Raw genomic sequence first — 115343 nt, 5'->3', positions numbered from 1 at the left:
TTGGTGCCGATGCAGTTGCCGAGTGGTTCAAAATGCGATCCACAACAGCCTCATTCTCCCCAGCATCCGCCATCTTTGTAGCGAACCCGGTTCTGATGTCATGAATCCGCCAATGCTCAAAATCATCCGGTAGAAGTTTGTCCAGCCGTGCCTTTGCTTTTCCGATCCCTGAAACAGGCGTCTCGCCAGTCGTGGTGAATACAAAGCCGGTGTCGGTGTCATCGGAGTGAAGCGCCTTCAATTCGTTCAGGGCCGGGTTGGACAGATGAGTTATGTGCGGCTTCTTGTTCTTTGTCTGGGAACCCGGCTTAGTCATCCGCACTGCGTCGAATGAAATTTCTTCCCACCTAAGGCCCAGGATCTCCCCCCTGCGCTGGCAGGTAAGCAACAATAGCCGGAAAACCGGACCCCAGACGGGACCCATCTGAAACGTAGCCTTCCAGATTGTCCGTATCTCGCCAATTGATAAAACCCGCTCACGCGCATGTTCGGTCGTGGCCTTCGCAACTCCGCTGGCAATGTTTTCGGTGATATATCCACGAACCCATGCCCAATTTGAAAAGGCCGACAACGCAGCTCGAATGCGATTGGCGTAGGCTTTTCGTCCAGCCGACGCTTTTGCGTCCACTGCTTTTTGAATGTCGCTTTTGGTTAATTCAGTGATTGGTCTTTCCAGATGTTCAAATAGCGATTGGCGCAACTGACGCAGTCTTTCGTCGCGTGTTCTGAGGCTGGATAGATGTAGGCTGTCATAGATATCCAGTACCTGTGACACGTTCAACGTTGACGCCTGCATTCGTTTCTTTTCTAGGCGTTCAGCCTCTGCAACGGCAATTCGGTCTATGCCCTGTGCCGCCTCGGCTTCAATCTCCAAAGCCATCTTTCGGGCCTCTGACAACCCAACAGGCTTAGGCCACTGACCGAGAGTGTGCTTGCGCTTTGGTCCCCCTTTGACTCTTTTTTCGTACATCCAGACAGCCTTACCAGTGGAGGAAAGCCGAAACCTCAGCCCTTTGCGCTCAGTGTCAGAAATCTCGAGACGCCCCGCCTCCGGTGGCGTCAGGCTTTCAAGAAATCTGTTAGTCAGTTTCTTCTTCAATACTCTGGGGGACTCATGGGGGACAAAATCGGTTGGATTGTGGTGAACGGCTGTGGACAATGATAGACAATAATTACTCAGGGGACAACACAGATAGTGCATAAAATAAACGAAAAATAGGGAAGGCATTAGATGTTTGTGGACGTCAGCGGACTATGAGGGACTGAACTCGAAATTACAGGGTAAACGGAATCATAATCCGCGTGTCGGGGGTTCAAGTCCCTCCTCCGCTACCAAAATCCCCCCCAATTGCCGTCGGGGGTAAGCGAAAATAACGGTCCTCGGCTACCCTTAAATCAATCACTTAACATCGACACCCGAGCAACCCGCGCACTTATTAGTATGTGGGACACATCTATTGTCAGTAAGCACACTCAAAACCAAACTCCCTGAGAGACCCGGCAAAATAAGGGTTTAGTCGGTGCTGCAGCGATATTGGCTGTTAGTAGGAAAGTGGGCAGATTGCGAAAACGCGGCCCGTTTCCGGACCGGCTGCAAACTGGCAGTTCAGTTTGGGTCACGACACCATCCGCTCCTTTCGCCCAGACCCGGACAGTGTCTTGCGGTTGATGACGTTTCATGGGGTGATTTGCATGTGTTATGCTCGGCTGGATGCTGAGCGCAATCTGGCCGCAGCAGCCAACCTGGTCTGGGTTGTAGGCGCAGAACCTAGACCGCGCTCGTTACATATGGACAACTCTGACCATGACTATCTTTCGTGTTTTCTCACTAACTGTGGCTTTACTTTTCGCTAGCGTCCTTAGAGCTCAGGAGACCATCTTATTTGGTGACGTCCCAATTCCAAAAGACTTGGAAATTATCGAAACCCCCGAATTACCTATTGCTGGGATTTGGACGGGGCGATGGAATAACAGCCGAAACCACATCCTCATTGTTGAGGGTTATGAGAATGAAGAAATTCTAAGTCTCATCTATGCCGTCGGGCGAGACCGAAACGGCCTCGCAAATTGGTTCCGAAGCACAGCAATACTAGAAAACGGAACACTGAAACTGACGGATGAGCAGTTTCCGGCAAGGTATGAGCTTTCAGACTCTGGTCGAATGCGCGGCTATCATCCAAATGGGGACAGTTTTGCGATTTTGGAACGCCAAACTCCTTCGGAATTTTTGTCAGCGCCCGCAAAAGACTGGTTTTCAATTGGTGAACGCGGGTTTTTGGCAACGGATATTATCGAGGATGGCAAACCAATAAATCTTGCGGTGGCAGTGTATATTCCCAAAGGAGACGGCCCATTTCCACTAGCGATGATTCATCACGGCTCAACTGGTTCGGGCAAGAATCCGCATGATTTCGATTGGTTTTTCGAAAACGACTGGCTTGCAGACTTATTGAATGCACATGGCTGGATCGTTGCTTTTCCTCAGCGACGCGGCAGAGGTGGCTCAGACGGGTTATACGATGAGGGATTTGCCGAGGATCGAGCCCAGGGGTATTCGCAGGAACCTGCTCTTTCGATCCCTGGTGCGGAACGGGCACTGATAGACGTCAACGCAGCGTTGGCTGCGCTGCAGAAACGACCAGACGTCAACACGGATAAACCACTGCTTGGCGGCATGTCTCGGGGAGGTGTCGTCGCTTTGCTTCAAGCAGGAAGTTCTCCGGACAACTTTGCAGGGGTAATCAACTTTGTTGGCGGATGGGTAAACGAAACAGATGGAGATCCCGTCATTAACCCAACTTTGTTTAGGAGAATTGGGTCTTTTGCCGGGCCAGTTCTCTCAATCTATGCTGATAACGACCCGCTCTATAGCATTGAGCACTCCAAATCCAACCTGGCAGAAATGAGTGCTAACGGCGCGGACAGTCAACTTTATGTCGTCACAGCCCCGCGGCATTTAGCTGGTCATTGGGTTTTGTATTGGCCTCCACTTTGGGAAAATGTTGTTACCGATTTTCTTGAACAAATTGAATGAAGTGCTTGCCGTTACCGACAATGAACTTGAGGCGAGCGCTAAAAAAATCACCCGAAACAAAGGGGGATTCTATCTAGGGACTATCCAACACCAATAGCTCTGATCGCTGACATGTCCTGACCCACCGCCAAACCGGACACATCAACTCGGATAGAGCACAAGATTTGCTCGTGGTGGTTGGCATCCATGCCCGCAACGACATGGTCCCCGGTACCACCCAACCTCCGGTCATCCGATCAGGCTCCGGGTCCACCGAGTTATGGAAGGTCCGCTTATCTAAGTTGAAGCTTTGTCTTCATTATTGGTGCTGCGCCGTAAGGCAACACCAAGCCCGAACACTGTCACGTCGCCCAATACCGAGATTGCTCGGTGGGCAATGGCTGCGGTCAGGCTGGTGCCTTGACCTAAAAAAAGCCCAAGTCCAAGAACAATAATCCCATCCCGTACCCCAATGCCTCCTGGTGCGCCTGGCATCAGAAAACCTGCGACCCACGCGGTGGTGAAGATCGTAACGCACTGCAATACACTGACACTGCCCTCTGGGTGAATTCCTTTGGCGATGCACCAGAGCGAGACACCCAACACAAAAAAATTCAGAACATGCAGCGACAGCAACATCAGACATTTAAAAGGTTCGAGTCTGGGCTTTCCCGCTTTGCGCCAGATCAGGAATTGGCCGATTGCGATGCCTGCCAAAATCGCCAGGAAAATCATTATGGCCCGCCCGTCCAGCCAAGGTTCGGGAAGGTTGGATGTTATTGTCAAAACAAAGTCAGGAAGGAACAGAAGCAGTGCCGCTACAATCATAACACCGCTGGTCAGCAGAAAGCCAATTTCGAGCAAAAGCGAAGACGCGATGATCGATGGGGACACACCATCTTCTCGCGCTAGTGCGAATCGTCCGATTAAGTGGGCCACATTTCCAGGGATATACTTACCGATTTGCGACGCCAAAAGCTGGCTTTCAGCCCGCATACGAGGCAATGCTATGTCATGAAGGCCGAGCGTCAGGCGCCAACCTATCGCGCCAATGACCTGAGACAGGATGTAGAGCGTAAAACCACCCGCAAGCGCAAACCGGGTACTTGCCGACCCGAAATCGAGCACCGCAATTTCCCCGGCATGACGCACCAGTATGAAACCGATGAAGGCCAGGGCGGCAGCAGTCCCCAAATAGCGTAGGACCTTGCCCATCTCTTTAGAATTTCCGTGCCACTACAAGATGTCCACTGCCACAAGCCGTGTTCAGAAATGAACATAGGGATCGGCAGGCCAACCGCATTGCGGCCACGGATTGATTCGATGAAATCAAGGGCCAAAAGCGACTTTCGGCGCTGCGGTCGCTACCGCTTTCGTCAGTCAAGTCATGTGCGCTCTTACCCGCTTTGGATTGGGTATCCAGTTCTTTGCCGTAAGCTCGAGCGCTAAAATGCTCCAAGAGGTTAGCCAATGGAAACCCATAGCATTCGATGGTGTCTACCGCAAATCCTGCGTCTCTTATGCAATTCAGCAGAAGTTCATTAATATCAGGTCCTACATGCCAGGCACATACATCTGCCGCGGTCCACCGAGAAGGATGTCCAGGTGTTGCTAACAGTTTGTACCCGTCGGGCCTCACATAGGCTTGCCATTCTCGCATAGCGTCTACATTTTCTTCCAAATGTTCGATGACCTCAAACGACATGTTCAAATCGAATGAGTTCTTTCAGGTTGGGTCAAGTTTAGCCAGAAGTGTCATGGGGCTGTTTAGATCGTTGAAATTCTCGGCCAGTTCCAGAGCTTGTCGGGATCGATCTACTCCGTAGGCATCAAAGCCCATCGCAGCGAGCTCAGACAGCAGCGCAGCCGGGCCACATCCAATGTCCAGCACTTTGCAGGGATCCAGGTTATCCACTTGTCGCAAAACCCAATCGCGTCGCAGCAAATAGCGTGGAGCAGGCACCCAATTGGCCTGCGGCAATGCCGGCCCGAAATGCTTGTGTCGAATGGGTGCATTGCTGGCGCCAGCAGTCGCATGAATGGTATCAGTCATCTCGGTCACAACTCTATCCGGCGTTTGGCACGCGGTGGAACAGGTATTGGCACAGCGCTCGGGCGATCTCTTGCGGTTGGGCCATTTCCAGCTGATCGGCTGGCAACACTGGATACCCCTCCGCTTTCAGTTCAGCGATGGCATCCAACAGGGCTTCGGGGTCGGAGTGCGGAATCAGTTTCAATCCCGCAGTGTCGGTGCCAAACGTTTCGACCATGGCAGGTGAAGACCGGCTGATCACCGAACGGCCTGATATCAGAGCCTGATAAACCTTGTTGGGCACAACGGACGCGGCTTTGCCGGATGCACCGAAAATACCCAGGCAAATATCGGCACGCTCAATCGCCTGCGTCAGGTCTTCGTAAGGCACCCAATCCTGCCAGGTGATGTGATCATGTGCGTTCTCCGCCAGCGCGGTTTCGATCAATTTGCGGTCCTGCCCTGTGCCGATCAAATGCCAATCGATTTCACGGCCACGGTCCGACAAGGCGGCCTCTAGTATCGTGTTCAGCCCATGCAGTGGGATGAGTTGCCCATAGAACAAGACCCGCGTTGGCCCGTCATGTGTTTGCGCCGCAGGAAGACGCCCGAACGATCCTGGTTCTCCGCCCACCGGCACTGCGCCCAGTTTACGTGCAGGCAAACGAAAAATCCCGGCTATGTGTTCGGCATGTGCGCCTGTGTCGAGCAATACGCGATGAGCGGCCTGGCAGGCCAGCCTTTCGGTACTCCAAAGCAACCAGGCCACGGGTGATCTACCAGCGATCATGCGGCGATCATTGACGACGGTATCGTAGAGGGAAAGGAACATGTCCCACGTGATTTTCTGCCTTCGAATTCTCGCAAATGGCCACAGCACGATTGTATCGAGCGCACCAAGATACGGGACAAGGACCGCGTCATGCTCTTGTGCGCGCAGATAACGCAGGATCAAGAGTGGATAGGTCATTAAGGCACGCAGCAATACCTGGATCATCACCCCCATGCTTAATTGGCTTTTGTCCGCGTGTTTTGGCCAAATGTCAGCATGGATCTCGATGACTTCGACCCCAAGCTCTTGCAGCCCTGAACGTAGAATACGTGTGCGCGGTTTGCTGAGGTCATAGGTTCCCCAGAACACCACCCGCTTCTCATGGGGCTTAGGTCGGGCGGTAGTCTCAGCTGATGTGGGGCTAAGGGCCATGTCGGACGTCATAATGAGAGCATCCGGAAACCCACATAGATATCACGGTCAAGACTGTCCCGCGGTATGGGCGAGACACCTGTGTCCCAAATCAATCTGACAACGGCACCCTCGGGTCCGGTGATGTGTAGCGGGCCGGTGCCTACGCTTATCACTTCGCCAGTCTGAACGCTGCGCGCGCCGATCCTGACCGGTTCGGTGATCTCAATTCGGTAGTCTCCGGGAAACGGCACTGACATATGCGTGGGCTCTCCGGTCAAGGTGACCTCTCGCCCGGCTAGCCAAATCGCCCCCGAATAGTGAACATACGACTCGCGCAGAACGGCGTGGTCATCGGGCAGCAAGACCATGGCGTTATCGCCCGAAAACTCAGGCTCCATCGTCAATTTCAGCCCGGGTTTATTGGCGATCAACACAGGCGGCTGATGCGCGTCGATAAGATCGGCAAAAATGGGTTGGCCATTTGCCCGATAGCGGGCAATCCCCCAACCCGACATGAAGATCCCGGGATTGGGAAAGCTAGAGATCATGTGGCTGTCATCGAGATAGGCCACAGGTACAGGAAAAAGGCGATGGATTTCGGTGATGGTTGCGCGTTGGGCATGCGCGTTGTCTGGCATCATCTGAATGACCTGAACACCAAATCCCGCCAACATGACGACCACCAACTGTGTCAGGCGCCGGCCTGACCCAAGCTTTTGCGCCCCGAAGGCGACCCCCACCATCAAAAGCGGTACAGCAAATGGGAAGAAATAAACAAAGGCGTTGCGATAGATCACCACCGAAAGCAATGGGGTCGCGAACAATAAAAGCAACAGCGCCCGCCGCGCACTCCAATTGGCGCCTATTCCGATACCCACCAGTATGATCTGGGGAATGCTGAACATGAGCCAGCTCAAAAGCTCGGTTCCCCGAGGAAGCAAACCGCTTTTCAGCAAAGTCGTGCTCAATGCGTCTTTGGCGTTGTTTGCAGTCTCATTCCCTTCGGCGACGCGAATACCGGAGGCATGCCAGAGGTAAAGAACGATGCAAATGGCACCGGCCATGATACCCGCTAGGATGATACGAACCGCTGCGGATCGGTCATTCATCCGCCAAAGCAGCACGGCCAAAAACGCAGGCAGGTACAGGGCAGATTTGATCGTGACCAGAAACGCCAGGGCGCTCAGCGCTGCGGCGGCCAGCATGTGCCAGATCGACAGGCGAGAGGTCAGCAGGATTGCAACCGACGCCGTCAGCAAAGCGGCGGCAATCGGATCGGCCCGGAAACTCGCACCATGGGCCAGAACAAAGCCGGATGTCAGAAACCCAAGGACCGCGATATCGGCACAGCGCTGATCGGTAAAATAATTTGCGATCCGATGTATCGAAATCGTGGTCAAGCCAAGGCAGGCGACCATCACAAGTCGGGCGGCAAAAATCTGGCCCATCTCGTTTCCGGGAACCGCATCGAGCCATGCAAATCCGTGAACAAAAAAGGTTTGCATCGGTCGGTCCAAACGACCGTCGATAGAGGCATGGACATGAGACAAGAAGTAAAACTCGTCCCAGTTGACGTTGTGAGTGTAGGTCAACACCAATAGCAAACCGAATATGGCGGCAATGGCGCCTCGTACAAGCCGGTCAAACGTGAACCGCTCGGACAGATCAAATCCTTTCCGGTCGAGAGCCGGGCTATCCATTTTCCGCCGTCCTGGATGGGCTTAGGGGGATCACTTCTGACGGCGTGTGCCGCGTGCGCAGCAATTCGCGGGCGCGGATATCTTCCAACAGGCTGCGATTTGTCGCGATAAGGTCGGCCAGGATACCAACTGCAAAGAGGATGGTGGCCATGGCAAGCAGGACGCCCGACAGGACCAATGACTGAATGTGGCCGCCACCCCCATCGGTCGCATAGAAATACAGAAACCGGCCCACGCCAAACAGGCCCGGCAAGGCGAATATCGCCGCGAGCGACAGAAAGAACCGCAACGGCGCGTAGATTACAAAGACGCGCAAAATGGTGCGCGCCGACCGGGTCACATATTCACGGATACCCCGGAAAAGTCGGGACGGACGCGTGACCTTGTTGACCTTGACGGGAACCGAGGTCATCGGGATATGCTTGCGACCGGCCTGGATGATCGTTTCCAGAGTGTAAGTGTAGGTATTCACAACGCAAAGACGTGCGGCAGCATCGCGCGAATACGCGCGAAACCCGCTTGGTGCGTCGGGTATGTTCGTCTTGCTGGCAACGCGCACAACCCAACTGCCCAACCGTTGCAAGGCTTTCTTCACGGGCGAGAAACTTTCAATTTCCGAGATCGGGCGCGCACCTACCACAATCTGAGCTTGACGTTTCAGAATAGGATCAATCAGGGCTGGGATGTCATCCGCGCAGTACTGGTTGTCCGCATCGGTGTTGACGATCACGTCTGCACCCAGAGAAAGCGCATATTCGATCCCGGCACTGAACGCCCGGGCAAGCCCGACATGGCTGCTCATTTTCAGGACATGATCGGCCCCCGCGGCCCAGGCGACTTCGACAGTACGATCGGTCGAACCGTCGTCGATCACCAAGACTTCGACACTGCTGACCCCCGGGACAGACCGAGGAATTGCAGCGATTGCCTCTGCAAGTGTTTCTTCTTCATTGAGCGCGGGTATCTGAACGACAAGTTTCATGATCATGTCTTCATTGATGATAATGGGCTTGTAATTACCCTTGGATTTAGGGCGGAATTATGTCCAGAACGAGCAATTGTTGCGTAAACTGAAACGATTGGTGCGGCCATAAGGGAAACGTGCTTAGGTTTAACAGAGAACCCAAGCACGACTTCGTATTGCGTTTTTGGACCTGAAACGCATTGGGGCACATTGGTTTTGCATTCACGAATTGGTTCTCGGTTCAGACACGCGAGAAGAGCCAATCTCGTCAACTCTGACCGAGCGAGAGACAGATGAAGCGCTGAGCCCTTTGTTTCGCAGACTGCCCATTAAACCAAGCGTTCACGACAGGTGGTGTTGTGTCATATTGTCTCGATCAACCGCTATAACTTATCCGCATTTGGAATGCCCGCAGCTCCGGCATGTCATGCAGCCTTCGATCATAACCATGTCATACTGACCGCAGGATGGGCAGGCTTTTCCGCGTGGGGCGTCCAGGTTGACGACTTGCGCTTGTGGGTCGGATTTCAACCCCATGCCCTCGCCTTCAAGGAATCCGATTGCGATCATGTGCTGTTCGATGACACTCCCGATAGCGGCAAGGATTGATGGGATGTACTTGCCTTTGACCCAGGCGCCTCCGCGCGGGTCGAATACCGCTTTCAGCTCTTCCACGACAAAGGACACATCCCCGCCCCGTCGGAAAACTGCCGAGATCATGCGGGTCAGCGCCAGCGTCCAGGCGTAGTGCTCCATGTTCTTCGAGTTTATGAACACCTCAAACGGGCGGCGACGCCCGCCGATGACGATATCGTTGATGGTCAGATAGATCGCGTGCTCGCTGTCGGGCCATTTCAACTTATAGGTCGACCCCTCAAGCGCCTGCGGACGATCCAAGGGTTCCGACATATAGACAACCTCTCCTCCATCCACTTCATGCGGGGCAGAGGCGCTTTCGCCAGGGGCAGTGTCGGCGCTCTCGGATACGGTCAGGACCGACCCGGTCACATCGTTGGGCCGGTAGGTGGTGCAGCCTTTGCAACCCTGATCCCAGGCTTGCATATAGACATCCTTGAAGGCGTCAAAGTTGATATCCTCGGGGCAATTGATCGTCTTGGAAATCGAACTGTCGATCCATTTCTGCGCCGCCGCTTGCATCTTGACGTGATCGGATGGGGTCAGAGTTTGCGCGTTGACGAAATACTCCGGCAACTCCGCATCACCGAACTTGTCGCGCCACATCTGCACGGCGTAGTCCACGACCTCTTCTTCGGTGCGCGAGCCATCCTTTTGCAGCACCTTGCGGGTGTAGGCATAGGCAAAGACCGGCTCGATCCCCGAAGACACGTTCCCGGCATAGAGAGAGATTGTCCCCGTTGGCGCAATCGACGTCAGCAGTGCGTTTCGGATGCCATGTTCGCGGATCGCGTCGCGCACGTCGTCATCCATCTGCTGCATGGTACCACTGGCCAGATATTTCTCGGCATCGAACAAGGGAAACGCCCCCTTCTCCCTCGCCAAATCGACCGACGCCAGATACGCGGCGCGCGCGATCGCGTGCAACCAGCGCTCGGTCTGACGCGCCGCCTCGTCCGAGCCATAGCGCAGGCCCAGCATCAGCAAAGCATCCGCCAACCCGGTGACACCCAGCCCGATGCGGCGCTTATCCTGCGCTTCGGCCTCTTGCTCGGCCAGAGGGAATTTCGACGCGTCCACCACGTTGTCCATCATGCGCACGGCGGTGGCAACCAACTCTTGCAAGGCCGTCTCGTCCAGATGCGCCGAGTCTTCGAACGGTTCCGCGACCAGTCGCGCAAGGTTCACAGACCCCAGCAGACATGCCCCATAAGGCGGCAAGGGTTGCTCTCCGCACGGGTTGGTCGCCGCAATCGTTTCGACATAGCTGAGATTGTTGGCTGCGTTGATCCGGTCGATGAAGATCACGCCGGGCTCGGCATAATCATAGGTGGCCTGCATGATCTTGTTCCAAAGATCGCGGGCCTGCACGGTGTGATAGACCTTGCTATCGAACACCAGATCCCACGGACCATCGGCCTTGACCGCCTCCATGAACGGGTCCGTCACCAAAACCGACATGTTGAACATACGCAGGCGGGCCGGGTCGGATTTGGCGGTGATGAACTGTTCGATATCCGGGTGATCACAGCGCATGGTGGCCATCATCGCCCCGCGGCGAGAACCGGCGGACATGATCGTGCGGCACATGGCATCCCACACATCCATAAACGACAACGGCCCCGAGGCATCCGCCGCGACGCCCTTCACATCCGCACCACGCGGGCGGATGGTCGAGAAATCGTAGCCGATCCCGCCCCCTTGCTGCATGGTCAGCGCGGCCTCTTTCAGCATGTCAAAGATACCGCCCATGCTGTCGGGCACGGTGCCCATAACGAAACAGTTGAACAGCGTCACCTGCCGCGCGGTGCCCGCGCCTGCGGTGATGCGCCCGGCGGGCAGGTATTTGAAGTCTTCCAGCGCGGAATAGAACTTGTCCTCCCAATGGGCGGGGTCTTTTTCAACCCGCGCCAGATCGCGCGCGATGCGCCGCCAGCTGTCCTCGACTGTCTGGTCGATGGGCGTGCCATCCGCCTGTTTGAAACGGTATTTCATGTCCCAGATTTGCTCGGCGATGGGGGCGGCAAAGCGGCTCATTGGTGATTCCCTGTCCTGACGAAGGGATACAGGCTACCCCAAATCACACCTAAACCACAACACCTTGATGAACGTCCTATCAGAGCTACAATATAGGGATAGCGCTTGGGACGACTCTGTGGGAAAGCTGTGGATAAGTACATAAATCTCATCAAACTTTCGGTCGGCTCGGAAAGCGTCGACACGCTGATGGCGTGGCAGGACAGTCGCAGACCGCTTTATGAGGATGGCTGCCCGCGCCACGTCACCCGAATGTGGCCCAAGCGCGAGGCCGAGATTCTGAATGGCGGATCAATCTATTGGGTGATCAAGGGCGTGGTGCAGTGCCGCCAGCGCATCCTGCGCTTGGACGAGGTGCGCGGCGAGGATGGTATTCGCCGCTGTGCCATCGTGCTGGACCCAGAGGTGCATCGGACCCAGAACGCGCTGAAACGGCCCTTTCAGGGCTGGCGCTATCTGAAACCGGAAGACACCCCCGCCGACCTGCCCAAAACCCGCGAAGAGGACGACGCCCTGCCCGACGATCTGAACCGCGCCTTAGCTGATATTGGCGTGCTTTAACGCAATCGCTCCAACAGCGTGGCCAGAACGGCCTTTTCCTGAGGGTCGCATTTCGCCACCCGGCTGCGCCACAGGGTCGCCTGCGATTTCAGGATCAACCCGTCCGACAGGATTTTCAGGTGGTTCGCCCGCAACGTTTCCCCGGTTGAGGTGATATCGGCAATCGCTTCGGCGGTTTCGTTCATCACCGTGCCTTCGGTCGCACCCTGACTGTCGACCAGAGTGTAATCCGCGACCCCCGCATCGGTCAGAAACTCGCGCACCAGGCGGTGGTATTTGGTGGCAATGCGCAGACGGTGGCCGTGGGCCTTGCGAAAGGCCGCCGCCGCTGCATCAAGATCGTCCAGCGTTTCCACGTCGACCCAGCAAGCGGGGGTTGCGATGATCAGGTCCGCTTTGCCGAACCCAAGCGGCGCAATCTCCTCGACCTGCTGTTCCCAACGCGGCAGTTTTTCCTGCACCAGATCAACGCCAGTGACGCCCATGTGAATACGCCCGGCCGCCAGTTCGCGCGGAATCTCACCCGCGGACAGCAGCACTAGTGATACACCCTCGATCCCTTCAACCTTGCCCGCATATTCCCGGTCTGATCCGCTGCGCGACAACGTAATCCCGCGCTTTTCGAACCACGCGAAGGTTTTCTCCATCAACCGGCCTTTGGACGGCACGCCAAGTTTCAGGCTCATAGCGCACCCTCCTCGATTTCGAGCATCAGGTCCGGGCGCAAGACACCGCCAATGGCCGGGATTTCGGCCCCATCGCCCAGTTGCCGGGTCAGCGCGTCATAGCGCCCGCCGGTTGCAACCGGTGGCAGGTCCGGGCGGCCTTCGGCGTAAAAACCAAAAACAAAACCGTCGTAATACTCCATCGACGTGCGACCAAACGCGGCTTCGAAATCCAGCCGCTCGACATCCACACCGCGCGCCTGCAAGGAGGCGATCCGTGCCTCAAGCCGGTCCAAGGCCGGGGTGATCTGTGGCAGGTCCACCGCCACGTCGCGCAATTGTTCCAGCGCAAAGGGCATGGTTTCGCGCACCGTCAGCAAGGCCTCAAGCCCCGAAAGCTCGGTGTCGGAAATCGGCGGCGTATCCCGATCTTCGCGCAGCGCCTCAATCCGGGCAGCAATCTCGGACGCGCGGCGTTTCCCGATCATCGGTGCGTCACAGGCCAGAGGATCCGTGGCATCCAAAAGGTCGGCCCGCCCCTCGGGACCCGGCTTGCGCCCCGCGAACCGATCCAGAAGAATGCGGAACCGGCGCGGTCGCCAGATGTGCCGCATCAAGGCGTCCTTTCGACGGTCGGTGGTTTTCAACCCCTGCACCGCTGCTGTCAGAATGCCGATATCTCCTGTCGCGGCCCGCAACGGCAAGCCACGCAATTGCAGGGCGAACAGCGAAAACACCTCGGCATCCGCACCGGCGGGATCGTCGCGGTCAAACACTTCGTACCCGACCTGAATGTATTCGTTGGCCCGATCCGGGTCATGTTCCTGACGGCGGAACACCTCGCCCGAATAGGTATAGCGCGCGGGCTCGGCCCCTTCGCGCATATGCATCTGCACCACGGGCAAGGTGAAATCCGGGCGCAGCATCTGCTCGCCCCGCAGCGCGTCCGAGGTCACATAAGCGCGCGCGCGAATGTCTTCGCCATAGAGGTCCAACAGCATCTCGGCGGGCTGCAAAAGGGGCGTATCAACAACCTGAGCGCCCGCAGCCTCGAACCGGACACGCATCATCGCGGCACGGGCTTGGATTTGGGAACGGTTCGGCATGGATCAGTCCTGACTGTCCAGAATTTCGCGCACCTTGGCGACCAGATCAGTGCGCGGCACTTCGAACTGGCTGGGGCGTTCTTTCCATTCCTCCAGCGTGGCGCTTTCCGCAATCTTGGCCCCAAGGATCAGGTCCTTGATCTGCACGATGCCATTTGCCTTTTCGTCACCGCCTTCGATCACCGCAATGGGAGAGTTTCGCTTATCCGCGTATTTCAGCTGATTGCCGAAATTCTTGGGATTGCCCAGATAAACCTCGGCCCGGATACCCGCGTTGCGCAGCTCGGCCACCATCGCCTGATAATCGGCCATACGGTCGCGGTCCATCACGGTCACAACCACGGGGCCCGTCGCCTGTGCATCCAGACGCCCCTTTTCACGCAGCGCTGCCAGCAGGCGATCAACACCGATCGAAACGCCGGTTGCGGGGACTTCCTGCCCGGTAAAACGCTTGACCAGATCGTCATAGCGACCGCCACCCGAGACCGATCCGAACTGCCGCTTGCGGCCTTTCTCGTCGAAAATCTCGAATGTCAGCTCGGCCTCATAGACCGGTCCGGTATAATAACCCAAACCCCGCACGACGGATGGGTCAATCTCGATCCGATCCGAGCCATACCCACCTGCATCCAGCAGAGAGCCGATCTGTTCCAACTCGGCAATACCATCCGCGCCGATCTTGCTGTCACCCACGGCAGCACGCAGATTGGCCAAAGTGCCAGCGGTGCCGGCTGCTTTGGAGGTCAGAAACGCGATCACCGGCTCGGCCTGATCGTCGCTCAGGCCAACACCGTCGATGAACGCGCCCGAAGCATCCAACCGGCCCTTGGTCAGCAACTCGCGCACACCGGCCTCACCCACCTTGTCGAATTTGTCGATGGTGCGCAGTACGTTGTCGCGGGCGGCGGCGTCGTCGCCCAACCCCATCGCCTCAAGCACGCCGTTCAGAACCTTGCGATTGTTGACCCGCACCAGATAGTCGCCACGCGGAATGCCCACGGTTTCCAGCGTATCTGACAGCATGGCGCAGATCTCGGCGTCTGCGGCCATGCTGGCCGTGCCAACCGTGTCCGCATCGCATTGATAAAACTGACGATAGCGACCCGGTCCCGGCTTTTCGTTGCGCCAGACCGGACCCATCGCATAGCGGCGATAGGGCGTCGGCAGATCGTTGCGATGCTGCGCGAAAACGCGGGCCAAGGGCGCGGTCAGATCATAGCGCAGGGCCATCCAATCGCCATTGCCGCCTTCATCGAACTCCTGCCAGGCAAACACGCCCTCGTTCGGGCGGTCGACATCGGGCAGGAACTTGCCCAGCGCCTCAACGGTTTCCACCGCGCTGCTTTCCAAAGCATCGAACCCATAGCGATGATAGACACCCGCAATCGTCCGCAGCATCTCGGTGCGCTGCGAGACTTCCTGGCCGAAATAGTCACGGAACCCTTTCGGCGTTACGGCCTTGGGGCGGGGCTGTTTCTTGGGCTTGGCCATCGGGGGCGTCCTTCACGGGTCATCTTCGCCGCGCGGTCTATCCCATGGCCCGCATCGGGGCAAGGCGCGCTTTCGCTGGTCTTGTGCCGCAGGGGCCGTTATGACCGGCAGGGAAGGAGACCCCCATGCAGCATCTGGAAGAACAGATCGCCCACCTGACCCGCACGGTCGAAGAGCTGAACACGGTCGTCACAGCCCAACAGGGCGAGATCGACCGCCTGACTCGCCGTGTCGAGATGTTGTTGCAGCGCGAGGCCGAACGGGCGCAAGAAGGCTCGGGCGGAATGGTCTTCGGCGACGAACGCCCGCCGCATTATTGAGGGGATTGCAATGACAAATGAGGCCGGTTCTGATCCCTGCGTCTGGGTTTGTACAACCTTGAACGACAGCAGTGCAATCGATGCGATCATACGCAAGGAATTCACGCGGCTATGGCGCGAGCAACAGACCGCCGAACGCGTTGAGTGGTCAAAGCGCATGCTGAAAGAATCGTAACTCGGCTGGAAACGGGGTAACATACTGACGCCTGAGCAGGTTGGCGACGTTTGGTACTTCAATACGCGACCTGAGTTTAACTCCGCGCCATTTATCAGCGCTGGGGGTTTTCCATTGGTTTCCGAAACCATGGTACTCGAATTGGAGAAGTTTGATCTTGGAGAGACGGTTTTCCACCCGATAACCTTAATGGATTCGGAAGAAACGCGCCTTACGACCAGCGAGTCGTATTCCCTTGTTAACGTGGGCAACAAGCGAGCGATTGGCAACTATGAAGCACTCGGTCCAGAGGGCGACTATAGGGCTCCACTGAATTGTCGAGCTGGAGGATTAGTCTATCTACCGAGAGCAGGACAAGAGGATCAACTAGTTATTGCGCCCGGCGCTATCGAAGGTCCAGATATCTGGCTGGATCCCAAAGTTCCGGGCCTTCTCTTTCTGTCCGATCGCCTTGCAAGCGGCCTGAAACAGGCCGGGCTGGATAAAAGCTGGCGGCTGGTGCGCTGCACTGTGGGCGTACTCTGACATGTCACGTCAGAACGCCCAAACCGCAGCAGCGCGACAACCCTTAAATCTCCTCAACCGACATGACGCCTTCCAGCGACTTGATTGCGCCTTTGATCTGCGGGTTGATCGGGAATTCGCGGCCCAGATCCATTTCGACCTCGCCCGGCAAGGTCGGGTCCATCAGGCAGAACTGCACCGGACCCTTCGCGACCCTCTGCGCCGCGGCCTCGGCATCGTCCAGCACTTTGGCGACGGTCGGGATCACCTGAGCCTCATCAATGAAAACGCGCAGACCCGTGGCACCTGCTTCTGCCACGACCGAGTCCACCGGCCCGACAGATCGAGCCAACAGCTTCAACTGATCGGCCTCCAGCGTTGCCTCAGCCGTAAGAACAACATGCGCGCCGGTTTCCAGAAACTCGCGGGATTTCTCCAGCGTTTCCGAAAACAGTGTGACCTCATAGGCCCCGGCGGGATCAGACAGTTGCGCAAAGGCAAAGCGGTTGCCACGTGCGGACTTACGCTCTTGCCGACCGGCGACAACACCCGCCATCTTGGCGATGAACGGGCCCGAGCGCGCCTTTTCCGTTACCTGATCTAATGTCAGCACCTGTTTGCGTTTCAGCGCGGGCATATAGTCGTCCAGCGGGTGACCTGAGAGATAAAAGCCGATCGCCTTGAACTCTTCACTCAGACGTTCCGCAGGCAGCCAGTCTGGCGACAGCGACAGGCGCGGTTCGGGCAGGTCGTCGCCTGCCTCGCCGAACAGAGACACCTGGTTCGAGTTCTTCTGCTCATGGATCGCCGCAGAATATTGCACCAGCGGATCAAGGCTTTCGAACACGCGGCGGCGGTTCTTGTCGAGCTCATCAAACGCCCCTGCCCGTGCCAGCATTTCAAGCGGGCGCTTGCCGACCTTCTTCAGATCGACCCGTCGCGCGAAATCGAAGAGGTTCACAAAGGGTTTGTCGGCGCGCCCTTCAACGACCAGATTCATCGCCTCGACGCCCACGTTCTTCAGCGCGCCCAGCCCATAGACCAGATGCCCGTCGGCCACGTCAAAGGTTGCCTGAGACCGGTTCACACAAGGCGGAACATAGGGCAGCTCCAACCCTTTGCGGACCTCTTCGAAATACACCGCCAGCTTATCAGTCAGGTGGATATCGCAGTTCATCACACCGGCCATGAACTCGACCGGGTGGTTCGCCTTCAGCCAGCCGGTCTGATAGCTGACCACCGCGTAGGCCGCCGCGTGGGATTTGTTGAAGCCATAGTTGGCGAACTTGTCCAGCAGGTTCCAGACCTCGGTCGCCTTGGCCTCATCCACATCATTTTCGGCAGCGCCTTTCAGGAATTTGGGCCGCTCAGCATCCATCGCCTCTTGGATTTTCTTACCCATCGCGCGGCGCAGCAGGTCTGCACCGCCCAAGGAATAGCCCGCCATTTCCTGCGCGATCTGCATCACCTGTTCCTGATAGACGATGATACCCTGGGTTTCGTCCAGAATATGATCGATCGAGGGGTGCAGCGTGTCGCGTTTGCTCAGCCCGTTTTTGACCTCGCAAAACTTCGGGATGTTCTCCATCGGGCCGGGACGATAGAGCGCGACGAGGGCGATGATATCCTCGATGCAATCCGGCTTCATCCGCTTGAGCGCATCCATCATGCCCGAGGATTCCACCTGGAACACCGCCACCGTCTTGGCTGCTGAGTAGAGCTTATACGTCGCTTCATCATCCAGAGGGATGGCGTTGATCTCATTCACCGCGCCTTCGGCAGGCTCATAAAGCTCGGTGCCATCGGGTGCGATGTGAAGATCGCGCCCGGATTTGAAGATCAGATCCATCGCGTTCTGGATCACAGTCAGGGTTTTCAGGCCCAGAAAGTCGAACTTCACCAGCCCGGCCTGCTCCACCCATTTCATGTTGAACTGGGTCGCCGGCATGTCGGATCGCGGATCCTGATAGATCGGTACAAGCGCGTCCAGCGGGCGATCCCCAATCACAACCCCAGCGGCGTGGGTCGAGGCGTTGCGCAACAATCCCTCGACTTGCTGGCCATAATTCAACAGGCGATCCACCACTTCTTCGCTGCGCGCTTCTTCGCGCAGACGCGGTTCGTCTTTTAAGGCCTTCTCGATGGAAACGGGTTTGACCCCTTCCACCGGGATCATCTTGGACAGGCGATCCACCTGCCCATAGGGCATCTGCAACACCCGCCCGATATCGCGCACGGCGGCCTTCGACAGCAACGCACCAAAGGTGATGATCTGCCCCACCTTGTCGCGCCCATATTTCTGCTGAACATAGCGGATCACTTCTTCGCGGCGATCCATGCAGAAGTCGATATCGAAGTCGGGCATCGAGACCCGTTCCGGGTTCAGGAAGCGTTCGAACAGCAGCGAATACCGCAGCGGGTCAAGGTCAGTGATCGTCAACGCATAGGCCACCAGCGATCCCGCGCCCGAGCCCCGCCCCGGCCCGACAGGAATGTCGTGGTCCTTGGCCCATTGGATAAAATCTGCAACGATCAGGAAATAGCCGGGAAAGCCCATGCCTTCAATAATGCCCAGCTCAAAATCCAGCCGTTCCTGATATTCCTCCGCGCTCACCGCATGAGGGATCACAGCAAGACGTTTCTGCAGGCCTTCATTGGCGATGCGCCGCAGCTCAGCCACCTCATCATCGGCAAATTTCGGCAGGATCGGATCGCGGCGATAGGCCATGAAAGCGCAGCGGCGCGCAATCTCAACCGTGTTTTCAATTGCTTCCGGCAGATCGGCAAACAAAGTCGCCATTTCCTGTTGCGACTTGAAGTAATGCTGCGCCGTCAGGCGGCGGCGGCCCTCCTGCTGGTCGACATAAGCCCCCTCGGCGATACAAATCAGCGCATCATGCGCCTCATACATATCAGAGGTCGGGAAATAGACGTCATTGGTGGCGACCAGCGGCAGGTTCTTGGCATAGGCCATCTCAACATGGCCGCGTTCCGTCAGCCGTTCGGCCTCGGGCTGGCCGCCTTCGTCGGGGTGGCGCTGCAGCTCGATGTATAGACGATCAGGGAAAAGCGCGGCCAGTCGATCAACCAAGGCTTCGGCCTTGGGGCGCTGGCCCTGTTGCAGCAGCATGCCCACTGGCCCATCCGGTCCGCCGGTCAGACAGATCAGGCCCTCGGACCGTTCTGACAGCTCTGCAAGCGTCACCTGCGGCAATTGCCCGCCCTTGTCCACGTAAAGGCACGAGCTGAGCTTCATCAGGTTTTCGTACCCCGCCTCGGATTGCGCCAGCAAAACAAGGGGTGCGGGCGCTTTGGGCTTTTCGCCCGGCTGCGCCTCGACATAGGTCAGATCAACCTGACAGCCCATGATCGGCTGCACGCCAGCGCCGCTGGCGGTGACAGAAAACTCAAGCGCGGAAAACATGCTGTTCGTATCGGTCACCGCGACAGCAGGCATATCCATCTGCTCGCACAGGCCCGGTAGCTTTTTCAGCCTGACGGCGCCTTCCAGCAGGGAATATTCGGTGTGAACGCGAAGGTGAATGAATCGGGGAGTACTGCTCATCCCCTCACGCTATCCCGGTCCGCCGTGCTGCAAAAGCGCAAACCGCCGTCATATGCCACCTGAAAGAACACCGATGATTATTCGGGATTTCCAGAAGGTGCTTCGGAATTCTCTCGCTTTCTTCTTGAAAATTCTTTTCTTTCAGAAGGATGGAAGCCCCTCGCATTTCACTTGGCACGACCTTTGGCTACAATGGTACACCAAAAAGGCAGTTTTTCTTGCCAGACCGGTTAGGCTGTTTCTAACATCTGACAGCAAGCACTTCGCCCGCCACTCTTTCTACGTCGCATCGAAGGAGGGCCACAGGGGCGCAACCGGGTAACGCGACGGGTTTCTCGAATGAACATCACGTTTCTTCTGAACGGAGAGACAGTGGAGCTGGCGGATGTTGATCCGACAGCCACCCTGCTGGATTGGCTACGCGAAGATCGCGGCCTGACCGGCACGAAAGAGTGCTGCAACGAAGGCGATTGCGGCGCTTGCACCGTCATGGTCACCGAAGACGGCACGGCCAAGGCCCTGAATGCCTGCATCCTGTTCCTGCCCCAACTGCACGGCAAAGCCATCCGTACCGTCGAAGGGGCGAACGGCCCGAACAACGAACCCCACCCGGTGCAACACGCGATGGTCGACCTGCATGGCTCACAATGCGGCTTCTGCACCCCCGGCTTCGTGATGTCGATGGTGGCAGGCCATGCCAATGGCGTAACCGACCACGACACTCAGTTGGCGGGAAACCTGTGCCGCTGCACAGGCTACGCCCCGATCATCCGCGCCGCCCAAGCCGCCGAATCCCACCCTGTCCCAACATGGATCACCAACGACCAGTCTTTCTTTTGTTCAAAAAAACCTCGGGGGGAGGCCGCAGGCCAGGGGTCAGAGCCCTCCTCTCTCCCTGGCTCGTCCGATGAATTGGCTGCCATCTACGCAGACCATCCCGAAGCCACGCTCATCGCCGGGGCCACCGATGTTGGCCTCTGGGTTACCAAACAGCTCCGCAATCTGGACAAGGTGATTTTCCTGAACCGCTGCGACGACCTGAAACAGATCGCCATCACGGACGATGAAATCCGGTTCGGAGCCATGGTCGATATGAACCGCATGGGCGATGCGCTGACTGACCTGCACCCCTCTTATGCCGAGATGATCCGCCGCTATGCCAGCGTTCAGGTCCGCCATGCCGCAACTGTAGGCGGCAATATCGCCAACGGCTCTCCCATCGGGGACAACCCGCCTGCCCTGATCGCGCTGAACGCGACCCTGCACTTGCGCAAACGCGACACGCGCCGGTCCATGCCGCTTGAGGATTTCTTCATCGACTACGGCAAACAAGACCGCGCGCCGGGTGAATTCGTCGAAGCCGTCAGTTTCCCGCGTCAGGCCGACCGGTTGAAGGTCTACAAGCTCAGCAAACGGTTCGATCAGGACATCTCGGCCGTATGTGGCTGTTTCAATGTCTCCGTCTCAGGTGGCACCGTCACCGGGGCGCGCATCGCGTTCGGCGGCATGGCAGGCATCCCGAAACGGGCATCGCAAGTGGAGGCCGCGTTAACCGGCCAAGCCTGGACACACGAAACCGTTCAATCCGCCCTTCCGGCCTTTGCACAGGATTTCACCCCGTTGTCAGATATGCGCGCCTCAGCCGCCTATCGGCTGGCCACGGCCCAGGCGATGCTTGAAAGGTACTTCCTTGAGGATCAGGGCGAGGTCACAAACGTGCTGGAGGTGTCGGCATGAGCGTGACAAAGCGCCTTCCCCACGACGCCGCGCCTTTGCATGTCTCGGGCTCTGCCCGGTATGTTGACGATATCCCGACACCAAAGGGCACGCTGCATCTGGCCTTTGGCCTCAGCCCGATTGCCAAGGGCAGGATCAACGCAATGGACCTGTCGGCTGTAAAGGCCGCCGAGGGGGTCGTCGGGGTGATGACGGCAGAAGATCTGCCTTTTGCCAACGATGTCTCGCCTTCGATCCATGACGAACCGTTGTTGTCTGACGGCACCGTGCACTATATCGGCCAACCGGTCTTTCTGGTCGTCGCACGCAGCCATCTTGCGGCGCGCAAAGCTGCACGTCTGGCCCAGATAGATTATGTCGAAGAGGCCCCGATCCTGACCATCGAAGAAGCGCTGGCCGCCGACAGCCGGTTCGAAGACGGCCCGCGTATCTATGCCAAAGGCGATGCCGACGCTGCCATCGCCAGCGCATCCCATGTAATCGAAGGTACATTCGAACTGGGCGGGCAGGAACACTTCTATCTGGAAGGTCAGGCTGCTTTGGCGCTACCAAATGAAGGCGGCGACATGCTGGTTCACAGCTCCACCCAGCATCCGACCGAGATTCAGCACAAGGTGGCGGATGCCTTGGGCGTACCGATGCACGCCGTGCGGGTCGAAACCCGCCGGATGGGTGGTGGTTTCGGAGGTAAGGAAAGTCAGGGCAACGCGCTGGCTGTGGCCTGCGCCGTAGCCGCCCGCGCGACAGGCAAGGCCTGCAAGATGCGCTATGACCGTGACGACGACATGATCATCACCGGCAAGCGCCATGCCTTCCGCATTGCCTACAAGGCCGGGTTTGATGCAAATGGCCATATCCAGGGCGTCTCGTTCCATCACTATGCGATCTGCGGCTGGGCCCAGGATCTGTCCCTGCCCGTGGCTGATCGGGCCATGCTGCATTCCGACAACGCCTATCTGCTGCCCAACGCGCGGATTGAAAGCCACCGGCTCAAGACCAACACCCAATCCGCCACCGCCTATCGCGGGTTCGGCGGTCCGCAGGGTATGGTCGGTATCGAACGGGTGATGGACCACGCCGCGCATGAGCTTGGTCTGGACCCAGTCGAGTTACGTCGCCGGAATTATTACGAACCGGCGCACAAGGTGGCCGATCAGCCGCAGCACGAAAAACCGCTGGGCCATCCCGACCCGCACGAAGACCTGACCAGCCGCGGAGCCGTCGAAACCGGTAACGCCCCGATACGCCCCCTGCCCGCAGACGGCAACACCACGCCCTACGGCATGGTGGTCAGCGATTTCGAATTGCACGGCATGACCGATGCCCTGTTGACCTCCAGCGATTATGCCGCGCGCAAAGCGGCCATTGCGGAATGGAACGCCAATAACAGCGTGATCAAGAAAGGCATCGCCTTTTCACCGGTCAAGTTCGGGATTTCCTTCACGCTGACCCATCTCAATCAAGCCGGAGCGCTTGTGCATGTGTATCAGGACGGCTCGGTTCATCTGAACCATGGCGGCACCGAGATGGGTCAGGGCCTGTTCCAGAAGGTCGCGCAAGTGGCTGCGTCGCGCTTTGGCATCCCGCTTGAGATGGTCAAGATCACCGCAACCGACACGGCCAAGGTGCCCAACACCTCGGCCACAGCGGCGTCTTCGGGTAGCGACCTGAATGGGATGGCCGTGAAAGCGGCTTGCGACACGATCCGCGACCGGATGGCCGAGTATCTGGCGGAACGGCACCAGGCCGATCCATCGGCGGTCGCGTTCACCGACGGTCAAGTCTCGGTCGGGGCGGAACGCTATACCTTCGCCGAAGCTGCGGCTATCGCCTATCAGGGCCGCATCAGCCTGTCGGCAACCGGGTTCTACAAAACCCCCAAAATCGAATGGGACCGGATCGCTGGACGGGGCCGCCCGTTTTTCTATTTCGCATACGGAGCCTCTGTTACCGAGGTCGCCATCGATACACTCACTGGCGAGAACCGCATCCTGCGCACCGATATACTGCATGATGCGGGCGCTTCGCTGAACCCAGCGCTGGATATCGGGCAAGTCGAAGGTGGCTATGTGCAGGGCGCGGGTTGGTTGACGACCGAAGAACTGGTTTGGGATGACACAGGCAACCTGCGCACCCATGCGCCCTCAACCTACAAGATCCCGGCCTGTTCGGACCGGCCTGACATCTTCAACGTGTCCCTTTGGGATGCCGAAAACCGGGAAGAGACGATCTATCGCTCCAAAGCGGTGGGCGAACCACCCTTCATGCTGGGTATTTCCGCCTGGCTGGCGCTGAGCAACGCGGTTGAGGCCTGCGGTGGTGATTACCCGGCCCTGAACGCACCCGCCACTGCCGAAGAAGTTTGGCGCGGTGTCCAGCGGGTCAAGGGAGGTGCCTGATGGGATTTGATCTGCTGGCGCTGCGCGATGCGGTGCAAACCCACGGAACGGTGACCCGCGTGGCCATTGCCGCGATCAAGGGATCATCGCCGCGCGAGGTGGGGGCCGCGATGCTGATCTGGCCGGGCGGGCAAAGCGGCACCATTGGCGGCGGTACATTGGAGTTTCAAGCGGCCGAGGCGGCGCGACGGCAATCCGTACCAACGCGCCTGACCCACCACGCGCTGGGCCCTGAGCTGGGGCAATGCTGCGGTGGGGCAATCTCCTTGCTGAGCGAGGTTTATGACCTCGACAGACTGAACGCGCTGGGGCCACAGGTTATCGCGCGATCCGCGGATGGGTCCGTAATGCCCCTATCGGTCAAACGTCTTTTGGCCAAAGGGCGCGGCCAGGGGGTGATGCCGCACGCTCAGCTGATCGACGGGTGGATGGTTGAACCTGTGCATCAACCGACCCGCAATCTGTGGATCTGGGGCGCGGGCCATGTCGGGCGCGCCTTGGTCGATGTGTTGTCACCGCTTCCCGAACTTGCGATCACATGGGTCGATACCGGGCCCGAGCGTTTTCCCACAGCACCTGCCAGCGGCGTAACGGTGTTACCCGCCCAGAAGCCCGCAACGCTGGTGCCTCATGCCCCGCGCGATGCCGAGCATTTGGTGCTGACATATTCGCATAATCTGGATCTGGAATTGTGCAACAGGCTGCTTTTGCATGATTTCCGCTTTGCGGGGCTGATCGGGTCGGCTACGAAATGGGCGCGATTCCGGTCGCGGCTGGCGGCCCTGGGGCATTCGCCCGAACGGATTGCCCGGATCACCTGCCCGATCGGGGACCCGAGCCTGGGCAAGCACCCGCAAATGATTGCTGTTGGCGTGGCCGCACAGCTTTTGCGGCCTGCTGAACGGAACGAGTTGAAGAAGGACCTGAGCGCGTGAATACTCCGCTGCTAAGCCTCGAAGGGCTGACCAAAGCTTACCCCGGTGTTGTGGCCAATGATCAGGTCTCGTTCACGATTGGCGAGGGTGAGGTTCACGCACTGCTGGGCGAAAACGGCGCCGGGAAATCCACACTGGTCAAGATGATCTATGGCCTGGTCAAACCCGACAGCGGCACAATGGTATTGCGCGGTCAGCCTTTTGCGCCAGCCGAGCCGCGCGCAGCCCGCGCCGATGGGATCGCAATGGTCTTTCAGCACTTTTCATTGTTTGACGCGCTGAACGTGGCCGAAAACATCGCGCTTGGCATGGAAAACCCACCCCCGATGGGCGATTTGGCAACGCGTATTCGTGAGGTGTCAGAGACCTACGGCCTGCCACTGGACCCGTTCCGCACGGTCGGCGATCTGTCCGCGGGCGAGCGTCAGCGGGTCGAGATCATCCGCTGCCTGCTGCAAGACCCCAAGCTGTTGATCATGGACGAGCCGACCAGCGTGCTGACGCCGCAAGAAGTTGATATCCTTTTCGAAACGCTGAACAAGCTGCGATCCGAGGGCACCTCGATCCTTTATATCTCGCACAAGCTGGAAGAGATCCGCACCCTGTGTGACCACGCGACCATCCTGCGGCTGGGCAAGAATGTGGGCGAATGCGTCCCGTCTGAAACCTCGGCCCGTGACATGGCCGAAATGATGGTTGGATCGACCTTGCAAACGCCCGAGCGTTCTGGGCGTGAATTTGGCGAGGTCGCTCTGGATGTCAGCGGATTGTCAGTGCCGTCGCCTTCTGAATTCGGCACCGCCTTGAAAAACGTGCACATGACTGTCCGTAAGGGCGAGGTACTGGGCATTGGCGGCGTGGCAGGTAACGGGCAGGACGAATTGCTGGGCGTGCTTTCGGGTGAAATCCTGACGGCGGCTGATGCGATTAAGTTCAACGGGCAGAACATTGGCAAGCTGGGGCCTACGGCGCGGCGCAAGCTGGGTGTGCTCACCGCGCCCGAAGAACGTCTGGGCCACGCGGCAGCGCCAGACATGAGCCTGACGGAAAACGCCCTGTTGACCGGGTCGGTTCGCGAGGGGTTGGAACGCAATGGCTTTCTGAAATGGGCCGAGACCCAGAGCTTTGCCGAGCGGATCATCAAGGCCTTTGACGTGCGCACACCGGGGCCGGAAAACGCCGCCCGGTCGCTTTCGGGTGGAAACCTGCAGAAGTTCGTGATCGGCCGCGAAGTGCTGCAAAACCCCGAGGTTCTGGTGGTGAACCAACCGACCTGGGGTGTGGATGCAGCCGCCGCGGCTGCGATCCGTCAGGCCATTCTGGATCTGGCCGCAAAGGGAACGGCGGTGATCTGCATCAGCCAGGATCTTGATGAATTGATGGAGATCTCGGACAGCTTTGCTGCGCTGAACGAAGGGCGGCTGAGCGCGCCGCGTGAAACCACGGGTCTGACGGTGGACGAGATCGGCCTGATGATGGGTGGCGCCCATGGGATGGAGGTTGCGCATGTCTGACGCGATCAACCGCCTCCGGCGGCCGTATTTGCAACGAGAAGAAGAACTGAGGTCATAAGCGAATGATAATGTTGGAGAAACGGCCACAGCCGTCAAAAGCATGGTCTTACGCCACTCCCTTGGTCGCGGTTCTGGCCACGATGATCTTTGGCGGAATACTGTTCGCCATATTGGGCAAGAACCCGGTCGAGGCGATTGGCACCATATTCTGGGAGCCTTTGTTTGGCGAGTTTTCGTTCTACTACCGCCCGCAATTGCTTGTGAAAGGCGCGCCGCTTGTGCTGATCGCCATCGGGCTGTCGCTAGGGTTTCGCGCGGGGATCTGGAATATCGGGGCCGAGGGTCAGTATATCATGGGCGCGCTTTTTGGCGCGGGCGCCGGACTGGCGTTTTACCCCTTGGAGGCGTGGTATATCTTTCCGATCATGATCCTCGCCGGCGCATTCGGTGGCTGGATCTGGGCGATGATCCCGGCCTTTTTGAAGGTCCGTTTCGGAACCAACGAAATCCTTGTGTCGCTGATGCTGGTCTATGTGGCGGAACAGATGCTGGCCTCAGCCTCATTGGGGCTGTTGAAGAACCCAGAAGGGTTCGGGTTTCCGGGTTCACGCAATCTGCAAGCCTATGAAAGCGCCCATAATGCAGAATTGTTCGCGGGATCAGGCATGCACTGGGGCGTGGTTGCTGCCTTGATCGCGGTGATCTTTGCCTATGTTCTGTTGAACCGGCATATGCTGGGCTTTCACATCCGTCTGACCGGTGAGGCGCCGCGCGCGGCCAAGTTTGCAGGTGTCCACCCTGCCCGGCTGATCCTGTTTTGTCTGGGTATGTCCGGCGCGCTGGCGGGGCTGGCCGGCATGTTCGAAGTCTCGGGGCCGTCCGGCGTGGTCAGCATTGATTTCAACGTGGGCTATGGATTTACGGCCATCATCGTGGCCTTTCTGGGCCGGTTGCATCCGGTAGGCATCCTGTTGGCCGGCTTCCTGATGGCTTTGACCTATATCGGCGGTGAGATCGCGCAATCCCAGCTTGGATTGCCTGCCGCAGCCATTCAGGTGTTCCAGGGGATGCTGCTGTTCTTCCTGCTGGCCTTAGACATATTGACCAATTACCGAATTCGGTTGGCACGGACAGAGGCGGTGTGACCCATGGATCTAGGTGAAATCAACCCGGTACTGCTGGTGGCCTCGCTGATGGTGGCCGCGACCCCGCTATTGCTTGCCGCAATCGGAGAGCTGGTGGTGGAAAAGGCAGGTGTTTTGAACCTGGGCGTCGAAGGCATGATGATCGTGGGTGCAATCAGCGGCTTTGCGATCTCGGTCGAGACCGGCTCACCCTGGCTGGGGTTCATCGCAGCGGCGTTGGGCGGGGCGGTGCTGTCGCTGTTGTTCGTTTTGCTGACGCAGGTGGCGCTGGCCAATCAGGTCGCCAGCGGTCTTGCGCTGACGCTGTTTGGCCTTGGGTTCAGCGCCCTGTTGGGTCAGGGCTATGTGGGTATCAAACCACCCAGCATGGACGACATCCATATCCCTGTGATCAGCGATATCCCTGTGATCGGACCGATCCTGTTCCAACATGACCCGATCCTTTATCTCGGCATCGCTCTGACCGCAGCCGTCTGGGCGGTGCTGAAGTTCACTCGCATTGGGCTGATCCTGCGCGCAGTGGGTGAAAACCACGATGCGGCGCATGCGTTGGGCTACAAGGTGATCAAGATCCGCATCCTGGCGATCCTGTTCGGCGGGGCCTGTGCCGGGCTGGGTGGGGCCTACATCAGTCTGATCCGCGTGCCGCAATGGACCGAGGGGATGACGGCCGGTGTCGGCTGGATTGCCCTTGCGCTGGTGGTTTTTGCCAGCTGGAAACCGTGGCGTGTCTTGCTGGGCGCCTATTTGTTTGGCGGCATCACCGTGTTGCAGCTTAATTTGCAGGCAGCAGGCGTTGCCATTCCGGTCGAGTATCTGGCAATGTCGCCCTACGTCATCACGATCCTTGTGCTTGTAATCCTTTCGGCCGACAAGAGCAGCGCACCCGCATCTTTGGGCCGAATCTTCCATGCCTCAAACTAGGGGCCAAATGAACCAACTAGGGGAGTAACATATGAAATTCGCATCACTTTTGACGGGCGCAGCTGTCGCGCTCGGCTTGGCGACGGGCGCCATGGCCCAGGACAAGACCAAGGTTGGCTTTGTCTATGTCGGACCGGTCGGCGACGGCGGCTGGACCTATGAACATGACAAGGGCCGCCTCGCGGTTGAGGAGCATTTCGGCGACAAGGTCGAAACGGTTTTTGTTGAATCGGTTCCCGAAGGGCCGGATTCGGAACGCGTCATGACTCAGATGGCGTTGGAAGGCGCGGACCTGATCTTTACCACGTCCTTTGGCTACATGGATCCCACCATCAACGTGGCCAAGAAGTTCCCGAACGTGAAGTTCGAGCACGCGACCGGTTATAAAACCGCAGACAACGTTTCGGTCTATTCGGCACGTTTCTACGAAGGCCGCGCCGTTCAGGGCCACATCGCGGGCAAGATGACGGAATCGAACATCGTCGGTTACATCGGATCCTATCCGATCCCCGAAGTGATCCGCGGCATCAACTCGGCCTATATCCACGCCAAAAAGGTAAACCCGGATGTCGAGTTCAAGATCGTCTGGGCCTACACCTGGTTTGACCCCGCAAAAGAAGCTGACGCGGCCACCGTCCTGATCGAACAGGGCGCGGACGTGATCCTGCAGCACACCGACTCGACCGCGCCGCAGGCAGCCGCGCAAGAGGCCGGCAATGTCGTGACCTTCGGTCAGGCCTCGGACATGAGCGAATACGCCCCCTTCCCGCGCGTCAGCTCGATCATCGACAACTGGGCGCCCTACTACATTGCGCGTACTCAGGCCGTCATGGACGGATCATGGGAAACCGTGAACACCTGGGACGGTATCCGGGAAGGCATGGTTGAAATCGGCGAGATCTCCGACCGCGTTCCCGCCGATGTAAAAGAAGAGGCACTTGCGATGAAAGCCGCCATGGCCGCTGGCGAGTACCACCCGTTCACCGGCCCGCTGAAAAAGCAGGACGGCAGTGACTGGCTGGCCGAAGGCGAAGTGGCCGACGACGGCACCCTTGCAGGCATGAACTTCTATGTCGAAGGGCTGGAAGGCGAAATTCCGCAGTAGCAACTGATCTAGAAATCAACAAAAAAGGCCCGCAGTTTTTGCGGGCCTTTTTTGATCGCCTTGAGCCCAAAGTTCCGGATGCTGCGATGTATTCGAAGTTCCGCTTTGAATCCCTGAGAGCATGTGCAAAATTTATAAAAAACCGCGTCTTTCCAAAGAGAAACTAAGCCATGAAAACAAATTTCTGCGAAATTTTCGGAATTGAGCATCCGGTTGTTTTAGCACCCATGGCGGGCGTGGTTTCAGACGCATTGGTCGCCGCAGTCAGCAATGCGGGTGGGCTCGGGTTGGCACCACTTTGGCATGTCAGCGTAGATGACCTTCGGAAGTCTGTGCGCAACATCAAGCAGCTGACCGACAAACCATTTGGTGTGAATCTGAATATGGATTTCCCAAGTATGGAGCACCTAGACGCTTGCCTGGAGGAAGGCGTCGAAATAATTTCACTGTTCTGGCAACCGCCTGGAGAGTTTTTGGCTCATGCTAAATCGGGCGGGGCGAAAATCATCTACAGCGCAGGTGACGCCGCAGATGCGAAATCTGTTGCCGATCTCGGGGCAGATGCTATTTGCGCCCAAGGTTGGGAAGCAGGTGGACATGTACGTGGAACCGTTGGCAGCATGGCACTGATACCGGCAATCGTTGATGCTGTCGGTGATGTTCCGGTTGTGGCAGCCGGTGGAATTGCAGATGGACGAGGATTGGCGGCAGCGCTTTCCTTGGGTGCCTCGGCCGTTTGGGTCGGAACCAGATTTCTTGCAGCATCTGAGGCAAACGTTCACCCAGACTATCTTTCTCAACTCATAGCAGCTTCGGAGAATGATACGGCCCATTTTGACGATCTCTTCGATATCGGTTGGCCAGATGCTCCTCATAGAGTCTTGAAAAATAGCACAACCAAAATGTGGGAAGACTCTGGTCGCCTTCCGCTTGGTCAAAGACCCGGTGAAGGAGATGTCGTCGCCTCGACTTCAAACGGAGGCGAAGTCTTAAGATATCAAAGTAAATCACCTTCCGGAGACCTAACCGGGGATATCGAGGCAATTTCAATGTGGGCCGGGCAAGGCGTGTCGATGGTCAAGGAAGTGCAAGGTGCCCGCGAAATAGTTCTCGATATAGTCAATCAAGCGGAACTCACTTTGCAGCGCATTAATTGTCGCTGATAGCACGAAGTATGAAGAAACAGGCGTCGGAGCAGACGACGTCGGAGACAGAAAACTCTGTCTACAAGATTTCGTTGAAAAGCATTGCTGCACCAAACGCAAACGACTGCGGAGCGAAGATCCGGCCCGCAACCTGACATCGCTAGAACGCCAGGGGCATTTCGATACCCAATTGCTGACGGGTCAGACCATCACGCAAATGACACGCTGTAACGGCAACGCCCTAGGGCGTTGAGATCAATGCCCGGTCAGCACCAATTCGTTTACCGGCATCAGGATCAGGCGCAAGCGCAGGCCCGCGGCGTGGACCACGCCGATTGTGTCGACCACGTGCAAAAAGGCCTTGTGCCAGAAGCCCAGGCTTTCATCCTCAAGCTTGTGATGGTTGTCGGTGTAGACATTGGCCAGACAGTTACTGCCTGGTGGGATGTCATCCGACATGCCTTTGTAGAGCGGCTCCAGATAGACAAGGATCGACCCCGGGACTGTGTTATTCTGCACATCGCGCAGCTCGTCCGAGGGGCGGATCTGACCCGATGGGATGACATCCTGCACTTCAACCACGACCATTGGCATCACGGTGAACGGTTTGGTCATGCAGCCAAGTTCGGCGATCATGCCGGGCTTGATAACCTGCGCCGAGAGCTGGCTGAACGCGGCCTGAAACCGATCGTGACCGGAATTTGAGGGCACCAGAATTCCCGCAGGGCGCAGCAGCGGGCTGACATAGTCGCCCACCTGCAGGCCAAACTGTTCAACCCGACCGGTCACTCCGGCATTGATCACTGTTTTGTCCAGCTCGGTCAGGGCCGCATCGAGCTGGGCGTTTGCACTGACCAGCTGGGCCGGGATCAGTTCTTCGATCTGTTGTGTAACCGCGGCGCGCTGAGCTTGAGCCGCGGTAACCTGGGCCTGGCGCTCAGCCACCAGGTTTTCCAACCTGTCGATTTCCGCCAATCGCACCGCGCTGGAGCCTTCGTCCCGCAAGGTCGTGTTCCGCTCCAGATCCTCTAGTGCCTGGTCCAGCGATGCCTTGGCACCGGCGATCCCTGCCTCAGCCTCGGCAAGATCGGTTTGCGCAACTTTCAACGACGCCTGAACCTGCGCAATCTGTGCATGAGCGGATTCGACCTGTGCCTTTTGCGTATAATCCTCGATCCGGAAGATCGGCTGCCCGGCAACTACGGTTTCGTTGTTGCGCACATAAACCTCTGACACCCGTCCACCCAACTGAGGCAGGATCGTCACCGTCCGGAAATACGACGCAGCGGTGCTGCTTGAAGGGTGGAAATAAAAGAGTGTCGTAATCACGGTCAGGGCCAGAATGGCGCAAGTTGTCAGGCCCCAACGCAGTTCATACCACATGGTGAACAGCGTAATCTCGTGCCCAATTCGTTTTCCCTGAACAAAGCGGCGATACAGATAATCAGGCAGCACCGTGATCAGGGCGCAGAGCATTGTTTCAATCATGGCTTACTGCTCCTGCCCTTCATTGATTTCCGGGGCAGGCGCAGCGGGTACAGGAGCCTCGGGCACCGGTTCGGGGGTCGGTGGTTGACCCAAACCCTTGATCGCATCGGCGATATTTCGAAGCGGGGTCGCAAAGTCGGGGAACTGGAACCCGGCGACCAAGATGGCAGCGATCCAGAAAATCCCGTTATGTGTGAACAAGGCCAGCAACGCCAGAATACCCACCAACTGAAACTGAGGGTGGTTGTTTTCATGGGCCATTTTTTCTGGCACCGAGTGCAACGTGAGGTATCCGACCCCAATCAGCACCACCAGAACGACGAAGAAGATAACCATCGCGGTAAAGAGATAATCGCTGCCATCAGCTGCGACGACATATTTGGGAATATGCCCTGTGGCCATTGGATGAAGGTCTGCGGCGTTCACCTTGCTCTCCTGTTCGTTTTGATACTTCTTTGACCGGGTTGAAGCCCAAATTCAAGGCTGCTTATAGTTTCGCAGCTTATGAGACCATCAATTGAAGACCACGGGAAACAAGATGCAATCCATTGATCAGCACCACACGCGCATTGAAGGAACCGCCAGCTATGATTGATTTTCTGGTCATCGGTGGCGGAATCGCCGGGATAAGTGCAGGTGCGCGCCTGTCCGCGCACGGAAAAGTCACTGTATTAGAGGCCGAAGACGCCCTGGGCTATCATGCCTCGGGGCGATCGGCTGCCTTGTTTGAACCCAATTACGGTCCAGCCTCTGTCAATGCGCTCAGCCGCGCGGGCGAGGCTTTTTTGCGCTCTGAGGCGGGTGGCTATCTGACGCCGCGTGGGCTGATGCTGCTGGGGCGGTCGGATCAGGCTGACCTGTTTCACAGCGATCTTGCCGGTTTTGGAATGCCACAGATCACGGTAGAGCAAGCGATTGAACGGGTTCCGATCCTCAACCCCGAAGCCGTTGCTTTTGCAGGATTAACCTCTTCAGCTCTCGACATCGACACCGACCGGTTGATCCAGGATTTTGCCCGCACCATCCGCGCCAATGGCGGCTCGGTTTTCACCCGACAAAAAGTGACCGAGATTCGCAAGGCAAAGGATTGGATTGTCAAAGCGACCGAAGAATTCACTGCGAAAATCCTGGTCAATGCAGCCGGGCCCTGGGTAGACGAAGTCGCCGCGATGGCGGGTATCGATCCGATCGGCATTTCGCCGCGCCGCAGATCAATCGCCAGGATCCCGGCCCCTGCCGGGCATGATCTGAGGCATTGGCCCTTGATGATCGGTGCAGGTGAAAGTTGGTACGCAAAGCCTGACGCCGGCAAGCTTCTTGTTTCACCCGCCGAGGCGGAACCGACAACTCCGCATGATGCCTATGCAGATGACATGGTACTGGCCGAAGGATTGGCCAGATATGAGGAAATGGTGTCTGAACCGGTCACCCGTGTTGAAAGCAACTGGGCAGGGCTGCGCAGCTTCGCGCCAGATGGAACATTGGTTCTGGGCCCGGACCCACAGGATGCGTCTTTCGTCTGGTCTGCTGGACAGGGTGGATACGGGTTCCAGACCGCGCCCGCCGCATCGCAATTGGTTGCGGACCTTACGGTTGGCGACCCGACGGCGCTGGATCGTGCGATTGTTGACCAGCTCCGCCTGGAAAGGCTGCGGTGATGACAAACCGAAAACTGCCCTCAAGCGCCAACGTTGCGACCAAGGGCAATGGTTCACGGCTGGTCGCACCCGCTGCGACGCGCAATGGGCAGGTGCTGGCTGATCTTGTCGCGCGGATCGCCCCAGAAAACGGCCTTGCATTGGAACTCGCCAGCGGTACTGGCCAGCATGTGCGCCAATTCGCCCAGCGCTGCTCAGATCTGCATTGGCACCCCTCTGAGGTAGAGGCCGAAAGGCTGACAAGTATCAAAGCCTACACCGATGACCTGCCTAACGTCGCCAATGCCGTATATCTCGATGCATTGGCAAATGGTTGGCACAAGACCTACGGCAATATGGACCTGATCGTTCTGATCAACTTGCTGCACCTGATCAGTTTTCCCGAAGTTGAGCGCCTGATCACCGAAGCAGCTCTCGCTTTGAACTCAAATGGCACCTTGTTGCTTTACGGCCCGTTCAAGCGAGACGGAAAGCTGACCAGCGATGGCGATAGGCGTTTTCATGACGCGTTGGTGGGACAGAACCCGGATATCGGGTACAAAAATGATACCGATATCGCGCATCTGTTGCACGCGAACGGACTGGAAATTCAGGAAATCGTTGAAATGCCTGCAAACAATCTGGCATTTTTGGCCAAAAATCCGGATTTCTGAGTCAAAATTCCAAATTTAGGCGTGGCGGCGGCCAAAACCTGGCCACCGCCGTCAATTGTCACCCGTCTTTGCGGATAACTTCGTTTTTCGGATCGTACGGGCTGTCGCAGGTCACGACCGCATCCCACAACTGATCCAGCATCTTAACCTTCAACTTCGTGCCTTCGATCGCCAGTTCAGGTTTCACATAACCCATGCCGATGGATTTCTCGAAAGCAACCGAATAGCCCCCCGATGTCAGACGACCCACACGCTCACCTTCCGGGGTGTAAAGCGCCTCGCGGCCCCACGGATCGGCATCTTCTGGGCCGTCGATCAGCAGTGTACAGCATTTGACGCGCACGCCGGTCTCTTCCAGTTTGGTTTTGCCGTGGAAATCCTTCGACAGATCGACAAAACGCGGCAGGTCAGCCTCAAGCGGGGTCGCATCGCGACCTAATTCAGTGCCGAAGGCGCGATAGGATTTCTCCTGCCGCAGCCAGTTCTGGGCGCGGGCGCCAACCAGCTTCATGCCGTGCTTCTCGCCCGCTTTTTCCAGCAGATCGAACAGGTAGTTCTGCATCTCGATCGGATGGTGCAATTCCCAGCCCAACTCACCGGTATAGGCCACACGGATCGCGTTCACTGGGCACATGCCCAGTTCGATCTGTCGCGCTGACAACCAAGGGAAACGCTTGTTGGACAGAGCGGTGTCCGGATCGGCGTCCTTGATAACCTCTTTCAGAACGTCACGCGACTTGGGGCCCGCGATGGCGAAGACGCCCCACTGAGTGGTTACATCCTGGATTTCGATGTAACCGAACTCCTCCATCTTGTCCTCGGCCGCCTTGCGCAGATAGTCGGCGTCATACTCAGTCCAGGCACCAGCAGAGACGATGTAGTAGTTGTTCTCGGCATTGCGGACGATGGTGTATTCGGTGCGGGTGGTACCGTGCGAGGTCAGCGCGTAGGTCAGGTTGATGCGACCGACCTTGGGCAGCTTGTTGCAGGTGAACCAATCCAGGAACTGAGTCGCTCCGGGGCCTTTGACGACATGCTTAGTGAAGGCCGACGCGTCGATCAGGCCCACACCTTCGCGGATCGCCTTGGCTTCTTCGACGGCGTATTGCCACCAGCCACCGCGGCGGAACGACCGGCTTTCCTTGTCGAAATTGTCTGGTGCATCCAGAGGGCCGAAATAGTTCGGACGTTCCCAGCCGTTCACCCAGCCGAACTGTGCACCACGCGCCTTCTGGCGATCATAGGCCGGAACGGTCCGCAGAGGACGGCAGGCTTCACGTTCTTCATCCGGGTGATGCAGGATGTAGACGTGCTCATAGCACTCTTCGTTCTTGCGCGCCGCAAATTCGGTGGTCATCCAGTGGGACGAGTACCGTTTGGGGTCCAGCGAGGCCATGTCGATCTCGGCTTCCCCATCGACCATCATCTGCGCCAGATAGTAACCTGTGCCGCCCGCCGCAGTGATCCCGAACGAGAAGCCTTCGGCCAACCACAAATTGCGCAGACCCGGAGCCGGACCAACCAGCGGGTTGCCGTCAGGCGTATAGCAGATCGGGCCATTGAAATCGTCTTTGAGGCCCGATTCAGCACAGGACGGCACGCGTTCGGCCATTGCCATATACTGATCCGCGATTCGGTCGATATCCAGCGGGAACAGATCGGCACGGAAGCTGTCCGGTACGCCGTGTTCAAACTGCGCAGGCGCGCCATGTTCATAGATGCCCAAAATCCAGCCGCCACGCTCTTCGCGCGCATAGGATTCGTTGTCGGCGTCGCGCACAACGGGGTGTTCCGGGTTTCCTGCTTCGCGCCATTTGACCAGCTCGGGGTCTTTGTCCATGACGATGAATGTGTGCTCTACCGGAATCGCGGGCATTTTGATGCCCAGCATTTTGGCAGTGCGCTGTGCGTGGTTGCCCGATGCAGTCACGACATGCTCGGCGGTGATTACCACTTGCTCATCTGACGGCACCAGATTGCCGCCTTTTTCAACCATTTTGGTGCAGGTGACTTCCCAATGGGTGCCGTTCCAGTGGAACGCATCGGCCTGCATCTTGCGCACGATTTCCACGCCACGCTGACGGGCGCCCTTGGCCATCGCCTGCGTCACGTCTGCGGGGTTAATGTAACCATCTTCGGTGTGATAGATCGCGCCTTTCAGGTCACCGGTCTCGATCAACGGCCAGCGCTCTTTAATCTGGTCTGGTGTCAGCCATTCGTAGGCGACATCGCAGGTCTCGGCGGTCGAGGCATAGAGCATGTACTCGTCCATACGCTCTTGCGTCTGCGCCATGCGCAGATTGCCAACCACGGCAAAACCCGCGTTCAGGCCCGTCTCTTCCTCAAGCGTCTTATAGAAATCGACTGAGTATTTGTGGATGTGGGTCGTCGCGTAGGACATGTTGAACAGCGGCAGCAGACCGGCGGCGTGCCAGGTGGACCCGGATGTCAGTTCGTCCCGCTCGATCAGCATCACATCGTCCCAACCCGCTTTGGCCAGGTGATAGGCGATTGATGTCCCGACGGCGCCGCCGCCAACGACCAATGCTTTGACTTGGGTTTTCATAGGCCCGTTCTCCGGATTGAAACTGTTTGGCAAGGGTTATGCCCAACCTCGGGTCAATCCGCCAAGTCCATCCGACCCAATTGCGCACAAAACCGACGCGAAGATAAAACAATCGACCGCCTCAGCGCGCGCCGGGCACAAGGAAGCCCGGACAAAGCGAAACACAGCGCCCTTTAGACGATCTTGCCGGGGTTCATGATGTTGCCAGGGTCCAGCGCGACCTTGATTGCCGCCATATAGGTAACGGCTGCGCCAAGTTCTTTCTGCAGATAAGGCCGCTTGCCCTGGCCAATCCCGTGTTCGCCGGTGCAGGTCCCTTCCATCGAGATCGCCAGATCGTTCAACCATCCGACGAATAGGTCGGCATTGCAAACCTCGTCGGGGTTTTCCATGTCGATCAAGAGAAGCGTGTGGAAATTCCCATCCCCGACATGGCCCACAATCGGGGCCAACAGGCCCAGTTCGGCGGCTTTGGCCTGTGTTTGGCCAACACATTCGGCCAGACGTGAAATCGGCACACAGACATCCGTGGAAATGCCCCGCGCGCCAGGGCGCAGTTGCAGGCACGCCCAGTACATATCATGGCGCGCTTGCCATAGTTTGTTTCGCTCTTCCACGGTTGAGGTGGAGGCAAAATCCGAACCGCCAAACTCTTCTGCGATCTGGCCAAATGTCTCGGCCTGTTCCGTTGCACCGCTTTCCGAGCCGTGAAACTCCAGCAACAGCAACGGTGTTTCGGGCAAAGACAGGCCTGAATAGGCGTTCGCCGCCTGAACCGACATCTCATCCAGCAACTCGATCCGGGCAACAGGAATGCCATATTGGATCGTCATCATCACCGCCTGACAGGCCGCATCGACAGTGGGGAATGAACACCTGGCCGAGGTTATCGCCTCGGGGATGCCCTGCAAGCGCAGTGTCAGTTCGGTTATGATCCCCAAAGTGCCTTCAGCCCCGATCAGAAGGCGCGCCATATCATATCCGGCGGACGATTTCTTGGCCCTATGCCCTGTGCGGATGATCTGACCATCCGGCATAACGGCTTCGAGGCTGAGGACATTGTCTTTCATCGTCCCATATCGCACCGCGTTGGTCCCCGAGGCACGCGTGGCGGCCATGCCGCCCAAAGACGCATTGGCCCCGGGATCGATTGGGAAAAACAGGCCCTGATCGCGCAGATGCTGGTTGAGGTCCTGACGGGTCACGCCAGGCTGAACCACGCAATCCAGATCGCTGGCATGAACGGCCAGCACCTTGTTCATCTGACTCAGGTCCACGGATACCCCACCGGCAGGTGCGTTCACATGACCTTCCAGCGACGTGCCGGTTCCAAAGGCAATGACTGGCACCTTATGCGCGGCGCAGGTCTTTACGATTTCCGAAACCTCATCGGTCGTATGCGGAAACACCACCGCATCCGGGCTTTGGTTTTCAATCCAGGTGGTTGTATGACCATGCTGTTCGCGCACCGAGACGCCGGTCTGCAGCCGATCCCCGAACCGCTGTTTCAGAATGCCGATTGCGGTTTCGATACCCGCCTCGTTCCTCGGCAAGGCATGCGCCTGAACCATCGCTGATCTCCTGTCGTTTTGGGCTTAAATCATCGCGGGAACGACCTGATCGGGTGGGCGGTGCCCATCCTCAAAAGTCTTGATATTGATGATCACTTTCTCACCCATCTCGATGCGACCCTCCAGCGTGGCCGATCCCATATGCGGCAACAACACAACATTTGGCAGCTGCCTAAGGCGGGGGTTCACATCGGTTCCGTTCTCATAAACATCCAAACCGGCGCCCGCGATCTCACCAACCCGGATCATGCGCGTGAGGGCATTTTCGTCAATCACCTCGCCGCGCGACGTATTCACGATTACCGCCGAAGGTTTCATCAATTTCAGCCGGCGCGCATTCATCAGATGGAAGGTCGACGGCGTCGAGGGACAATTGATCGAGATGACGTCCATGCGAGCGACCATCTGATCCAGACTGTCCCAATAGGTCGCCTCAAGATCATGTTCGATCTCGGTGCGCAGACGGCGGCGGTTGTGGTAATGCACCTGCATCCCAAAGGCGCTGGCGCGGCGGGCCACGGCCTGACCGATCCGTCCCATTCCCAGAATACCCAACCGGCGACCGCCCACACGGCCGCCCAGCAAAGCCGTCGGCGCCCATCCGGTCCAGTCGCCCTTTTGCATCAGGCTCAGCCCTTCGGGGATGCGACGCGTCACGGCCAGGATCAGTGCCATGGTCATGTCTGCCGTGTCGTCGGTCAGAACTCCCGGCGTGTTTGACACCAGAATGCCGCGCTGCCGGGCAGTGGCCACATCGATGTTGTCGACACCCGCGCCATAGTTCGCAATCAGGCGCAGCTTGTCGCCCGCCTGCCCCAAAATCCCACCATCAATCGTGTCGGTAATCGTGGGCACCAGCACGTCGGCATCCTTGACAGCCGCGGTCAATTCTTCGCGAGTCATCGGCGTGTCGTCGGTGCGCAAGCGCACGTCAAAAAGCTCGCTCAGGCGGGTTTCTACGGCTTCCGGCAACCGTCGCGTTACGACAACACTCAGACGTTCTCTTGGCACTTCGGTCCTCCTACCGCTTTGCAATCAGATGCACGCCATGGCATCGTGGCGCAGGATCAGACGGGGCACAAGAACCCCGGTGACATTGACGCAACCTTTTTTCGAAGCACGACAAACAGGCGCAAGAGCAGACAGGCAGTGAGTGCTATTTTTTCGGTGAAACGCCAGTGTCTGGCGATCATGTCCGTGGTATTGGCCACGCTCATCGTGCTGCCCGCCAGTGCGCAGGATCAGCGCGGCCAGGTCACAAACCTTCCGATCCCACGTTTTGTGTCGATGAAAGCCGCCGAGGGCAATGTGCGCCGCGGACCGTCCCTGACCCATCGAATCGACTGGGTATTCAAACGCCGGGGCATGCCGCTGCAAATCACCGCCGAATACGGCAACTGGCGCAAAGTTCAGGATCGCGACGGGGCCGGAGGCTGGGTGCATTACGCGCTGCTATCCGGCGTTCGAACGGTGCTGATCGAAACTGACATGTTGCCGGTCTACGCCACGCCCGACCCGAAATCGCAGGTCAACGCACATTTTGAAACCGGCGTTGTCGCCCGCCTGGGCACATGTACACCGGACTGGTGCAAGGTCACCGCAGGCGGGTATCGCGGCTGGACACTAAAAAGCAACCTCTGGGGGGTCGACCCTGCCGAAATCCGGGAGTAACCGGCCTAGGCTTCGGCCCCACGCTCGGCCAGCTCTTTATCCAGCAAAAGCAGGTTCCACCGATCACCGCTGGCCGCCTTGGCCTTGTCCAAAATCGTCGTGAACAGATCCTCTTCTTCGATCTGTTCCGCCAGAAACCAGTTCAGCATATTCTGGGTGCTGTATTCCTTGACGCTATGCGCAAGCTCGAACAAAGCGTTGATTTGCCCTGTCACGGTTTTTTCCTGGGACAATGCCTGTTCCAGCACGTCCACCGGCGAGGTGTAATCCGCCTGCGGTTTGGCGATGCCTTCAATTTCGATCCGACCGCCCCGCTTGGCCATAAAATCGAAGATCCGCATCGCATGCGTGCCCTCTTCGGCTGAATGGCCCCGGAACCAGCTTGCAAATCCCGGCAGATCCTGGCCTTCGAAATAGGCCGCCATCGCGAGATAAGTATATGAGGCGTGAAGCTCGTTATTGATCTGCTTGTTGAGCGCCTCTGCGACATCGGGATGCAGGTTCATCGCGTGCTCCTTTTTCGGTTGTCTGAATATGACACCAAGTTAGGTGCCCCGCACCAGCATCGCAATGACGCAGATCAGGTTTTCTTTCGCATTAACATAGCTTTATGGGCAATAACCTGCGACTGAAACGCAACTGCAGCGCTGCACGCACCTATTTGCGCGAAATTCCAGCGGTTTACCCAAGGCACTGGTCTTCACGGCAATCATCGCTAGTGTGGCGACAATCGGGAAAGAGAGTTGCCATGAAAGCTGTCACATACACTGAATTCGGATCGGCGTCAGATGTCCTGCACATCCAGGAACTGCCATCTATCCCGCCCGGCCCCGGTGAGGTCGTGGTCGATCTGGCGTTTTCAGGGGTGAACCCATCCGATGTGAAAGCCCGCTCAGGCTCGCGCCCCGGGGTAACGCGCCCGGCCTTTCCCGTGGTCATACCGCACAGCGATGGCGCAGGCGTCATCTCGTCAGTGGGACCAGGCGTGCCCTCTGACCGCATCGGGCAACGTGTCTGGATCTGGAATGGGCAATGGAAGCGGGCTTTTGGCACCGCTGCTGAACAGATCACCCTGCCCGCCGATCAGGCCGTCCCCCTGCCCGACAAGATCGAGCTTGAGACCGGCGCGATTCTCGGCATTCCGGGCCTGACAGCAAGCCATGTCGTGTTCTCAGGCGGCGATCCGAATAGTCAAACCCTATTGATTCACGGAGGCTCCGGCACCGTCGGCTATCTCGCGGTTCAACTTGCCCGTTGGGCCGGTGCCCGCGTGATCGCCACCGCCAGCCCGCGCAATTTCGACCGCGTCCGCGATGTCGGTGCGGATGTCGTAATCGACTACAACGCCCCGGATCTGCCCGAGCAGATCCTCGCTGCCAATCAGGGCAAGCCAATCTCACGAATCGTGGATGTGGAATTCGGCCCAAATATCGAAACCAACAGCGCTGTTGTCGCTGAAAACGGGCGCATTAACGCCTATGGCTCGGCGCTGGATATGTCGCCGACCCTGCCCTTCTACCCTTTGCTGTACAAGGCCGTTACCATCGAGATCGCGCTGGTCTATCTGCTGCCCGCCCAAGCTCGGAAAATCGCCGTCGAGCGATTGCATACCGCTCTCGTATCCGAAGCATTGAAATGCCCGATAGAGCAGGTGCTGCCACTGCAATCCTGCGCCAATGCGCATGATGCGGTCACTGCGGGCAAGCGCAGCGGAGCAATTCTTTTGGCAACCACCTGAAAGCCAATTTGAGAAATTTGCCGACCAGTCGAAATTTTGCTCGAAAAGCCCTTGAACACCTCGAGCAACAATCGTAGACAGCCGCTCACCGTTGGGGTGTAGCCAAGTGGTAAGGCAGCGGTTTTTGGTACCGTGTATCGTAGGTTCGAATCCTACCACCCCAGCCATGATTTTCCCGAAAATCACGCGCTGAGCATTTGGCCGCCTATTACCTTTTGTTTTCAGAAGGTTACCATCCGGCTATCTCAGGTGAGACTCAATATTGCGCGCAACAATGGTTGATTTAGGGCCGCAGTCTCAGTTCGCGATTCCGACGGTACGAGTTTGGTGACTTTGGGAGGGGCTTTAGATCAGAGCGCAGCGAACTGATTGTACTGTTCTGACCAGATAGCCGGAAAGTTCGACTTGATTAGGTAATCTGTGGTCAGGCCGTCAGGCTGTTCGCCTGCAGCGATGGCATCCAGAACCTCAGGCGACAGCATTGCCAGATCGACCACATCCTGCACCCGGCGTTTGGAGGTGCCTTCTTCTTCTGCTATCTCAGAAAACGTTCTGCCATCAATAATCATCGCCAACCACTGGCGCGCTTTGATGACATTGCGGACAAGTATTTGATCGATGTCAGGAGGTGCATCGCCAAGATGCAGTTTCAGCTCCACACCTCTGCGGCGCATCCGGAATGGCGCTTCGATCGTTAGTTTCCCGGCATCGACCTGGTCCGCCCTGCACTCGATCATCCGGGCCAATACCTGTAGATCCAGCTGCACCGTCAGGGACCCATGTCGCAGATCTGCCTGCGCAATCAGGTCGAGGCATTTCCTGGCGGACTGGCAATCTCTGAGATGCTCCGTTGCTGAAGCGATTTCGGTCGCCGACATATCCGGTGCCATTGATGTCACGGCGTTCGGTCGCTTCAGATATTGCCTGATCACTTCCGCCAATACGTTTTCAAGCTGCTCTGCAGGCAGCCGCCACGCATCCGGATGCTTCTGACTGCGATCAGTCACCAGGCGTCCGGAGATGTAGTAACGCAAGCGCTTTCCATTTTTCCGACTATGACTGGGTGTCAGCCGATCTCCGGTCTCATCAAAAAGCTTTCCGGCCAGCAGCGATCGCTTTGCTTTCTGCTTTACGCCACGCTCTCTTGCCGCACCATCCTTCAGTAGTTGTTGCACACGCTCCCATACTGCCGGGTTAATGATGGCAGGGTGCTGCCCCTCATGAACCTGACCCTTATGCCGGATGCGGCCAGCATAGATTGGGTTGCTGAGCAGATGATGGATGTGTCCCCGGTCAAAGAGTTTACCGCCTGTCACGCATCCGTTCGGGCGTTCCCGGCGGCGCGAACGGAGACCCAAAGAATTCGCGTGTTCTTTCACATCAAGAACGCTCTGATGCTCCAGATAGAGATCGTAGAGCGCCTTGACGATCTCAGCCTCTTCTTCATTGATTTTCAACGTTCGCCCATCTGCCTGGTACCCAAGTGGAACGTTCCCGCCCATCCAAAGACCCTTGCGCTTTGAGGCGGCGATCTTGTCCCGGATACGTTCGGCGGTAACTTCCCGTTCGAACTGAGCGAAGCTGAGCAACACGTTGAGTGTCAGGCGCCCCATACTGGTAGACGTATTGAAGGACTGGGTAACGGACACGAAAGACGCGTCTGCCGCATCCAGGCGTTCAACCAGCTTTGCGAAGTCTGCCAGCGAACGAGTCAACCGGTCGATCTTGTAGACAACAATCTGATCAACACGATTATCATCTACAGCCTGCATCAGCCGCTGCAGAGCTGGGCGATCTAGATGACCGCCCGAGATACCGCCATCGTCATAATGATCCGGCAGAAGTTCCCAACCCTCGTGCTTCTGGCTGGCGACATAAGCTTCGCAGGCTTCCCGCTGAGCATCCAGCGAATTGAAATCCTGATCCAACCCCTCCTCCGAGCTTTTCCTCGTGTAAATGGCGCAGCGGGTACGTCGCATCACTGAACCCCGAAGAAGCGCGGGCCTGACCAGTGCGCTCCGGTGATGTGCTTTGCGATAGCCGACAGAGAGCGCCAGGTTTTGCCATCCATAACGAACCCGCCTGCGACTACTTCAATCTGATAGGTGCGACCGTTCCACTCCCGCACCAGATGTGATCCCGGTTTCAGAGCAGTTGGTGGTGCTTTTCCCAACGCGATGTTCTGCAGTCGACGTTCTGTCTTCACAGTCAACCCACCCAGTTCCCGGTTTTGATGCTCCCAGATCAGTACCCGTTTCATAAATTGTGGGGACAGGTATTTTGGCGGCGGCCGACCGAACGTTTTCCGCCATCGGTCAAGACAGCCGGGGCGGTCCAGATTTTCGATGTCACAGAATACCTTCGCAAGGTTGCGATCCGCGTGAGTAGGATGCATGGCGATCACACCCTCTTCACGATCCGGTAGACCGTACCTTTGTCAGATCCAGATCGCTCAACAATATGTCCCGCCTTCCGCATCATCGAAATCGCCGAGCGTGCGGAATGCGGTTGCCAGCCATAGGCTTTCTGAATCTCTGCAATCGTGGCACCGGCCTTGCGGGAAAGCAGTTTCAGCAACTGTTGCTGACGCGTCAGGTTGTTCCGGACAGGCTTGACGGGCAGTGTTTTGATTTCTGTATCAGGTGAAGTTGTCATTGATCTCTCCACTTAGCGGTCACAGGCTGATCCTGAGCCCTGTACTAAGTGGAGCCCGGCTGTACCGGGCGAATCTTGACCGTCGTCAGTACCGCTTCCGAACGGCCCAAAGTCCAGTTGTTAACGATAATATAGGGGCGGAAACCGGAAGTTCGCTGCAGGTGCCAACGATTCTTTGTGCTGGCATTGAAGCGGACCTTCAGACAGCCAAGTGTGTGAACAACTGAACGTGAGTGACGGAACCACGAAATTGCGTTCTTGTTCATCAGAGAACCACATTTTTTGCTTGGTTAAATAGATACAACAGTATTGGATTACTCTCGTCGGTAGATAGTCAAAGTAGTAAAGTGAAAAGTGATGTACAATATCGCTCAGTCTCTAGTTGGTTGACGTAAAGCGAGAACCAGCAGATCCGACGCCGGTCGCATCCAAGTATTCGGGCCAGTTGTCGGACACCCCTGTTTCCAGGCCATCGTTCTTTACGCTCCTCTGAGCCGAATTGCTTTCACTTTGAACATGCTGTACGCGGATTGCCCGGCAAACGCTCTGACAGACTTTGGAACACTGCGTACAATACCGGTATCATAAGAAGGCCGAGGGTACTGTCGATGATCATGCCTGCAAAGACTGGATAGCCGATAGACACCCGGCCCGCCGCGCCCGCACCGCTGGCCAGCATCAGCGGCAGCACGCCCATGATAAAGCATAGGCCCGTCATCGTGACCGGCCGGAACCGCATGTGGGCGGCCTTGATCGCCGCATCATCAATAGACATTCCGTCATTGCGCCGCATGTTATGAGCAAATTCGACAACCATGATGGCCTTCTTTGCGGCGAGGCCGATCAACAGAACGATCCCAATCTGTGCGTAGATATTGTTGTTGATGTTGGGGATGAATTGCAGCGGAATGAGCGCGCCCAGAACCGCAAAGATGGTGGACGCCATGATCGCAAGGGGCAAAATCCAGCTTTCATATTGGGCGACCATAAACAAATAGGCAAAAACCACCGCAAGCGCCAGGATAATGAGGACGAGGTCGCCGGCTTGGACCTCCTGCAGTGATACGTCCGTCCACTCTAGGATGTAGCCTTCGGGCAGGGTGCTCGCGGCGACCTGCTCAACCAGTGCGATGCCTTCGCCAGAGCTGACCCCCGTTTGCAGCTGGGTACTGATCGATGCTGAATTGAACAAGTTGTAGCGATAAAGGATCTCGGCCCCCAGTTGCGGCTTGACGGTCACGAATGCCCGCAGCGGCAGCGCGGTGCCTGACGCATTCTTGACATACACTCCTTCAATCTCATCCAACGATTGCCGGTGTTTTGCATCTGCTGACATAACCACCCAATAGACCCGGCCGCCGCGCACGAAATTGTTCACGTACAGTGACCCAAAACTTGCCTGCAGAGCGGTGAAAATCTTGCTGACATCCACTTGCAGCGCTTCGGCCCGGTCTCGGTCGATATCTAGGAAATACTGGGGTGCATTGGCTGACATGGAGCTGTAGGCTTGCTGCACTTGAGGCTGTTTCATCAATGCGGCAAGCAAGCCGTTTTTAACCGCATCAAACTCCTGCACGTCATGGGACTGCAGATCCAGTAGTTGTGCCGACAGGCCGCCTGCCTGCCCGACGCCGGAAATAGCAGGCAGTGGGAAAACAAACGAGGTCGCCTCTGGTCTTGTCGCGAGAATATCGTTCAGGGCGAACATGATGTTATACCACTGGGTTTCCTTGGATTTCCTCTCGTCCCATGGATCGAGCAGCATCACCAACATGCCTACATTGGACTTGTCCCCAGCGATCAGGCTGAACCCTGCAACCGACGTCACCGAAGCAACTCCGGGGTGCTGTTTGACCTGTTCGCCGATGTCCAGCAATACCTCTTCGGTGCGCTGAAGCGATGCACCATCGGGCAGGGTGATGCTGGCAAAGAGAACGCCGTTGTCTTCGGGCGGGATAAACCCGGTGGGTGTGTTCAGGAACAGATACACGGTTCCGGCCACAACGCCAGCGTATAGGATCAGGCACAGGGCCTTGAACCTCAGCGTGAGCCTGACCAATGCCACGTAGACATCCCGGCATCGGTTGATCGCTTTGGGTACGATGCGGGCAATCCCTTTGGGATGCCCAGTTTTACAACTTAGAAACTGAGCGCACAGTACCGGGCCTAGCGTGAGGGCGTTTATTGCAGAAAGGGTGAAGGCAAAGGTGATTGTTAGGGCGAATTGAAGGTAGATGCGGCCTGTAATGCCCGGAAAGAAGCAGACCGGTATGAACACGGCGGCCAGAACAAAAGTTGTTGCGATGATCGGTCGCGTAACTTGCGACATGGCCTTGAGCGTTGCCTCGCGCGGCTCCAGACCGTCTTCTTCCATGATCCGTTCGGTGTTTTCGATGATGATGATCGCATCATCAATCACCAGAGTGATGGCCAGCACCAAAGCAAAAAGAGTGATCATATTGGCGCTGAACCCAATCAGGTAAATGAGCGCAATCGTCCCCAGAAGGGACACAGGGATGGCGACCGCTGGGATGATCGTGGCGCGTATGCTCAGCAAGAACACAAAGGTCACGGTAACAACGATGGCGGCTGTTATGGCCAGGGTTGTGATTATCTCTTCGATCGACTGACGCACCGCGTCGGTCACGTCATAGGCAAGGATGTATTCGACATCATCGGGGAATTGTTGGGCCAGTTTTTCGATCTCGGTCTGTACGGCTGTAGAGACATCGATTGCGTTGGCTCCGCTTTCCTGAAAAATCGCAAGGATCGCGGAAGGCTGACCGTTGTAATAGGCCATGGCGGAATAGTTCTCGGCGCCTAATTCGATGCGGGCAATGTCCTTAAGACGCACAAATGAACCGTCATCCTGCGCTTGAACAATGATGTTCTCGAACTGTTTTGGATCGTCCAACAGGCCTTGAGCATCCAATGTGAACTGAAACGCAGTCGTTTCATCGTCGAATGGGGCCGCGCCGATCTGCCCTGCTGCGGCTTCGATATTTTGTGCCTGTATCGCTGATTCCACGTCAGTGGCATCAATGTTAAGGGCCGCCATCTGATCCGTGTCCAGCCAGATCCTCATGGAATAGTTCAACTGACCAAACTGCGTTGTTGCACCCACTCCGTCAATGCGGCTGAGAGGGTCTTGCAGGAAATCCGCCGAATAGTTGCTCAGAAACAGTTGATCGTAAGTTTTATTGGGCGATACCAGATTAATCACCTGCAGCATGTTGCTGTTCTGCTTCGAGGTGGAAATCCCTTGCTGAGTCACCGTCTGGGGCAGAAGCGCTGTGGCCAGCGCGACGCGGTTTTGCACATTTACCGCGGCAATATCCGGGTCGGTGTTAATATCGAAAGTGATTGTCAGACTGTATGTACCTTCGCTCGACGACGAGGAGGACATGTAGATCATGCCCTCAACTCCGTTCACTTCTTCTTCGATAGGTGTTGCCACAGCATCCCGGATCAGAGCAGCATTAGCGCCGGGATAGCTCGCTGTGACCTGGATCTGTGGCGGAGCGATTGACGGGAACTCGGCGATGGGCACCAATCGGGTCGCGATGGCACCCAGCAGAACAATAATCACAGCCAGAACAATGGCAAAGTTCGGACGATCAATGAAGAATTTGGATAGCATATTAAGGACTACGGCTTAGGATTGGTTCTCGGTCGGGGTGACTTTTTCATCCTCCCGGACCCGTTGCAGACCCTGAACGATGACCAAATCCCCGGCCTGCAGGCCCGAAGAGACCACCCAGTCACGACCAGTTTGTGCCCCCAAGGTAACATCCTGCCGTTTTGCGACATTGTCGCTGTTCACAACAAACACGAAGTGACCCTTTTGGTCCAACTGGATGGCGGTCTGAGGGATCACAACCAATTCTTTGGCATTAGGATCGTCGAAGGTGACCGTCACCACTTGTCCGGGGATCAGCAGACCGTCAGAGTTTTCGAATGTGGCACGGATTTCAATCGTGTCGGTTGCCGCTTCGATTTCGTTGCTGATGTAGGTAACCTGCCCGCTTTGCGCATAGGTCGCGCCGCTACTCAGTTCCAGCCGAACACCCAGCGTCGATGTATTTTGTCCGATCAGTCCTTGCTGCCGCTTTTGGATCAGATCACGCTCGCTGACGTAGAGGCTGACATAAATCGGATCGACGCTGGTGATGGTCGTAAGCACGCCGGAGTTCGAGCTAACAAGATTGCCAACATCGACGTTTGACTTCGATATGCGACCGTCGATTGGGCTGGTGATCGTTGTATAGCTCAGATTGATTTTCGCCTGTTCCAGTTCCGCTTCGGCCTTGCTGACCGCAGCCTGATCCGCGCCAAGCGTCGCCTGTGCGGCGTCAACCGTGGATTGCGGAACATCGTCGCGCTGCAGCAGGGCCAGCTGACGCTCGTAGTCCACCTCAGCGCCTTTTGCGGTCGACTTTGCGCCGTTGACCGTCGCAGCGGATTGATCAACCAGCGCCTGGTAGTAATCGCGTTCAATCTCAAACAGGATATCGCCTACTTTGACCAGCCCACCTTCGACGAACTTTCGTGCATCTAACGTGCCTTCGACGCGCGCCGTGATATCCACCGTGCTGATCGCCTCGACACGGCCCACATAAGAATCTGTCAATCCTGATTTTTGGGTTTGGGCCTTCTGGACAAGCACACTTGGTGGGGTCGCATCAGTCTGCGCATGAGCGGCCGCCGAAACAAACAAAAGAGCTGTTGCCAGAACGAACCAAACACTTCGCATCAACTCAAATCCACCTTTGTATGAAAACAACTGTCGCGAGCGTTGCATTGGTTTGCCCGTCAGTCAATCATTCAGGCAGCCGGACCTCCTTTAGCGCCTTGCGACCCGAACAAAGTGAGAATGGCGAAATGAACACCGCGCGCTTGGTGAACCAACCTAACCGCTTCACCGATCGCGGTTGATGAATTGGCAGGGGCCGCTATGACTGAACTATCTCCTTAATCGAGACAAGGACCGTATGAAGCGCCTCATTCAAATAGTCGGAACTGTTCTGGTCTGTATGATCCCTCTTGTGCTGATTTACGCCGCAAGCGTGTTTTTCTATGGCAGGTACTTTTACGACAGCCAGTCTGAACTGCCGGGCTGGCCGGATACGAAAGACTTTGATGATCCGCTGGAATGGCGTACCGACGATCCCAAGCGGGTGCGCATACTGGCGATGAACGGTGGCGCCTTATATGGTCTGGCAGAGCTTGAAGTTCTGAAGGCGCTTGAGGAGAAATCAGGCAAGCCTGTACACGAACTTTTTGACTTTGTAGCGGGATCATCGACCGGAGCAATCATCGCCGCGCTGTTGTTCAGCCCCAGCGCGGAGAACGGACAACCGATCACGGCCGAAAAAGCGCTAGAGGACTATGAGCAATATGCAAGAGAAATTCTGGGAATCCCTATTTCTCATAAAATACTGACGGGCCATGGTCTGTTCGGCCCGGCCATCCCAAATGAAGGCCGCTTTAGAGTGTATGAACAAGCATTTGGTGACACTAGGTTCAATGACCTTCTGCGCCCGGCTATGTTCCCGTCTTATTCGCAGAAAGAGAACGGACTTAGAGTGTTCCGAAACTGGGATACTGTAGAAGGCAACATCTATCTACATTCGCTTGTAACGGCGGTGACCAGTGCTCCGGTTTATTTTCCTGCGGTTACGTTCTCGGGCGAACATGCATCTGGGGAATTCCTTGGGGATGCTGCCATGATTTTGAACGCTCCGGGTGAAATCGCGTATCTGCACGCGCGCTCGAACCTGCCAGAACATCAGGAATTCGTAGTTGTCGCGCTTGGAAGCAAGCTGCGACAGTCTGTATCATCCGCGACCGCCGAAGGAGGCGGATTGATTAAGTGGTTCTTTCCTATGATGCATATGGTTTTCAACGGAGAAGCGACGGTCAGTTCGCACGCATTGCAAAGACATGCGGATTTTGAGTCGTCCATTGATATAGACAGCTATTTCCTGTCACCAGACGCGGTGGCAGGCGTCAATGGGTTCAATCCTAAACAAGAAAATATCGACCATATTCGGGCCTCTGGTCAGCGCTATGTCAAAGAAAACACTGAGTTGATTGATAAAGTTGTGAAGAAGCTCACCAACTAGATTCAGTAACACATGTCTCGATACCGAAAACTCCGGGTTTTTATGGGGCACTTTGATTGGCGGGTGGGTCCGGAAGCGATTTGTCGTTTGACTATTCGACCTGCCAAATACGAGCGGGTATCCGCAGCACACCGGTTCAAACCCTTTAAGTCCATCAATTGTATTCCTAGTTAGGGGCGGCCATCGTGTCGCTTTTTGTTTTTTAAGAAGCAGGCCTTCATGATTTTTCCGTAAAAGTACGCTTTGCCCGCTTTTCGAAATTCCACGGGGCTTGAGGACGAGGTCGGTGCAGATCCCCAGAGCAGCTGTTGACTCCTTTACAGTGCCTTTTGTTTGGTAGGATTCTCGCCTCACATAGAAAATCTTTTGGCTTGCTTTACCGATGTTCCCGTTCGATAGGGCGGTATGTTTAAGAACCGAGCTATTCTCTTCATTCTTGTAACTCTGCTGATCGACGCAATCGGCATCGGTATTGTGTTCCCGATTATGCCGGATTTGATGAACCGGGTTGGAGCAGATGATACTGGGCAAGGAGCGTTCTGGGGCGGATTGCTGATGGCTGCCTATGCAGGGGCGTTGTTCCTGTGTGGCCCTATTGTTGGAAGTATTTCAGATGCAGTGGGCCGCAGGCCAATATTGATCACGGCTCTTGTCATGCTGGCACTGGATTATGTGATCATGGCCATGGCGGAAAGTTTTTGGCTTCTTCTTCTTGGACGGACCCTCGCAGGCCTTGCAGGGGCGACCTATATCACTGCAACGGCGTATATTGCCGATATATCTTCTCCTCATGAAAAGGCGGCGAATTTTGGCCTTATCGGCGCGGCATTCGGGATCGGCTTTGTGCTGGGGCCGGCAATAGGTGGCATAGCTGCAGAAATCAGTATCGCGGCACCGTTTTGGATTGCGGCAGTTCTATCGGCGAGCAACGCCTTGTTTGGTTACTTCGTGCTACCAGAAAGCCTGATGCCGGACAATCGCCGCCCTTTTGGGAAACGCGATCTCAACCCATTCAAATTGATCTTCGATGCTTTCCGCTTGCCAGGCCTAGCGGTGCCCCTGCTTTGCATTTTTGTTTTTGAGTTCGCCAATATGGTCTACCCAACGCTTTGGGCTTTCTGGACGCGCGAAGTATTCGACTGGCCAACACTCTATATCGGACTGTCGCTTGCGGCCTACGGCGTACTGCTAGCTTTAGTTCAGGGGGGATTACTGCCTATCTTTATCAGGTGGGTCGGAGATTTCCGCACGCTGATGTTGGGCATGATTTCGGCGCTCATCGGGATGATCGGCTTTGGCTTCACCGGTTCGGTTGTGGCCCTAGTCATCTTCCTTTTCCTCGCGGCGTTGTCTGACCTTGTACCAGCGTTGATGACAGCGATGGCATCGAATCAAGTAGATGAAGATCGCCAAGGCGTCGTGCAGGGCGTTATTGCGTCTTTGTCATCCGTTGCCGCAGTTTTGTCTCCCTTGGTGATGACCGGAATGTTTCAGAAATCCGTTGATGCGGCAGGTTTTTACTTCCCGGGGACACCGTTCCTGTTCGCGGCCGCATTGGTTCTGCTGATGATGCCGCTTGTGACACGATTGCGGGGGTATGCGTCCGTTTGAAATTCAATCATTTCAAAACAGTTCTACTTCAGCGCGTTATGGTGGCTTTGTTGCGCAGTGAAACTACTTAGCGCTTAACTTGGATCGCTGCATCACCGCAAATCCGCTCTGAGCCCTTTGCTCCAAATTCTGCGCTGAGAATGAATGACCGATTTGATACATGGTTAGGTTTTGTCGAAAGTTCATACTGTGCGAGACAATATGGTTATCAATGGGACCCTAGACCAAAAAATTCATCCGTTTGTGCCAGGAACTGAAATAAACCTACGCAACCCGGAAAGACCTTGCGTTGGTGTAATACCAAAAACTTCGCCAGCTGTTCTGGCCAAATGCGCTCCGTCAGAGAAACCACTTTCGATACCTGCAATGCCAAAATTTTCGCCATTGAAGCCTGCATGTGCCGCGGCCAGGATCCCCGCCCAAATCTTAAATTTCCTGAACGTCTGCCCCGTGGTTGCCTTAAAATGACGCAAGGCTTGTGTGCGTTCGAGCCCAAGCTCACGTGCGAGCTCATCTTGAGATAAGCGTAGGAACGGATCGTCATACAACCGCTTGACGATGGCCAAAATAGCCGGATCTGGAGGTGTATCTTTGCCTTCGAGTTTTCTGCGAAATTCCAATAGCACCTCATGGTTCCGGCTCTGAAAAAACTCTGGAAGAGCTCTCCAGTCCTGAGACAAAGCCCCGACTTCAGGGAGGGTGGCGTCAAGTCTAATACCATCAAGATACATGATCTCCGCGCCGCCCTGTCCAAAAGAAACGCGATGTGGCACACCCGGTCTTATCCAGGTCACTTCTGCCTTGGAACTGTCATTTTCGGTTACCACGACCACTGGGTTCCGTATACCAACAATCACGCACGGCATTAGGTTTTCGTGCCTTTGCAATTCACCTTCGTCAAAGGTGAAGAGGTGATTGCGGAACACATTTCTGATTGCGGTCAAATGCTCGAGCTCTCTGAGAGAAGTACCGCTAGCAGCCTGCCACGCAAAGTAGTGCCAATGCAATGTTCGCTTCAGGCGGTGTGTTTTTGCACGTTTCTACAAAGCTCGCATTCTACGGCATGTCAATCTTGGTTGATTAAGCGTTGCAGGGTTACGGAGTTTCGAATGAATAAAGATGCAAAAATCCTCATTACTGGAGGCAACGGGCATGTCGGTTTCAATCTCGTCCGCATGTTGCTGGACGATGGCTATGTCAACTTGCGTGTCTCTGTTCGCGACAAGGATGATCCTCAGAAAACTTCGGCACTCAAAGCCCTTGGAGTATCTGACCTCGTCTCACTCGACATCCGAGATCCCGCCAGATTTGAGGAAGTCTGCGAGGGCATCGAATTTCTGTTTCATGTGGCGGCAACTTATCGGTTCTATACAGACAGTGCCGCCGCGGATGCTGAAATGATCAAAGACAGCCTGGAAGGCGTTCGATCTGCGATGGGCGCCGCAGCGAAGTGTAGGGTTGGTAAAGTGATCCTGACCTCTTCGATTGTCACGTTGCCTCTCGCCAAGGACGGCGCTTCAATTCCGGATGAAACACACTGGGTCGAGAACCCTCAGATGCCATACCTGAAAGCGAAATCAGAGGCGGAGAAGTTGGCTTGGTCTATGGCAGATGATCTAGGCATCAACCTTGTATCGTTGCTGCCGGGGGCTGTATTGGGTCCGGGATTTGGTCGTGGAACACAATCCACCGACTATGTGCTGGCAATAACAAAGGGCTCCATGCGCATGGGAACTATCGCGGCCAGGTTTCCCGTGATTGATGTTCGAGACATCGTGCGGGGGCATATCTTGGCAGCAGAAAAAGATGCGAAAGGGCGCTACATTCTCGCGGCTGACAATGCGCCGTCATTTGTCGAAGTGATTAAAGTTATGCGCAGAATTGATCCGAAAGTTCCCGGCGCGTTGATGGTCATACCGAGACTGTTCTACGGGGCTCTGCCTGCCTTCGATTGGCTAACCAGTAGAGTTTTGCACGCCCCAAGAACAGCCACCCGGGCAATGGTGAACCCAATGAGGTCAGGCGATATGCTGGCAGATAACTCTAAGGCAAAGAGGGACCTCGGCTGGTCACAACAGTATACCCTTGAGCAAACGCTGCGGGACACAATGCGCGAACTAGAGGTCGCGTGAATCGATGGATAGCAATACTTCGAAACAGAGCGAACCTCTAAAGAACGAACGTTCCGGATTGGTTAACTACGATCTTGCAGTCGTTGGCGCAGGTGTTGCCGGGCTGAACGCGCTGAATGCGGCAACAGACTATCTGCCTCGAGGCGCACGCGTGTTGTTAATAGATGAGAAAGATGCTGCGGGTGGCATGTGGAACACGGCTTATGACTATGTGAGGCTTCATCAACCGCACCCGATGTTTACTGTCGGCGACCTACGCTGGAATTGGCGCAAGCCGCGTCAATATCTCGCCTCACGCGACGAAGTGCGCTCCCACCTATGTTCGTCACTTGGTCCTATCGCTGACAAAGTGAGGCTTGAAACTCAATTTGGACACACCGTTGAACGTTGCGCTGAGATTGAAACAAGCAATGGCCCAATAGCAGAACTTGTCATCCGCCCAAACGGAAATTCTGGTGAACAAACATCGGTTCTGGCCAAGCGTGCCATCTATGCCGCTGGCCTGAATTACAGACTGGCAGGACCTCTTACATTCTCAAGCCAGAAGGTGCTTTCGATTATCCCGCAGGACTTACTTCTGACACTGAAAGATAACCCAGATGCGCCAGTTTTTGTCATAGGAGGTGGCAAAACTGGAATGGACACGATCCTGGCGACTTTAACTACGGATGCAAAACGGAATGTAACGCTGATCAATGGACGTGGGACAAACTTCTTAAACCGCACGCGTTACCTGCCAACCGGATCTAAACGTTGGACATCCGGCCAGTTGGCCTCTCGTGTGTTCAAAGAAATTGCGACAGCATTCGATGGTGCAAACGAAGATCAGTTGATCGAATACATACGCCGGAACCTGTCAACTGACCCAGTTTCTGAGAGTGGCGCTTTTCTATACGGTCTTCAGTCTGAAGAAGAACATGCACGGATCCATTCAGGGCTTGCAAATACACTGTCAGATTACTTGGTTGATGTAGTTGATAACGTGGGTGAACAATTTCTTTTGACTAAAAATGGCATAAAGATACCAGTCGCGACAGGAGCGATTTTCGTAAACTGTACGGGCAGCTTCTTCAGATCTAAGAACTTATCTGAACCGAGACAGATACTAAGCGAAAACGAAAGAGTGCTGAGCCTCACATCACGAGACTCCTTTCATTTTCTGACCAGTGTCGCTGGCTTCTTCACAAGCCACTTGTATTTTCGGGGACAGTTGCGTGGTCATGGTTTCTACACCGTCGATCTCGAAGATCTTTTTCGAAAGAACCGAAACGCATGGGTCGGCGCAACTGCGGCACAGGCTTACCTCAATCAGGTTACAGCGCTTCATACGCTGCCTCTCACACTCCTGAATCGATGTGGCCTGGACATGGACCGTTGGTATCCCCTGCCAAGACGCCTCGCTGCTTTGGTTTCGATGAAAACGAAAGCTGATCGCGATGCGGCACACTGCCGTAGGGTTCTAGACATCATAGCCAGGCGTTTTGAAACAAGTTCAAAACCGCTTGATTGAGGATACCGGATGCCTGGTTGCAGGAAACAGGCCACCTCCTCACACGTTGAAACAAGCAGACCTTCACCTGTACAGCATGGAAGTCGGCTCCGTCCGCTCAGCCGTCAAGCATTATTTTTGGTGTTGGCTTTATCCACCCAACGCTAAACTACGATCATGCTAAGGTCAGTCGGCTTCAAAACCATCATGCTCGCGCTTGTCATTGTGCTCATCCTCATTGGAGTTTGGATCACTGTTCAAAGACAAAGCGTTCGCTGGAACTGGGCGGAGCTTCAAAACTTCCGTGAGAACGAAGGATCCATGCCTTTGGCAGCCGCTTTCAGCGGATTTGGGCCGATATTTCCAGAATATAACAACATACTTACGACCGCAGAGATTACCAAAGCGCGACAGTATTGGCCTCAATCCGAAGAGCAGGTGGAGTTTTTTATTGGTCCGGAAATAAGCAGGTCGCCGCCGGCAGCGCTCAAAACCTGTAGGGAGTCGTCCCACCAAGCTTCGTGAGCTGCCTATAACTGCAACACTATATGGGCCACCCAGAAGTTCGTAAGAAAGATCAGGTTGCCATCGGCCAATTGCGGATTCGTCAGCTCGGGCTTCTTGCGGGGCTGCCCCAACTGACCGATACTTCCGTCGCGGTGTTCCGTGAAAGCCTTGCACTGAATTGAAAATTAATCCCTGCTTGTCAAGCGAATACTCCCGGATCGATCCGGTCCACGGGCGTTATGACATCTGCAGGAATATTCAGGCGCTCGGCCGCCTTTCTCAGGCTTTCTTCATCAGGGGCTTCGTACAGGCAATAAGTTTTGCGCTTATCTGCACTGAGAAACGAAAAAATCCACTCAACGCCAGCTTCATCATTGATCTCTTTGATGTGGATTTTGTCGTCATCGGTGACGTTCAGCTGCTCGGCAAATTTTCTTTCAATTATGTATCTTGGCATAAAGTCCCCCAAAAACAGATTTCTTACCTTAACTCGCTACTCCTTCGAGCTTTGACCTAAGGGAAACCATACTCAATTTCTGTGAAATTGCCAACGCTTCCCCTTCCAGCTGAAACGCTTGTTCTACGTCATTCGGACGGCCCCTCCGCCTTAATGCAGTTGCATATGCCGCCTTGCTGTGCGCAATCCAAGGAGGGCATTTCATGCGAGTGTCTATTTCTATTGCCTTCTGGAACATCTTCTCGGTGACATCCCAGTCTTTCAACACCATGCCTAGACTGCCCAAGCGTCGCGCAGCTGCTCCAGTGCAAACTGTGGTTGCACCTGCGGTGATGGTCAGTTCTTCGTAGGGAGCAAGTATTCCATAGAGTGTCTTTGCGTGTTCCTGATGTTCGATGGCGACGCATATGTCGGCCAGATATGACAATGTCGTTGAATACATGGCGTCGGGTGGAAGATCAAAGCCGTTATCGGCCATTTCATTCAATATGCGCTCTGCAGGTTCCTTGTATCCAAGCTCGGCGGCAATAAGGCCGAAACCCGGCTTCCACGAATTGTCTTCAGGGCTTTCTGTCATAAGTTTTTTGACCACAGGCGCGACCTCGTGCAGTCGGTTTTGCTCGCGGCGGATGGTGAACATCTGAACCCCGAAAACGCCCTCAACATGTTCCCCATGGGTTTTTCGACCAATTTTCACCGCTTCCGTGGCGTGTTTCTCGGCTTGTTCAAAATCGCCATCCATAATTGCAACCATGGCGCGCGCGTGCTTCTGAACCCAATAGAGCTGCAGATGATTGTCCTTTTCCGAAATCTCGGTAAGCAGTTCCAGAGAATGGTCCATCAACGCGCGGTCGGCCATCTCGGCACCCACAAACAAGCTTAGAGTTCGGTCTCGCCCTTGATCGATACTGCCAAGATGCTCGGCCACACCATGCATAGCCTCCAGGTTTTCCCGCCAAAGGTGGGCTTCTCTGCCCCTCCGCGCTACAAATGGGGCTCCAAAATGCATCATCATTACTGAGAACTGAGATTTATAGTCTCCCAGTTTTGCAGCCAGCTCCATGGATTTCTGGCCGAAACTCGCCCCTTCGGGAAACTGACCGACAAACATGTGGGCTCGCGCGAGCTGGCTCATCAATCTGCACCGCCGGACTTCATCATCGTCCGGCAAATCTCTTAGTGCACTATCGCAGAGCTCGATTGCCTCGCCGTGCCTTTCGCTCGACATCATGCATGAGTCAGCGAAGTGGTTTGCCGCATCAGCAGCCAACTCCACATCGTGCATCGCCCGGGCCGCATTGGAAGCTTCTTTCAGAACTGCTATCCCTTCAGGCAATTGGCCCAGACTGTCATGGCTTCGGCCAACAAGGATGTTGCCTTTGATCAGTTCTGAATTTGAATCTGAGCCGAGATTTTCGGCTGCGCGTAGGGTTTCCTCGGCGTTCGTCATCGCTTCTTGGCTGGCAGATCGCGCCAAAGCCATTTCTGTCGCAATCTGCCATTTTTCGAACGCGGCCCTCCAGTCTTCAGCTTCCGAAAGGTGGTGGGCGACCAGTTCCGGACGACGCGCGATCTCGGCGGACCTTGTCTGTATCAACGCACGCGCCACATCTGCGTGCTGTTGTTTTCGAGTTGAGCTTAGCATGGACTGATAGGCGGTATCGCGTATAAGGGCATGACGGAATACAAAGTGCCCGCGATTGTGACCGCTCTCAAAGATTATGCCTGTTCGAGAAAGTTCTTCGAGGCGTGTGTTGATATCAGAACCTGTCAGGCGCATCGCAGCATTCAATATGCTCGGTTCAAATTCTCGGCCAATTACTGAACCTGTAAGTGCAACCTGTTTTGCCTCAGGCGAAACCGCATCGAGACGTGCCATCAACGCGCCTTTTAAAGACGACGGTATGTGGATTTGTCCTTGCTCTCCAGCCTCCACAATCGCTCGCGTCAACTCCTCAACGAACAAAGGTACACCATCTGTCTTTTCAATGATTGCAGCAACCAAGGCTTCGTCCGGCTTCCTACCTGTAATGTTCTCGACAAGGTCTGAGACATGTGTGGAATCGAACCGACGCAGCACAAGAGACTGAACGTGCATGTCTCCATCGTCTCGGACCAATTCCCAACCAGGCCTGTGGGTTATCAAGATCATCAGAGGAAGATCGGTGCATATCGACTTAAATCTCTCCAACAAGGCTTGTGTGGAAGGATCAATCCAATGAGCATCTTCGACGCACAGAATTACCGGACGCACGCTTGATCGCACTTGTACGGTGTGGATCAAAGTTTGGATTGTTATGTCACGCTGCTCCTGCGGTGACATCTCAAGCACCTTTTGTGCGAGTGCACTTCGAGGTGCGACCAACGCTGCGAAGACAGGCAGAACTTGTTCCCAGTCCAGCCCTGGCCGTCCTTCAAGCATCTTCCTGACGTGGTCAAGGATCAGATTGTCATCGAAGTCTGGTTCAACACCTGCGTCCTGAGATATTCGTTGGGCAACCGGATGAAAGGGGCTACTACTGAGATAAGGGGAGCAGTTCAGTCTTATGACATCGGCGTGGTCATTCTCCGCGATAGCTGCAAGGAATTCCTCTGTAAGCCGCGATTTTCCAATGCCGGCTTCACCGGACAGCAGAACGACCTCTCCGTGGCTATTCTGAGCACGTTTCCATGATTGTAGAAGAATACCCTTTTCGTAGTCCCGGCCGATCATTGCACTATCGACATCATCACGATGCGAGGCTCTAAACCTGCTTTCCGCACTGCGTTCCGACACCACTTTCAACAGAGTACGTGGTTCAGCAAAACCCTTTAGTTCTGTCTTCCCAAGAGACTTAAATTCAAATATCCGATGCAAAGCTGTGTCGGTTTCCTCCACTGACAATACGACTGTGTTTGGCTCTGCATGTTCCTGAATCCGCGCCGCAAGATTGACGACCGGCCCGGTCATGGCCCCTTCCTCATATGTGTTTTCGCCGATGGTGTCGCCGACCACGGCATCGCCGCTCGCAACACCTAGCCTCACCGATAAGCGCTGTCCGTCCGGTGTACTAAGCTCACTGACACGACGAACGGCCTCAAGACCGGCTTTTATCGCCCGAATTGCGTGATCTTCGTAAGCCCTTGGCCAGCCAAAAAACACAAGAAGACCGTCGCCCAGGTATTTTGCAACGTAACCACCATAACGACTTACGGCTCCTGCAACGGCATCTTGGTAGTTCTGCAGCAAGTCTCGCATGTCCTCGGGATCAAAACGATTGATGAGTTCCGTCGAACCGACGAGATCGGCAAATAAGACTGTTACGTGACGTCTCTCTGCGGTGGCCGGTTCCCTATGCTCCCGTTTTGGCGGATCATCACTTTGGGAGTAGTCTGAGGCGCGCGCTTGTTCACGAGCAGCTTGTGACGACGAATCTGCGTGCTGTTTGCCGACCAGCTCATGAATCGCAGCGAGGATGATTTTACGGTGACCGAGGCTTACCCCGAGCTCTTTTAGGTCGTCGCTAGACAGTAGTGGCAATACACGCGCATCAATATCGTTTTCCGCAAAAACATCTGCGTACTGACTCAATTCGAGATCGTTTAACAATTTGTCTATTTCAGCCGACATCTTTGGATCATGCTGAGATACGCGAAACTAATCAAGAAAACGCTTTCGACACGGACTTGCAAATCAATGAATAGCTTCTGCATTCATTTATCTTCGGACCGTCTGACAATTCCGGCTCTTTTGCTGAAGCATTCTAGATTTACTTGACTGGCTGATTGGCTGCACGCATTTGATGGTTTCACTTTGAAAGCAGCATTAGTTGTCGACAAATTTCAACTCTCAGCTCGGGCGAATTACCCCGAAGGTGTTTTTTCTGTTTTCTCAGTCAGCGACAGGGCCAGATAGACAGAAATAGCGTTAAGCACTGCTAGCACGGTTAACGGGATCAGGACGCTTTGAATTTGCGCAACCAGGCCAAGCACTGCAGCGAAGATGATCCCGCCAATACCTGCAACTGCGTCCGCGAGCGCGACCATATAAGGGCGATTTGTGTCAGACGACATCGAGAGTAAATACAAGTACCGTCCTTCAGTTTCCCCACCGATCCCAAAGGACAGAAAAAAGATCGTTGCGGCATAAACCCAGGGGTTACTGGCCAAGCCGAACAAGTCGAACCCAATCGCCATAAGCGCCGAAAGGCACGCGATCATCGACGCGCCGGCGATTGTGTAGCGGATCGACTTGCGTACAACGCGCCGCCACAAGATTGCGCCAAGCGCGCGTCCCGCGCTTGTCGCGGTAACGAAGATGCTCAGGATATGCGGAGTAGACAGGTGATATGTCGCCGCATGAATTGTGTAGAACGGCGTGGCCAGTTCGACTGACAAAAAGAACAATCGCGCGACGAGGAAACGTCGGAACCACGCATATTGAAGCGCTAAGGACCAACCACGCGAAACCTGATTGAAAAAGGACTCTTTTTCCTCGGGGGCCTCTGGATTGCCAACTTCATCAGGGGTTTTTGTGAGCACAAGTCGGAACATGCAAAAGCACGAAACCAAAAGTGCCAGCACACCCAACCAAAGCAAAACGCGATGTCGCTCGAACGGAGTTTCTCCGGCCATCAGCGTCCGTGTGGCCCACACAAGGGCTATCGCTATGATGCAGCTTAGTGCCAGTTGTGTGAAGACGATCTGCCCGCGTTCTTCTTCTTCGAGTTCCGACCCATAGATGTGGTTGCTGCCCAAAGCCCAGATTCCGTAGCAGCAGCCAACTACCAAGGCCACCAACACAAACAGCACCATGACGATCCCATCGGAAAGGGCTGCACCCGACAACGCCAAGATGGTTAGAACCAAAGCAATGACGAAATTGGGGAGTATCATCGCTTTTTTGGAGCGTTCTCCCAACCGCACATACGGAGACATCACGGCTTCAGCAACAATACGAGCACCCTTTACACATGGAAGAAGCAGCCCCGCGAGAAATTGGGGAGCCCCAAGTGCCAGATACAAAAACGGAAGTACAATGCTCGGGCTGGCAAGAATGTCGGACAAGGAATCCGCAATGCCACCCCAAAGTAGGTACGCGCGGTTCTTTTTCCCCGTTGAACCCGCTGGCTTGTCTGAGCCACTCATCGCGCTGAACTTCTTGCCATAGATTGTGCCTCGACCCGCTGGCGTGCATTGTCGATGTTGATATCATTATACACGTAGTTTTTGCGAACTTACCCAGTGGAACGAGGATAAACCAATATGAGTGTTGCAGACCTGTTTGACACCGCCATTGCCCGCCTCGAAGCGCAAGATAAAAAAGCGTTCAATCCGCAATTCGGCGTTGGCGCATACCGACATGAGGGCGCATGCTGCTTATTTGGCGGTATGATCGAAGATGGGTTTTACGAACCCACTATGGATGCGCATCAAGACGAGTTCGGCAACGTCGTCGCCAGATCACCTGTGCATAAGACGTCGGTGCTCAAAGCGATCCGGTCTTCTACCGGTCTAAATCTGCTTGATCGGCTGACCGTTGAGGATATCCAAACCATTCATGAGATACACGAAGTGGAGTGGCAACCAGGGCATTCCTTCAAGGACCTCCTGCCATCCAGGATTTCAGCCAAGATATGGTCCACGGCCTCCAGCAAATAAAATTTGTTGATTCATTGTATCCTGTTCAACGTAAATCTAGTTAATTGCAAATTTCTCTCGTGCAGCGAATGTCCGGAAAGCGAGCTGCGACTGCAGCATTCAGGTACTCAGTCGAGTGACCGCTATGGGCCGCCCGCGATCTGGCGCTGAAACGATGCTGAGCAAATGCTGCAACGGCACCGAGGTCCGTTCTGAGCCCAAACGGCCCAATGCTGCGCGTTCAACGAAGGTAAGCTTCTCGAAGCGAAGCGCCAATCACTTACCGGACGAAATTTGAACATAGGCGCGAAGCCATCCTCATGCTAATTTAATGGGAGATTTGTAGGACGGGAAGTTGTTGGATCGCCAGCACTCAAAAGAGATTGACCGTGTCTTAAGCGGATTCGATACAGGGCGAGACCGACTTGTCGCGGATAGCTGGCAGCGCTGTGTTGAAACTTACGGCATGGATCCCTCACGGCAGGAACCAGCGCACATCTTGCCTGACACCAAATTCCGTGAACATCTAGAACAATCCGAACGTCTGATCGCAACAGCGCGCTCGGGACTGCAATCGCTGTTTGCGCAGGTGGCAGGGCAGAACTACGTCTTGCTGCTTGCTGATGCGGATGGCGTTTGCGTCGATTTCTTTGGCGACCGGAACTTTGAGGACGAACTCAGAACTGCCGGTCTTCATCTGGGATTCAAGTGGACGGAAGAGTTGGCAGGAACGAACGGGGTAGGGTCGTGTATCGTTACAGGTCAGCCGGTGACGATCCATCAGGGGGATCATTTTTCGATCACGCATACGCCGCTGTCTTGTACGGCAGCGCCTATTTTCGATACCAAAGGTGGTCTTGCGGCTGTTCTGGATGTTTCGTTGTTGCGTGGCCCTTCGCCTAAGGCGTCGCAGAATCTGGCCATGACATTGGTGACGAATTCCGCCCGACGCGTCGAGATGGCAAACCTGATGGCATCGACCAGGCGCGATTGGGTCCTGCGCTTTTCAGCAAGCCCCGAATTTCTTGAGGTCGATCCTGAAGCGGCGGTTGCAGTGGACGGAAGCGGCAAGATCATTGGTATGACCTCGGGGGCCCGACGCGCACTGGACCCGGACGGTTCGGGCCACCTGATCGGGTCGCAATTGCAGGACTGGCTTGAAATCAGTGTTGATGACATGCCGGAGTTCATGCGCGGCAGACCGTCCGAAGACCGCGTTCTATACCTCAAAGACGGACGCGCGCTCTATGGTCATGCCGTTGCGCCACAGACGTCGCAGATGACTGCGGCCCTGCGCAAGCGAGAACAGGTTCTGCCCGGAGCCCTTGGCAGTTTTGCTGGGCCGGATGCGGACCTTCAGCAGCTTTTGAACAAAGCAGCCCGTCTTGCACCGACCAGCCTGCCGCTTTTGCTGACTGGTGAAAGCGGCACGGGCAAGACCAAACTGGCGCGTGCGATCCACATGGCCGATCCTGCGAGACAGGATTTCCACACAGTGATCTGTTGCGATACCGAGACATTCGATTTCTGCCAAACCATCGACCCCGGCACGCTGTACCTGCGCGGTGTTGAAGACCTGAGCGAGCCTGCACAGGCCTCTCTTTTAGCAGTGCTTGAGCGGCGGGCTAATCTGAGGATCATTGCCTCATGTCGGCAGCCCCCGGCGGGATTGCAGGGCGTTCTGCGTGAAGATCTGCTGCACCGGATTGCGGGGGCCACATTTTCTCTGCCGCCTTTGCGCCACCGAGCGGATTTGGATTGGCTAATTGATCGCCTGCTTCGACGGTTTGCAAGCCATGATATTCACCTGTCGACAGTCGCGCGCGCCGATCTGAAATCACGACTATGGAGCGGCAATATTCGTGAACTGGAACATCTGCTGCACAGCGCGGTCGCCCTGTGTCAGGACAACATCATCGACTTGACGGATTTGCCAGCCCCGGCGCTCGCCCCTGCGCAAAAGCAGGACTCAGATGATCTGGAAGCACTTTTGCATGCTTGCGACTGGAACATGTCCCAACTGGCCAGGCGCCTTGGTGTGAACCGATCGACGATCCTGCGCCGAATGCGAAAAGCAGGGCTTAGACCACCCGCTTAAACGCATATGTACCCGTGTTGCGCCCTTGTTGCGCGCGCAACAAGCAATGGCGTTTTTGGACCGAACCAAGTGTTGATGCGCCAAATACGCTTGCCCGAAAGGTCGCGGATTTGCCAGCCTTCTGCTCCGTGGAGATAGGGAGGATAACATGCTCGACACAACACTCTCGGATCAGGTGCAGGGATTTCTGGATGACTTCGGTGCGGCGTTGTCACAAGGCGATATCGATGCCGCCTGTGATATGTTCCAGGACGATTGCTATTGGCGCGATCTGGTCAGCTTTACCTGGAATTTTAAAACGGTCGAAGGCAAGGCGCAGGTGGCAGATATGCTTACGCATCAGTTGGCCACAACCAAGCCGAGTGGTTGGAAAATAGCTGAAGGTGAAGTGCCCACCGAAGACGGCGGAATAACCACCGCTTGGATCGAGTTCGAAACCGAGGTGGCACGCGGCTACGGGTTGATCCGCCTCAAGGATGGCAAGATATGGACCCTGCTGACCACGATGGTCGAGCTGAAAGGTCATGAAGAGCCCAAAGGGTTCAATCGTCCACTTGGGGCCAAGCATGGTGCGGGGAAACACAGGACCACATGGGCAGAAGAACGGGCGCAGGAAGAGGCTGAACTGGGCTACAAGACTCAGCCCTACTGCGTCATCATCGGCGGTGGTCAGGGTGGGATCGCCATGGGCGCGCGGCTGCGTCAGCTGGGTGTCCCGACGATCATCGTTGAACGGAATGACCGGCCTGGCGACAGTTGGCGCAATCGCTACAAATCCCTCTGCCTGCATGATCCGGTCTGGTACGACCATCTTCCCTATATCAAGTTCCCGGAAAATTGGCCCGTGTTCTCGCCCAAGGACAAGATCGGCGACTGGCTTGAGATGTACACCAAAGTGATGGAGCTGAACTATTGGACGCGCACGACGGCCAAATCCGCCACCTTCGATGAAGACAAGGGCGAATGGACCATCACTGTAGACCGGGATGGTGAAGAAGTTGTGCTGCGGCCCAAACATCTTATCATGGCGACGGGTATGTCCGGCAAGAAACGCATGCCTGATTTTCCCGGCATGGATGTGTTCAACGGTGAGCAGGCTCATTCCTCGGAACACGACGGGCCGGCCAGATGGGCAGGCAAGAAAGTTGTCGTGGTGGGGTCCAACAACTCGGCCCATGACATCTGTGCGGCGCTTTGGGAAAACGATGCCGATGTGACAATGGTGCAGCGGTCCTCAACCCATATTGTCCGCTCGGACACGCTCATGGAAATCGGACTGGGCGATCTCTATTCTGAACGTGCAGTGCGGTCTGGCATGACGACCGAAAAGGCCGATCTGATCTTTGCTTCGCTGCCCTACCGCATTCTTCATGAATTCCAGATTCCGGCCTATGCCGCGATGAAAGAGCAGGACAAAGAGTTCTATGACGGCCTGGAAAAGGCCGGGTTCTGGCTGGACTGGGGCGATGACGACAGCGGGCTTTTCATGAAATACCTGCGCCGCGGATCGGGCTACTACATCGATATCGGGGCCAGCCAGTTGATCATTGACGGCGAGATCAAGCTGAAACGCGGTCAAGTCACCGCGCTTGATGAAACCGGAGTTATCCTTGATGACGGAACGCATCTGGATGCCGATCTGGTGGTCTATGCGACTGGGTATAACTCAATGAACGGCTGGGTCGCGGATTTGATGGGTCAGGAAATGGCGGACCGGCTTGGGAAATGCTGGGGCCTGGGCTCTGATACGACCAAAGACCCGGGGCCCTGGGAAGGCGAGCAACGCAATATGTGGAAGCCGACACAGGTTCAGAACCTTTGGATGCATGGTGGAAACCTGCATCAGTCCCGGCACTATTCACAGTTCCTGTCGCTGCAGATAAAGGCCCGGATGGAGGGTATCCCGACGCAGGTCTACGACCTTCAAGAAGTGCATCATCTCAGTTAAGGCATGCGCAACAACTAATATGCGGACTTTCAATTTACTCGATTGAAAGTCCGCTCTGTCCGCGTCTGCCCAGTTCGTGCACCGCGCCGCTAAAGGCGTTCCACCCCGGAACGGTCGTTCACGGATCTCGCGGCGAATGACCGGTTTTCAACAGCGCTTTGTCGTGGACGTAACAGCAACGCCTGATTTCGTGGATCAAAGATGGGCTAGCAAAAAAGCCGGAAACCGAAGAATGACGGAACAGACGCCAAAAACTTGCTCGATGTTTGGAGCCTTCAACCTGAGATCGGGACACGATTTAACGACGTTCAAGACTGCATTCGATGCCTTTTGCGACCATCTCAACGAAGCTGGTTACATGATGTCGCATCGGCTCTGGCGACGTGCACATCACAAAGGCTACGATACACGCTTTCCCGACGTAGCTGTCGTGCTAGAGATGCGGTTTCACTCCCATCAGGCCTCGCTTGACGCATGGGATTACGTCGGAATGCGGACCGAACCGCTGAACGGTTTGCACGTCGCAATGAACAAACAGATTCAAGAAACCCATTTTGTTTTGTTACATGAGGTAGGACCGGACGCTGTTTAATTGGGGTAAAAATGATTACATGCTTTATTCAATATGAGATTACGCCCGGAAAACTTAGAGAGTTCGAAGCATATGCCCGTTCTTGGATCGCGCTTGTTGATCGCTTTGGCGGAAAGCATCATGGGTATCTTTTGCCCCATGAGGGACCTAGCGACTTTGCGACAGCATCCTTTTCTTTCCAAAGCTTAGCGGAATACGAAAGCTACCGGCAAAAAATCGAGACAGACGAAGAGTGCCAGGCCGTCTTCAGATTTGCTCGTGAGACTGGATGCATCAAGCGCCACGTCCGATATTTCATGCGCCCTGTGTTCGAAGGGGACCCGAAGGCTGCAATTGATTTTGAATAGGTAGCCAATCAAACTCGACGGTTAAATAGTAGACATAGCCGCATAAAGCTGGCATCCGAACACCTCGCAGATAAGATTTTCTGAAAGCGCGTCTTGAGCGACGTTGTGCCTCGTACAATTAGCCGCTTTTAAGTCGCGTTTCAGTGCCAGTTCAAACTCATCAACCACTCTTTAACTGCCGTAATTGAAACCCTTGATGTCTGGTCCACATGCGACAACATCCAAACCTCCCTGCTTGGAAACTTGGCGCAAGCTTCTGGCTCGATCGCTTGCAATCGTGGATCGGACAAAACGACTGCTCTTGGCAGTAGCGTCTTTCCAATGCCCGCCACAACGGCCTGCAGCGCCGTCTCAACATCCGTTACCCGCAAACCGGCACACAAGTCTTCAGAATTCGCCGTATTTTCAAGCCAACGCGCCTGCGGCAGGCGAGAATGTGCCTCGTTATAGGTGATCCAGCCCAATGATTCATAATGCTCGGGCAAGATACTCTTGGCGGCGCAGGCAACGAATGACAACTCGCCCAGCTTTTGGGCTTTGGTGCGCAGTCCCCCATCAGATGGACGTGCAAAGCGCACAGAAAGATCGGCTTCACGCTTGGACAAGTCCAGATTGTCCGAACTCGGAACAAGCTCGACTCTGAGGTCTGGATGCAGACGAGTCAAAAGAGGAAGCTGTGGAACAAAAAAACGGTTCACAATAACGGGTACGGCGCTCAAGCGCACGGAACCCGAAACCTTGTTGGTGCTTTCGCCCGAAATTGCGCTTATCGCAGCATGACTTGCTTCGATGCTGTCGGCGTGTGACAGAATCTGCAGCGCCGCGTCCGTTGGTTCGTACCGTCCATTTGCGCTGCGTAAGAACAGTGTCGTCGCCAGTGCCTCTTCGAGCTTCTTTACCCTACGGGCCACCGTCGTATCGCTGACGCCAACCGTCCGCCCCGCTGCAGTTAGTTTTCCTTCACGGTGAAGCGCTAAGAGGTACTTGAGGTCGTTCCAATCGTGTCCCTGCATTTCCGCAGAGTAAGTCGTCGATCTTGCTGACTCAATCTTCAATTTTGATGTGGCAATGTTGGTTCCACCAAAATGAAGGGGAGAAACAAATGAAGTTTATCATCCTGTTCGAAGACGCACCGGACGCCGATCCAGATATCCGCAAAACACACATGACCAAGCACCTCGATTTCTTAGAGAGGAACGCGGGCAAGATCGAGGCTGCAGGCCCTTTGTCCGACGCCGAAGGTCAAGGACGCGACGGTTTGTGGATTGTGGAAGCTGATTCAGAGGACGACGTGGAGCGATTAGTGCATGAAGACCCGTTTTGGTCGACTGGCCTCAGAAAATCGTATTCGATCATAAAATGGAAACAGGTCTACGCCGACGGGGGGCGTTTGATCCATCCGAGCTGAAGTATCAGGATGTGGGCAACCTCATAGAGGATATTAGTACAGCCGCAGCGAAAGCTCGCTTAGTCCGCATAGCGTAAGTTCAGCCACCCTCTGGTTTTGCGCCTGCAGCGAATGTCTCCTCTTACGGGCCTCACCGCAGTGACGGCGACTATGGTTGAACACCGGCTTGCACAAAGCGTTTTTTGTTATAATCCGCAGCAAATAAAGAAATTGCTCGACTTCCATGGCTTGGCAAGCGGTACTGCTGGCATGGACGACACAACCCGTGAACAGCTCAATTTCGTTTTTGCAAAGCTAACGGGTAGTTTGGAGGACGCGGCATCGCAAGCTCTCAGAGGCCAGCGATCGAAGATTAGCCCAGAAGAAGCAATAGAGCTTGTTCAGTCCCTCCAGGTCCTGCTGCAACACGCCGCCGCGCGTATGCGGGCGATTGAGCTCTTAGCCCGTCAGAGTGGGTGAACCTGAAGCAAAACACCAACTTTGGATTGCGCAAAGCGGGCGTACGGGCTTGCACTGGATCGGTGGTCAGTCAATCCGTAGAGCTAGTCCAACAACTCACCTAGCGAGACATTAAGCGCGGTAGCCAGTCTATCCACAACGGTAATCGTAGGGTTTCGGGCACTGCGCTCGAGATCGCTCGATATACGTCCTGTGAATATCCGACCGATGCGCGAACTCCTCCTGCGACCAGCCTTTCATCTGCCGCAAGCGTCGCATGTTTTTTGCCAGGCGGTTCTGCACATCCATATCGTTTCTTGGACAGTGATGCAGATGATCGGTCTACAGACGATCAGTGACATATTCAGTTGACTTCTCGTCCAATCGAAGCGCTTCTATGTCACCAATCGACGACAAGGCGCGGCACATGCAAGACCAGTTGAACCCACCAGATGTGCGATATGTAAAGCTAGGCTCTGGCGGCAAACATGTTGATTATGCCCTTGAGAACGCGGTCATCCCTGTCGACTTTGACCTAGCCGATCATGCACTGTGTCTGGCAGGCGATTGGGAGATGTTGCTAATAAGGATGACCCAGGCCGGACGCGGAATTCAGGCTGCAAAAGAAGACATCCGGGAACTAAAAGACTTCTATGACCTGCCAGAAGGAGCACTTTGGATCACGATGGCTCGCGGGCATCTGTGGTGGGCGCTTGCGGGAGATAAGATCGAACTATCCAAGGTAACATCGTCAGGCCCGGTTCGTTGGCGAACCACACAAAGTGGCTGGTCCAAAATGTCGCTTGCTGGCACTCCTCTACAACTCAACACCCTGAGTTCAGCGCTTACAAAAACAGCTTCATACAGGCGGACAATATGCCGTGTCGAGGCTCAGGACTACCTGTTGCGATCAATCCGGGGAGAACGCCATCCACTTCAACAAAGCGCCAATGCACTCATCGCAGAAATGCATAGCCTAACCGAGCAAATGATTGGGAACTTGCATTGGGCAGAATTTGAAACACTGATTGATCTCATTTTCCTGCGCAACGGTTGGCGGCGCACTAGCCTGCTGGGTGGAAACATGCCTGATGTGGACCTGGTGCTTGAGCAACCGCTGACCGGAGAAACGGCCTGGGTTCAGGTCAAGAGCCAGGCTGGACAGGCTGAACTCGACAGCTACATTGATCTGTTCTTAGCTGATGGATCCTGTAACCGTTTCATATTTGCATGTGCCAATCCACGCGGCGCATTGGCCCTCCCAAGGCAAAGCGAATTGAACTTGAACATTTGGACAGGCAAAGTGCTCGCTTCGCAAACTTTGGAGTCCGGATTGTTCAAGTGGCTGTCCGACCGAATGGTCTGACGCTCTGAACTGCGACAGTCCACCTCAACCTAAGTCAGGCGGCGCCAAGGTTCTTCATCGTCTTCAACGTCTTCGACCCTGAGCAGCGTGGTCTCAAGCGTGGTGCCTTCAGGCACAAGTAGACAGCCAAAGCCCATGTTGTTGAACTCCTGCGGGCTGTATTTTTCCTGTAGTTCATCCAGCAGAATTTTGGCTTTCAGGTTGCCCTTTAGAGCTTCGCGCTGAATCGTCTTCAGCAATAGGTCCACCGTTGAGACGCGCTTACGTTCACCGTTTTCAGTTATGATATGCGTTTCATGAGCGACTCTCTGGACAATAGACTTCATCCCTTTCGCGCCGCGCGGTCTTCCCTTGGGATTGCCAGATTTTCCTTTTTGGAACCTGTTGGGGTAAAGAGGATCGAAGTCCTCAATCGGGTCAGTACCATCGGTCATAGTTTGGTTCCTTGAAGATACAGTTGTCGCGGCATTTACACTCTGCTTCCCGCAGTACGCGCCCATTCATCAAATGATCCCAGCAATCCATCAACTCTCTCACTCAGGCTTTTTAAAAGAGGCTCTAGGTGCGATCACCACACCTGTTTGTATCTTCGATCGTGGCGGCGCTATGGCATCATTTTTTTCAAACTGCTTTAGCACGTGCTTTGCGGCCTGAATGTTTCCCTTAAGCGCTTTCGCAACCTGCATACGCAGTGCCGCTTCGCGCGTATCCATTCTTCTGCTGCCACCTGGCGTTTGAACTCTGACATGCTGATCCAGGACCTGATCCAGATCCAGTTCAACAGTCCCCTTTTTCCGAGGCCTTCCTTTTGGATTTCCAGATTGACCCTTTTGGAACTGAGTATCTCGAGGAGGACGACCGTAGCCAACGGTGTAGTCTTTATCAGACATTGGCCACCTCCTGCTGTACCGCCGCACTGACGCTTTCATTTTCACGTTCCGTCGCAACAGCCTGAAATGTTGGCCCGTCGTCACCAAGACGCGGGATCAGGCCGAATGTATCCGTCAGGCGGCGCAGGATCACGTCACAGTAAGCTGGATCAATCTCGACCCCAAATCCACGCCGACCCGATTGCTCAGCCGCGATAAGCGTGGATCCCGACCCGCAAAATGGGTCCAACACCAGCCCGCCACGAAGCGAGCAGTCCAGAATGGCATCCCTCACCAAGGCCACCGGCTTAACAGTAGGGTGCATCTCGAGATCACCCTGCCCGCCACCAAAGCTGTTGGCTCCGGCATAGGTCCAGACATTTGTTCGGTTCCTACCGTGTTTTCCGAGCTCAATATTGTTGATGTGTTTACCGGCCCCTGATTTGAACACAAACACCAACTCGTGCTGTGACCGGTAGAACGATCCCATCCCTCCATTTGTCTTAGACCAAACACAGAGATGCTTAAGCTCAGAGTAAGCCACCTCCCCTGCCCCGAGGATTTCACGCATATGACGCCAGTCCATGCACTGAAAGTGAATGGAACCGTCTTCACTATAAGAGGCAAGGTGTTGGAATACGGATGTCAAAAAGCTCTGAAAGTCTTCTGGCGACATTTCACCGGACGCCATGGCAAACTCTCGATGCTGTACCGACCCCAAGCCCGAAACGTGTCCCTGTATGGGAACATTGTAAGGGGGATCTGTAAAAACCATCTGTGCACGTTCCGACCCAAGCAAGGCAGCATAGGTCTCCGCGTCGGTGCTGTCCCCACAGATCAGGCGATGAGGGCCAATGTGCCAAATATCACCCTCGCGGGTTACCGGTGAATTCCCAACTGGGATCGGAACCTGATCCAATGAATCTTGCCCTTGTTCGCCATCCAAGTTCAGCGACTGGATGCTCAGATCAATTTCAGGCAACTCGAAACCGGTGAGTGTCAGGTCAAACGAGATTTCCAACTCATCGAGATACTGGAATTCCAGCGCTAGAAGACCAGCATCCCAGCCCGCATTTTCGGCAAGCTTGTTATCCGCGATGACATAGGCCCGAATATCTTCTTCGCTCATGCCTGACAGACAAATCGTTGGGACTTGCTCCAGACCCATCTGTTTGGCCGCCTCGACACGGCCATGCCCCGCGATGAGCCGATTATCCTCATCGACAAGAACGGGGTTGGTGAAGCCAAAGTGTTCGATCGAGCGCATCACCTGCCGGATCTGGCTTTTCGAATGCGTTCGGGGATTCCTGTCCCGCGGCTTCAGGATCGTGGGGGATTGATAAACTATCTTCAGCGCAGTCAATGATCTGGCTCCTCACTTAAGCGGAGCCGAATTCAGAACGTCAGATACAATGCGGCCCCGGGTTTCACTTCGGGTCCACGTAAGCGCATTCTAACGTGATATATGTCTGGGCACTTGTTTCAGCCGGGCGCTGTCCCGGTTCAATCTCAGACAACGTCAAGATCATTCCGGCCATTTTATAGTTAAGATCAATGTAACTATCGCAGTGAAAGATTCAATATCCACCGATGCATCTACGTCAAACTCCATGCAAACCGAAGAAGTTCAGCACGCCGAAAAACCCAACTTGAACCCGATACACTCTCGTTCAAGAAGCAATGTTATTGCTAGTATTGAGCTACAAATATCAGAGCCAATCATGCGACCTAGAAAGGTCCAAAGCGGACGTTCCTCACCGAGATTTGCAAATGCCAATTGGCGGACAAAGTTAACCTTCGCCGCGGCTGCACCAATGGCCGGTTCGGGACGCCGCACAAAGGCGGCCCGCTACGTGAGGTGCAACCCGCCATCGACGGGAAAGACTGCCCCGGAGATGTAAGGGTTGGCCATCAGTGAGACCGCCGCTTGCGCAATGTGATCCGCCGTTCCGGCAACGCGTGCCGGGAGCGTGCTCTCCATCCAGGATTTGAGCTCCTCGCGTTGCTCGGCCGTCCAGACATTGGTCAACACAACACCGGGTGCGAGCACGTTGACGCGGACCGGGGCAAGCTCAATGGCGAGGGATCGACCGGTTTGCATGACAGCCGCCTGCACACCGTTCATGACGGACAGGCCGGAGTCCGCACCAGAGGGCTTCAGGCCGGCCACGCTTGCAAAGAGTGTGACGGATCCCCCCGGCACTAACCGATCGGCAATGGTTTGCACCACGAACGTTTGACCCCAGAACTTGTCAAAGCTGGCGCGCATCGTGTCTTCGCCAAGCGTCGAGAATGCACCGCGTTTCTTGTTCTCGTCGGCAACCGCTGGAATGATGACGTGATGAACACGCTCGATCTCTGCAAATGCCTTTTCAAGCGCTTCTTTGGTCAGGTAGTCGACAGCAATGGAGCGTGCCTTTTCGGGGTGTGTCAGCGCGCGTCGGACGGCCTCCAGCTTGTTAAAGGATCTGCTGACGAGAATGAGGTTGGCCCCAAGCTCAGAGGTTAACCGGGCTGTCGCGGCACCAATGCCAGACGATGCACCGACCACAACGACAGTTTGATCAGTCAGGTTGAACGGATTGGAAGACATGGGGGTTTCCTTTCTTTAGGTCAGTGTGCTGACCACGTGCCTTTGCGTTCGCCGGAATCGACGTCGAGGACAGCGCCTGTGATGGCCGGATTGGCGATAAGGGCCGCGATGGCTTGGCCAATGTCTTCAGCGACGCCAAGCCGCGGGATCAATTGGCGGTCAGGTGACAGACCGATCCCGCCCGGTGAAACGACGTTCACCCGTACCGGTGCCACTTCTGGTGTTGCAGCACGCGCTAAGGCTTCGATGGACCCGTGCAGGGCGCTCCAAACGCCGTAGCCTGGGGCCGGCGTCCGGGCGCTTGATCCGGACAGGAGTGTAATTGATCCATGCGCCGGAAGCGTGGCCGCAGCTTGAACCGCGGCGTAGCTGACCCAAAACCGTTTGAAGGCGTCCTGTGCGGTCACAATGGTCGTGCCCGGAATGTCCGAAGCAGAGGCGTTTGCTGATACTGCCACAACGATATGGTCAGCCTTGGCCTTAGACAAAACGTCATCGACGGCGTCCGGCGCACTGAGATCAACGACAACTGTCTCTGCCCGACCGTCCAAACTGGCTGCGACCTGATCAAGCCTTTCCAGGCTGCGCCCTGCAAGGATCGCCACGGCCCCAAGCTGCGTGACGGCGTGGGCGGTGGCTGCACCCATCTGCCCGCTCCCACCTAGGATCAACACGCGTTGGTTCTCCAGAGATTGCGACATGGTTATTGCCCTACGGATGTCGGCAGATCGCCACGCAAGGCGGACAGTTCATTTGCCAGGCCCATCACGCTTAGTTCGACCATATTCGGCTGTCCGCCGGGAATGCCGTAGGTCGGATAAGTGGTATTGAGCTCCTCGGTCACGCGACTGACCAAGTTGTCGTTGGCCAAGCCGTTCGCCAATGCCGTCGCCACGAATGTCCGGGCGGTTTCGGTGTATGCCTCTTGCTTGTCGATCAGCGCATGGAACGGGCCCGGCGCGCCGTGGCCGGGATGCGCCGTAACAGCCTCGGGGAACAACACCCGCAAGCGATTCAAGGCATCCAGCACGAGGCCCGAGCGCTCTTCGTAGAAGAACCCGTGCATGTCGTGGAGGATCAGATCGCCAGGGTAGAGGTCACCGGTTTGAGGAAGGTAAAATGCGGTCGTGCTGGTCGCTTCCGCCGGGCCCATTTCGCGTGTTTCAATCGTCACACCATCGATCTTGAGAGTTGCACCGTTGGCAAAAACCTGGTCCGGCACAACAAAAACCTCCGGCGCTTCGTCGGGTGTCAGTTGGCGCACCACCTCGTGATAGCCGTAGTGATCGGTTTCGATCACCCGTGTTGTTTCAGGAGACGCATAGACCTTGAGACCGGGCCAGACCTGCTGGAACTGGTGCACACCGACATAGTGATCAGGATGGCCATGGGTGATCAGAATGGCGCTGACCGGCTTGCCCAGTGCGCGGATCGCCTCGATGGCTTCGGCCGCATGTGTCGTGTCACGTTGGACGTCGATCACGATCACGCTGTCCGGGGTCTCGATCCAGTGCGTGTTCACACTGCCGTGGCCCTCATAGGTGTAATGCCCGGTTTTGTAGGGAACGTTCGCCCAAGCGCTGTTGGCCAATGGCAGTGATGCGGCCAAAGCAAACAGGGACGTCGAAAACTGTCTGCGGGTTAGGTTCATGTCTCATCTCCTCGGTTGTTGTGATTAATTTGACATCCACCCGACCCCCAATCAAATTGATCATCATGAAAGATACATTCAGCGAAATTGAATTACGGAAACTCGACCTGAACCTGCTGCTCGTGTTTTCAGCCGTGATGCGCGAGCGCAGTGTCTCCCGCGCGGCGGACCGGCTTTACCTGGGAGCGTCGGCCATCAGCATGGCATTGGGCCGTTTGCGCGATACTTTCGACGACCCTCTTTTTGTGCGCGTCGGCTCTGTCATGGAACCCACCGCGCGTGCCAATTCCTTTTGGCAGGCGCTCGCGCCCGCACTGCAGGAAATCGACCAGGCCGTGCGGGCGTCCAAACCTTTTGATCCCGCCACAACAGAGCGCATTTTTCGGTTTGGCGCGCCTGATGATCTGGAGGGTATTCTAGTCCCAAGGTTGATTGCTCGGTTACGAGCCGAAGCACCAAATGCACGGCTCGTTGTTCGCCATTCGGATTTTCGGAGCTTGTTGAGCGTCTTGGATGATGACCAAGCGGACATCATGCTCAGCGCCACACCGGAAAGCGGGATCGAAAACCGACACCGAGTTGATCCGATCTACCGCGAGCATTTCAAGGTTTTGTACGATCCACAGCAAATGGGCTGTCTGGGGCCTTTGACCCGCGAGCAGTATCTTGCTACGCCCCACGCGCTGCTATCTTTGGACGGAGCGTTGGAGAGCGGATTGGATCGGACACTTGCCAAGGCAGGCCAGAAACGGGACGTGCAGGTCGCGGTAACTCACTTTCCAACAATTCCTTATATCCTCAAGTCGAGCGCGATGTTGGCTAATGTGCCTGGAACGGCCGCAGAGTGGTTCGCCCGCCAACACAATCTGGAAGTTCACAAGCCGCCGCTTGATTTTCCGTCTTTCGAAGTAGCTTTGCTCAGCCATGTGCGTGTCACGAATGACCCTGCAATCGACTGGTTCCGAGACCTGGTTATCGAAGAGGTGCGCTCTCTGACGCTAATGCCTTAAGCCTCGCGAAACACGACAAACAGAGGAACTTCGCCAAGGTGCAGAGAACTGGTAGGTTCGGGCTCGGAGCAACCGTTCGCTGCGCCGTTCATCAATGTCTGCTCTGCGGACAATGCGGCCGCTCAATGGTCACCGGCGCAACGACCGCTTTCTTTCGAATGCAATTTTGGCGTTCTTTCCAACATAGATCGTCCAGACGGAGACTTTCCACAAAATTGGGCCGTGCCTCAGCGACCCGCTACAGTGGCCTGATAAGCGTCAAGCTTAGTGATCAGCTCAGTACCTGTGGGCGCGCCGTTTCTGGCGCAAAATTCAGACCACACCGCTCCGTAGGGCAGGTCCTTCAGTTCCTCTGTCACAACAAACCGGCTTGTGAAATCCAGCGCGTCCTCCGCTGCTCGCAAGCGATCCCAGGGCTTCAAAAGCGCCTGCAGAAGCGCCTTTTGCATGTTGCGCATGCCAATCACCCAAGCGGCCGTGCGACTGATCGTGGCGTCGAAGAAATCAAGCCCGATATGGGTCTTGCCCAACAAGTCGCCGCTCACCAGTTCATGTGCCATCGCCAGGATGTCATCGTTCAGCATGATCACATGGTCGCTGTCCCAACGCATAGGGCGCGACACGTGCAGCAGAAGTTCATCCAGAGACAGGGCCACGGCGCTCAGTTTGTCGGCGATATTCTCGGTCGGGTGGAAGTGTCCCATGTCGAGGCACAGCAGTGTCTTGTTGCGGATCGCATAGCCCATGTAGAACTCATGGCTGCCCACCGTGCAGGCCTCGACCCCGATGCCGAAAAGCTTGGATTCGACCGCATCCAGCATATCCGATTTCGCCTCGGCCAACATGGTGTCGAGCGAGGCCTCAAGCCGGGCCCGTGCCGCCATACGGTCGATAGGAAGATCCTTGAACCCATCCGGAACCCAAATGTTGTTAATGCAAGGTGAACCAAGCGCGGCTCCCATCTGCGCCGCGATGTCCCGAGTGCGTTTCCCATGTTCGATCCAAAAGTCCCTGATGCCCTTGTCGGGGTGCGCCAACGTCAGGTTGTCGTCGGCCTTTTTATGGGCAAAGAAGGTCGGGTTGAAATCCAGCCCGATGCCGATGCCCTTGGCCCAGTCAACCCATGGCTCGAAATGGCGGTACTCGATCTCATCCCGGTCCGGGGTATCGACTGTGTCCATATACATCGCGTGCAGGTTCAACCGATGTGACCCGGGGATATTTGCATAGGCAAACTCAAGATCCGCCCGCAGTTCGTCGGGGTTACGAGCCCGGCCCGGATGGTTTCCGGTTGCCTGAATGCCCCCACCCGAGGTGCTGGTCTGGTTTTCGAACCCGACCACGTCATCGCCTTGCCAACAGTGAACGGAAATCGGGATGTCCCTCAGAGCCTTGATCGCAGCATCAGTGTCGACGCCCCAGTCAGCGAATTGCGCTTTGGCGCTCTCATAGCTCATGGACCGTCTCCCTATCGCGTGAAGGCCTGAACGTTGCCCGCATCTACGTTCAGAATGTTACCCGTGGATTTGGCCGACGTCTCGGCGGCGAAGAAATAACAGGCCTCGGCGATATCTTCCGGCAGGACTGAGCGTTTCAGCATGGATCGGTTGCGGTACATCTCTTCCAGCCCCTCCTTATCCGTGCCGTAGGTCGAAGCCCGCTGATCCAGCCAATCGCCCTCCCAGATCTTGGAACCCCGCAACACCGCATCCGGGTTCACAACGTTGACCCTGATCCCGACCTCAGCACCTTCCAGCGCAAGGCAACGAGCCAAGTGGATTTCCGAGGCCTTCGCCGTGCAATAGGCCGAGGCATTGGGCGAGGCGGCAAGCCCGTTTTTCGAGGCCACGAAAACGATAGATCCGCCCATGTCCTGCACCCGCATGATCTTGAAAGTTTCCCGGCTGACGAGGAAATAACCCGTGGACAAGATGTCCATGTTCTTGTTCCAAAGGTCGAGGGACGTTTCCTCAACCGGGGCAGAGGATGCGATTCCGGCGTTTGAGACAAGGATGTCGATGCCACCAAATTCGACGGATGTTTCAGCCAACGCGTGGGCCACGGCATTTTCATCCGTGACGTCCATCAGGACGGTGCACACGACGTCCTTACCGAACTGCTGGGTCAGGACCCCTTCCGTCGCGGTGAGGCTTTCGGGATTGATGTCGGCCAGCGTGACACAGGCGCCCTCGGACAGATAACGTTCTGCCGTTGCCGACCCTATGCCACCGGCGCCGCCGGTGACCAGCGCGACGCGACCAGCCAGCGATTTTGGTTTCGGCATGCGCTGCAACTTGGCTTCTTCCAACAGCCAGTATTCAATGTCAAAAGCTTCCTGCTCTGGCAGGCCGCAGTATTCGCTGACGGCACTTGCCCCGCGCATAACATTGATCGCGTTGACGTAGAATTCGCCGGAAACACGGGCCGTGCCCTTGTCCTTGGCAAAGGTGATCATGCCGACCCCGGGGATCAGGTAGACAACCGCGTTGGGGTCCCTAAGCGCAGGCGAGTTATCGTGTTTGCAACGGTTGTAGTAGGCCGTGTAGTCCTCACGATAGGCCGCGACTTGCGCGGGCAGGCCTTCAAGCACTGCGTCGATGTTGTTCTGGGCCGGATCGAAGCCGACGACCAAAGGGCGTATCTTAGTGCGTAGGAAATGGTCAGGGCAGGACGTACCAAGAGCCGCCAGCGCCTCCATGTCCTTAGAATTCACGAACTCAAGCACCGAGTCGCTGTCGTTGAAATGCCCGACCATGTGCTGGTTGCCACTAACAAAGCCACGGATCGCGGGCATTAGCCGGGCGGCAACGGCCCGCCTACCTTCCCGGGCGAGGCTCTCGTGGACCGCTCCGCCAAAGGCCGGAACATCGTCGGTCTTTTCGGCCAACCACTTGGTCGCGACGTTGATCACGTCGATGGTGCAGTCATAGCAGTCTTTTGCCGTGCCAGCCCATGTGAACAATCCGTGACTTTCAAGGACAACGCCATCGGCATCCGGGTTTTCCAGGCAGAACTTTTCAAGCCACAAGCCCAGTTCATACCCCGGCCGTTTCCACGGCAGCCAACCGATCCGGTCACCGAAAATTTCCTGGGTCAGCTCCTTCGAATTCTTCGACGCTGCGATCGCAATAATCGCGTCGGCATGGACGTGATCGACATGTTTGCGCGGCACATAGGCGTGCAAGGGCGTGTCAATTGAGGCCGCGCGCGGGTTCAGTTTGAAGGTGCAGTGGGGCAGATAGCCGACCATTTCATCTTCAAACTCGACCCCGCGATAAAGCCCCTTCAGCGCGTTCAGCTTGTCCATGTATAGCGTGGAGAAGCCGTCAAGTTTCATGGACCCGATGTCACCGCCGGAACCCTTGACCCAGAGCACCTCGACCTCTTTGCCGGACAGTGGGTCGGTTTCCATGACCTTCGCAGAGGTATTGCCACCGCCATAGTTTGTGACGCGCTTATCCGATCCCAGCGTGTTGGAGCGATAGAGAAGCAGTTCCGATTCGGACATACCACCTGCCACAGCGTCATCCCAGCGGTTCTCAAGAAGCTGATTTTCGATGGATTTCAACGTTCTGCCCTCCTCACGATGCAGCGGTCGGTACTGCACCATCGCATTTAGGCTTAGTAGTGTGCATCGTTATGTCAATCAAAAACAATCACAAACAGTCATTCTGCAATGCAGAGTGATTGAAAGTGATCGAAAATGATTGACAGCTGCGGCGAATCTGCGCAGCGTGGAGTGAATGGGAGGTGGCTTTGCACGAAAAAGAACGCCATAGGATCATCATTTCTGCGGTGCAGGATCGCCCCGTCGTGACGGTTGGGGACCTGTGCACCTTGACCGGCGTGTCCGAAGCCACCATCCGGCGCGACATTTCAACACTTCACATGAAACAGAAGGTACGCCGTGTCAGAGGCGGCGCTGAGGCGATAACGCCACCGCAGTTCGCCGGGCTGGCGGGCCGTCCGTTCGTCGTCAACGAAACCATGAATATCGCAGCGAAGCAGGCAATTTCGCGCGCGGCGGTTGAGATGTGTAGCGAAGGTGACAGCATCATCATCAACGGGGGCACAACGACCTTTCAGATGGTGCATCCGCTGGCCAACCGCAGGATGCAGGTCTTTACCAATTCGTTCCCGATTGCCGAGCACCTGCTGAAGCATTCGAAGAACACGATCATGTTGTCAGGCGGCGCGATCTACCGGGAACAGAACATAATCCTATCGCCCTTTGACAACGACGTGACCCGCAACTTCTATGCAAAGCGCATGTTCATGGGGGCGCAGGGGCTGGGCCCCATCGGCCTGATGGAGGCCGATCCGCTTTTGATCCAGGCAGAACAGAAACTGATCGGACAGGCGGATGAGCTTATCGTTCTGGTCGACAGTTCGAAATTCGCGCAGCGCTCCAGCCTGGTGCTTTGCCAGTTGGACCGGATCACGACCGTGATCACCGACGAAGGAATTCCTGACAAGGCGGCGGCCATGCTTGAGGCTGCCGATGTGAATCTGATCGTTGCCCAGTCGGGCAGCGTTCAAGAAAACGAGGTGGCCTCTTGACTGCCTCCGAAACCCGAGACCCAAACATGACTTTCTGGGAGGAACTATCATGAAGCGTCGTACTTTCACATCACTTGTCGCAGGGATGAGCCTTGCTGCCGGTATGTTTGGCACCACGGCGATGGCGCAGGACAACATGCGCATCGCTCTGGTCGTAAAAGCGCTTGGGATCGGCTTCTTTGAAGCGGCCGCCGAAGGCGCTGAAGAGGCTGCCGGAGAACTTGGCAATGTCGAGATCATCTACACCGGCCCGACCGACACCACTGCGGAAGGTCAGATCGAGGTGATCAACTCCCTGATCGCGCAGGGTGTCGACGCCATCGCGATTTCGGCAAACGACCCCGATGCACTTGTGCCAGCGCTGAAACGCGCGATGGACCGCGGTATCACCGTGATTTCCTGGGACTCGGGTGTGGCTGAAGGCGGACGCCAGATGCACCTGAACCCATCCTCGACCCCACTGATCGGCAATACGATCATCAAGCTTGCCGCGGATCACATGCCGGATGGTGGTGAAGTCGCGATCCTGTCGGCGTCGGCCACGGCAACCAACCAGAACGCCTGGATCGAGGCCGCGAAAGAGGTTCTTCCGAACTATGACGGCGTAGATCTGGTGGCCACCGTCTATGGCGACGACCTCAGCGACAAATCCTACCGAGAAGCACAGGGCCTCATGGCATCCTACCCTAACCTGAAGGCGATCATCGCGCCAACGACCGTTGGCATCCTGGCGTCCTGCCAGGCGGTGACTGACGCGGGCAAGATCGGTGAGATCAACGTGACCGGTCTGGGCCTCCCGTCCGAGATGGCAGGCTGTGTTGATAGCGGTGCAACCAAGAGCTTCGCGATCTGGAACCCGATTGACCTTGGCTACTCGGCCACCATGCTGGCGCACGCAATCGCCAACGGTGCTGAAACCGGTGCCGGTGCCGAAATCCCGATGGGCCGCATGGGCTCGGTGACGCTGGATGACACCGGCTCGGCAGCCATGGCTGATCCGTTCACCTACGACAGCTCGAACATCGAACAGTTCAAGTCGATCTTCTAATCTGAACGACGTGTCTGGGCGTGTGCGATGACCCACGCCCCGACACCCCACTCTTCCCACATCCAGAAACACCGTCCATGCAGTTGGAATTGAGACCAGACGTGTCGAACGCCGCCGCCCCTACACCGCTTCTGAGCCTGTCCGGCGTGACCAAGACATTTCCCGGCGTGCGGGCCCTTTCAGATGTTTCGCTAAACCTCTACCCGGGCAAGGTCACGGCATTGGTGGGCGAAAACGGTGCTGGCAAGTCTACCGTGGTGAAGGTTCTGACGGGCATTTATCAACCCGACGAGGGTGACATCCGGATCGATGGCGAGGCTCTCAGTTTCCCGACACCGCAATCCGCCGAAACTGCTGGCGTGACCGCCATCCATCAGGAAACCGTCCTTTTCGACGAACTGACGGTGGCGGAAAACATCTTTCTCGGCCATGCGCCAAAGGGGCGATTTGGCCTGATCGACAAAACTGCCATGGCGACCCGTGCGCGCGAGATTCTGGATGGAATCGGGGCCAAGATTGATCCGGGCGCGACGCTCAAGGACCTTGGAACGGCGAACAAGCACCTGGTTGCCATTTCCCGGGCGCTGTCCATCGACGCGCGCGTTGTGATCATGGACGAACCGACCGCAGCCCTCAGTCAGAAAGAAATCGAAGAGCTTTACGAACTCGTTGAAAGCCTGAAGGCGCAAGGCAAGGCGATCCTCTTCATTAGCCACAAGTTTGACGAGATCTTCCGCATCGCCGATTTCTACACCGTCTATCGCGACGGCCAGATGGTCGGCGAAGGGGCGATTGTAGATGTCAGTGAGCCGGAACTGGTCAAGCTTATGGTGGGCCGCGACGTAAGCCAGATTTTCCCCGAACGCGACCACAACGTCGGCCACGATATCCTCGAAGTCGCAGGGTACGACCACCCGACCGAATTCGCGGACATCGGTTTCACGCTCAGGCGCGGCGAAATCCTCGGGTTCTACGGGCTGGTCGGCGCAGGTCGGTCCGAACTCATGCAGGCCCTTTTCGGGATCACCCGCCTCTCGGGCGGAACCGTGAGGATCGACGGGGCACCGGTTTCGATTGCATCGCCCGCCGACGCGGTCGCAAGTGGCATCGTCTATGTCCCGGAGGACCGGGGCAAACAAGGCACAATAGGCGCGCTGCCGATTTTTCAGAACGTGACGCTGCCGTCACTCGCTCGCACCTCGCGCAAGGGGTTCATCAGGCTGGCCGAGGAATTCAAGCTGGCGCGCGAGTATACCGAACGTCTCGACCTGCGCGCCGCTTCGCTGGACACCGATGTCGGCAACCTGTCGGGCGGCAACCAGCAGAAGGTAGTGATCGCCAAATGGCTCGCCACCCAGCCCAAGGTCATCATCCTGGACGAACCCACCAAGGGCATCGACATCGGGTCCAAGGCCGCCGTGCATGAATTCATGGCGGAGCTTGCCGCGCAAGGGCTCGCCGTCATCATGGTCAGTTCCGAAATCCCCGAGATCGTGGGCATGTCGGATCGTGTGATCGTCATGCGCGAGGGGCGCATAGTGGCGGAACTGGCCCGCGACCAGATCACGCCCGAAACGCTTGTCAGCCACGCCGCAGGGATCAGGGAAGCCGCGCAATGAAACGTATCCTCGCCGCCCGCGAACTTTTGCTACTGGTCGCCATCGCATTGGTGCTTGGCATCATCTCAAGCCGATTCCCGGCGTTTATCACGCTGTCGAACCTGGCTGCCGTCTTCAACGACACCTCGCCGCTGATCCTGCTGGCTATCGGCCAGATGATCGTGATCTTGACGAAGTGCATCGACCTCTCTGTCGCCGCCAACCTCGCGCTGACCGGCATGGTCGTGTCCCTGATCAATATCTCGGCACCAGGTCTGCCGATTTTCGTAACGCTGGCCGTGGCCACCGGGTTCGGGGCGTGCCTTGGAATGTTCAACGGTATCCTTGTGTGGAAACTGGACATCCCGCCTATCGTGGTGACGCTTGGCACCATGACCATCTTCCGGGGAACCATCTTCCTTCTGACCGAGGGCAAATGGGTCAACAGCCACGAGATGAGCGACACTTTCAAGGCATTCCCGCGCACCGAGCTTCTTGGCCTTCCGGTGCTAAGCTGGTTTGCCATCGCGGCGGTGATCCTTTTCACCATCGTCATGACCCGCACCACCCTGGGCCGCGCCTTCTACGCTGCCGGGGGCAACCCCCATGCGGCGACCTATGCCGGGATCAACGTGGGCCGGACCCAGTTCTGGGCCTTCACGATATCTGGCGCGCTGGCCGGTCTGACCGGATACCTCTGGGTCTCCCGCTTCGCGGTTGCCTATGTCGATGTTGCCGGGGGGTTTGAATTGACCGTCGTGGCGGCCTGCGTAATTGGCGGCGTGTCGATCATGGGAGGCATCGGTTCGGTCCCCGGCGCGCTGCTGGGCGCGCTGTTCCTCGGCATCATTGCCAATGCCCTGCCGGTCGTGAACATATCTCCCTTCTGGCAGATGGCCATCTCGGGCGGTGCGATCATCATCGCGGTTGTTCTAAACGCCCAGGCCAACCGGACGAAGGGCCGCGTCATCCTAAAACGCGCGGAGCACGCGACATGATTACGACGACACGCTCGATCCCCGATCGCCTGCGCTCGCCGCTGGAGCGGAACCTAAAAAGGTGGGAAAGCCTGCTGATGCTGGTCGCAATCGGCATCTTCATCGCCAACAGTTTCGCCTCACCCTATTTCCTGAATGCCTGGAACCTCTCCGACGCGACCTTCAACTTCACCGAAAAGGCGATGATCGCCTTTGCCATGGTCCTGCTTATCATCTCTGGCGAAATCGACCTCAGCGTCGCCGCGATCATCGCACTGGCCTCGACCGCCATGGGCGCCGCCGTGCAGGCGGGTGTCGGGACAGAGGGGCTGGTCCTTATCGGTCTGGCCGTCGGTCTGGCCTGTGGGGCGGTAAACGGTTTCCTCGTCACCGGCCTTGGCCTGCCATCCATCGTCGTCACCATCGGCACGATGAGCCTTTTCCGCGGGATCAGTTCCATCGTGTTGGGCGATCAGGTTTACAAGGGCTATCCAGCCGATTTCGCCTTCTTCGGGCAGGGCTATGTCTGGTGGGTGATTTCCTTCGAATTCGTCCTTTTCGCCATCATTGTGGTGATCTACGCGGTCATCCTGCACATGACCAATTTCGGCCGCGCGGTCTATGCCATCGGAAACAATGCCACCGGGGCGCTGTTTTCGGGCATTCGGGTGGGCCGGGTGAAGTTCACCCTTTTCCTGTTGACGGGCCTGATGTCCGGGGTCGCCGCCGTCTGCCTGACATCCCGCCTCGGCTCGACCCGACCCTCCATTGCCTTCGGGTGGGAACTTGAGATCGTGACCATGGTCGTCCTTGGCGGGGTCAACATCCTCGGCGGCTCCGGCTCCATCCCCGGCGTTGTGATCGCGGCCTTTGTCATGGGGCTTGTGACTTTCGGACTTGGCTTGCTGAACGTGCCCGGTATCGTGATGTCGATTGTTATCGGGGCGTTGCTGATCTCGGTCATCGCGCTGCCCCGGCTCTGGACGATGTGGAGGGGCTGACATGGAAAAATACGCCTTCAAGATGAAGCTCAACCCGGGCTGCAGGGATGAATACGAAAAGCGCCACGATGAGATCTGGCCAGAGCTTGCCACGCTGCTGAAAGACGCGGGCGTGTCTGACTATTCGATCCATCTGGACGAAGAAACGAACATTCTTTTTGGCGTCCTTTGGCGCACCGACGACCACAAAATGGATGCCTTGCCCCGCAACGAGATCATGCAGCGATGGTGGGCGCATATGGCGGACATAATGGAAACCAAGCCCGACAACGAACCCGTGGCGGTGCCGCTGACGCCCGTCTTCCACATGCCATGACCCCCCGGCACATCGCCGTCATCGACATCGGCAAGACCAACGCCAAGCTTGCGCTGGTCGATGCGACTGACATGTCCGAAGTGGAGGTGCTGACCCGGCCTAACATGGTTCTCGCCGCTCCACCCTATCCGCACTTTGATGTTGAGGCGATCTGGTGCTTCCTTCTGGACGGGTTGGAGCAGTTTCAGAAGGCGCACGGCGTAGATGCCATTTCCATCACGACCCACGGGGCGTCTTGTGCCCTGATCGCGCCAGACGGCGCCCTTGCTGCCCCGATCCTCGACTATGAGCACACAGGCCCTGATGATCTGGCCGCGGCGTACGACGCCATCCGCCCGCCCTTTGAGGAAACCGGATCGCCAAGGTTGCCGATGGGTCTGAACCTGGGTGCGCAGTTGCATTGGCAATTTGAGCAGGACCCCGCGCTTCGCGAACGCACCGCCACCATTGTTACCTATCCGCAGTACTGGGGACATCGCTTGACAGGAGTGCCGGCCAGCGACGTGTCGTCCCTTGGTTGTCACACGGATCTGTGGAAACCGTCCAAGGTGCACTATTCTTCGTTGGTCGAACGGTTGGGTATATCTGAAAAAATGGCGCCCGCGCGCAAATCTGCGGAGGTTCTCGGACCCGTGTTGCCGCACATCGCATCGCAAACCGGCCTGCGCTTTGACACGCCGGTGCACTGTGGCATCCACGATTCAAACGCATCACTTTTGCCTCATATACTGACCCGAACCGGGCCGTTTTCCGTCGTTTCGACCGGGACATGGGTCATTGCTATGACCATCGGCGGCGAAGAAGTAACGCTGAAACCTTCGCGAGACACGCTTCTTAACGTCAACGCACTGGGTGCCCCGGTACCCTCCGCCCGTTTCATGGGGGGACGCGAGTTCGAGTTGGCGATGAACGGTCAAACCGCCCAATGTGCAGAGCAATTCCTTGACCTGGTCGCGAAAGACGGCCCCATGCTCTTGCCCGCAATGGTCCCGGACAGCGGGCCGTTTCAGGGGCAAAAACACAGCTGGATGGGGTCAGAGCCTTTGCCCGGAACCCAGGAACGCGCGGCGGCGGTGAGTTTTTACCTCGGATTGATGACCGCGGAATGCCTGTCGCTGACCGGACACAAGGGCCCCATTATCGTCGAAGGTCCATTTGCCAGGAACAAAGGCTTCGCCAGTATGCTCGCCGCGGCGACAAATTGCAGGGTCGACGCGACCGTCACCGCAACAGGGACGAGTCAGGGAGCCGCCCTCTTGGCGACAGGCGCACTCCCCGAGCGCGTGGCCTTCGACGTCGAAACCTATTTTCACAAGACCGACGTGAGCTACCAACGTTACGCGAACAGTTGGCACAGAGCAGCAAAAGCAGGCCTGGAACCACGCCCATAGGATACCCTAAAAATAGGATACCCTAAAAACCTGCACGGAACTCCGATAACAGACATTGGGGATCAGCGTGAAACTGAGCGGAATGGGCTCATAACAGCTATTCGCTACCCTTCGCACGAACGTCTGCTTCGGACTTTCAGATCAGGTTTGTTTGGCTCGCTCTCCCCTATCCTCTTCCCTGTTAGTCGCAAGAAATTGCCTGATAATCAGAGAAAAATTCCCTGTAAACCGATCTAGGGAAAATCCATGTAAGCGACTGTCTTTAAGAGTAACTTCGAGCTCCAAACCACCGAAGATGGCCTAAACCCCTAAGTTTTCCCTGAAAAAATCCCTGTTATCAGGGATAATTTAGTTGAGACTGGCTAGCTGCAAATTGTCTGCACAGCCACCATTCTCCGAAAATATGTGTCGCTCGGTATAAATTGGAACTTGTCCGGCTTGAAACGCAACTTTTGTCGAGTAAGAGTGCAGCTTTTACCAAAACTGGCGGTTTTGCAATTGGTTCTCAGCCCAGTTTTCTGGTTGCCTAGTTTCCAAAAACCGCCTCGGCACACGAATTCTGAAGGCCCTGGAAACAGCGCCAAAGGGGGCAAACGGATCTTCGCTGCGATGCAGCCAGAAACTCACGATATTCTGCAAATTGGACATTCAGTACTTCCGCGTTGAGTAACCATGAGATGAATCTGTGCAGTTTATGATTAAAGGATTGAAGATCCTCGTGTCGGTGGTTCGAATCCGCCCCCGGGGCATCATCTAAATTGTGCAAAAACAACACGTACTACAACTCTGATGCCGTTTGGGTCGCATTGGATTTGCGTCGGGTGCCATCCGGGTAGCAACTAAATGTAGAAAAAGCTCGTAGAGGTTGTACCGGTTTGGTGACGACATTCTCTACGCACCTGCCGCAAGGACAATTTAGGAAGAACAGCTTGTTATAAGAAGCTATTGACGAGTTTTATTCATCGGCGATGAACCTGAAGGTACTGCACAAGTTTTTGACGGTGTGCATGAACGATGGAGGTACCACAGCTATTGAACATGTTCGTCGGCTATTTGCTGACGACTACGGGGGGCATACTTTCGAATGGGAGTTCAAGGAACCCGCAGGAACCGCATTGCTCTCGTGGGGAGATGCAGGTGTAGAGGAAATAAAGCGCTTTCGCGGAAAACGAAAGCTATACGAACCGCACGCTTGTATTTGACATTCTAGCGGCTGCGACGGCTGGAAAAGGACCAACAAGAATTGCACTCGGCGCTACAGCAGATCTTTGGACCCAGATCGCTGTTGCTGGTGAACTATCCTTATCTGCTCAAATGGCTTTGGTTGATCTGGTGCTCTCGGTAGAAGCCACCGATGACGTCGCCAGTTTGATTGGTGGCGTTCTTCAAAAACAATGCTTCAGGGATGACATTGCTGCGGTAGAGCTCGTTCGAGCTGCATCTAGTCGGTGGCTCGCCATTGGGAATTCGGTGATAAATGGGTTTCGAGGCCTCATTGATACAAGTACGAATGACGAACCTATTTTTCAGGGTTTCTTTGAGGCAAATCTTTAACTTTTGGACCCAGTGGCAACTCTAGTCTGGCCATAACCGAACTTGTTTGGCTCCGGGAAACCTGACTTCGTCGTGAAACGTTCTGGCGGAAGCGATCTCGTAGTTGAAATTGAATGCCCAGGAAAGACGCTCATTACTCGGGCAAGACACCCTTCTGCAGATGTCACCCACACCGAACACCAAGTAGCGGACTACCGGAACTACATGCTGCGCCACATCGGAACTGTAAAAGATGTCTTTTCTGGATTTTCTGACCAAGATTGCTTGGTCGTTGTTGGTTTGGAAAGCACTTTGACATCCGAACAAAAGGAGGTCTTGGCTTCGCTAAATGGCGCTCGTCATCGAGTTGCCAAGAATCCGGTTAGGCTGATACCGCGCTGCTAATGTTTGTCGGCTGCTGGAGCCTTTGTTTTCCTCGTATCGGTCAGCCAAAAAGCGATGGAGTCGCCTAACCATTTCAACAATTGCCAGGCAATTTGTCCCCGGCAATGCTGAAATCACGGCAATTCATGAAGGCGAAGTTGAATTTTCCGACCAAAAAAACTTAGGCCGCTGACGGTAATATCGATGACGACCAGCCATCGAAAGAGCTGCTTGCTGCGAAGCTCCGCGGCTTCGGGCACGGCAACAGATACCAATATGTATGCGGTGCTTGGAATTGCCGGAAGCGACAGAATTGAAAGGTATGGCAGTGCCTCCGGGTCGGAGGACCACATAGTGGAAGTCATGACAATTGTTGACAGACCGAGAAGCAGCGCTCCCCACCCAGTCAGATATAGCGTTCCGTCGGCAGTTTTTCCAACAACGAAGCTCGCACCGAGTGCGATGAGGGACACAAACCAGGTCGACAAGAAGTTGGTGAAAATACCTCTCTGTATGCGCCGAGTGTGAAACTGATACGCCATGTGACATGTCTGGGACCGATACTCGCCATAAAAATGTGCCGGCCTCTTCGCCGAAGAACGTCTTAATCATAGCTGACCGAAAGTTTGCTGCTCATCGGCAAAGACTGACAGGTCAGAATCGCACCATTTGCAATGTCATTGTCTTCTAGCGCCATGCGAGCTTGCATGTGTACGTCACCGGAGACCAGCTTGGCGCGGCATGCTCCGCACACACCTGATTGGCAAGAGAATGGCGGATTCAAACCTGCGGTTTTGGCCGCTTCCAATATGGTCTGGCCCTGTGAAATGCTCAGGGTATGTTGCGCTCCGCCGAGCGACAGCTCCATCGACGATGCTACACCTTCGACGCTCGTATCAAGTTCAGCAGCCCCGCCATAGCTTTCCATGTGGATGCGGTTTGCTGGCACGTCCAGCGACATCAACGCTGCTTTGACGGCGTTGTTCATGCCGCCTGGTCCACAAACATAGTAATGGGCATCCTGAGCGTAAGGCGGGTTCTCTGTGATCAAGGCTTCGATGGCGTCGTTGTTCAGGATGCCTTTGCGCCAATAGTCTGCGCTGGACCACCACCCGGGCTTTGAGAAGACATGATGTATGGACATCCGTTCTGGATGGCACGCCCACACGCCATGCAGTTCATCCTCAAGCAGGATGCTCTTTTCGTTGCTGTTGCCGTAAGCCAAATGCGCAAATGAGCTGGGCTCCGCCGCCATGACAGACCTGAGCATCGCGTAAAGCGGCGTAATGCCAGACCCCGCGCCAAAGAAGTAATGCGTGCGACGTGCGCCCTGTTTCGGATCGAGGCAAAACCCACCATAGGGTGGCATGGCGTCGATCACGTCCCCCTTTTTCACATTGTCATTGATGTGGTTGCTGACGACTCCGCCTTTGACCCGCTTTACTGTAATCCGCAGTGGATCACCTGTGAAAGGTGAGGACGAGATGGAATAGCTACGGCGTTGTTCTGCGCCATCAATAAAAAAACGGAACGAAAGGTGCTGACCGGGTCGCCAGGCGAAGGTTTCCGTCAACGCCTCGGGCACGTCGAATATGACTGTCTTGGCCAAGCCACCGATTTCCTCGCGGGTGTCATGAACCCTAAGGGGCTGAAAGTCTCGCGTCATGACTTTTCTCCCAACCATTCAAGAACCACTTTTTGGTGGTCAATCACAGGACTTTCACCGACCGATGCCGGGCCGGTTTCGAAATAGGGTGATTTCAGGGATTTCTGCTGTTGCTCACAGGCATAGATATCCTCACCGGTAAAGTCGCCAGCGACCATCGGATCGTCTTCGCTTATGGCGTCATGCGCTTCGTATTTGCCGCTCAACCCGAATTTGGTCCAGAAATTGGAGGATTTCATGGACTGTTTTGCGAATTCCCATCCCGAACTGTTGGATACACGCCCGCGATTGCTTACGCGCGTCAGTTCTGGCCCAAGAGGTTCGATGATGAAAACGTTCCAGCCATCTTCCGACCCGGCAAGCCCGATACCGGGAAACAGCATGGGCACCCAGGCACCGTTCATATCTTCCGGGATCACGCGCGGAGCGATTAACTTGCTTTCCTGATCCTTCAAGTAAGCTTCAACTGGCGGTTCCCAAAACATATAGTGCGGGCCTTCCCAATGGTATTGGGCTGCCTTGTGATCATACATCTGAAGCGTGTTCGAATGCAGATGGCTCAGATGGTAAACGTCGATGTAGTTCTCGACCACGACCTTCCAGTTCGCTCTGATCTCATAGCTGTTGTTCAGCTCTTTGTACTCGACCAGTTCCTCGGGCACATGCGGCCCGATATGCATCTCTGTGGGGCCGAACCATTCGGCAATCGATGGCGCTTCTGGGTCGGGATGCACAAAGATCATCGACTTCCAGATATCTACTTTGGCAGGCTTTAGACCAAGGCAGGATTTATCGATCTTGCCGAACTCTTCCTGTTCCTCAGGAACAGAGACGAGGTTGCCCTCAAGATCATAGGTCCAATCGTGATAGGGACAGGTTAACGCCTTCTGCGTCTTACCCACAGCGCGGATCAACTGTGTTCCACGGTGCCGACAGATATTGTGAAAGGCGCGCAGGCGTCGATCCCGGCCCATGACAACGAAGATGTTGTTCAAGCCGGCCTGAACGGTGAAATATTGGCCCGGTTCGCTGACATCTTCCATGAACCCGGCATAGCGCCATGTCTTGGAAAAGATGTCGCGCATTTCGCGGTCGAACCACTCTTGCGAGGTGTAGGCCTCAACGGGCAACAAATGCAGCATGGGTTTCATTTGAAACTTCCTCAGACCGTTTGTGGTACGAAATCGAGCACGACCAGCAGCAATCCCAGGACCAGCCAGGCAATCTGCACCAGCCAGAACAGGATGGGATCTTCGCCGCGGGTCACTTCGGATAGCAAAAACGCGTGCCCCGAATGAAAATTCGGGATCGTCCAATAGACAAACAGAAACCCCCAGAGTGCCTGATAGCCAAAAGCCGTTGAGATCATCAGGATCACAAAGGTGGCGTAGTTCAGCAATCGAGTTCGGGTCATGTTTTGTCTTTCAGAGTGTCAAGAAGCGTCAGAGCCGCCGTCTTAGCGCGTGCTTCCCACGCCTCTGGCATTCCCAGAGAGGCGAGAGATGTTGCGTTGAAATAGACGGCGACGATGCCGTGTGCTGTTGCCTGTAACTGACCGTTGTCAGCGTCCGGGAGATCAGATCGTAGAATTGAGGACACCGCCTCTTCGAAATCGAGGATAACTTTGCGGCACTTCGCCTGCAGATCGGCATCCTCAGAGGCTCGGGCCGTCAGCGCGGCAAAGACCAAAATCAAATCTGGTGAGGATGCACTGGCATCCAAAAACAATGTATCCACAAGCCACTTCGATCCGTGGTTTGGTGGCGCAGCGGCAATCATCGCGTCGGTTTGATCAGAAAAGCCGCTAAAAACGTAATCTTGCAACGCAGCGATGACGTCTTCGCGATTGCCAAGGTGATGGCGTACCAACGGGCGTTTCAGCCCTGCTTCCTCTGCGATCTGTGCGAGCGATGCACCTTCGACGCCGTAGCGCGCCACGCAGCGAATAAGTGCCTGCATGACCTGTTCATAGCGATCATCGCGGTTTGACGGACGACCAACCATGTCAGTTCCAGTAGATCTGCGGAAGGGTTCTGGACGCCTTCTGTTCCCTGACAGTCAGAGCATCGCCGAACCTTAGCAGAAGACCGCTTCGGCCGATGGAAGCAAAACTATACCCTTCGGTCAGAACTTCGCCGTGGAGGTCGAGATCGCCGTCGCTATCTCCGTCATGCGAGGCGGCAATTGCGTATGGCCCGGTTGGCAAGTCATCGAATGTCAATGCTACGCGCTCCTCGTTTGTGGGAATGATTGCCGCGGCCGTATCGTACATGAGATCTTTCGCTTCGAATTCGATCGCGTCATCAAAAGCTGCAACGACCAGCACGCCATTCGAGTCGTGCATTCCATCAACGCTCGCGGCTAGCGCACCAGTTTCTGCAGCCAAGGCAGATGCGCTCAGATCGCAAATCAAACCAAGTGCAGAGGAGATTATGAACTTTCGTGCAAGCAACTTGCAACCCTTTGCTGTCAAGTGTGACAGCAAATAGGGGTGATACTTTTAACTGTCAATAGCGACAGTTAATTTGATTCAAGTGGAGCAGCCGTTCGTCTAAAGATCATCAGTGTCCGTTATGTCCCGCGGCGCAGACCTTGGCTCGTTTAATAAGACTAAAAAACCTCGAATGCGGCCCGACAGTCTGCGACCATTAAACGAAACAATCCCTACAAACAGTGAGCTCATTCGTTGCAATTATCAGTCCCAATTCCGGTTGAGCCTGGTATATCCGGTGTCCAAAAAAATTACCGGGCAATCGGTCTGGTTATCAGGAGTGCGATACATAAAGTAGTTCGCATTTACCCTATCTTGTTCCACAGACTTTGTGTCTTTATGTCAGACAAGATCCCCTCAGCTTTTTTGTCGGCAATCCACTGGAGGACCTCGTTGACTTAGTCCCGCACGCTAGCTTCAAACCTGCTTGCAAATCACAGATTCAGTCCACAAGTAGATACGTTGCTTTCAGGGTTGGAAACAGCAACAGCGTATCCGTTCTCCAGGTCAAAGAGCGTATAGGCCACCAGACCAATGTTGTCGAAAGCTGCCCGGAAGCGCGCTTCATCCGCCACGGCGTTGACGGCTGCGACATGCCCTTCAACAAGCGCAACACGCGAGGCTTGGTGATCAAATCCTCTCTGCTTCAACATGAATGCAATTGACTGCCGGGTCAGTTGCATTGGGGCTGTGTAGTCCGAAAACACGCCGTTCATTGCCAGGCGCAAATCCTCGAGTGAGACGTGTTCAGCCGATGCGATCTTTGGGTCCACAATTTGTCCAAAAATAAGAGGTTGAGATGACCATTCTGACCTGGAGATGCTTTCGCACTACCAGGATGATCGCTGAAAGTAACACCGTCCTGGGGGCGCTGGGTAATCCATGCCAATGTCCCTTTTCATGTGGCCAGACCAGTGTTGAAACTCACCTAAGTGAACGGTTTTTTTCCCGCGGCCTGCGCCAAATCGATTCAGAAAGCTATGAAAGTACGTCGGCAGTTTCATATGGTTCTCACATTCATTGAATTGATGACTGCCATACGTTTGGCTAGTTAAAGGGCTCTAAAACAAATAAAACCGAGCCAAAGAGCATAAGGAGATTGAATGGCTTCCCGAGGTGAATTACCGCCATTGGCTGCAATTCGGGTTTTCGAAGAGGCAGCGAGGTGCAAAAACTTCACGGTTGCGGCAGACAAGCTTGGGATGACTCAGGCTGCTGTCAGCTATCAGATCAAGATCCTTGAGGAACGGGTCGGCGCACCACTCTTCCGTCGCGAGGCACGCGGAGTTTCCCTGACAGATATTGGGGCCGGTTTCGCGGAAAAGGCGACCGGCGCGCTTAACGTTCTGAGTGACGCCTATGCCGAGGCGAAAGGCGTTTCTCAGGAAACGCTTGCAATCAGTGTCATTCCAACATTTGCCACCAATTTCCTCGCTCAGCACCTGGGGGGATTTCAGATGGACAATCCCAATATCGCGGTGCGCGTAGAGGTGAGCGAAACCCTGACCGATTTTGTCTCCAGCAGCTTCGACGTCGCCATTCGCGGTGGCAAAGGCAACTGGCGCGGACTTTCGAGCCATTTGCTAATCCAGACCCGTTTTACCCCGATGCTGAGCAAGGATCTGGCTGAAAGCATAGGCGGCGTTCATGATCCCAAGGACCTAATGCGCCTTCACATTCTGTCGCCCTCTGATCCCTGGTGGAACCGTTGGTTTGCAGAGGCGGGATTGGAGAGGCCGGAGATGCCACAGGAAATCCGCCAACATTTCGGTCCTCAGGTATTGGAAGCCAACGCCGCCATGTCAGGCCAGGGTGTCGCAATGCTAACGCCTGCATTTTTCAAGGATGAGCTTGCAAGCGGGCGGTTGATCCAACCTTTCGATCTGACCTGTGAAGATGGGTCCGGCTATTGGCTTGTCTATCCCGAGAGCCACCGCAATTCGAAAAAGATACGGCGGTTCAGGAAATGGCTGGAAGCAAAAACGAAGGACTGGCGATCCTAGATGCCAAAAGCCGTTCCGAGGACTAAGGCTGGTCGAGAGGCGGCAACCTGTGCTCGAAGATCGAAGATTTTACGATGGACGTGTTGGTCTCGGCCCGGTCGTGGAAAGGCAAAAGGATATCGTCGAGTTCGCTGATCTCTTTCAAAAGTAACCTCGCGACATAGCAATCGTCGCCAGTGACCCTGTCACACGACATAAAGCGAGGCTGCTCCTCGATCATCTTCTCAACAATGTGAAGCTGCCCACTTCTTGGTTTGATACTGACCAGAGCCTGGATTGTGTATCCAAAGCGTCTCAAATCGATCCGGGCACCAAAACCTGTGAGGTAACCGCTTTCCTGAAGGTGGCGCAGGCGTTCTCCGACGGCAGGGCCGGAAAGGCCGACACTCTTACCGATTTCGGCAAGGCTGATACGGCCATAGGAATCGAGAAGCTCTACGATTCGGCAGTCTGTTTGATCCAGTTCTTTCGACATGAAGGAAGTGTAGGAAACTGGGCAATGATATGAAAGAAGATCTTCAATTTTCCCTTCCTAAGTGATGGGACATTATCCGGTTCGTTCCGATAGTTTGCCGTAAGCAGAACTAAGGAGACAAAGATGGATATCCAGCGTATTGCGGCGTTTAGCCAAGGAGCGGAAGGCGGGAATCCGGCAGGTGTTGTGCTGTTGGAAAGCGAAGCTAGTACCGAGGAAATGGCCCGGGTCGCGGCTGAGGTTGGATATTCAGAGACTGCGTTTGCCGTTGCACAGGATGGCGGGAAAAAGAGTTGGCGCGTTCGCTACTTCTCTCCTGAATCTGAGGTTCCATTCTGTGGACATGCGACAATTGCCTTGGGCGCCGCGCTCGGGCGACATAGTGGGGCTGGCACCTATTCCTTAACCCTGAATGACGCCACGATCACAGTGGACACAGACACGACACCTGACGGCATAGTGGCCACTTTGTCGTCACCCCCGACCAAAAGCCGCACAATGACCGACGCAGAAAGGCGCGATATCCTGGCGCTCTTTGATCTGACGGTGGATGACCTTGATCCACGCCTAGCCCCGGCTCATATCCATGGTGGCGCGGATCATGTTGTACTACCACTGAAAAGTCGGACCCGATTGGCTGGAATGACATATGATCTCGACAGGGGGCGTCAGGTGATGCGCGACTATGATTTGATCACTGTGATGCTTGTCTTCATTGAAGCCGATCAGACATTCATTGCGCGCAATGCATTCGCTTCGGGGGGTGTTCTGGAAGACCCGGCAACGGGCGCAGCGGCGGCGGCCTTTGCAGGGTACCTGCGTGATAGCAACTGGCCGCATGGGGGTGAATTCACCATCCGCCAGGGTGAAGATATGGGCAGCCCATCCTTGATCCATGTGTCGTTGGATGATGTTAAAGGTAACTCGGTACGGGTATCCGGCACTGCGCGAGACATAGTATGAGCAACCTTCCCGAAGTAATTGCAGCCTACATCGATGCCTACAACCAGATGGATGTGGCCGGCATGATCGCTTGCCTTTCTGACGACGTGGTGTTTCGAAACATTGTCGACGGAGACGTCACGGTTGAAAGGTCAGGAAAACAAGCCTTTTCCGATTTGGCCTCTGCTGGCGTTCAAGCGTTCAAAACTCGTCATCAAGCGGTGATAAACATGATAACGGTCGGAACCGTCTCCTTGGTTGAGATCGACTATTCAGCGGTTGTTTCGGCTGATTTGCCCAACGGCTGGAAAGCAGGGCAGCAGCTTCGATTCCGAGGGGCATCTGCGTTTCGCATCGAAGGCGGTCGGATCGTCAGTATTACCGATCAGAGCTGAACGAGCCAAAACAAACATTGATGCCTGGCCCTGATGTTTTGTTGGCGCTGATTTTCGACTTGGTCCAAATTTTTGGCGGCAACACTACGAACACGCAAAGGAAATCAGATGATTAATCGATTGGCTCCGGCCTCGTTGCGCGCTGTACCGGAACAATACCAAGGTATCTATGTGCATGGCACCCAGATCACTGCTCCGCAGTCGTTTTTATTTTTGTCAGGGCAAATCGGCGTCTCTCCGGATGGCAAAACCCATACGGGATTCGAGCAGCAATGCCATCAGGCGATGGACAACGTTGAGGCACTTCTCAAAGACAGCGATCTGAATACGTCCGACATTCTGCGCGTTGTTTACTATGTCACCGACGCGGTTTTCATACCCGAGCTTTCCAAACTGCGCCAGGCCCGTTGGAACCAAGGACATCCGCCAGCGGTGACGACTTTGGTCGTTGCTGCCCTTGCAGCACCAGATCTTCTCGTTGAAATCGAAGTTACCGCGGCCCGTTGACCTGGATGACACATGCCGGATCAGATTTGGGCTCTTATACTCTTTGCGCTGATCGCCACAGGCTCCCCCGGCGGTGCAACAGCGCTTGCAACAGCTTCTGGCGCGCGGTTTGGCTTTCGGCAAACCCTGCCTTTGATTTTGGGTATCGCCATTGCACTCGCGCTGCTGGTGGCCGTGTCCGGAACCAGTCTTGCGGCCACGCTGCAATCCACGCCTTTTCTGAATTCTGCAATTAAAGCAATCGGGTCAGCGTACCTTGTCTGGCTGGCACTCAAAATTGGATTTGCCGGTTCTCCCTCGGCCATGCGTGTAAGCGAAACACAACCCATGAGTTTCCTCGTCGGGGCGGCGCTGTTGCTTGTCAATCCAAAGGCTTGGGCGATGGCGGTGGGAGTCGCTTCGTCTTTCTCCAACTTGGTCTCAGATCCCTTGCTGCTTGGCAGTATTCTTGCCGCTGTGTTTCTGGTGTGCGCGTGTGTTTCACTGTCGCTTTGGGTTTTGGCAGGAGGGTTCGTCGCAAAGTCACTGCGTTCTGACTGGCATTGGCATATGTTCAACGGCGCAATGGCGCTACTTCTGTTGATTTCGATTTTACAGATTTGGATTTGAGCGAAGCGAATTCCCAGCTTCTGCGGGTTCTACTGTCGTAGGTTCAACTGAAGCCATATCATAGACTGAAAAACTGCTTCGTTTTCAAAGTAGATCATGAATTGAACATATGAAGAGGTTCGAACTTTGAGAAACAGGTTCTTATTGCTGACGGGTTGCTCAGGCGGTGGAAAATCCACGCTTCTTGACGCTTTGAGCAAGCGTGGATTTGCGACTGTATCGGAACCGGGTCGGCGTATCGTCGAGAAAGAAATTTTTGGTGACGGCAAAGCTCTGCCATGGATCGATATGGAGGCCTTCGCAATACGCTCCGTCGAAATCGCTCAATCTGACTTAGAGGCGGCTCAACTACACTGCGGTCCAGTGTTTTTTGACAGGGGCCTCATTGATGCCGCGGTCGCATTAGAACACTCGCGCGGACCATCGCTTTGTGAAACAATTGGCGATGCTCGTGTCTACTCGTCGCCAGTGTTTTTGTTTCCACCTTGGAAAGAGATCTTCGAAAGTGACGCTGGACGCAAACATGATTTTCAAGCTGCGGTAGAGGAGTATCATCGCATAGAAAGTGCGTAGAGTAACCTTGGTTACGAGGTTTTGATTTTACCAAGGCTAACCGTAAGCGTGCGGGTTGAAATCGTGCTGGATGAAAGTGGAATTGCTTAGTCCGGATGTCTGCCCAGTGCGCGATACGGCCATCAAAAAGCTCTGGGAATTGCGCGCGAGCGCTAATGTCCGCTATACGGGCTGGGACAGCAGCAATCCGAGACCACTCCCTATGCCGGCTCTGGCCCGTTGGGTAAGTCGTGGATAACAGGGCAATGGCTTATGCTGCGCCTGCTCTAAGGTCAGCGCTGAGCCTATAGTTCCAGATGCTGCATCTGGAAAGGGTGACCGCGAAGCTCTGATTGCTGCCATTGGCTGCTATCAAATCGTTCTCGGTCAATCGATGTCGAGCAACACTGGCGCCCGCATTAAAGCCGTTGACAGTGGTACTTTGGATCTGGGCTCATTGAAAGCCAGCAGCACCGTCGCGCCGAACCTGCGACTAACTTGCCAGCAATGCTCGTTAGGCCGACTCTGCAACCCACATCGGACTTAAATTTCAGCCCATCAATTTCCCTGATTCCGAGCTTCCAGCCGTTCCAAATTTACAACCGTCGAAAGCATCAGACGATCATGGGTCCAATCCTGAGTTTGACGCACCGAGGCCGAACCAATGGCAAGCATAGCAACCAGGGAAAGTGTAGACCCGATGAAGACAACTGATAATTGGGTTGTCGCTACCGGCGCATCGGTCAGGGCAATCACACGCTGGCGCAGAACATGCTTTGCTTTCGGCCCGCTAACCAGGGCAACATGAAGAATGCGGGGGGTTTTCAACTTAATCGATCGCGTGCAGTAGTCCAGCAGACAGGCGATATAGTCGGTCGCGTCAATCCCTTTGCGCGAGACAACAGACTGATCGCAGGCTAATTCTCGAAGCCGATCAAACTGATGTTTCATAGCAAGATAGGCAGGGTTCCAGAACAGCAGCGGGCGCAGAAGTTCGAAACCCAGTTCCCATTCCACGTCTAGCGCGCGGATGTGCTGGAATTCATGTGCCAGAGCAAAGCGCAGATCGCGCGGCGAGTTCAGCAGATGGCTGGGCAAAACGACGTGACGGCGACGAAGGCCGCGCACTGCAAACGGCACGGTGACGCGATCCGAGATCCGGATATCCACCTTAGAGGATTGCCGCCACAGAAAGCTGGACCTTACAGCGTTGCGAATTGCAAGCGCGTTCAGAGCAACCCGAACTGCCAGAACAGCCGCTATCAAAGACACCGCAATCAACGTGCATGTCACAAAGACAGAGCCGCCGGACAGGACATGATCAACCCAGCGTTCGCGCGTGTTCAGAAGGGTCTCGAACTGTGCAGCCGGCATGGCAATTTCACCGCGCAGATAGGCCGCTACTGCGATATCGCCCAGCGCCACAAAGCGTCCGGGCCACACCTGAGCGAAAAAACCCGAAACGCCCATCGCCAGAACAGGGCTGAGCATAACGCCAATGCAAAGTACCTTGAGCGACCGAAGCTGAGCAACAAAGCCGTACCGCATGGGTGTCATCGCAAGGGCCCCGCGCAGGACCAGCCAGATCAGCGCCGATAGTCCAAGCACAACGTTGAACTCGAGAAATGCGTCGAGAACCGGTTTAACCGCTGTCATTTTGCAGTCTCCTCTCTACCAGTGCTCGAATCTCCTCTAGGTCATCTTCTGTAAGTCCCTCATCGTCGACCAGCCTCGCAACCAGCGTCGCGGGTGTGTCGTCAAACAGGGTCCGGGACAGATTCTGTAGCGACCGCGACTGATACCTGTCCTTCTCCAGAAGCGGTCTGTAGATCAGCGACTTACCATTCTTCTCGCTTTCGACGAACCCTTTTTCATCAAGGATTCGCAGAATCGTGGCGCCTGACGTGTAGGCCAGATTGCGATCAGGTGGCAGGCGATCAAGGACTTCACGGACCGAACCCTGACCAAGTGCCCATAGTTCGTTCATGAACTCAAGTTCCACTTCGGTCAGCAGATTTGTTGTTTTTTTCTTTCGCATCGAACTCGGTGTCGCCATTTTTTAGTTTACCTGACAGACAAGCATCCTTTCGCTGTTTCGCAAAGCCTAAACTTTCCAGAAGACGAAGACGCCCCAACCAATGGACAGGAAGAGAGGCGTCCAAACAGGTTGGCCCATCAACCCGAGCCAGGCCAGGAAGATATAGGTCGAGCCCAGCAGCGTGATGAACAGCCGATCCCCCAGCGTAGTGGTCAACCCCAGCACGCCGCGACGCTCGATCCCGTCTCGGAATTTGAACCCTTCCAGCAAACCAATTAGGGCGATGGCCGAAAAGATACCGATGAATACCGCCAGTGTGGCCGGGGTCCATGCCATCCAGAAATCCGGCCACAAAGGAGCGGTCCACGAGAACACTTTTTCCTCTTGCTGGCCGACGCTGCCCCAACCGGCCTGTTGAGCATAGGCAACTGAAGGCAGGAAAGGCAGGGTGAGAAGAAGTTTACGCATATCGAACCTCACACACGTCCCATCGCGAAACCGCGCGCGATGTAGTTGCGGACAAACCAGATGACGATGGCGCCAGGGATGATGGTCAGTGTACCCGCAGCAGCCAGCAGGCCCAACTCATACCCAGCGCTCGAGGCTGTGCGGGTCATCACGGCGGCGATGGGTTTGGCCTCGACCGCGGTCAGGGTCTTGGCCAGCAGCATCTCAACCCAAGAGAACATGAAGCAGAAGAAGGCCGCGACGCCCACGCCCGCTTTGATATTCGGCAGGAAGATCGTCACAAAGAAGCGCGGGAAGGAATAGCCATCGACATAAGCCGTCTCATCCAGTTCCTTCGGGATGCCGCGCATGAACCCTTCCAAAATCCACACCGCCAGCGGCACGTTGAACAACGTGTGCGCCAAGGCCACCGCCAGATAGGTGTCAAACAGGTGGATCGACGAATAAAGCTGGAAGAACGGCAGCGCGAAGACCGCCGCAGGGGCCATGCGATTGGTCAGCAGCCAGAAGAACAGCTGCTTGTCGCCCAGGAACCGATAGCGCGAGAACGCGTAGGCCGCAGGCAGGGCGACACAGACCGACAGCACCGTGTTGATCGTCACGTAGATGATCGAGTTGATATAGCCCCAGTACCACGTCGGGTCGGTGAAGATGGTGATGTAGTTCTCCAGCGTGAAGGTCTGGGGAAACAGGGAAAAGCCCGACAGGATCTCGTTCGTGGTCTTGAAGGACATCGCCACCAGCCAATAGATCGGCAGCATCAGGAACGCGATATAGAGGATCGGGATAAGGGACCGTTTCTTCATTGCGCGTCATCCTTTGTCATCAGAGTGTAGAAGACCCAGCTGACCAACAGCGTGATGGCGAAATAGATCAGGCTCATCGCGGCCGCAGGACCAAGGTCGAACTGCCCCAGCGCGATCTTCACAAGGTCGATCGACAGCAATGTGGTTGAGTTGCCGGGGCCACCGCCGGTCAGAACGAAGGGCTCGGTATAGATGTTGAAACTGTCCATGAACCGCAGCAGAACGGCGATGGTCAGAACGGTTTTCATCTTGGGCAACTGGATATAGCGGAACACCGACCACGGGCTGGCCCCGTCGATCTTGGCAGCTTGGTAATAGGCATCCGGGATCGACACGAGGCCCGCATAGCACAGCAGAACAACCAGCGATGTCCAGTGCCAGACATCCATCACGATGACCGTGATCCAGGCCGACAGAGGCTGTTGCGTCATGTCATAGTTGATGCCCAGAACGTCATTCAGGAAGTACCCCATCAGTCCGATTTTCGGCAGGGCGAAGATATTCCACATCGAGCCGACCACATTCCACGGGATCAGCATCGGCAGGGCCATCAGGACCAGACAGACCGGCACCCAGAAGCCTTTGCGCGGCATCGACAGGGCGACGATGATGCCAAGGGGCACCTCGATCAGCAGGATCAGGAAGGTGAACAGGAACTGCCGTCCCAGCGCGGCCTGGAACCGATCCGACCGCAGGATTTGTTCGAACCAGCCCAGCCCTTCCCAGAAGAACTGGTTGTTGCCAAAGGTTTCCTGCACCGAGTAGTTGACCACCGTCATCATCGGCACCAGCGCGTTGAACGCGACCAGCGCCAGCACCGGCAGGACAAAGAACCATGCTTTTTGGTTTTCTGTTCTCATCAGCTGCGCTCCTCGGTTGCGATCCAGCCGTCGCGATAGACGCGGGATTGTTCTGGTTTGAATTGCAGGAACACATGCGAGCCGGGGTTGGGCGCGTTGTGTTCTGCCACCGCCTTTACCGGAGTGTCTCCGACCATGGCGCTGACCACATAGTGGCGACCGATATCTGCAACTTTGGTCACATGTGCAGGAACGCCAGTCTCGCCAAAGCTGATGTATTCCGGGCGAATACCCAGATCGGTGCGGCCGCCTTCGCCTAGGGTTGGGCCTTCGAGCATCACCTCATGGCCTTGGAACACAGCGCGGTCGCCTTTGGCCTCACATGGCAGAACGTTCATGCCCGGTGAGCCGATGAAATGGCCGACAAATGTGTGCTGAGGACGCTCGAACAGTTCGACCGGGGTGCCGATCTGCACCACTTCGCCTTCCTGCATAACGACCACTTCGTCGGCGAAGGTCAGCGCCTCGGTCTGGTCGTGGGTCACGTAGATCATCGTGGCTTGCACACACTGGTGTAGCTCTTTCAGCTTGGACCGCAGTTTCCATTTCAGATGGGGGTCGATCACGGTCAGTGGCTCGTCAAACATCACTGCGTTCACATCGTCGCGCACCAAACCGCGACCCATCGAGATCTTCTGCTTGTTGTCGGGACTCAGGCCGCTGGCACGGGTATTCAGCATATCCGTGACGTCCAGCATCTCGGCGATCTCATCGACGCGGCGCTTGATTGTTGCCGGGTCAACGCCCCGGTTATTCAAAGGAAATGCCAGGTTTTCGCCCACGGTCATCGTGTCGTAGATCACCGGAAACTGGAATACCTGCGCAATGTTGCGCTGATCGGGTGGCAAGGCGGTCACGTCTTGATCATCAAATAAGATCTGCCCCTCAGACGGCGTCAGCAGGCCCGAAATGATATTCAACAAGGTGGATTTGCCGCAACCTGAAGGCCCCAGCAGTGCATAGGCCCCGCCATCGCGCCAAGTGACGTCGATTTTCTTCAGCGCGTAATCCTCGGGGCCTTTTGGGTTAGGCATATAGCTGTGTCGCAGGTTCGAAAGTTTGATCTGTGCCATGTCAGGCCACCCTTTTGCCGTCTTGGCCGAAATACCGGCAATGGGCCGGGTTCATGTAGAAACTGTGATCCTCGCCGACCTGATAGGGATGCACTCCCGCCGCCAGAGACACCCAGTCGTCCGAGCCATGCCGGAAATGCGCACTGGAGTCTGATCCCGACAGCTCGGTCACGATTACGCGGCCTGTCAGTTCAACGTCAGCCTCGGACGTGCGGATTGGAGTGACGCGATGAGGGCGCACGGCGACCATGTATTCGCCATCGGCCATGTTCTGAACCGCCCAGCTGCCACCACCCGCCAGCTGCGCTTGCGCGCCGGACACGGTGATATTGGCCACGTTGATCGGTGGGTCCGAGAACACACGCGCGGCGGCGATGTTTTCGGGGTTGCGATAAATGTCTGCGGTTGGACCGAACTGCGTGACTCGGCCATCTTCCATGAGTGCAGTGTAGCCCCCTAGCAGCAGTGCTTCTTCGGGCTCGGATGTGGCATAAACCACCACGGCCCCGCGACCGGCGAACAGATCAGGTAGCTGCTCACGCAATTCTTCGCGCAGTTTATAGTCGAGGTTGGCCAGCGGTTCATCCAGGAACACGGCGCGGCTTTCCTTGGCGATGGCGCGGGCCAGCGCTGTACGCTGCTGCTGTCCGCCCGACAACTCGTGCGGACGGCGATGCAGCATCGGACGCAATTGCAGCAGGTCGGCGGCCTCTTCCACACGGCCTTCGATTTCGGATTTCGCCATGCCCGCCACGCGCAGGGGCGAGGCGATATTGTCGAATACGGTCATATGCGGGTAGTTCACAAAGAACTGGTGGACCAGGCTGATCTGCCGCTTCTGCGTGTTCAGCTTCGTCACATCCTTCCCATCCATCAGCACCTTGCCCGAGGCGATCGGGTCCAGCCCGGCCATCATCTTGATCAGCGAGGTCTTGCCCGATCCCGTCGCCCCCAGCAGCACATTGAAATGGCCGGTTTGCAGCGTAAGGTTGGTGGGCTTGATATGAATAACGTTGCCAACCCGTTTGGTGGCGTCTTGAAGTTCGATCATGTCCGTGGGTTCCGGTCGTTCAGTGCATCGCACTGGTCGTAGGGTGGGGATGCCGCGCACGGCACCCCCAGTTGCATTGGCTCAGTTGGCCTGCCAGCGCGCCACCAGTTCGTCATAGTTGACAGTCTGGCCTTGCGGCTTTTCATTTTCCAGCTTGGCCTTGGGCGAGCCCTCTTTCTCCAGCCAGAAGGCAGTATCCTGCGGCTCGTTCAGGCGCGGGCCACAGCCACCATAGACGTTGGCGGCCTCATCCGCGGCCTGCATACGGGCCATGGTGATGTCCATTTCTTCGGCCAGACGGTCCATCGCCTCTTGCGGGGTGAAGGCACCCGAGTTCACATCACCGATCTGCTGCCACCAGATCTGGGCCAGCTTCGGATAGTCCGGCACGTTGATGCCAGTGGGCGACCATGCCACACGGTCGGGCGAGCGATAGAATTCGACCAGTCCACCCAGCTTGGGCGCGCGTTCGGTGAACGACTCGTGGTTGACCGAGCTGTCGCGGATAAAGGTCAGACCCACATGGGATTTCTTCACATCAACAGTCTTGGACGTCACGAACTGAGCGTAGAGCCACGCGGCCTGCGCACGATCCGCAGGGGTAGATTTCAGGAAGGTCCACGACCCGACGTCCTGATAACCGACCTTCTGACCTTCTTCCCAATAGGGGCCATGCGGGCTGGGCGCCATCCGCCAAAGCGGCGTGCCTTCGTCATCCACGGTGTTGTTGCCTTCGGACTTGGGCTTGACCATGTCCGCTGTAAACGCCGTGTACCAGAAAATCTGCTGGGCCACATTGCCTTGGCTGAGCGCCGGTAACGACTGATAGAAGTCATAGCTTGCGGCACCCGGAGGCGCATAGTTCCGCAGCCACTCATCCCATTTGCGGATCGCATAGACCGCAGCCGGACCGTTTGCTGCACCACCGCGCGAAACGGACGCACCGACCGGGTTACATGTGCCCGCTTCCATGCGAATGCCCCATTCGTCGACGGGAACACCGTTCGGTTCGCCCACGTCACCGGCACCAGCCATCGACAGCCAGGCGTCGGTCATGCGCCACCCGAGATCAGGCGCGCGCTTGCCATAGTCCATGTGGCCATAGATCGCGACGCCATCGATTTCTTTTACGTCATTGGTGAAGAACTCGGCGATGTCTTCGTAGGCCGACCAGTTGACCGGAACGCCCAGATCATAGCCGTATTTCTCTTTGAACGCGGCTTTATTGTCCTCGTCATCGAACCAGTCCTTGCGGAACCAGTAGAGGTTCGCAAATTGCTGGTCAGGCAGCTGATACAACTTGCCGTCCGGACCGGTGGTGAACTGAATACCCATGAAGTCATCCAGATCCAGCGTCGGCGAAGTTGTCGCCGCCCAATCGCCACCCATCATGTCGGTCAGCGGATAGGCCAGCTGCAGGCGCGAATGCGTTCCGATCAGGTCGCTGTCGTTGACATAACCATCATACAGGTTCCGCCCGGTTTGCAGCTGAGTCTGAACGGCCTGAACCACTTCACCTTCGCCGAGAATCTGGTGATTGACCTTGATCCCTGTGATTTCCTCGAAAGCCTTTGTCAGAACCTCGGATTCATAGGAATGCGTCGGGATACCCTCGGACAGGACATTGATTTCCATGCCCGAGTACGGTTGTGCAGCTTCGATGAACCACTTCATTTCGGACAACTGTTCGTCCTTCGACAAGGTCGATGGCTGGAATTCGTCGTCAATCCAACGTTGTGCTGCGGCTTCGTCGGCCCAAACAGGACCATGCCCCGCAATGACGGCCGCTGCCGCCACGGCGGAAAGTAGATGTCTCCGCATCTGTCTCCTCCCAAGATTATGTAATCCGGCGCAGACCGGATGGCATTCAGCATCGGTTATATTTTGCGCAGCTGTCAAACTAAAATTTTAGTAATGGAAGAACGTGGTATTAAGGATATGTTAATAAACATTATTTTCACTATCGAGGTGTTTACGATTTAAAGTTTGTTCAATCAACTGGCATCTTTGGGTGCTGAAAACGTCGCGTAGCTAATTCTTGAACCGGCTTAACACCTGCTGCTCAAATGCGAATTGGGTGAAACACAAGGCTGATGCCTGCTAACGAAAAGGTTCAACTAGCCTGTTCGAAATTTGCAGCGAAAGCTCACTTTTCTGCCCGACCTGCAGGGGGCCCGCAGTCACGATCCGCCAGCAGTTGCCGTTCGAGCAACGGCAGCGAACTCTCCTTTTGTCCCGCAAACAGTGAGTTGTAACAGAAACAAATATTGCCAGCGCAGCGAATTGCCGCTAAGCGGACTGCGACCGCGGCATTTGAATACAGTGCTCAAGGTCGGCTCTGGGCCGTCCGCGATGGCGGTATTTCGTCGTAAACTTAGGTCTAAAATGCTCCGAAATTTAGCTTGGCTAGAGTCAAATGTAGACCATTGACATGTGCAAGGACAACTGATGCCATTCCTTGATGCAACGACGACTGACCACAATAGGGCTAGGCAGCAGAAGAGGCGAAACCAACGAGCTTTGGTTGTGTTGCAATCACCATTATCTTTTCTAGATTCGAATTTGGGTCCGCCTGTCTGGCACCAGTTTGAATAGTCTTGAATAGTGGCAACCATGCGGTCTCGTTTGCAGTATTTGATTTTGGCCCCCAAAGTCCGCTAAGGGCCGTCGCCGATTGCGAAGAACCATCTAGGTAAATGGATGCTATTACGAACTCAATGGCAGAAGTGAGCCTAATTTGACCGATGGTGTGTTGCGTACGCGGGCCAGCTTCTCTTTAATTCAAGTTTTTTAAAAGTATCATATTTGGTAATCACGCGGTCGATGGTCGATCGTGGACCGATTGCTAAAGAACTCTGTAGTTCTGCGGCAAACAAGATTTTCTGTGGAAGCCGAGTTTGGCTGCGATGCTGAACCGCTTTCTGATTTAGCTCTAGGCGTTCAAACTTGGCTCTGTTTGCTTTTTCAGAGCACAAATGCCTGCTCCACCCCTGCAAGTATGTCTATCTCGGCGCTACGTGTTCGGTCTGTGGTTGAAACGCAAGCATATCCGATTATCCCTTCGCGCGATGGCAAAAACCCTCTACGATCCCGGTTGTTAAGCCACTGGCTTAATTAAAGGCTAACGGCTTGAAGACTCGCTCTGAAAATGAACGTGACAAAAACGATCGTCTTGAGACCGACCTAACTGCTTCTCAGTGTCGGCGGATACCGAAAAATATGCACGCAACTGGTTGTAAGATATGATTACTTTTCAAGAATGGAATGTACGGCAAAAAGTCGGCGAAGCTGGCCTGAGAGTTACAGCAAACATGTGTCTGATTGACGATGTTTTTACAGAAACCGCACATCAACGTCGTTTAATCAAACTAGACAAGATGAATCTGCCGTCAGGGGTTAAACGTGTTGCCTCTCGCATAATGTGGGAAACAAGAACATTTTCCTTTGATGACGCCGGCATGAAACCGACACCTATCGAAGAGTCTTCGACCTACATGCGAATGGCTGACATCTGGGAACATAGAGAAAACCTGGACCAGAGCCAAACTTACGAAGAAATTAGGAGGGCGTTGGAAAAAAATGGCTGTTTCCGTCACAAAAAATACGAAATTACCGACGTTGCAAATATTCTCGACTTGCTAGAAGCATGCTATCTTGAATTGATTGTTAGCATTGGCCGCGATGGGTACCTTCCGGACAAAAAGAATGATTTTTCCACTAACGGTATCGGTACAGCCTATATCGGTCACAACAATAGGCTTATCAGTGGGCCCGCTGCAACTCACCGCAAAGTAGCTGCTAAAATTATCGGATATAATGGTGTCTTCCCACTGCGCATCATTGGGATACACCAAGATTGGCTAACCGCAAATGGCATTCGACGGTCGAATGCCCTTCATAAGCTGCCCGCTATTTTCGAAACAGTCGCTGGGGTTAGCCAAAACCAAAGCAAAACTTGATTTCGCTCTTGCTCGTTGGAAGAGTTAGATCAGTTTCTAAGGTCTGGCGATATCCCACAGCGCTTATTGTCAACTGGCCGCGTTTTCGCGCCCCCAAGCCGTTTTACGGCACGTTAAGCTTAGTTGGTGCCGTCAGAATCCGAATGGTGTACATTCCCAAAAAAAGACGCTGGAGCAACCGCAGCGAAAGCTCAATATGTCCTGCATTACAGTCATTCGCCGAATTTAGTCAAATGACCGCACCGAGCCATTTTACCGATGTTGCACACTGAACGGATGTCTGGTTTCGCGACAACCCAGAGCGGACTCTTGCAGGTAGGGTCTCAGTGCGAGGATTGTAGTAACTATGGGCACTTCCGCGAATTGAGTGCAAATTGGGGCGCCAATTTTGCTCTTTGAGTCGTGAATGCAGTCCGCGACTAGAGCTCGCTAACCGCAAGATCTTGAAGATCAATGGAAGACAAGACAATGTACTCCGCGAACTGTCTGGCGGATGTGTTTCGGTCATGCGGCAATTGATGTACAATTCGATAATCCACACCTTTACTTAGACGGTCTCAGCACGGTCAGCCTCGGCTTTGCCCGCAGCACTTTTTCCGCCGTTCGAATCCTGTACATCCGACGATGAAGAAATGATCTTTATAGCAACACGGATAGCGCGTTCATGAAAACCGATGAGCTTGTCCTCAAGGATTTCAAGCGACTACCGCTCAATTTTGACCTCGGCCAGCGATTGATCAGAAAAATGGCGGCTGGCTCCGCTATGTATCTCGTTCTTGCTCTTGAGCGTTTGCCGCACAACGCCAATTTCAGAAGCGATATCGCTCATTCTCGTGCGCTCGACTCCGTAGCGCGTGAAAACCCGCGGCAAATCCAATCTAAGCCCATTCTCCCGAATGATGCGCGGCGGGAAGATGTCTACACTGAAGGCGAAGCACCGGAAGCTGTATCGCACCCAGTAACATCAAAGTTCCCAGCCGAACCCCGTTGATTTCTCTGTCATGTTCCAAAGCCTTGTCATGACAGGTTTGTCATATGCATGCGGATTCAACGTGCCTTTGCCGACAGGACCAACCGCTTCCATTCTGCCTGTTGGTCCGTAAAGTGCGCGTTGTTCGGTCAAAGCCTCTTCGGTGGCGCACATGACTTCGGGATAGGACCCTTGTTCGGCCGATTGAACCATCGGCGTCTTGGTCATGAGCCACCAGATGAATCGCATCGTCCGGCTGCCGTTTGTGCTGATCAGTGACGTTGCCGACGAGCCGGGATGGCAGACATAAACCTCCACTTCGGTGCGGCCTGCGGCGGCAAGCCTGTCCTGTAACTCATAGGCAAACATCATTTGCGCCAGCTTGCTTTGCGAATATGCGGTGTTTGGCCCGTAACCTTCGTCCCAGTTCATGTCGTCGAACTTGATCGTCTTCAGACCCATGTTGTAGCCGAGACTGGCGACAACAACGATCCGACCTTTCGAAGCTTCGATCCGTTCGAATAGCATCCCGCAAAGCAGGAAGTGACCGTAATGGTTTGTGCCGAGCTGACTTTCGAAACCATCCTCTGTCAGTTTGCGGGTTGGCACCTGGGCGATGGCCGCGTTGCAGATGAGTGCATCAATCCGGGGAACGGAATTCAGAACTTCGCTCGCAGCTTCGCGCACGCTCGCGAGCGAGGCCAGGTCCATGCGAATGAATCTCACTTCTGCTTCGTTGCCGAACTCAGTTTTCAGCTCCGCAACAGCCGCCTGAGACTTCTCAGCCGAGCGGTTCAACATCACGACCTTAGCCTTCTTCTTAAGAAGCGTCCGCGCGGCCTGGAACCCGGCACCGGCGTTGGCACCGGTTATGAGGTAGGTCTTGCCGGTGAGGTCGCCGAGGCGTTCGGGCATCCAACCTTTGGGTCCGAATGTGGTATCTGGCATCTTTTGTCTCCTATCTGCGCGGGCGCTGGGACCGAACGAATTGTGTTTCAACCTGGAAATGCAGATAGCTCTCAGAAGAACGCAAAAACAGGCGATATTATCGCAAATACTTGCCCGATTGTATCAAGCTAGTTGCCAGCTTTGATCTGGAGCCGCTAGATCGCTCTTATGAGCAAGAATCAGATCAAGCAAATCATCGCAGACCGAACCGAAACGGACGGCCTGACCGAAACGGGCATAAAAGGTGTGCGGCTGTTTCGGGCCACGCATTCAATCCCCTGTGTTCCGGCTGTTTACGAGCCCTGTGTTGTGGCCATTGTCAGTGGGGTGAAAGAAGCCATTCTGGATGGCCGAATGTATGAATACGACAACAACCACTATCTCTGCTGCCCTATGTCAATGCCGGTCAAGGCGGGGACGCCTTTGGCGTCGCATCACAACCCGCTCTTCGGGGCTATGATCTCACTGGAGCAACGTGTCATGGCCGAGCTGGCGATGGAGATGGAAAACGCCGGGGGCGTTCTGCCTTTGGTCAAAGGAGAGCTGGGGGAGCCAGGAATTAGGCTTGCGCGATGGGACGATGGGTTCACCGAAGCGCTGCTGCGGCTACTGCAACTCGGAGACAGCGAAACGGATACAGCTGTTCTCGGGCAGGCACGATTGCGTGAGGTGCTCTATGCGATCCTGAAGGGAGAAGCTGGCACATTCGCCCGACAGGCCTTCGGTGCTGGCAACGCCATTGCACGCTCCATTGCGCATGTGGCGTCACATTTAGATACGCCGATCTCGATTGACGATATGGCAGCTCGAGCGGGCATGAGCCGGGCCGTCTTCCATCGCAAATTCAAGCAGGTCACGACGATGGCCCCAATCCAGTTCGTCAAGTCCATGCGCCTCAACAACGCCGCCATGAAGATCGCCGGCGGAATGCCTGTGAACGAAGCCGCGATGGACGTTGGCTATGTCAGCCCGTCCCAATTCAGTCGCGAGTTTAAACGCATGTATGGGCAGTCTCCGAAGCAATGGGGTGATACTCAGAAACGACTGGTCAGAGTGGCTTGAGACTGATTTTCGAGAAGAAATCGGACTTTGGAGCCATGGCAGCGAAAGTCGGCTCTGACAGCTGCACCTCGGCGCTCGGGTGGACAAGTGAATAACCCGTAGAGGCCCTAAAGAATATTGTAGCCTGAAACCAGTGCTCTTGCTCTTCATGCTGCGTTTGACCAACGTTTTGGAAACGCGCAGTGTTGCCCATGCTTTGAACAGTGATTTCCAGCCGCAAGATTCTGGTTTAATTTCAAACACCAGGATCAATCGAGGAGAGCTGGCATGCAGTACCACTTAGAGGGGTTTCGTGCGGGCGATCCATCCGTTTCAGCTACTCGTGACCGAACGGCTGATGACAAGGTCGATGTCCTGATTGTTGGCTGCGGGCCTGCGGGATTGACGTTGGCCGCTCAACTTAGCGCCTTTGGCGATCTCTCAGTGCGCATTGTCGAACGAAATTCCGGGCCACTGGAATTTGGACAAGCCGATGGCATCGCATGCCGCTCGGTTGAGATGTTTGAGGCCTTTGATTTTGCGCATCGCGTGATCAAAGAAGGCTATCAGGTAAACGAGGTCGCATTCTGGCGGCCGGGACCCGATAAAGGCGCACTTGTCCGCGCAGACCGAATTCCGGATGTCGAAGACGGTCTCTCTGAAATGCCGCACATTATTTTAAGCCAAGCGCGAATCCACGATTTCTATCTCGATGTTATGGCGAAATCCGTCAGTCGCCTTATGCCTGAGTACAACCGTGAGCTGGAGTCTCTGGTGCGTTTCGACGAAGAAGAATTCCCTATTGAGGCAAAAGTTGCCTGCCTCGACCGGGGCGGCGAAACCGAGACCATTCGTGCAAAGTATGTGGTGGGATGCGATGGTGCGCGAAGCAAAGTCCGATCCGAAATCGGTCACGTTTTGAAAGGATCGTCAGCACGTCAGCTTTGGGGGGTCATGGACGTTCTGCCAAGAACGAACTTTCCTGACATTCGGCTGAAATGCGCAATCCAATCCGCCGATCATGGAAGTATTCTGATCATCCCTCGTGAGGGCGGCTATATGGTGCGTCTTTATATCGAGCTTGATACGCTGAAGCCCGACGAGCGAGCGGCTGATCGCGGCCTCACCTCTGACCAATTGGTGGAGACCGCGCGCAGCATTCTGGCCCCCTATGACTTTGATGTCGCCGAGGTTGCCTGGTGGTCGGCATATGAGATCGGCCAACGTGTCTGTGACGGGTTTGACGACGTGTCCGAAGCAGATCGCGGTGCAAAAACACCAAGGATTTTCATCGCAGGGGACGCCTGCCACACCCACAGTCCGAAGGCGGGTCAGGGTATGAATGTCTCGATGGCAGATGCGTTCAATCTGGGCTGGAAACTGGCCGCAGCCCTGCGCGGCCAGTCACCCTCAGGTTTGCTCGATACCTATTCAGCAGAGCGCCATGCCAAGGCGCAGGAGCTGATCGATTTTGACCGGGATATGGCTCGCCTGTTCAGCGAGAAGCCCAAGACCGAGGAAGACGCGGCGAAATTCCAGGCCTATTTCAAGAAACACGGCCGCTACACGGCGGGTGTCGAGACGCGTTATGAACCCTCGCTGATCGTGGGCGACGAGCGTCATCAGTCGCTTGCCCAGGGATACCCGGTTGGCAAGCGTTTCCATTCCGCACCTGTGATCCGGCTTGCCGACGCCAAGCTGCTTGAACTGGGGCACATCCTCAAGGCGGATGGGCGGTGGCGGATTATCTCGTTTGCCCCAACATCCGATGAGGGAACCTCTGATGGTCCCACTGGCAACCTGTGTCGAAACCTTGCCGGTCTGATCAAAAGGGTGACACCGGATGATGCAAACATCGACTCGGTCATTGATGTTCGAGCTGTTTTCCAGCGCCCGCACCAAGACATGGATATCGGGCATTTGCCGGATCTCTTGCGCCCCCGAAAAGGTCGCCTCGCTCTAACCGACTATGAAAAAGTCTTTTGCCCGAAATCTGGCAGTGACATCTTTGATCTACGTGGGATCGATCGCAGCAAAGGGGCAGTCGTTGCGGTACGACCAGATCAATTCGTGTCTCTGGTCGCTCCGATAGACGCGCCAGAAAAGATCCACAATTTCTTCGCGGCGGTATTTCTGGCCCATTAGAGCCCGCTTTTTTGTATCACCGATCTCAATGTCCGGTGAGCGGGCTGCGAACGCTGCAACCGTTTTTAACGCTGGATATCTCTGTTGGGTTATTTTTGCGGACGGTTCGATGGTTTAATACGTAAATGGCTTCAGAAATAACCAACCCAACGTTGACCAGGCACAATATCATGGGGTTGAAGCGCTTTCTTCGAAGCAGGCAGTGAATCCAACCCGGGCGCCGCGCATTCCCGCTGCGCGCGCTCGCGGTATGAAAGTCGCTGAAAGTGCAAAGTTACGCGTGTGAATGTACGGTGAGAGAAACAACATTTTATTTGACCTACGGGTGAGCAGCCTCATCTGACTGGTCCAACCTGATTGTTAGTGCATCGTCGGCTTGTTATCCATTGGGATGATGGTTTCGGGTGCTGGCGGGCG

At 55.7% G+C, this 115343-nt stretch carries 101 protein-coding genes, 1 tRNA gene and 1 pseudogene (1 of these 103 running past the window's edge); 50 read left to right on the top strand and 53 right to left on the bottom strand.

What is annotated here, in order from left to right; genetic code table 11:
- A protein-coding gene (locus ACR0AG_RS00515) for a tyrosine-type recombinase/integrase (protein ID WP_480835321.1) crosses the window boundary here: on the bottom strand, nt 1-1099 show its 5' portion. Its footprint begins 137 nt before the window's first position; 1099 of the gene's 1236 nt are visible here — the first part of the coding sequence; the start codon lies at nt 1097-1099; the stop codon falls past the left edge of the window.
- A gap of 705 nt (nt 1100-1804) precedes the next feature.
- Here ACR0AG_RS00515 and ACR0AG_RS00510 point away from each other — a divergent pair.
- Nucleotides 1805-3034: an alpha/beta hydrolase family protein gene (locus ACR0AG_RS00510; RefSeq protein ID WP_480835320.1), complete on the top strand. Its 1230-nt coding sequence runs from the start codon at nt 1805-1807 to the stop codon at nt 3032-3034.
- Between the two features lie 276 nt (nt 3035-3310).
- Here ACR0AG_RS00510 and ACR0AG_RS00505 read toward each other — a convergent pair whose 3' ends face one another.
- From ACR0AG_RS00505 to ACR0AG_RS00480, 6 genes and pseudogenes are all read right to left on the bottom strand, one after another.
- A complete protein-coding gene (locus ACR0AG_RS00505) occupies nt 3311-4228 on the bottom strand; it encodes a hypothetical protein (protein WP_480835318.1) in 918 nt (305 codons plus the stop codon).
- A 4-nt stretch (nt 4229-4232) separates the two neighbouring features.
- Nucleotides 4233-5066, bottom strand: a pseudogene (locus tag ACR0AG_RS00500) (class I SAM-dependent methyltransferase).
- A 13-nt stretch (nt 5067-5079) separates the two neighbouring features.
- Nucleotides 5080-5877: a glycosyltransferase gene (locus ACR0AG_RS00495; RefSeq protein ID WP_480835316.1), complete on the bottom strand. Its 798-nt coding sequence runs from the start codon at nt 5875-5877 to the stop codon at nt 5080-5082.
- 380 nt (nt 5878-6257) lie between these two features.
- The gene (locus ACR0AG_RS00490) at nt 6258-7931 is read right to left on the bottom strand and encodes a hypothetical protein (RefSeq protein WP_480835314.1); all 1674 of its coding nucleotides are present in this window, start codon (nt 7929-7931) and stop codon (nt 6258-6260) included.
- Complete coding sequence (locus ACR0AG_RS00485) at nt 7924-8913, bottom strand: glycosyltransferase family 2 protein (RefSeq protein WP_480835312.1); 990 nt, start codon at nt 8911-8913, stop codon at nt 7924-7926. Before ACR0AG_RS00485 ends, ACR0AG_RS00490 begins: the two co-directional genes overlap by 8 nt.
- A gap of 372 nt (nt 8914-9285) precedes the next feature.
- Nucleotides 9286-11568, bottom strand: coding sequence for an adenosylcobalamin-dependent ribonucleoside-diphosphate reductase (locus ACR0AG_RS00480; RefSeq protein ID WP_480835310.1), 2283 nt, complete (start codon nt 11566-11568; stop codon nt 9286-9288).
- A gap of 129 nt (nt 11569-11697) precedes the next feature.
- Between ACR0AG_RS00480 and ACR0AG_RS00475 the strand changes: the two genes are divergently transcribed.
- The gene (locus ACR0AG_RS00475) at nt 11698-12129 is read left to right on the top strand and encodes a DUF1489 family protein (RefSeq protein WP_480835308.1); all 432 of its coding nucleotides are present in this window, start codon (nt 11698-11700) and stop codon (nt 12127-12129) included.
- On the opposite strand, the gene hisG is transcribed toward ACR0AG_RS00475, so the two are convergent.
- The 3 genes from hisG to hisS are packed head-to-tail and all read right to left on the bottom strand — an operon-like array spanning nt 12126 to nt 15391.
- A complete protein-coding gene (hisG, locus tag ACR0AG_RS00470) occupies nt 12126-12815 on the bottom strand; it encodes an ATP phosphoribosyltransferase (RefSeq protein WP_480835306.1) in 690 nt (229 codons plus the stop codon). The two genes, ACR0AG_RS00475 and hisG, sit on opposite strands and share 4 nt — an antisense overlap.
- Nucleotides 12812-13900 carry an ATP phosphoribosyltransferase regulatory subunit gene (locus ACR0AG_RS00465; protein ID WP_480835304.1) on the bottom strand — a complete coding sequence of 363 codons (1089 nt, stop codon included), beginning with the start codon at nt 13898-13900 and terminating at the stop codon, nt 12812-12814. Before ACR0AG_RS00465 ends, hisG begins: the two co-directional genes overlap by 4 nt.
- 3 nt (nt 13901-13903) lie before the next feature.
- Nucleotides 13904-15391, bottom strand: coding sequence for a histidine--tRNA ligase (hisS, locus tag ACR0AG_RS00460; RefSeq protein ID WP_480835302.1), 1488 nt, complete (start codon nt 15389-15391; stop codon nt 13904-13906).
- A gap of 125 nt (nt 15392-15516) precedes the next feature.
- On the opposite strand from hisS, the gene ACR0AG_RS00455 reads away from it, so the two are divergent.
- The 3 genes from ACR0AG_RS00455 (at nt 15517) to ACR0AG_RS00445 (ending at nt 16411) form a co-directional block, all read left to right on the top strand.
- Nucleotides 15517-15711 (top strand): SlyX family protein, encoded by a 195-nt coding sequence (locus ACR0AG_RS00455; protein ID WP_480835300.1) that lies wholly within the window; start codon nt 15517-15519, stop codon nt 15709-15711.
- 10 nt (nt 15712-15721) lie between these two features.
- A complete protein-coding gene (locus ACR0AG_RS00450; protein WP_480835298.1) occupies nt 15722-15886 on the top strand; it encodes a hypothetical protein in 165 nt (54 codons plus the stop codon).
- 129 nt (nt 15887-16015) lie between these two features.
- Nucleotides 16016-16411, top strand: a complete 396-nt coding sequence (locus ACR0AG_RS00445) for a hypothetical protein (protein ID WP_480835296.1) — start codon at nt 16016-16018, stop codon at nt 16409-16411.
- 43 nt (nt 16412-16454) lie between these two features.
- On the opposite strand, the gene dnaE is transcribed toward ACR0AG_RS00445, so the two are convergent.
- A complete protein-coding gene (gene dnaE / locus ACR0AG_RS00440) occupies nt 16455-19955 on the bottom strand; it encodes a DNA polymerase III subunit alpha (protein ID WP_480835294.1) in 3501 nt (1166 codons plus the stop codon).
- Nucleotides 19956-20294: 339 nt separating this feature from the next.
- Between dnaE and xdhA the strand changes: the two genes are divergently transcribed.
- The 8 genes from xdhA (at nt 20295) to ACR0AG_RS00400 (ending at nt 30877) form a co-directional block, all read left to right on the top strand.
- On the top strand, nt 20295-21692 hold the full coding sequence (gene xdhA / locus ACR0AG_RS00435) for a xanthine dehydrogenase small subunit (protein ID WP_480835292.1): 1398 nt from the start codon (nt 20295-20297) through the stop codon (nt 21690-21692).
- Nucleotides 21689-24091, top strand: coding sequence for a xanthine dehydrogenase molybdopterin binding subunit (gene xdhB, locus ACR0AG_RS00430; RefSeq protein WP_480835290.1), 2403 nt, complete (start codon nt 21689-21691; stop codon nt 24089-24091). The genes xdhA and xdhB overlap by 4 nt, the downstream gene beginning before the upstream one ends.
- Nucleotides 24091-25026 (top strand): xanthine dehydrogenase accessory protein XdhC, encoded by a 936-nt coding sequence (gene xdhC / locus ACR0AG_RS00425; protein WP_480835288.1) that lies wholly within the window; start codon nt 24091-24093, stop codon nt 25024-25026. Before xdhB ends, xdhC begins: the two co-directional genes overlap by 1 nt.
- Nucleotides 25023-26540, top strand: a complete 1518-nt coding sequence (locus ACR0AG_RS00420) for an ABC transporter ATP-binding protein (protein WP_480835286.1) — start codon at nt 25023-25025, stop codon at nt 26538-26540. Before xdhC ends, ACR0AG_RS00420 begins: the two co-directional genes overlap by 4 nt.
- Before the next feature lie 62 nt (nt 26541-26602).
- Entirely contained in the window at nt 26603-27685 is a 1083-nt protein-coding gene (locus tag ACR0AG_RS00415; RefSeq protein WP_480835284.1) for an ABC transporter permease, read from the top strand.
- Nucleotides 27686-27688: 3 nt separating this feature from the next.
- On the top strand, nt 27689-28609 hold the full coding sequence (locus ACR0AG_RS00410; RefSeq protein ID WP_480835282.1) for an ABC transporter permease: 921 nt from the start codon (nt 27689-27691) through the stop codon (nt 28607-28609).
- A 31-nt stretch (nt 28610-28640) separates the two neighbouring features.
- Nucleotides 28641-29714, top strand: coding sequence for a BMP family ABC transporter substrate-binding protein (locus tag ACR0AG_RS00405; RefSeq protein ID WP_480835280.1), 1074 nt, complete (start codon nt 28641-28643; stop codon nt 29712-29714).
- A gap of 170 nt (nt 29715-29884) precedes the next feature.
- Nucleotides 29885-30877 (top strand): NAD(P)H-dependent flavin oxidoreductase, encoded by a 993-nt coding sequence (locus ACR0AG_RS00400; RefSeq protein ID WP_480835278.1) that lies wholly within the window; start codon nt 29885-29887, stop codon nt 30875-30877.
- A 237-nt stretch (nt 30878-31114) separates the two neighbouring features.
- Here ACR0AG_RS00400 and ACR0AG_RS00395 read toward each other — a convergent pair whose 3' ends face one another.
- Entirely contained in the window at nt 31115-32347 is a 1233-nt protein-coding gene (locus ACR0AG_RS00395; RefSeq protein WP_480835276.1) for an HlyD family secretion protein, read from the bottom strand.
- A 3-nt stretch (nt 32348-32350) separates the two neighbouring features.
- The gene (locus ACR0AG_RS00390) at nt 32351-32773 is read right to left on the bottom strand and encodes a hypothetical protein (protein ID WP_480835274.1); all 423 of its coding nucleotides are present in this window, start codon (nt 32771-32773) and stop codon (nt 32351-32353) included.
- A 161-nt stretch (nt 32774-32934) separates the two neighbouring features.
- Between ACR0AG_RS00390 and ACR0AG_RS00385 the strand changes: the two genes are divergently transcribed.
- Nucleotides 32935-34005: an NAD(P)/FAD-dependent oxidoreductase gene (locus tag ACR0AG_RS00385; RefSeq protein ID WP_480835272.1), complete on the top strand. Its 1071-nt coding sequence runs from the start codon at nt 32935-32937 to the stop codon at nt 34003-34005.
- Nucleotides 34005-34658 (top strand): DUF938 domain-containing protein, encoded by a 654-nt coding sequence (locus tag ACR0AG_RS00380; RefSeq protein WP_480835270.1) that lies wholly within the window; start codon nt 34005-34007, stop codon nt 34656-34658. The genes ACR0AG_RS00385 and ACR0AG_RS00380 overlap by 1 nt, the downstream gene beginning before the upstream one ends.
- 58 nt (nt 34659-34716) lie before the next feature.
- Here the strand turns inward: ACR0AG_RS00380 and ACR0AG_RS00375 are convergent, their stop codons facing one another.
- From ACR0AG_RS00375 to ACR0AG_RS00365, 3 genes are all read right to left on the bottom strand, one after another.
- The gene (locus tag ACR0AG_RS00375; RefSeq protein ID WP_480835268.1) at nt 34717-37224 is read right to left on the bottom strand and encodes a GcvT family protein; all 2508 of its coding nucleotides are present in this window, start codon (nt 37222-37224) and stop codon (nt 34717-34719) included.
- A 173-nt stretch (nt 37225-37397) separates the two neighbouring features.
- Nucleotides 37398-38795 carry an FAD-binding oxidoreductase gene (locus ACR0AG_RS00370; RefSeq protein WP_480835266.1) on the bottom strand — a complete coding sequence of 466 codons (1398 nt, stop codon included), beginning with the start codon at nt 38793-38795 and terminating at the stop codon, nt 37398-37400.
- Nucleotides 38796-38819: 24 nt separating this feature from the next.
- Entirely contained in the window at nt 38820-39806 is a 987-nt protein-coding gene (locus ACR0AG_RS00365; RefSeq protein WP_480835264.1) for a 2-hydroxyacid dehydrogenase, read from the bottom strand.
- A gap of 180 nt (nt 39807-39986) precedes the next feature.
- On the opposite strand from ACR0AG_RS00365, the gene ACR0AG_RS00360 reads away from it, so the two are divergent.
- Complete coding sequence (locus tag ACR0AG_RS00360) at nt 39987-40466, top strand: SH3 domain-containing protein (protein ID WP_480836842.1); 480 nt, start codon at nt 39987-39989, stop codon at nt 40464-40466.
- Nucleotides 40467-40471: 5 nt separating this feature from the next.
- On the opposite strand, the gene ACR0AG_RS00355 is transcribed toward ACR0AG_RS00360, so the two are convergent.
- Complete coding sequence (locus ACR0AG_RS00355) at nt 40472-40972, bottom strand: ferritin (protein WP_480835262.1); 501 nt, start codon at nt 40970-40972, stop codon at nt 40472-40474.
- A gap of 242 nt (nt 40973-41214) precedes the next feature.
- Between ACR0AG_RS00355 and ACR0AG_RS00350 the strand changes: the two genes are divergently transcribed.
- Nucleotides 41215-42204 (top strand): NADPH:quinone reductase, encoded by a 990-nt coding sequence (locus ACR0AG_RS00350; protein ID WP_480835260.1) that lies wholly within the window; start codon nt 41215-41217, stop codon nt 42202-42204.
- A 92-nt stretch (nt 42205-42296) separates the two neighbouring features.
- Nucleotides 42297-42371, top strand: a tRNA-Gln gene (locus ACR0AG_RS00345).
- A 183-nt stretch (nt 42372-42554) separates the two neighbouring features.
- Here the strand turns inward: ACR0AG_RS00345 and ACR0AG_RS00340 are convergent.
- From ACR0AG_RS00340 to ACR0AG_RS00320, 5 genes are all read right to left on the bottom strand, one after another.
- Nucleotides 42555-44183, bottom strand: coding sequence for a recombinase family protein (locus ACR0AG_RS00340; protein WP_480835258.1), 1629 nt, complete (start codon nt 44181-44183; stop codon nt 42555-42557).
- Nucleotides 44183-44599: a DUF2924 domain-containing protein gene (locus tag ACR0AG_RS00335; protein ID WP_480836840.1), complete on the bottom strand. Its 417-nt coding sequence runs from the start codon at nt 44597-44599 to the stop codon at nt 44183-44185. The genes ACR0AG_RS00340 and ACR0AG_RS00335 overlap by 1 nt, the downstream gene beginning before the upstream one ends.
- A gap of 5 nt (nt 44600-44604) precedes the next feature.
- Nucleotides 44605-44859: a DUF3489 domain-containing protein gene (locus ACR0AG_RS00330; protein WP_480835256.1), complete on the bottom strand. Its 255-nt coding sequence runs from the start codon at nt 44857-44859 to the stop codon at nt 44605-44607.
- A gap of 505 nt (nt 44860-45364) precedes the next feature.
- Nucleotides 45365-48499, bottom strand: a complete 3135-nt coding sequence (locus tag ACR0AG_RS00325; protein WP_480835254.1) for an efflux RND transporter permease subunit — start codon at nt 48497-48499, stop codon at nt 45365-45367.
- Nucleotides 48500-48514: 15 nt separating this feature from the next.
- Nucleotides 48515-49612, bottom strand: coding sequence for an efflux RND transporter periplasmic adaptor subunit (locus tag ACR0AG_RS00320; protein WP_480835252.1), 1098 nt, complete (start codon nt 49610-49612; stop codon nt 48515-48517).
- Between the two features lie 238 nt (nt 49613-49850).
- On the opposite strand from ACR0AG_RS00320, the gene ACR0AG_RS00315 reads away from it, so the two are divergent.
- Nucleotides 49851-50984: a patatin-like phospholipase family protein gene (locus ACR0AG_RS00315; protein WP_480835250.1), complete on the top strand. Its 1134-nt coding sequence runs from the start codon at nt 49851-49853 to the stop codon at nt 50982-50984.
- Nucleotides 50985-51389: 405 nt separating this feature from the next.
- Nucleotides 51390-52595 carry an MFS transporter gene (locus tag ACR0AG_RS00310; protein ID WP_480835248.1) on the top strand — a complete coding sequence of 402 codons (1206 nt, stop codon included), beginning with the start codon at nt 51390-51392 and terminating at the stop codon, nt 52593-52595.
- 233 nt (nt 52596-52828) lie between these two features.
- Here the strand turns inward: ACR0AG_RS00310 and ACR0AG_RS00305 are convergent, their stop codons facing one another.
- Nucleotides 52829-53521 (bottom strand): helix-turn-helix domain-containing protein, encoded by a 693-nt coding sequence (locus ACR0AG_RS00305; protein ID WP_480835247.1) that lies wholly within the window; start codon nt 53519-53521, stop codon nt 52829-52831.
- 183 nt (nt 53522-53704) lie between these two features.
- Here ACR0AG_RS00305 and ACR0AG_RS00300 point away from each other — a divergent pair, with 183 nt between their 5' ends.
- From ACR0AG_RS00300 to ACR0AG_RS00290, 3 genes are all read left to right on the top strand, one after another.
- Entirely contained in the window at nt 53705-54727 is a 1023-nt protein-coding gene (locus tag ACR0AG_RS00300) for an NAD-dependent epimerase/dehydratase family protein (protein ID WP_480835245.1), read from the top strand.
- Nucleotides 54728-54731: 4 nt separating this feature from the next.
- A complete protein-coding gene (locus ACR0AG_RS00295; protein ID WP_480835243.1) occupies nt 54732-56237 on the top strand; it encodes an FAD-dependent oxidoreductase in 1506 nt (501 codons plus the stop codon).
- Between the two features lie 527 nt (nt 56238-56764).
- Complete coding sequence (locus tag ACR0AG_RS00290) at nt 56765-56905, top strand: hypothetical protein (RefSeq protein ID WP_480835241.1); 141 nt, start codon at nt 56765-56767, stop codon at nt 56903-56905.
- 17 nt (nt 56906-56922) lie between these two features.
- Here ACR0AG_RS00290 and ACR0AG_RS00285 read toward each other — a convergent pair whose 3' ends face one another.
- The 3 genes from ACR0AG_RS00285 to ACR0AG_RS00275 form a co-directional block, all read right to left on the bottom strand.
- Complete coding sequence (locus tag ACR0AG_RS00285) at nt 56923-57180, bottom strand: DUF4242 domain-containing protein (RefSeq protein ID WP_480835240.1); 258 nt, start codon at nt 57178-57180, stop codon at nt 56923-56925.
- A gap of 28 nt (nt 57181-57208) precedes the next feature.
- Nucleotides 57209-60790 carry an adenylate/guanylate cyclase domain-containing protein gene (locus ACR0AG_RS00280; protein ID WP_480835238.1) on the bottom strand — a complete coding sequence of 1194 codons (3582 nt, stop codon included), beginning with the start codon at nt 60788-60790 and terminating at the stop codon, nt 57209-57211.
- A gap of 233 nt (nt 60791-61023) precedes the next feature.
- Nucleotides 61024-62226 carry an MFS transporter gene (locus ACR0AG_RS00275; protein ID WP_480835236.1) on the bottom strand — a complete coding sequence of 401 codons (1203 nt, stop codon included), beginning with the start codon at nt 62224-62226 and terminating at the stop codon, nt 61024-61026.
- Between the two features lie 198 nt (nt 62227-62424).
- Here ACR0AG_RS00275 and ACR0AG_RS00270 point away from each other — a divergent pair, with 198 nt between their 5' ends.
- From ACR0AG_RS00270 to ACR0AG_RS00250, 5 genes are all read left to right on the top strand, one after another.
- Nucleotides 62425-62820 carry a hypothetical protein gene (locus ACR0AG_RS00270; RefSeq protein ID WP_480835234.1) on the top strand — a complete coding sequence of 132 codons (396 nt, stop codon included), beginning with the start codon at nt 62425-62427 and terminating at the stop codon, nt 62818-62820.
- Nucleotides 62821-63154: 334 nt separating this feature from the next.
- On the top strand, nt 63155-64897 hold the full coding sequence (locus ACR0AG_RS00265; protein WP_480835232.1) for a sigma-54-dependent Fis family transcriptional regulator: 1743 nt from the start codon (nt 63155-63157) through the stop codon (nt 64895-64897).
- A gap of 148 nt (nt 64898-65045) precedes the next feature.
- The gene (locus ACR0AG_RS00260; RefSeq protein ID WP_480835230.1) at nt 65046-66845 is read left to right on the top strand and encodes an NAD(P)-binding domain-containing protein; all 1800 of its coding nucleotides are present in this window, start codon (nt 65046-65048) and stop codon (nt 66843-66845) included.
- Nucleotides 66846-66981: 136 nt separating this feature from the next.
- Complete coding sequence (locus tag ACR0AG_RS00255) at nt 66982-67437, top strand: DUF6614 family protein (protein WP_480835228.1); 456 nt, start codon at nt 66982-66984, stop codon at nt 67435-67437.
- Nucleotides 67438-67448: 11 nt separating this feature from the next.
- Nucleotides 67449-67784 (top strand): NIPSNAP family protein, encoded by a 336-nt coding sequence (locus tag ACR0AG_RS00250; RefSeq protein WP_480835226.1) that lies wholly within the window; start codon nt 67449-67451, stop codon nt 67782-67784.
- A gap of 140 nt (nt 67785-67924) precedes the next feature.
- Here ACR0AG_RS00250 and ACR0AG_RS00245 read toward each other — a convergent pair whose 3' ends face one another.
- The gene (locus ACR0AG_RS00245) at nt 67925-68839 is read right to left on the bottom strand and encodes a LysR family transcriptional regulator (RefSeq protein WP_480835225.1); all 915 of its coding nucleotides are present in this window, start codon (nt 68837-68839) and stop codon (nt 67925-67927) included.
- A gap of 47 nt (nt 68840-68886) precedes the next feature.
- On the opposite strand from ACR0AG_RS00245, the gene ACR0AG_RS00240 reads away from it, so the two are divergent.
- Both ACR0AG_RS00240 and ACR0AG_RS00235 read left to right on the top strand, forming a co-directional pair.
- Nucleotides 68887-69192 (top strand): YciI family protein, encoded by a 306-nt coding sequence (locus tag ACR0AG_RS00240; RefSeq protein WP_480835223.1) that lies wholly within the window; start codon nt 68887-68889, stop codon nt 69190-69192.
- Between the two features lie 150 nt (nt 69193-69342).
- Nucleotides 69343-69651 carry a hypothetical protein gene (locus tag ACR0AG_RS00235; RefSeq protein WP_480835221.1) on the top strand — a complete coding sequence of 103 codons (309 nt, stop codon included), beginning with the start codon at nt 69343-69345 and terminating at the stop codon, nt 69649-69651.
- A gap of 129 nt (nt 69652-69780) precedes the next feature.
- On the opposite strand, the gene ACR0AG_RS00230 is transcribed toward ACR0AG_RS00235, so the two are convergent.
- Nucleotides 69781-69909 (bottom strand): helix-turn-helix domain-containing protein, encoded by a 129-nt coding sequence (locus ACR0AG_RS00230; RefSeq protein WP_480836838.1) that lies wholly within the window; start codon nt 69907-69909, stop codon nt 69781-69783.
- Nucleotides 69910-70057: 148 nt separating this feature from the next.
- Here ACR0AG_RS00230 and ACR0AG_RS00225 point away from each other — a divergent pair, with 148 nt between their 5' ends.
- Nucleotides 70058-70996, top strand: coding sequence for a restriction endonuclease (locus ACR0AG_RS00225; RefSeq protein ID WP_480835219.1), 939 nt, complete (start codon nt 70058-70060; stop codon nt 70994-70996).
- A gap of 29 nt (nt 70997-71025) precedes the next feature.
- Here ACR0AG_RS00225 and ACR0AG_RS00220 read toward each other — a convergent pair whose 3' ends face one another.
- The 6 genes from ACR0AG_RS00220 to ACR0AG_RS00195 form a co-directional block, all read right to left on the bottom strand.
- Nucleotides 71026-71430 carry a DUF5681 domain-containing protein gene (locus ACR0AG_RS00220; protein ID WP_480835217.1) on the bottom strand — a complete coding sequence of 135 codons (405 nt, stop codon included), beginning with the start codon at nt 71428-71430 and terminating at the stop codon, nt 71026-71028.
- Between the two features lie 99 nt (nt 71431-71529).
- Nucleotides 71530-71886 (bottom strand): DUF5681 domain-containing protein, encoded by a 357-nt coding sequence (locus ACR0AG_RS00215; RefSeq protein ID WP_480835215.1) that lies wholly within the window; start codon nt 71884-71886, stop codon nt 71530-71532.
- Complete coding sequence (locus ACR0AG_RS00210) at nt 71879-73228, bottom strand: site-specific DNA-methyltransferase (RefSeq protein WP_480835213.1); 1350 nt, start codon at nt 73226-73228, stop codon at nt 71879-71881. Before ACR0AG_RS00210 ends, ACR0AG_RS00215 begins: the two co-directional genes overlap by 8 nt.
- 486 nt (nt 73229-73714) lie before the next feature.
- Nucleotides 73715-74458 (bottom strand): SDR family oxidoreductase, encoded by a 744-nt coding sequence (locus tag ACR0AG_RS00205; protein ID WP_480835212.1) that lies wholly within the window; start codon nt 74456-74458, stop codon nt 73715-73717.
- Nucleotides 74459-74478: 20 nt separating this feature from the next.
- Nucleotides 74479-75159 (bottom strand): SDR family oxidoreductase, encoded by a 681-nt coding sequence (locus ACR0AG_RS00200; protein ID WP_480835210.1) that lies wholly within the window; start codon nt 75157-75159, stop codon nt 74479-74481.
- A 2-nt stretch (nt 75160-75161) separates the two neighbouring features.
- On the bottom strand, nt 75162-76109 hold the full coding sequence (locus tag ACR0AG_RS00195) for an MBL fold metallo-hydrolase (protein WP_480835208.1): 948 nt from the start codon (nt 76107-76109) through the stop codon (nt 75162-75164).
- Between the two features lie 65 nt (nt 76110-76174).
- Here ACR0AG_RS00195 and ACR0AG_RS00190 point away from each other — a divergent pair, with 65 nt between their 5' ends.
- Nucleotides 76175-77119 carry a LysR family transcriptional regulator gene (locus ACR0AG_RS00190; RefSeq protein ID WP_480835206.1) on the top strand — a complete coding sequence of 315 codons (945 nt, stop codon included), beginning with the start codon at nt 76175-76177 and terminating at the stop codon, nt 77117-77119.
- Nucleotides 77120-77346: 227 nt separating this feature from the next.
- Here ACR0AG_RS00190 and ACR0AG_RS00185 read toward each other — a convergent pair whose 3' ends face one another.
- Nucleotides 77347-78576 (bottom strand): L-rhamnose isomerase, encoded by a 1230-nt coding sequence (locus ACR0AG_RS00185; protein WP_480835204.1) that lies wholly within the window; start codon nt 78574-78576, stop codon nt 77347-77349.
- A gap of 11 nt (nt 78577-78587) precedes the next feature.
- Complete coding sequence (locus ACR0AG_RS00180) at nt 78588-80729, bottom strand: bifunctional rhamnulose-1-phosphate aldolase/short-chain dehydrogenase (RefSeq protein ID WP_480835202.1); 2142 nt, start codon at nt 80727-80729, stop codon at nt 78588-78590.
- Nucleotides 80730-80875: 146 nt separating this feature from the next.
- Between ACR0AG_RS00180 and ACR0AG_RS00175 the strand changes: the two genes are divergently transcribed.
- The 8 genes from ACR0AG_RS00175 (at nt 80876) to ACR0AG_RS00140 (ending at nt 89564) form a co-directional block, all read left to right on the top strand.
- On the top strand, nt 80876-81679 hold the full coding sequence (locus ACR0AG_RS00175; protein ID WP_480835200.1) for a DeoR/GlpR family DNA-binding transcription regulator: 804 nt from the start codon (nt 80876-80878) through the stop codon (nt 81677-81679).
- A gap of 49 nt (nt 81680-81728) precedes the next feature.
- Entirely contained in the window at nt 81729-82727 is a 999-nt protein-coding gene (gene rhaS, locus ACR0AG_RS00170; protein ID WP_058272419.1) for a rhamnose ABC transporter substrate-binding protein, read from the top strand.
- A 77-nt stretch (nt 82728-82804) separates the two neighbouring features.
- On the top strand, nt 82805-84346 hold the full coding sequence (locus ACR0AG_RS00165) for a sugar ABC transporter ATP-binding protein (RefSeq protein WP_480835198.1): 1542 nt from the start codon (nt 82805-82807) through the stop codon (nt 84344-84346).
- Nucleotides 84343-85323: an ABC transporter permease gene (locus tag ACR0AG_RS00160; RefSeq protein WP_480835196.1), complete on the top strand. Its 981-nt coding sequence runs from the start codon at nt 84343-84345 to the stop codon at nt 85321-85323. Before ACR0AG_RS00165 ends, ACR0AG_RS00160 begins: the two co-directional genes overlap by 4 nt.
- Nucleotides 85320-86303, top strand: a complete 984-nt coding sequence (locus tag ACR0AG_RS00155) for an ABC transporter permease (protein ID WP_480835194.1) — start codon at nt 85320-85322, stop codon at nt 86301-86303. Before ACR0AG_RS00160 ends, ACR0AG_RS00155 begins: the two co-directional genes overlap by 4 nt.
- Before the next feature lies 1 nt (nt 86304).
- Nucleotides 86305-86619, top strand: a complete 315-nt coding sequence (rhaM, locus tag ACR0AG_RS00150; protein ID WP_058272415.1) for an L-rhamnose mutarotase — start codon at nt 86305-86307, stop codon at nt 86617-86619.
- On the top strand, nt 86616-88010 hold the full coding sequence (locus ACR0AG_RS00145; protein ID WP_480835192.1) for an FGGY-family carbohydrate kinase: 1395 nt from the start codon (nt 86616-86618) through the stop codon (nt 88008-88010). The genes rhaM and ACR0AG_RS00145 overlap by 4 nt, the downstream gene beginning before the upstream one ends.
- A gap of 1314 nt (nt 88011-89324) precedes the next feature.
- Nucleotides 89325-89564 (top strand): hypothetical protein, encoded by a 240-nt coding sequence (locus ACR0AG_RS00140; protein WP_480835190.1) that lies wholly within the window; start codon nt 89325-89327, stop codon nt 89562-89564.
- 497 nt (nt 89565-90061) lie between these two features.
- Here ACR0AG_RS00140 and ACR0AG_RS00135 read toward each other — a convergent pair whose 3' ends face one another.
- From ACR0AG_RS00135 to ACR0AG_RS00105, 7 genes are all read right to left on the bottom strand, one after another.
- Nucleotides 90062-90469, bottom strand: a complete 408-nt coding sequence (locus ACR0AG_RS00135) for a hypothetical protein (protein WP_480835188.1) — start codon at nt 90467-90469, stop codon at nt 90062-90064.
- A gap of 62 nt (nt 90470-90531) precedes the next feature.
- A complete protein-coding gene (locus ACR0AG_RS00130; protein WP_480835186.1) occupies nt 90532-91593 on the bottom strand; it encodes a 2Fe-2S iron-sulfur cluster-binding protein in 1062 nt (353 codons plus the stop codon).
- Nucleotides 91590-92744 (bottom strand): aromatic ring-hydroxylating oxygenase subunit alpha, encoded by a 1155-nt coding sequence (locus tag ACR0AG_RS00125; RefSeq protein ID WP_480835185.1) that lies wholly within the window; start codon nt 92742-92744, stop codon nt 91590-91592. The genes ACR0AG_RS00130 and ACR0AG_RS00125 overlap by 4 nt, the downstream gene beginning before the upstream one ends.
- An 11-nt stretch (nt 92745-92755) precedes the next feature.
- On the bottom strand, nt 92756-93007 hold the full coding sequence (locus tag ACR0AG_RS00120; protein ID WP_480835183.1) for a hypothetical protein: 252 nt from the start codon (nt 93005-93007) through the stop codon (nt 92756-92758).
- Nucleotides 93004-93597, bottom strand: a complete 594-nt coding sequence (locus ACR0AG_RS00115; protein ID WP_480835181.1) for a TetR/AcrR family transcriptional regulator — start codon at nt 93595-93597, stop codon at nt 93004-93006. The genes ACR0AG_RS00120 and ACR0AG_RS00115 overlap by 4 nt, the downstream gene beginning before the upstream one ends.
- Before the next feature lies 1 nt (nt 93598).
- A complete protein-coding gene (locus tag ACR0AG_RS00110; RefSeq protein WP_480835179.1) occupies nt 93599-94045 on the bottom strand; it encodes a DUF2141 domain-containing protein in 447 nt (148 codons plus the stop codon).
- Between the two features lie 473 nt (nt 94046-94518).
- Complete coding sequence (locus ACR0AG_RS00105) at nt 94519-94857, bottom strand: hypothetical protein (RefSeq protein WP_480835177.1); 339 nt, start codon at nt 94855-94857, stop codon at nt 94519-94521.
- Nucleotides 94858-95187: 330 nt separating this feature from the next.
- Between ACR0AG_RS00105 and ACR0AG_RS00100 the strand changes: the two genes are divergently transcribed.
- Nucleotides 95188-96087, top strand: a complete 900-nt coding sequence (locus ACR0AG_RS00100; RefSeq protein ID WP_480835175.1) for a LysR substrate-binding domain-containing protein — start codon at nt 95188-95190, stop codon at nt 96085-96087.
- Nucleotides 96088-96109: 22 nt separating this feature from the next.
- Here the strand turns inward: ACR0AG_RS00100 and ACR0AG_RS00095 are convergent, their stop codons facing one another.
- Entirely contained in the window at nt 96110-96562 is a 453-nt protein-coding gene (locus ACR0AG_RS00095; protein ID WP_480835173.1) for an Lrp/AsnC family transcriptional regulator, read from the bottom strand.
- Nucleotides 96563-96685: 123 nt separating this feature from the next.
- Here ACR0AG_RS00095 and ACR0AG_RS00090 point away from each other — a divergent pair, with 123 nt between their 5' ends.
- From ACR0AG_RS00090 to ACR0AG_RS00070, 5 genes are all read left to right on the top strand, one after another.
- Nucleotides 96686-97525: a PhzF family phenazine biosynthesis protein gene (locus ACR0AG_RS00090; RefSeq protein ID WP_480835172.1), complete on the top strand. Its 840-nt coding sequence runs from the start codon at nt 96686-96688 to the stop codon at nt 97523-97525.
- A complete protein-coding gene (locus tag ACR0AG_RS00085) occupies nt 97522-97899 on the top strand; it encodes a nuclear transport factor 2 family protein (RefSeq protein ID WP_480835170.1) in 378 nt (125 codons plus the stop codon). Before ACR0AG_RS00090 ends, ACR0AG_RS00085 begins: the two co-directional genes overlap by 4 nt.
- 108 nt (nt 97900-98007) lie before the next feature.
- Nucleotides 98008-98406: a RidA family protein gene (locus ACR0AG_RS00080; protein ID WP_480835168.1), complete on the top strand. Its 399-nt coding sequence runs from the start codon at nt 98008-98010 to the stop codon at nt 98404-98406.
- 12 nt (nt 98407-98418) lie between these two features.
- Complete coding sequence (locus tag ACR0AG_RS00075) at nt 98419-99015, top strand: LysE family translocator (protein WP_480835166.1); 597 nt, start codon at nt 98419-98421, stop codon at nt 99013-99015.
- Nucleotides 99016-99141: 126 nt separating this feature from the next.
- A complete protein-coding gene (locus ACR0AG_RS00070; RefSeq protein WP_480835164.1) occupies nt 99142-99588 on the top strand; it encodes an AAA family ATPase in 447 nt (148 codons plus the stop codon).
- Between the two features lie 537 nt (nt 99589-100125).
- Here the strand turns inward: ACR0AG_RS00070 and ACR0AG_RS00065 are convergent.
- The 8 genes from ACR0AG_RS00065 to ACR0AG_RS00030 all read right to left on the bottom strand — a co-directional run bounded on the left by ACR0AG_RS00065 (nt 100126) and on the right by ACR0AG_RS00030 (nt 107684).
- Nucleotides 100126-101223, bottom strand: a complete 1098-nt coding sequence (locus ACR0AG_RS00065) for a M56 family metallopeptidase (RefSeq protein WP_480835162.1) — start codon at nt 101221-101223, stop codon at nt 100126-100128.
- The gene (locus tag ACR0AG_RS00060; protein WP_136443804.1) at nt 101210-101605 is read right to left on the bottom strand and encodes a BlaI/MecI/CopY family transcriptional regulator; all 396 of its coding nucleotides are present in this window, start codon (nt 101603-101605) and stop codon (nt 101210-101212) included. Before ACR0AG_RS00060 ends, ACR0AG_RS00065 begins: the two co-directional genes overlap by 14 nt.
- Before the next feature lie 66 nt (nt 101606-101671).
- Entirely contained in the window at nt 101672-102073 is a 402-nt protein-coding gene (locus ACR0AG_RS00055; RefSeq protein ID WP_480835160.1) for a DUF2160 domain-containing protein, read from the bottom strand.
- 8 nt (nt 102074-102081) lie between these two features.
- Complete coding sequence (locus ACR0AG_RS00050) at nt 102082-102879, bottom strand: carbohydrate ABC transporter permease (RefSeq protein WP_058280831.1); 798 nt, start codon at nt 102877-102879, stop codon at nt 102082-102084.
- On the bottom strand, nt 102876-103739 hold the full coding sequence (locus tag ACR0AG_RS00045; protein WP_480835158.1) for a carbohydrate ABC transporter permease: 864 nt from the start codon (nt 103737-103739) through the stop codon (nt 102876-102878). Before ACR0AG_RS00045 ends, ACR0AG_RS00050 begins: the two co-directional genes overlap by 4 nt.
- Complete coding sequence (locus ACR0AG_RS00040) at nt 103739-104812, bottom strand: ABC transporter ATP-binding protein (protein ID WP_480835156.1); 1074 nt, start codon at nt 104810-104812, stop codon at nt 103739-103741. Before ACR0AG_RS00040 ends, ACR0AG_RS00045 begins: the two co-directional genes overlap by 1 nt.
- A 1-nt stretch (nt 104813) precedes the next feature.
- Complete coding sequence (locus tag ACR0AG_RS00035) at nt 104814-105863, bottom strand: ABC transporter ATP-binding protein (protein WP_480835154.1); 1050 nt, start codon at nt 105861-105863, stop codon at nt 104814-104816.
- Between the two features lie 81 nt (nt 105864-105944).
- Nucleotides 105945-107684: an ABC transporter substrate-binding protein gene (locus ACR0AG_RS00030; RefSeq protein WP_480835152.1), complete on the bottom strand. Its 1740-nt coding sequence runs from the start codon at nt 107682-107684 to the stop codon at nt 105945-105947.
- 1421 nt (nt 107685-109105) lie between these two features.
- On the opposite strand from ACR0AG_RS00030, the gene ACR0AG_RS00025 reads away from it, so the two are divergent.
- Together ACR0AG_RS00025 and ACR0AG_RS00020 are read left to right on the top strand one after the other, a co-directional pair.
- Entirely contained in the window at nt 109106-109822 is a 717-nt protein-coding gene (locus ACR0AG_RS00025) for a hypothetical protein (protein ID WP_480835151.1), read from the top strand.
- 664 nt (nt 109823-110486) lie between these two features.
- Nucleotides 110487-110813: a hypothetical protein gene (locus tag ACR0AG_RS00020; RefSeq protein WP_480835149.1), complete on the top strand. Its 327-nt coding sequence runs from the start codon at nt 110487-110489 to the stop codon at nt 110811-110813.
- Here ACR0AG_RS00020 and ACR0AG_RS00015 read toward each other — a convergent pair.
- Nucleotides 110787-111740 carry an SDR family oxidoreductase gene (locus tag ACR0AG_RS00015; RefSeq protein ID WP_480835147.1) on the bottom strand — a complete coding sequence of 318 codons (954 nt, stop codon included), beginning with the start codon at nt 111738-111740 and terminating at the stop codon, nt 110787-110789. The genes ACR0AG_RS00020 and ACR0AG_RS00015 overlap by 27 nt on opposite strands.
- A 168-nt stretch (nt 111741-111908) precedes the next feature.
- On the opposite strand from ACR0AG_RS00015, the gene ACR0AG_RS00010 reads away from it, so the two are divergent.
- On the top strand, nt 111909-112802 hold the full coding sequence (locus tag ACR0AG_RS00010) for an AraC family transcriptional regulator (protein ID WP_480835146.1): 894 nt from the start codon (nt 111909-111911) through the stop codon (nt 112800-112802).
- Nucleotides 112803-113069: 267 nt separating this feature from the next.
- On the top strand, nt 113070-114926 hold the full coding sequence (locus ACR0AG_RS00005; protein WP_480835144.1) for an FAD-dependent monooxygenase: 1857 nt from the start codon (nt 113070-113072) through the stop codon (nt 114924-114926).
- Nucleotides 114927-115343: the final 417 nt, after the last annotated feature.

It is taken from the genome of Ruegeria sp. H6, from assembly GCF_056532975.1.
The sequence above is the reverse complement of the archived record's forward strand: the minus strand, read 5'-3'. Positions and strand labels throughout refer to the sequence as shown.

Coding starts and splice junctions, on each gene's coding strand:
- ACR0AG_RS00510 (WP_480835320.1), top strand. CDS start 1,805: ATGACTATCTTTCGTGTTTTCTCACTAACTGTGGCTTTACTTTTCGCT.
- ACR0AG_RS00505 (WP_480835318.1), bottom strand. CDS start 4,228: ATGGGCAAGGTCCTACGCTATTTGGGGACTGCTGCCGCCCTGGCCTTC.
- ACR0AG_RS00495 (WP_480835316.1), bottom strand. CDS start 5,877: ATGTTCCTTTCCCTCTACGATACCGTCGTCAATGATCGCCGCATGATC.
- ACR0AG_RS00490 (WP_480835314.1), bottom strand. CDS start 7,931: ATGGATAGCCCGGCTCTCGACCGGAAAGGATTTGATCTGTCCGAGCGG.
- ACR0AG_RS00485 (WP_480835312.1), bottom strand. CDS start 8,913: ATGAAACTTGTCGTTCAGATACCCGCGCTCAATGAAGAAGAAACACTT.
- ACR0AG_RS00480 (WP_480835310.1), bottom strand. CDS start 11,568: ATGAGCCGCTTTGCCGCCCCCATCGCCGAGCAAATCTGGGACATGAAA.
- hisG (WP_480835306.1), bottom strand. CDS start 12,815: ATGAGCCTGAAACTTGGCGTGCCGTCCAAAGGCCGGTTGATGGAGAAA.
- ACR0AG_RS00465 (WP_480835304.1), bottom strand. CDS start 13,900: ATGCCGAACCGTTCCCAAATCCAAGCCCGTGCCGCGATGATGCGTGTC.
- hisS (WP_480835302.1), bottom strand. CDS start 15,391: ATGGCCAAGCCCAAGAAACAGCCCCGCCCCAAGGCCGTAACGCCGAAA.
- ACR0AG_RS00455 (WP_480835300.1), top strand. CDS start 15,517: ATGCAGCATCTGGAAGAACAGATCGCCCACCTGACCCGCACGGTCGAA.
- ACR0AG_RS00450 (WP_480835298.1), top strand. CDS start 15,722: ATGACAAATGAGGCCGGTTCTGATCCCTGCGTCTGGGTTTGTACAACC.
- ACR0AG_RS00445 (WP_480835296.1), top strand. CDS start 16,016: ATGGTACTCGAATTGGAGAAGTTTGATCTTGGAGAGACGGTTTTCCAC.
- dnaE (WP_480835294.1), bottom strand. CDS start 19,955: ATGAGCAGTACTCCCCGATTCATTCACCTTCGCGTTCACACCGAATAT.
- xdhA (WP_480835292.1), top strand. CDS start 20,295: ATGAACATCACGTTTCTTCTGAACGGAGAGACAGTGGAGCTGGCGGAT.
- xdhB (WP_480835290.1), top strand. CDS start 21,689: ATGAGCGTGACAAAGCGCCTTCCCCACGACGCCGCGCCTTTGCATGTC.
- xdhC (WP_480835288.1), top strand. CDS start 24,091: ATGGGATTTGATCTGCTGGCGCTGCGCGATGCGGTGCAAACCCACGGA.
- ACR0AG_RS00415 (WP_480835284.1), top strand. CDS start 26,603: ATGATAATGTTGGAGAAACGGCCACAGCCGTCAAAAGCATGGTCTTAC.
- ACR0AG_RS00410 (WP_480835282.1), top strand. CDS start 27,689: ATGGATCTAGGTGAAATCAACCCGGTACTGCTGGTGGCCTCGCTGATG.
- ACR0AG_RS00405 (WP_480835280.1), top strand. CDS start 28,641: ATGAAATTCGCATCACTTTTGACGGGCGCAGCTGTCGCGCTCGGCTTG.
- ACR0AG_RS00400 (WP_480835278.1), top strand. CDS start 29,885: ATGAAAACAAATTTCTGCGAAATTTTCGGAATTGAGCATCCGGTTGTT.
- ACR0AG_RS00395 (WP_480835276.1), bottom strand. CDS start 32,347: ATGATTGAAACAATGCTCTGCGCCCTGATCACGGTGCTGCCTGATTAT.
- ACR0AG_RS00385 (WP_480835272.1), top strand. CDS start 32,935: ATGATTGATTTTCTGGTCATCGGTGGCGGAATCGCCGGGATAAGTGCA.
- ACR0AG_RS00380 (WP_480835270.1), top strand. CDS start 34,005: ATGACAAACCGAAAACTGCCCTCAAGCGCCAACGTTGCGACCAAGGGC.
- ACR0AG_RS00375 (WP_480835268.1), bottom strand. CDS start 37,224: ATGAAAACCCAAGTCAAAGCATTGGTCGTTGGCGGCGGCGCCGTCGGG.
- ACR0AG_RS00370 (WP_480835266.1), bottom strand. CDS start 38,795: ATGGTTCAGGCGCATGCCTTGCCGAGGAACGAGGCGGGTATCGAAACC.
- ACR0AG_RS00360 (WP_480836842.1), top strand. CDS start 39,987: ATGTCCGTGGTATTGGCCACGCTCATCGTGCTGCCCGCCAGTGCGCAG.
- ACR0AG_RS00355 (WP_480835262.1), bottom strand. CDS start 40,972: ATGAACCTGCATCCCGATGTCGCAGAGGCGCTCAACAAGCAGATCAAT.
- ACR0AG_RS00350 (WP_480835260.1), top strand. CDS start 41,215: ATGAAAGCTGTCACATACACTGAATTCGGATCGGCGTCAGATGTCCTG.
- ACR0AG_RS00340 (WP_480835258.1), bottom strand. CDS start 44,183: ATGCGACGTACCCGCTGCGCCATTTACACGAGGAAAAGCTCGGAGGAG.
- ACR0AG_RS00335 (WP_480836840.1), bottom strand. CDS start 44,599: ATGCATCCTACTCACGCGGATCGCAACCTTGCGAAGGTATTCTGTGAC.
- ACR0AG_RS00330 (WP_480835256.1), bottom strand. CDS start 44,859: ATGACAACTTCACCTGATACAGAAATCAAAACACTGCCCGTCAAGCCT.
- ACR0AG_RS00325 (WP_480835254.1), bottom strand. CDS start 48,499: ATGCTATCCAAATTCTTCATTGATCGTCCGAACTTTGCCATTGTTCTG.
- ACR0AG_RS00320 (WP_480835252.1), bottom strand. CDS start 49,612: ATGCGAAGTGTTTGGTTCGTTCTGGCAACAGCTCTTTTGTTTGTTTCG.
- ACR0AG_RS00315 (WP_480835250.1), top strand. CDS start 49,851: ATGAAGCGCCTCATTCAAATAGTCGGAACTGTTCTGGTCTGTATGATC.
- ACR0AG_RS00310 (WP_480835248.1), top strand. CDS start 51,390: ATGTTTAAGAACCGAGCTATTCTCTTCATTCTTGTAACTCTGCTGATC.
- ACR0AG_RS00300 (WP_480835245.1), top strand. CDS start 53,705: ATGAATAAAGATGCAAAAATCCTCATTACTGGAGGCAACGGGCATGTC.
- ACR0AG_RS00295 (WP_480835243.1), top strand. CDS start 54,732: ATGGATAGCAATACTTCGAAACAGAGCGAACCTCTAAAGAACGAACGT.
- ACR0AG_RS00290 (WP_480835241.1), top strand. CDS start 56,765: ATGGGCCACCCAGAAGTTCGTAAGAAAGATCAGGTTGCCATCGGCCAA.
- ACR0AG_RS00285 (WP_480835240.1), bottom strand. CDS start 57,180: ATGCCAAGATACATAATTGAAAGAAAATTTGCCGAGCAGCTGAACGTC.
- ACR0AG_RS00280 (WP_480835238.1), bottom strand. CDS start 60,790: ATGTCGGCTGAAATAGACAAATTGTTAAACGATCTCGAATTGAGTCAG.
- ACR0AG_RS00270 (WP_480835234.1), top strand. CDS start 62,425: ATGAGTGTTGCAGACCTGTTTGACACCGCCATTGCCCGCCTCGAAGCG.
- ACR0AG_RS00260 (WP_480835230.1), top strand. CDS start 65,046: ATGCTCGACACAACACTCTCGGATCAGGTGCAGGGATTTCTGGATGAC.
- ACR0AG_RS00255 (WP_480835228.1), top strand. CDS start 66,982: ATGACCGGTTTTCAACAGCGCTTTGTCGTGGACGTAACAGCAACGCCT.
- ACR0AG_RS00250 (WP_480835226.1), top strand. CDS start 67,449: ATGATTACATGCTTTATTCAATATGAGATTACGCCCGGAAAACTTAGA.
- ACR0AG_RS00240 (WP_480835223.1), top strand. CDS start 68,887: ATGAAGTTTATCATCCTGTTCGAAGACGCACCGGACGCCGATCCAGAT.
- ACR0AG_RS00235 (WP_480835221.1), top strand. CDS start 69,343: ATGGTTGAACACCGGCTTGCACAAAGCGTTTTTTGTTATAATCCGCAG.
- ACR0AG_RS00230 (WP_480836838.1), bottom strand. CDS start 69,909: ATGCGACGCTTGCGGCAGATGAAAGGCTGGTCGCAGGAGGAGTTCGCG.
- ACR0AG_RS00225 (WP_480835219.1), top strand. CDS start 70,058: ATGCAAGACCAGTTGAACCCACCAGATGTGCGATATGTAAAGCTAGGC.
- ACR0AG_RS00220 (WP_480835217.1), bottom strand. CDS start 71,430: ATGACCGATGGTACTGACCCGATTGAGGACTTCGATCCTCTTTACCCC.
- ACR0AG_RS00215 (WP_480835215.1), bottom strand. CDS start 71,886: ATGTCTGATAAAGACTACACCGTTGGCTACGGTCGTCCTCCTCGAGAT.
- ACR0AG_RS00205 (WP_480835212.1), bottom strand. CDS start 74,458: ATGTCTTCCAATCCGTTCAACCTGACTGATCAAACTGTCGTTGTGGTC.
- ACR0AG_RS00200 (WP_480835210.1), bottom strand. CDS start 75,159: ATGTCGCAATCTCTGGAGAACCAACGCGTGTTGATCCTAGGTGGGAGC.
- ACR0AG_RS00195 (WP_480835208.1), bottom strand. CDS start 76,109: ATGAACCTAACCCGCAGACAGTTTTCGACGTCCCTGTTTGCTTTGGCC.
- ACR0AG_RS00190 (WP_480835206.1), top strand. CDS start 76,175: ATGAAAGATACATTCAGCGAAATTGAATTACGGAAACTCGACCTGAAC.
- ACR0AG_RS00185 (WP_480835204.1), bottom strand. CDS start 78,576: ATGAGCTATGAGAGCGCCAAAGCGCAATTCGCTGACTGGGGCGTCGAC.
- ACR0AG_RS00180 (WP_480835202.1), bottom strand. CDS start 80,729: ATGGTGCAGTACCGACCGCTGCATCGTGAGGAGGGCAGAACGTTGAAA.
- rhaS (WP_058272419.1), top strand. CDS start 81,729: ATGAAGCGTCGTACTTTCACATCACTTGTCGCAGGGATGAGCCTTGCT.
- ACR0AG_RS00165 (WP_480835198.1), top strand. CDS start 82,805: ATGCAGTTGGAATTGAGACCAGACGTGTCGAACGCCGCCGCCCCTACA.
- ACR0AG_RS00160 (WP_480835196.1), top strand. CDS start 84,343: ATGAAACGTATCCTCGCCGCCCGCGAACTTTTGCTACTGGTCGCCATC.
- ACR0AG_RS00155 (WP_480835194.1), top strand. CDS start 85,320: ATGATTACGACGACACGCTCGATCCCCGATCGCCTGCGCTCGCCGCTG.
- rhaM (WP_058272415.1), top strand. CDS start 86,305: ATGGAAAAATACGCCTTCAAGATGAAGCTCAACCCGGGCTGCAGGGAT.
- ACR0AG_RS00145 (WP_480835192.1), top strand. CDS start 86,616: ATGACCCCCCGGCACATCGCCGTCATCGACATCGGCAAGACCAACGCC.
- ACR0AG_RS00140 (WP_480835190.1), top strand. CDS start 89,325: ATGGCTTTGGTTGATCTGGTGCTCTCGGTAGAAGCCACCGATGACGTC.
- ACR0AG_RS00135 (WP_480835188.1), bottom strand. CDS start 90,469: ATGGCGTATCAGTTTCACACTCGGCGCATACAGAGAGGTATTTTCACC.
- ACR0AG_RS00130 (WP_480835186.1), bottom strand. CDS start 91,593: ATGACGCGAGACTTTCAGCCCCTTAGGGTTCATGACACCCGCGAGGAA.
- ACR0AG_RS00125 (WP_480835185.1), bottom strand. CDS start 92,744: ATGAAACCCATGCTGCATTTGTTGCCCGTTGAGGCCTACACCTCGCAA.
- ACR0AG_RS00120 (WP_480835183.1), bottom strand. CDS start 93,007: ATGACCCGAACTCGATTGCTGAACTACGCCACCTTTGTGATCCTGATG.
- ACR0AG_RS00115 (WP_480835181.1), bottom strand. CDS start 93,597: ATGGTTGGTCGTCCGTCAAACCGCGATGATCGCTATGAACAGGTCATG.
- ACR0AG_RS00100 (WP_480835175.1), top strand. CDS start 95,188: ATGGCTTCCCGAGGTGAATTACCGCCATTGGCTGCAATTCGGGTTTTC.
- ACR0AG_RS00095 (WP_480835173.1), bottom strand. CDS start 96,562: ATGTCGAAAGAACTGGATCAAACAGACTGCCGAATCGTAGAGCTTCTC.
- ACR0AG_RS00090 (WP_480835172.1), top strand. CDS start 96,686: ATGGATATCCAGCGTATTGCGGCGTTTAGCCAAGGAGCGGAAGGCGGG.
- ACR0AG_RS00085 (WP_480835170.1), top strand. CDS start 97,522: ATGAGCAACCTTCCCGAAGTAATTGCAGCCTACATCGATGCCTACAAC.
- ACR0AG_RS00080 (WP_480835168.1), top strand. CDS start 98,008: ATGATTAATCGATTGGCTCCGGCCTCGTTGCGCGCTGTACCGGAACAA.
- ACR0AG_RS00075 (WP_480835166.1), top strand. CDS start 98,419: ATGCCGGATCAGATTTGGGCTCTTATACTCTTTGCGCTGATCGCCACA.
- ACR0AG_RS00065 (WP_480835162.1), bottom strand. CDS start 101,223: ATGACAGCGGTTAAACCGGTTCTCGACGCATTTCTCGAGTTCAACGTT.
- ACR0AG_RS00060 (WP_136443804.1), bottom strand. CDS start 101,605: ATGCGAAAGAAAAAAACAACAAATCTGCTGACCGAAGTGGAACTTGAG.
- ACR0AG_RS00055 (WP_480835160.1), bottom strand. CDS start 102,073: ATGCGTAAACTTCTTCTCACCCTGCCTTTCCTGCCTTCAGTTGCCTAT.
- ACR0AG_RS00050 (WP_058280831.1), bottom strand. CDS start 102,879: ATGAAGAAACGGTCCCTTATCCCGATCCTCTATATCGCGTTCCTGATG.
- ACR0AG_RS00045 (WP_480835158.1), bottom strand. CDS start 103,739: ATGAGAACAGAAAACCAAAAAGCATGGTTCTTTGTCCTGCCGGTGCTG.
- ACR0AG_RS00040 (WP_480835156.1), bottom strand. CDS start 104,812: ATGGCACAGATCAAACTTTCGAACCTGCGACACAGCTATATGCCTAAC.
- ACR0AG_RS00035 (WP_480835154.1), bottom strand. CDS start 105,863: ATGATCGAACTTCAAGACGCCACCAAACGGGTTGGCAACGTTATTCAT.
- ACR0AG_RS00030 (WP_480835152.1), bottom strand. CDS start 107,684: ATGCGGAGACATCTACTTTCCGCCGTGGCGGCAGCGGCCGTCATTGCG.
- ACR0AG_RS00025 (WP_480835151.1), top strand. CDS start 109,106: ATGATTACTTTTCAAGAATGGAATGTACGGCAAAAAGTCGGCGAAGCT.
- ACR0AG_RS00020 (WP_480835149.1), top strand. CDS start 110,487: ATGAAAACCGATGAGCTTGTCCTCAAGGATTTCAAGCGACTACCGCTC.
- ACR0AG_RS00015 (WP_480835147.1), bottom strand. CDS start 111,740: ATGCCAGATACCACATTCGGACCCAAAGGTTGGATGCCCGAACGCCTC.
- ACR0AG_RS00010 (WP_480835146.1), top strand. CDS start 111,909: ATGAGCAAGAATCAGATCAAGCAAATCATCGCAGACCGAACCGAAACG.
- ACR0AG_RS00005 (WP_480835144.1), top strand. CDS start 113,070: ATGCAGTACCACTTAGAGGGGTTTCGTGCGGGCGATCCATCCGTTTCA.